This is a genomic window from Streptomyces sp. NPDC086787 (assembly GCF_044745865.1).
GTDB lineage: Bacteria > Actinomycetota > Actinomycetes > Streptomycetales > Streptomycetaceae > Streptomyces.
In genome coordinates, this window is the sequence record NZ_JBIVBC010000007.1 from 1 (window position 1) to 112,598 (window position 112,598).

The window sequence follows — 112,598 nt, forward strand, 5'->3', positions numbered from 1 at the left end:
CGACTTCCTTCACACCTACAACTACCATCGCTGCCACACCGCACTCGGAGGCCAACCACCCATCAGCCGTGTCAACAACCCTGCGGGTCAATACACCTAGGGGGTTGCAGAAGCCGGGCGTTTGAACATGCGTGTCGCTGTGATCTCGCTGTGCACCGTCTCCCCCGCCTGGGGCTGCTGCGGCAGTCCCGGGCGGAGGTGTTCCTCGACGCTGATGTACTTGAGACCGGCCCGGAGGTCGGCGTCGTTGCGCAGTCGGATGACCAGCGGGAACTCCGCCAGCGCGGTCGTGTCGAACAGGCCGGTGGTGTAGAGGAGCTGCACTCCCAGGGCGTTCGAGACCGCTCGCTGGAGCTCCAGGAGATATGTGGCGTTGGCGCGTCCGATCGGGTTGTCGAGGAACAGCGTGCCCGCGTGCCGGTGCTTGTCCCTGCCCCGGTCGTTCGACCGCAGCGCCGCCATCGTGCAGTACAGCGCGATGGCCGCGGTGAGCAGCTGTCCGCCCGAGAACACGTCGCCCATCTGTCCGACCGGCACCCGCTCCGCACGCAGCACCGCGTCCGGCTTGAGGATCTCGACGGCGACCCCCTTGGGCTGGAGCGCGGCGGCCACGCCTCGCAGCAGCAGGGACATTCCGTCTCGCCGCAGGTCGGAGTTCTTCTTCACCGCCGAACGTGTGGCCTCGTCGATGACCTCGCCCAGCCGCTCGGTCAACGTCGCCTGGTCGGGCTCCTCGAAGCGGATCCGCAGGAACTCCTGGCCGGACCACTCCCCCAGTCCCTCGGGCAGCCGGGACAGCCGCTGCGCGGACCGCAGGGTGGCGAGGGCGGACTCGACGAGCCCGCGAAGCCGGTCCACGATCGAGTCCCGGTTGCGTTCCAGCTGCGCCAGCTCGTCCGTGAGGACACGGAGCCGGGGCGCGAAGGCCTCCGCCCACCGCTGGGCGTGCTCGGGCAGCGCGGCCGCGGGGAGTTCGCGGATCTGCTGGCGGGCGGGGGTGCGGACCTGCTCGTAACGCGTGGAGTTGGCGTGCCGGACGAGGACGTCGCTCGCCTCGCGCACGGCGGACTCGGCGGTGGAGAGGTCGGTGGCGCAGCCACGCAGCGAGCGGCGGGCCTCGGCGGCCGACTGGCGGGCGTCCTCCAGGCTGCCGGGGTACGGCTCGGGCTGTTCCTGCTCCTCGTCGGGGGTGTGCTCCCGCAGCAGGTCGCGGAGCATCGCGGAGATCTCGTCGAAGCCTCCGGCCGCGTCCTCGGCGGCGCGGTGGGCCGCGAGGAGTTCGGCGTGCGCGTCTCGGGCCTGAGCCAATGCCTCGGTCCTTGAGGCGAGTTCGGCGGTGGCGGTGCGCAGCAGCGCCTGGGCGTGCTCGGCGTCGCGGGGAACGAGTTCCTCGGGCAGCTCGGTGTGCCGCTCGCCGTCCTCGGGCGCGTGCCGTTCGGCCTCGCCGCGCAGCCTTCCGAGTTGCTCGCTCGCGGTCGACATCCGGGTCTCCAGGAGCTGCACCAGCTCCTCCGCGCGGGCGGCGGCGGCCTGCCGGGACGGTCCGTCGGAGCCGTCGGGCGACTGGAGCATCTGTTCGGCCCGGGTGCGGACCTTGTTGCTGAGCCGGTCCAGCTCGGCACGGGCCGCGCTCTCGTCGCTCTCCGCGCGGGCCTGCTCGGCACGCAGGTCGGCGCCGACGCCGACCTTCTCGTACACCTGGGAGGCGGCACGATAGGCCTCGCGGAGGGCGGGCAGGGACGCCTTGGGGGCGTCCGAGTCGTCCTCGGGCAGGTCGTCGGGGGCGCCGGCGATCTCCGCGCGTTCGGCGCGCAGGGCGCGGGCGGTGCGCCGGGCGTCGTCTGCGGCGCGCTGGGCGGCGCGGCGGTCCTCGTCCGCGGCACGTGCCCGCTCCAGACAGACCTGGGCCCGGGCCTCCGACTCCGTTGCCTCGTCGGCGAGTTCGCGCAGTCTGGCCTGCCAGCCGGCGCGCTCGCGCAGTCGGAAGGCGAGTCCGGCGAGGGCGTCCGCGGCGCGACGCGCACGCTGTGCGGCCTCCTGCCGCTCGTCGCGGGCCTGTGCCGCCTCGGCGGCGGCCTCGTCGGCCTCGGCCCGCAGGGTCCGTGCCTCGGCCAGCTCGGCCTCGGACTCCTCGGCGAACGCGCGTGCGTGGCGGGCGGCGGCGGCCAGCTCCACGAGCCGCCCGGCGGGACAGCCGGTACGCCAGGAGGACAGCCGGGCCACCAGTTCCCGGTCCTTGCCGAGACGGCCGGCCAGCGTGCGGATCTCCTCGTCGCGCTCGGTCGCGCGGGCGCGCAGTGTCTGGCGTTCCTCGTCGGCGGCGTGCTCGTCGTGCATGGCCGGGTTGGGCGGGACGAGGAACACGTCGGTGGTGTCGCCGCTGGGCGGGGTGGGGGCGAGCAGGGCCGCCGCGGTGCCGACCGCGACGGCGGACCGGGGCAGCAGGGCCGCGTCGCCGAGTACCTCGCGGGCCCGGGCGTGGCTGTCCGGGTCGGTGATGATCACGCCGTCGACCAGCTCGGGCCGGGCGGCGAGCACACGGGCGTGGTCGGCCGGGTCGACGGCCTGCGCGAGATAGCGCCAGCCGGGCAGCGCGGGGATGCCGTGCTCGCCGAGGAACTCGACGGTGGCCAGCACGTCGGGGCCGGGCGGCAGGAGGCCGCCGTCGCCGAGCGCGCCGAGGATGCGGGCGTCGTCCGCGGCGGCGGTGCGCAGGTCGAAGAGGTGGCGCTCGGCGGAGGAGACGGTGTCGTCGAGGAGTTCGCGCAGTTCGTCGGCGAAACGGTCCAGGTCCTCGGGGGTCATGCGGCCCTCACCGGACGGGCCGCGGGTGCCGGCGTCGTCGGTCTCGGCCCCGGTGGCGGTGCCGGCGTCCGTCGGGCCGCCGTCCACTCCGGTCCGCGGTGCGGGCACTGCGGCGCGCGGACCGGTGGTGGCCTGCGGCAGGCTCAGGAGGTCGCCCAGCCGCGGCTCCTCCGCGAGGGCTTCGGCGAGACGGCGTTCGGCCTCGTGGGAGCGTTCGACGGCGGTCGCCGCGTCCGCGGCGCGGGCCGCCGTCAGTTCTGCCCGGGACTCGGCGGAGGCGGCTTCGCGCGCGTGTTCCGCCGCCTTGCGGGCGGTCTCGCGCGCGGTGTCCCAGGCGGCGACGGCCGTCTTCTCGGCGTCGCTGGCGGCGAGGGCGGCGCGGGCCGGGTCGGCGTCGGGCGTGCTGTCGTCGAGCCAGCCCGCGCGCACGGCCTCGGCGGTCTCCTGCTCGACCTCGGTCAGCCGCTGGCGCAGATGGCCTGCCTCGCTGCGGGCACGCTGGGCCTCGGTGGCGGCGGCGGTCGAGTCACGGTGGGCGGCCTCACCGGCCTCCTGGAGCGCGGCGGAGCGCTCCTCTCCCTCGTTGGCCAGGGTTTCGGCACTCGCGGCGGCCGTGTGCAGGACGCGCACCAGGTCCACGGCGGCCTTGGCGCGGGCGGCCAGGGCCGGGGCCGCGTCCCGTTCGGCCTCCTGGATCGCGGTGGCGACGCGGGCGACGCGGTCGGCGGCGGCACGGTGGCGCAGTGCGGCTTCGGCGGCCTGCCAGGCGGAGTGCAGGGTGCGGGCGTCGGCGAGTTCGCGCTTCTGCGCGGCGGCGGACTTCTCGCCCGCGGCGAGCGCCAGCGAGGCGTGCCGGTAGGCGAGTTCGGCGGCGATCAGCGAGCTGCGCTCACGGCCGCCCTCGGAGTGGGTCACCGCGTAGGCGGCGGCCGTGACGCGCTGGGCGAGGTCGGCGGCTCGCACCCGCTCGCGGACACCGCGTGCGGACAGCCGCCGTGCCAGCGCCCGCGTGCGGCGTTCGGCTCCGGCGTGGATGTCGCGGCTGCGTGAGCGGGTCTCGGCGGCTTCCACGATGCGGCCGAGCAGATCGACGGAGCCGGCGGTGAACTCGCGTTCGGCAATCAGTTCGGCGCGGCGGCCCAGTTTGTTGCCGAAGCCGCTGACGAGGTCGGCGAGCCCGTCGGTGTCGCGGGTGTCGGTGACCGCGCGGAGCAGCAGGTCGGTGAAGTCGGAGTCCTTCTTCACCGCGAAGAGTCCGGCCGCTTCGCCCTCGTCGGAGTTCATCTCCCGCTGGTAGCGGAAGAGTTCGGGGTCGAGGCCGAGGTCGCCCAGGTGCTCGATCCAGCGGTCGTGGATCTCCTCCCAGTGCACCTCCAGGTGCGGATACGCCTTTCCGGCCTCGGTGATGGCGTCGCGGAAGCCCTTCATGGTGCGGCGGCGGCCCTGGGCGCCGGAGGTGCCCTCGACGGGCGGACGTACGGCGGTGGACTCGGCGACGGGGAGGTTGTCGAGGCTCAGTCCGGGGCCGGGCCGGAAGGAGTACCAGGCCTCGGCGAACTTGCGCGGGTCGTTGGAGACCTGGCGGCCGCGCCACTCGCTCGCCTTGCCCACCACCACGCACTCGCCGGTGAGGGTGTGCTGCCACTCCAGGGCGACGTGCCCGCAGTCGTCGGCGAGCAGGAACTTACGCAGCACGCCGGAACTGGCACCGCCGAGAGTGTTGCGGTGGCCGGGCAGCATCACCGAGAAGATCAGCTTGAGCAGGACCGACTTGCCGCCGCCGTTCTCCAGGAAGAGCACTCCGGCCGGGGCGGGTCGGCGCGGCGGGCCGACCGGCTCCTCCTCGAAGAACTCCGCCTGTGTGGGGGCGGGGTCGGGCACCGGTTCGCCCACGCCCCGCAGGTCAAGCACGGTGTCGGCATAGCGCGCACCGGCGGGCCCGATGGAGTAGAGGCGGACCCGGGACAGCTCGTACATGGCGGACTCTCGTCGTAAGTCTTCGTGGGTCTGAGGAAGTTGGTGCGCTGGTCAGGAGTGGAACGGCAGCCCGGCGTCGGCCACCAGGTCCAGGTCCTCGGTGTCCTCACCGGGCAGCAGGCTGGCGGTGCCGTCGGTGACCGGGACGACGCCGAGGTCGAGGAGTTCGGCCATCGCGGCGCTGGCCGCCATGTCACGCACCTGTAGCTGGTAACGGGCGGTGGTGCGGTAGGTGCCGCCGCTCTCGTCACCGGTGCGCTGGAGGAAGCCGGAGTCCGTGAGGAACGCTGCCGCCTTGCCGACGATTCCGGTGGTCGAACCGGCCAGCCGGCGCGCGTCCTTGGTCGCGCCGGTCGCGCTGCGTCTGGCCCAGATGCGCCAGGCGGCCTCCAGGGCGGGCGCGTCGGTGGCGGGGTCGGTGTTCTCGCCCTGCTCGTCGGCCCGCTCTTCCAGGCGGCGGCAGGCCTGCCGGACGAAGGCGTCGACGCCGTTGACGGTGATGCGGCCGATGTAGCCGTCGTCGGCGAGGTCCTCGGGCCTCGGGAACGCGAGGGCGGCGACGGCGAGATGGGCGAGTCCGTGCAGGAACCGGTCGCTCGAGTCGGCGGAGGCGCGACGCGCGTAGTCGCCCATGCGCACGGCGAACACCGAGTCCTCGGCGGCGGTGACGGCCATGCCGGCGCGCGGAGAGACCTCCAGCACGACCAGTCCGAGTCCGGCCGCCACCGCGTCGGCGAGCCGGGCGAAGGCCGGGTTCTCGCGGTAACGGCGCAGCAGTTCGGCGTACTCCTGGTCCCGCGCGGGCTGCGTCTTGGGCTGGAGTCCGAAGGCGACGAGCCGTGCCGCGTCGGCGGCGTCGGCGGGCGTGACGACGGAGCCCGCGGGCGCGGCGGTGGGCTCTGGCTCGCCCCGGTCGACGGGCTCGGTCACGGTTCCAGCTCCTTGTTGCTCTGACGTTCGTACCTACGGCCGGTTCGATTCACGCCGCCTCCGTCCGGTCCGCCGCCATCCCGGCCGCGTCCAGCAGGGCGGTGCCCACGATGAGATCGGCACCGCCGAACTCGTGATCGTCCAGCTCCGTCCCGTCGTCCACGGCGAACAGCAGTTTCTCCTCGCCCTGACGGTAGGCGGTGCCGACGGGCGGGCTGGCCGCGTGCACCGCGAGCAGCGCCACCAGGTACGGCAGGTCGGTGTCCTGCCGGCGCGCGTCCGCGAGCAGCCCGGACAGGCGTCTCGGCGCGTCGGCGGGCAGGTCGAGCAGTGCCCGCGCGGCCGCCAGCTGCTCGTCGCTGAACCGGCTGTCGTCCGGTGTGGCGATGAGGTCGGGTTCGGGCATCTCCGCGCCGAGGTGCTCCCGTTCCACGGGGGGTGTCAGGAGCATCTCCACGAGGTCCGCGACCCTTACCGACCCGGGGGTGCGCAGTCCGGTGCCCCGGGCGAAGAAGGCGTCGGTGACCCGGATGGCCTGTTCCAGGGGCAACGGCAGGGCCGGTGCGAGGAGGTGGCCGTACAGGTCGGTGCCGGAGGTGGTCATGGGTGTCGCGAAGGCCTGCCGGTCCTGCTCGGCGCGGAACAGGGGGCCCGCCTCCAGCAGCCGGGACTGGAGCTGGGTGTGCCGGCGGATGCAGTCCTTGACGATGTCGACCAGTTCGGCGGCGCGGCGCTTGTGCTCCGGGTCCTCGCTCTCGTCGCGGGCCTTGCGGATGTTGGTGAGGATCGCGTTCTCGTGCCGGTAGCGGTCGGCGACGTGGTCGAGGGCCTCGGCGATCATGTCGGGGACGGCGCTGAGCCAGTCCACGGCGCGGACGTTGCGGCGGGTCGCGTCCAGGGCCCGGCGCAGTGTCTCGGAGTACTGCACGGTCCGGTAGCGGGCCTGCTCCGCGGCGAGCTGGGCGTCGGCGAGGCGGCCGCGGCTGATCAGGATCTCCAGCTTGACCTCGGCGGCGATCTGGGCGCTCGTGACGTCGGTGTCGAGCGCGCCGACCAGGACGTTGACCGCTTCGTCCGTCGTGCGCAGATAGACGGTGCCGCCGGGGCCGGGGACTTCCTCGATCAGCTTGAAGTCGTAGTCACGACGGACATAGGTGCCGTCCGGCGCGAACGTGCCGTACACGGCTCGGAAGCCGCGGTCGACGCTGCCCACGTTGATCAGGTTCTCCAGGACCCAGCGGGCCACTCGCTCGTGCTCGGCGGCGGGCCGCTGCGGGGCCTGGGCGGCGATGCGCGGGATGAGCCTCGCCACTATCTGGTCGTGGTCGGCGCCCGTGTCGAAGTCCATGTTCAGTGTGACGAGGTCGATGGCGGCGAGGGCCACCTCCGCCATGCCGTAGACCGAGTACTCACCCGCGAGATTCGCCTTGCGCGCGTCCAGGTCGTGCAGCGGCGCGGTGCAGGCGAGCGCGCGCAGCCGCCGGGCCAGCCCCTCGTCGGCGGCCGGACCCGGAGCAGGGCGCGGGCCCGCGCTGAGCTGGGGCGGAGCGCTGTCCGTGGATGCGGGTGAAGTCACGGTGCACAGACTAGGTCCTCGGTCTGACAACGACCCAAACGACGCAGAAGCGACGCCCGTCACAGCAGCCCGTCGCAGCGGCGCGTCACACCCGCGCCGGGGCCCGTCCGTCGGGGGCGTCCGGCGACGTGTCGGCGGTCCGTCGGTGTGCGCGGGTCAGCCGTCCTCGCCGACCCGGCGCCGGTACACCTCCACGACGCGTTCCAGGGAGTCCGCGAGATAGGTCTCGAGGAGCTGTTCCGCCGCGTGCCGGTCGCCGGTCTGGAGTGCGTGGAGGATCTGGCGGTTGCGGGCGAGGTAGGGCTCGTGCAGGCGGTGCGGGTCGTCCACGATGTGGAAGGCCAGCCGCAGCTCGGCGAAGACGCTGCGCATCAGTTCGTCGGTGCGCTCGCTGCCGGCCAGGGCGACCAGCTCCCGGTGGAAGTGGATGTTGGCGGTACCCAACCCTTTCCAGTCGTTCCCGGCGACCGCCGCCTGCCCTTCCTCGACCGCCGACGCGAGGCCGTCCAGGGCGTACGGCGGCTCACCCAGCCCTCGTACGACGGCGCTCTCGACGAGGGCGCGGGTGCGGTAGATGTCCTCGACGTCCTCGACGGTCAGGACCCGGACGAAGACACCGCGGTTGAGCTCGTGGACGAGCAGGCGCTCGTGCGTGAGCAGCCGGAACGCCTCTCGCAGGGTGTTGCGGGAGACGCCGAGCGCCCCGCCGATGCTGTCCTCCGACAGCCGGGTGCCCGGCGGGAAGAAGCCCTCCGCGATCCGGCTCCTGAGGATGTCCGAGACCCGTTCCGCCGTACTGGTACGGCCCAGAAGGGCGCGATCGTCGGCCAGTCCCGTCAACTGCTCTGCCATGCCCGGAATTCAATCGCAGTCGGCAGGACAAAACAACGTACCTATTGAAGGATCGTTGAACGATCCTCTACGGTACTCGGCACGACACGCCATACGGCACGGCTCAGTTCCCGCACCCTCCGTCCCTCACCTGCGAGGTGCCCATGAGCTCAACTCCCCCACAGCAGGCCCCTTCCACCACCACCCGGCGCGCCCGGGACGAACACGGCACCGGCGACGGCGCCTTGGGCTGGCTGCGCGCCCTCGGCCCCGACGGCCGCCGCGCCTTCACGGGCGCTTTCGGTGGATATGCCCTGGATTCCTACGACTACTTCACGCTGCCGCTCAGCATGGTCGCGCTGGCGGCGTACTTCGGCCTGGACAGCGGCCAGACCGGCCTGTTCACCACCGTCACGCTGGTGGTCTCCGCGATCGGCGGCGCCGTGGCGGGCGTGCTGGCCGACCGCGTGGGCCGGGTCAGAGCCCTGATGATCACGGTGATCACGTACGCCGTGTTCACCGTGGCCTGCGGTTTCGCACCGAACTTCGAGACCCTGCTGGTGTTCCGCGCGCTCCAGGGCCTCGGCTTCGGCGGTGAGTGGGCGGTCGGCGCGATCCTGGTCGCCGAGTACGCGAGCGCCAGACACCGCGGCCGCACGCTCGGCGCGGTCCAGAGTTCGTGGGCCGTGGGCTGGGCACTCGCCGTGGTCGTCTACACGCTGGTCTTCTCGGTGGCCGGTGACGACCTCGCCTGGCGGGTGATGTTCTGGACCGGCGCGCTGCCCGCGCTGCTGGTGGTGTGGCTGCGCCGCCGGGTGCACGACGCACCTGAGGCGACGGCCGTACGCGAACAGAGCACGGAGCGCGGCTCGTTCCGGGCGATCTTCCGGCCGGGCACGGTCGACTCACCGGGTCTGCTGCGTACGACGGTTCTCGCGTGCCTGCTGTCCACCGGCGTCCAGGGCGGCTACTACACGCTGGCCACCTGGGTGCCCACGTATCTGAAGTCGGAGCGCGGGCTGTCGGTGGTCGGTACCGGCGGCTATCTGACCTTCCTGATCTCGGGCGCCTTCCTCGGCTACCTGACCGGCGGCGCCCTCACCGACCGGCTGGGCCGGCGCCGCAACATCTGGCTGTTCGCGCTGCTGTCCGCGGTCTGTGTGCTCGTGTACGCGCGCATCCCCGACGGCGCCAACACGCTTCTCCTGGTGCTCGGTTTCCCGCTCGGGTTCTGCATGTCGGCGATCTTCAGCGGCTTCGGGTCGTATCTGAGCGAGCTGTACCCGACCGCCGTCCGCGGCACCGGGCAGGGCTTCACCTACAACACCGGCCGCGCGGTGGGCGCCGTCTTCCCCACGCTGGTGGGCTTCCTGGCCGACAGCTGGGGCGTGGGCGGCGCGCTGGTCTTCGGGGCGGTCGGATACGGCATCGCGGCCCTGGCGCTGATCGGACTTCCGGAGACGCGCGGAAAGGAACTGGCGTGAGGCGGGAGCCCCGTACGGACGGACATCCCACGGCCCTCGTCACGGACGAGCCTCCCCCGGCCCTCGTCACGGACGACCGCCCCCCGACCCCCGTCGACGCGCACCCGCGCGCGTGGAGCGCGAGAACCGCTCGGGCCCGGTTCCGGGACGGCCTGACGGGTCCCACGGCAGGCATGGCGGCGGGCCACACCCAGGCCAACCTCATCGCGGTGCCCGCCGACTGGGCGTACGACATGCTGCTGTTCTGCCAGCGCAACCCGAAACCCTGCCCGGTACTCGACGTGACGGACGCCGGTTCCTGGACCACGGTGCTCGCCGAAGGGGCCGATCTGCGCACCGACCTGCCGCGCTACCGGGTGTGGCGGGACGGGGAGCTGGTGGACGAGCCGGCCGACGTGCGCGACCACTGGCGCGGCGACCTGGTGTCGTTCCTGATCGGGTGCAGCTTCACCTTCGAATGGGCGCTGGCCGGGGCGGGCGTCCCCATCCGGCACGTCGAGCAGGGCCGCAACGTCCCGATGTACGTGACCAGCCGCCCGTGCCGCCCGGCGGGGCGGCTGAGCGGCCCGCTGGTGGTGTCCATGCGCCCGGTGCCACCGGAGCACCTGACGGCCGCCATCCGGGAGAGCGGCCGGTATCCGGCGGTGCACGGCAGCCCCGTGCACTGCGGGGACCCCTCTGCGCTCGGCATCGAGGACCTCGGGCGGCCCGACTTCGGCGACCCCGTGGAGACCGCTCCGGACGACATCCCGGTGTTCTGGGCCTGCGGGGTGACCCCGCAGGCGGCGGTGACGGCCTCGCGCCCGCCGTTCGCGATCACCCACGCGCCGGGCCAGATGTTCCTCACGGACACCCGCGACGAGCACTACCGCGTGGCCTGAGGGCAAGGCGACCGGAAAGCACAGGACCACACCGGACGACGGAGACACGGAAGATCCATGACCTCGATCGATCTGAACGCCGACCTCGGCGAGGGCTTCGGCCGCTGGCGGCTGACCGACGACGAACAGCTGCTGTCCGTCGTCACCAGTGCCAACGTGGCCTGCGGATTCCACGCCGGGGACGCGGCCACCATGCGCCGGGTGTGCGAGCTGGCGGCCGAACGCGGGGTGACGATCGGCGCGCAGGTCTCCTACCGGGATCTGGCGGGGTTCGGGCGGCGCGCGATGGACGTGCCGCCGGGCGAACTGACCGCCGAGGTGGCCTACCAGATCGGCGCCCTGGAAGTCTTCGCCCGCGCGGCCGGCGCGCGCGTGGCCTATGTGAAGCCGCACGGCGCGCTCTACAACCGGGTCGTGCACGACGAGGAGCAGGCAGGTGCCGTGATCGACGGCGTGCGGCTCGCCGGGGGCGCGCTCCCCGTGCTGGGGCTGCCCGGCTCACGCCTGCTGGAGTACGCCCGGAAGGCGGGTCTGCCGGCCGTCACGGAGGCGTTCGCGGATCGCGCGTACACCGACGAGGGCACCCTCGTGCCGCGCGGGCGGGACGGCGCGGTACTGAGCGATCCGGAGGCGGTGGTGGCGCGCTCCCTGGAGCTGGCCCGTTCCGGCACGGTCACCGCGCAGTCGGGCGGCCGCCTCGAGGTCCGGGCCAGCTCACTGTGTCTGCACGGGGACACTCCCGGCGCGGTCGGGCTGGCCCGCCGGGTGCGCGAGCGGCTGGTGGCGGCGGGCGTCCGGGTGGAGGCGTTCGCATGAGGGCACTGCCCGTGGGCGACAGCGGGCTGCTCATCGAGGTCGGTTCCGGCCGGGAGGCGCAGGCCTTGCACGCCGAGCTGCTGCGGCGCCGCGCGGAGGGGTCGCTGACGGTCCGCGAGATCGTCCCGGCGGCCCGTACGGTCCTCCTGGACGGTCTTGACGACCCGGTCCGTCTGGCATCCGAACTGACCGCGTCCGAGGTGCCGCCGGCTCCGCCGCGCACACGTGAGGTGGTCGAGCTTCCCGTGCGCTACGACGGTCCGGACCTCGCCGAAGTCGCCGCCCACTGGGGCGTCCGTGAGCGGGAGGTGGCACGCATCCACGCGGCCGCCGAGTTCACCGTCGCGTTCTGCGGCTTCGCGCCCGGGTTCGGCTATCTCACCGGGCTCCCGACCCGCTACGACGTGCCGCGCCGGGCCACTCCGCGCACGGCCGTCCCGGCCGGAGCGGTGGCCCTTGCAGGCCCGTACACGGGGGTCTATCCGCGCTCCTCGCCGGGCGGCTGGCAGCTGATCGGAACCACGGACGCGGTTCTGTGGGACCACGCGCGCGTGCCGGCCGCCCTGCTGTCGCCCGGCGCCCGCGTCCGCTTCGTCCCGGCGGGCGCCGCATGAGCGACCGTGCGCTGGTCGTCGTACGGGCCGGAGCCCTGACCACCGTGCAGGACCGGGGGCGGCCCGGGTACGCCCATCTCGGAGTGCCCCGGTCCGGCGCGCTGGACGCGCCCGCGGCGGCGCTCGTCAACCGGCTGGTGGGCAACCCGCCCGAGGCCGCGGTCCTGGAGACCACGCTCGACGGCTGTGCCGTACGCCCGCGTTCGACGGTCACCGTGGCGGTCGGCGGCGCGCCGAGCCCGGTCAGGGTGGGCGGACGTCCGGTCGCCTGGGGGGCGCCGGTCGTGGTGCCGGGCGGGGAGGTGCTGGAGGTGGGCGCGGCGGCCGAGGGGGTGCGCGGATACGTGGCGTTCGGCGGCGGCGTCGCCGTGGAGCCGGTGCTCGGCAGCCGGTCCACGGACCTGCTGTCCGGCCTCGGTCCGCCGCCGCTCGCGGACGGAGCCGTGCTGCCGCTGGGCATCCCGTCCGGGCCGCCCGCGCGCGCTGACACGGCCCCGCAGCCGCGGCCGCCGGCCGAACTCGTCCTGCGGGTGGTGCCCGGCCCGCGCGACGACTGGTTCACGCCGCAGGCCGTACGCGATCTCACTTCGCTCCCCTACCGGGTGGCGTCGGCGAGCAACCGCATCGGACTGCGCACGGACGGGCCCGCCCTGGAGCGGTCCCGGCCCGGTGAACTCCCCAGCGAGGGCATGGTGCTGGGCGCGGTACAGGTCCCCCCGGACGGGCGCCCGGTGGTGTTCCTGGCGGACCACCCGACCACCGGGGGCTACCCGGTGATCGCGGTGGTGCGCGCCGCCGACCTCGCGGCGGCCGCGCAGGCGGTGCCGGGTACCCCGGTCCGCTTCGTCGCCGTACGCCGCCGCTGAGCGCTCACGCCACGTCCGGCCGGTCCGCCACGGACAGGGCGGCCAGCGCGGCCGAAACGGCGGCGGAGGCCCTGAGGTCGAGGCGGGCGCTGGTGCCCCGCGCGCGGTGCCGTATCTCGTCCAGGGCCAGCCCCAACAGCTGCGGGAGCAGGTCCCGGCAGCGCCTCAGCACCCACGCCGTGCCCGCGGTGGCGAGCCACCACAGGCCGGCCGACCGGGTGGGCCCCGGGAACTCCGGCTCCGCGGAGGGCGCGGAACCGGTCGCGAGACCCGAGTCGGCGAGCAACGCGTGGAAGCGCACGGCGAACTGCCGGTGGCCGCGCTCGCCGGGATGCAGCCGGTCGGCGCTCCACATGGCGCGGTCGGTGAGCCAGGCGCCCTCGGCCGCGTGCAGGTGGACCGCGCCGTACCGCTCGGAGAGGGCGTGGACCACGGTGTTGACCGCTCGCTGCCGCCGGGCCAGCGGCCTGGCCAGGGCGCCGGGCAGGCCGAGCATCGCGCCCGGGTCGGGCAGGCACGCGGTGAGCAGGATCGCGCCCTGGCCGGTGAGCGCCGCGTAGGCCTCGTCGAGCCGCGCCGCCACCGCGTGGATGTCGAAGGTGCAGCGCAGGGTGTCGTTGACGCCGATGACCACGGACGCCATGTCCGGGCGCAGCTCCAGGGCCGCCGGGGTCTGGCGTTCCACGACGTCCCGGGTCTGTGCCCCGCTGACGGCGAGGTTGGTGAAGTCGGCCGGTGCGGCGGTGAGGCCCTCGGCCAGAAGTGCGGCCCAGCCGCGCCACCCGTCGTCGGCCGGGTCGCCCACGCCCTGGGTCAAAGAGTCCCCGAGGGCCACGAAGCGGACGGGTCTCATATGACGCCCTCCGGGACGATACGACGGACCGGTACCGTCGTGCCGTCGCCGTTGCGACGGGACAGCACCGTCGCGTCATGGGCCGCGAGGAAGGCCTCCACGGCCGTGCCCCAGCCGAAGCACTCGGCACGCGCGCGTGCCGACTCGCGCCGCCGGGCCTCGGACCGCCCCAGGATCGACTCGACGGCGTCCGCGAAGGCGTCCCCGTGGTCGGCGGCGGTGGCTCCCGCGGACCCGATCACCTCGGACAGCGCGGACGACGCGCTCGCCACCACCGGGGTCCCGCAGGCCAGGGCCTCCAGCGCGGCGAGTCCGAACGTCTCGGCCGGTCCGGGCGCCAGGCTCACATCGGCCGACGCCTGGAGCGCACCCAGCTCGGCACGGTCGGAGACATGCCCGAGGAAGGTGACCGGCAGGGCCCGTTCGCGTGCCCGCTGTTCGAGCCGGGCCCGCAGCGGCCCGTCCCCGGCGACCACGAGCACCGCCCGCCGCCCGCGCCGCAGCAGCGCGTCCAGCGCGTCCAGCGCGGTGCCGGGCCGCTTCTCCACGGACAGCCGCGAGCACATCACGAGCAGCACCTCGTCCACGCGCGCGTGCCGGGCGCGCAGCGCCGGATCCCGCAGGGTGGGATGCCGCTCCGTCACGTCGACGCCCAGCGGGGCCCGTACGACGTTGCGCGCGCCGATCCGGACGAACTCCCGCTCGGCGAACTCGGTGGTGCACACCACGCGCGCGTAGGTGTGGGCCGTACGGATGTTGAGGGAGTCGGCGGCGCGGTGGGCGAGGTACTCCGGCAGTCCCCAGGTGCGCAGCACACCGTCGGCGGTCTCGTGGGACACCATCACGGCGGGGACCCGGGCGCGTCGCGCCCAGCGGCCGGTCCAGCGCAGTGTGGTGCGGTCTGACACCTCCAGACGGTCGGGAGCGAGTTCCGCCAGGAGCGCGGCGACGCGCCGCCTGTCGGTGAGGACCCGGTAGCCGCCGGTGCCGGGCAGCAGCGGGCCGGGCAGGGTGATGACGCGGCCCTGCTCGGTGTCCTGGTCGGTGTGCCGCTCGCCCGGCACGATCAGTACGGGTTCGTGGCCGGCGGCCAGGTAACCCTTGCCCAGCTCGCGCAGCGCGGTGCGCAGACCGCCGGAGGCGGGGGCGACGAAGTTGGCCAGCCGCACGATGCGCAGGGGGCGTGCGGAGCCGGGGAGTTCGGCGTTCATGGCGCCACCACCGTCCGGGTCGGGTTTCATGCCGCCACCACCGTCCGGCGCGCGGCGAGCACGTCGCCGTAGTGCGCGATCAGCTGGTCACCGATGACGGCCCAGGTGCGTCCCTCGACCGTCGTACGCGCCGCGGTGCCGAAGGCGGCCCGCAACGCGGGATCGGCGGCCAGGGCGCGTACGGCGTCCCGTACGGCGTCGCCGTCGCGCGGGGGCACCAGGAATCCGGTGCGGCCGTGGTCCACGAGGTCGAGCGGGCCGCCGGCGGCGGGTGCGATCACCGGGACGCCGCTGGCCATGGCCTCCTGGACGGTCTGGCAGAAGGTCTCGAAGGGGCCGGTGTGCGCGAAGACGTCCAGCGAGGCGAAGATCCGGGCGAGTTCGTCGCCGGTGCGACGGCCCAGGAAGACCGCGCCGGGCAGGGTCTCGGTCAGGTGGGCGTGGCTGGGGCCGTCGCCGACCACCACGAGCCGCACGCCCGGAAGGCCGGAGACTCCGGCCAGCAGTTCGACCTGCTTCTCGGGGGCGAGCCGGCCGACGTAGCCGACGATCAGCTCTCCGTTCGGGGCGAGTTCGCGGCGCAGTGCCTCGTCCCGGTGGCCGGGGCGGAACCGTACGGTGTCGACGCCGCGCGCCCACAGCCTGACCCGGGGCACCCCGTGCGCCTCCAGGTCGTGCTGGGCGACGCTGGAGGGGGCGAGGGTGAGGTCGGCGGCGGAGTGCACGGAGCGGATACGGCGCCAGGCCGCCGCCTCGCCGGCGCCCATGTAGGTGCGGGCGTAGCCGGCGAGGTCGGTCTGGTAGACGGCCACGGCCGGGATGCCGTGCCGGGCGGCGGCGGCCATGCCGCGCACGCCGAGGACGAAGGGGCTGGCCAGGTGGACCAGGTCGGCGCGGTGGTCGGCGATGGCCGCGGCGAGACGTCGGCTGGGGAGGGCGACGCGGACCTGGGGGTAGCCCGGGAGCGGGAGGGAGGGGACGTGAACGACGGGGCACGGCGCGGAAGCGTCGGGCCGGACGCCGGGGGCGGGAGCCGGGGCGACGACGAGGGGAGCGTGACCGCGATCGACGAGGTGCCGGGCGGTCTGGAGCGCGCAGTGGGCCACGCCGTTCACATCGGGGGGAAAGGATTCGGTCACGATGACGACACGCATAGGGGTGTTCTCGCCGTGCCGGACGTGGCCGCGTCAACTTGGATCTTTCCGGACGAGGAACGTCCCGTGAGCGTTGTGCTGCACACCCGAGCAGGTCAGACCGTGTCCATGCCCTCCTGACCCGCGAGTCACCCGGTGTTCACGAGACATGCCCTTCGGGTGAGATCCGGCTGCGGACGGCTGTCTGGACCTCGTCCTCCTCCGCCGGATCGGCGGCGAGGCGGCGCAGCCGCTCCACGACCCGGTTGTCACCGGTCTCGGCGTGCCGGGCGGCGAGTTCGCGGGTGGTCTCCTCGCAGTCCCACAGGCACTCGACGGCGAAGCCGACGGGGAAGGAGGGGTCGGTGGCGGCCAGGGCACGGGCGGCGCGGCCGCGCAGGTGCGAGGAGGCCGTCTCCCGGTAGATGTGGCGCAGCACGGGAGCCGCGCAGGCGATGCCGAGGCGTCCGGTGCCGTCCACGAGGGTCCACAGGGTCGGCGCGTCGGGGCCCTCGCCCCGTACGGCCTCGCGCAGGGCACCGAGGACGAGGTCCTTGTCCTGGGCGCCGCCGCGGCAGGCGAGCATCCGTCCGGCGGAGGCGCCGAGCGCGTCGGGCCGGCGGGCCCAGCCGCGGGCCCGGTCCACGGCGGCGACGGAGCGCATCCGCTCGAAGGCGTCGACGGCGGCTTCCACGACGAGTGCCGTGCCGTCGGTGACGGCGGCCTCGATCAGCTCGAGGGCGTCGGGGTCGTTGCTGTCGGCGAGGTAGCGCAACGCGGTGCAGCGGGCTCCGTCGGTGCCGTCCTGGGCGGCCCGGACGATCTCCGGCCGGTCCTCGGGGCCCGCGACGGCCGCGAGGCACCGGGCGGCCGGCACATGCAGGGCGGCGCCGCGTTCGATGCCCTGCTGTGCCCACTCGAAGACCGCTCGCACGCTCCACCCGGGGCGGGGGCCACTGGGGCGCATCTGCCGCTGCCAGCGGTCGAAGCAGCCGGCCTCATGGGCTGTGCGGACTCGGGTGGCGATGGGTTCGCGCGGGTCCTCGGCCCACAGCCGCCAGGGGCGCGGCTCGAAGGCGTCGCGGACGGCCGCGGCCAGCTGCGCCTCGCCCTCGGCGTCGGTGCCGAAGCGGGCCAGCACGGGTGCGGCCAGGGCGCGCAGGGCCGCGTCGTCGTCCCGCAGTGCGAGTTCGTCGAGCGCCCAGGCCCAGTTGGCGCCCAGGGCCGCGTAGCGGCGCAGCAGCGCGAGGGCGTCCCGCCTGCCGTAGGAGGCGAGGTGCCCGAGGACGGCGAGGGCGAGGCCCGTGCGGGACTCGTCGGTGTCGAGCACGTCCTCGGGGTCGAAGAGGTGCGCCTCGATGGCGTCCAGCTCGCCGTTCAGGTCGAGGTAGAGCCGGGCGTAGTAGAGGGAGCGGTTCTCCACCTGCCAGTCGTGGCGGGGGTCGCTCAGCACACAGTGGTTGAGTGCCGCGAGCGCTTCGGCGCGCGGGGCGGTGAGCGCGTGCAGCGTGCCGTCACCGCGGCCGCGCTGGAGCAGGCCGAGCAGCGTACCGCTGGGCGCTATGACCGGATCGAACATAGGAAAATGCCTCACATCAAGCGTCGACGCAACCGGGGAACACGCACTACCTGGCCGCGTGACACAACGTCGGGGCGCCCGCCGTCTCTTGCTTGCTGCAAATCATTTCCTCTGCCTCTCGTCTGTGGCCCAGGCGGACCGCATCACGGTCCGCGCGGTGCGGCAACACCTGCCCAGCCATGATGTCCGTGAATCACATCGACATCATGACTCGCGGGTTTCCGCTGCCGCGACCGTATTTCCGGCGGCCCTTACCGCCTCCCCCGTTTTTCCGTGTCGTTCCTGGTCAGGACGTTCGGATCAGCATGCTCCGAACAATTCCAGAAGTTCCTTCTTGTCGAACATCCGGGCGGTGTCAATGGCGGACGGAGTACCCGCCGAGGGGTCCGCCCCGGCCTCCAGCAATACCTTGATCACTTCTTGTTCGCCCTTGAACACCGCCCCGGCTAGCGGAGTTTGACCCCGGTCGTTCACCCGGTCCGCCTCGGCACCCCGGGCGAGCAGCGCGCGCACCGCCTCGGCGTGGCCGTGATACGCGGCGAGCATCACCAGGCAGTCGCCCCGGTCGTTGGTGAGGTTGGCCGGAACGCCCGCGTCGACGTACGCGACAAGGGCCTCGGCCTGCCCCTGCCGGGCCAGGTCGAAGATCTTGGTCGCCAGCTCCACGACCTCCGGGTCGGGGGCTTCAGTCATCCGCCGGACCGCCTCTCCTGCACGTTCGGGGCTCCTGGGGAGCCGGATTGCCCGGTACGGCGGGCGGCTCTGCCCGCCGTACGAGTGAATCGCCAGCGTACTGGCTCACACGGGACATGACCCGATGTGACCGAGGTAAAGATCACCCCAGCGGCCGCTGGACGCAAGAGCGCCCTTCACCGGGTGACCGGCCGCCTGCTCCACCAGGCCCTCATGCTTCCGCCGATCGAGGGAAAACCAAGGAAATCCACCCAGTTGCACCTTTTGTCGTATGGATACATGCTGTGATCCTGGAAGAACTCATGGTGACTGTCCCCCCTCGACACCAGGAGACCTCAAATGATTCTCTCCATGTCAGGCGTCGTCCTGCTCGGCATCATCGTCTTCCTCTTCTTCCGGAAAGACGGCCTCAAGGCATCGCACGCCTGTGTCTCATCGCTGTTCGGCTTCTACCTCGCCAGCACTGCCATCGCGCCGAGCATCAAGGCGGGCGGCGAGAGCCTGGCGAGCCTGCTCGGCGGCATCAAGTTCTGACGTCGCCCCTCCCGCCCGTACGCACCAACAGGAGACAGCAGTGGCCCGGCGCCCCCTCCCCCGCATCCTGAGCAACGGCAGCGCACAGATCGCCCGCGGCCGGGAGATGGCCCGGACGGCGGCCGACAGCGCCACCGACGTGCTCCAACCGCTGATCACCGTCACCCGCGGACTGCGCCGGCTGGCCCTGGCCGGGCGGCGCAAGTGGGCGGACACGCCCAAGGACAAGCGCGGACCGCTGCTTTTCATGGCGGCCTCGGTCGTCCTGGTCGTGGTGATGGTGCCGTACGGACCGCTGCTCGCCGTCATCTCGCTGATGGCGGCGGCAGCCTGGCACGGCCGGGACCGTGCCGAGCCGGCACCCGAGGGACCCGACGAGTCCCAGGCGGAGCGGCTGAGGGCGCTGTACGAGGCCCTGGTGCCCTACTTCTCGGCCCCCGAGGACCCGGCACCGCTGTACGCCCACGGCGGAGACTGGGAGAAGTCCCTCACCTCGGTCGAGTTCGACGACGCGGGCCGGGTGTCCCACCTGGTGATCCGCTACCCGGCGTACTTCCCGGACGGCGAGGCCGAGGAGCGCGCGCGGATCGAGCACCTGCTCGCCGCGAAGGCGGGGCGCGGCCGCGAGTACCACTTCGGCTGGGACGAGGAGGCCAACCTGCTCACGGTCGGCGTCCTCACTCCCCTGCCCACCGACATCGTTGTCCAGCGCTTCGTGACCGCGCCGGGCGAGACGGTCCTCGGCTTCACCGATCCCACCGAGGTCCAGCGCACGCTGCCGCTCGCCTACGGCGAGGAGCAGCGCGACGTGCCGCCGGTCGTCTGGCGTACCGGCGTCCGTTCCACCGAACCGCACCTACTGGTCATGGGGCAGCCGGGCAGCGGAGCCTCGACGCTGCTGCGCTGCGTCGCCCTCCAGGCGCTCCAGTACGGCGACGTGCTGGTCGTGGAGGGCTCCGGCACCGGCGAGTACGCCTGCCTGACCGGCCGGGACGGGGTCCTGGGCGTCGAGTGCGGGCTGACCGGGGCACTGGCCAGCCTGGAATGGGCCGCGCACGAGACCGAGCGCCGGCTCATCGCCGCCAACCAGGCCCGGCAGGAGGGGCATCCGCCGCCGGACGACACCAGACGGCCGCTGTGGATCCTCCTGGACCGGCCGAGCGTCTTCACCCACCTGGCCACCGCCGAAGGGTGCAAGGATCCCCAGGACCTGCTCCAGATCCCGCTGCGGCACGGACGCGCGGCGGGCGTGACCGTGGTGGTGGCCGAGCAGTTCGACGGGGTGGACGCCCTGGGCGACGCCGTACGGCAGCACACCCGCGCGCGGGTCGTGCTCGGCCCCGCGACGCCGGGGCAGTTGGAGGCGGTGCTCGGCGCGCCGCCGCACACCACCCCGCTCACCCACGTCCCGCCCGGTCGCGGGTACGCGCGACTGGGCGGTGGGCCGGTCCACCGGCTCCAGGTGCCGTCCACCCCGGATCCGTACGACGACGCGGTGAGCGACGCCGACCGGCAGGCGGTGCTCGCACTGCTTCCGCCCCGGACCACGCCCGCGGACGCGGACCCGGTCGAGGCCGCACCGGTGGTCGCGGACGCCGTCGGAGCGGAGAGCGCCTGAGCGAGACGCACGGGCACGCCCACGGCGGCCCGGCGACTACGCCACGAACGTCCGCGGTGCCTCCGTCGCCGCGGTCGCCCCCGTCTCCACCAGCCGGGCCGCCGCGGCCAGCCGGGCCGCGGCCTCGTCCGCCACCGCGCCCCCCACGGTGAACGGCAGCCGCACATACCCCTCGAAGGCGCCGTCGACACCGAAGCGGGGGCCGGAAGGCACCCGGACGCCGACCCGTTCCCCGACCTCCGCGAGCCGGGAGCCGGACAGGCCGCCCGCCCGCACCCACAGCGTGAGGCCACCCGCCGGTACCTGGAACTCCCAGTCCGGCAGTTCCCGCCGTACCGCCGCCACCAGGGCGTCCCGGTTCTCCCGCGCCTGGACGCGGCGCAGATCCACCGCCTCCTCCCACCCGCCCGTGCTGAACAGCCAGTTGACCGCCAGCTGTTCCAGCACGGGGGTGCCCAGATCGGCGTAGGCGCGTGCGGCGACCAGGCTGCGGATCACATCCGGGGCGGCGCGCACCCAGCCGATGCGCAGTCCCGCCCAGAACGCCTTGCTCGCCGAGCCGACCGTGACGACGGTCGACCCCGCCGGATCGAAGCCGCACACCGGGCGGGGCATCGCGCCGCGGTCGAGGCTCTCGTCCAGCCAGAGCTCGCTCATGGTCTCGTCGGCGACGAGCACGGTCCCGGCGGAGCGCGCCGCGTCCACCAGCCTCCGCCGCTGGTCGTCGTCCGCCAGCGCGCCCGTGGGGTTGTGGAAGTCGGCGACCACATAGGCGATCCGGGGCGCGGCCTCGCGCAGCACCTGCCGCCAGCGGTCCATGTCCCAGCCGGTCAGCCCCTCGGCCATCGCGACCGGAACCAGGCGGGCGCCCGTTTCCCTCATCAGCTGGAGGATGTTCGCGTAGGAGGGGGACTCCACGGCGACGCGCTCGCCCCGCCCGGCGAACAGGTGGCAGATGGCGTCGATGGCGCCCATCGCGCCGGTCGTCACCATGATCTGCTCGGGCATGGTGGGGATCCCGCGCGCGGTGTACCGCTCGGCGATCATCGCGCGCAGGGCGGGCAGCCCCGCCGGGTAGTCGCCGTGCGTGTGGGCGTACGGCGGCAGTTCCTCCAGGGCTCCCTGGACGGCCCGGGTGAGCCAGGGTTCGGGGGCGGGCAGCGCGGCGCAGCCGAGGTCGATCATCGAGCCGAGCGCCTCGGGCGGCAGGGGTTCGAGGCCCCGCGCGGGCAGCGGGTTCCCGGCCGGTACGGCCGTCCAGCTGCCGGCGCCCCGACGGGACTCCAGGAAACCCTCGGTGCGCAGGGCCTCGTAGGCCGCGGCGACCGTGGTGCGGCTCACCGAGAGGGCGATCGCCAGTTCCCGTTCGGCGGGCAGCCGGGCGGCGACGGGTACGCGGCCCTCCAGGACGAGCAGCCGGATGCCGTCGGCCAGCGCGCGGTAGGCGGGCGGGCGGCGGGTGCCGGGGCCCGCCGGGCGGTCCTGCTGGGAGGTGAGCAGCCGACCGAGCTGCGCGGCACCCACCGCCGAGGTCCACTGCGACATGAAGATCAGTCCACCTTCCCCGAATTGGCCATGGATGGCATCGCTTCTCAAGCCACAGGGTGTCATGAGTCAGTCCACTGTCACCACACCAGGGGGGTGTTCCGTGTCCACACGGAGTCATTTCGCAAGTCGGTTGGTCAAGTTGTACGCGGGGCTCGTGCTGTACGGCGTGAGTTCCGCGCTGCTCGTCGAGGCGGGCCTCGGGCTGGAGCCCTGGAACGTGCTGCACCAGGGCCTGGCCGGGCTCACCGGCCTGCCCATCGGCATCGTGCTGACCATCCTCGGAGCGGCGATCCTGCTGCTGTGGATCCCGCTGCGCCAGCGGCCGGGGCTCGGCACCGTCTCCAACGTCCTGGTGATCGGCGTCGCCATGGACGGTGCGCTCACCTTGCTCCCCGACGTGCATGCCCTCGCCGTACGGGTCCCCCTGCTGGTCGCGGGCGTGGTGCTGAACGGCGCGGCCACCGGCCTCTACATCTCCGCGGCCTTCGGGCCGGGCCCCCGGGACGGCCTGATGACGGGACTGCACCGCCGTACCGGCCGCTCCATCCGCCTGATACGGACCTGCATCGAGGTGACGGTCGTGGCCGTGGGGTTCGTCCTCGGTGGGACCGTCGGCGTCGGCACCCTGCTGTACGCGCTGTCCATCGGCCCGCTCGCCCAGTTGTTCCTGCGGATGTTCGCCGCCCCCTCGGCATCCGGCGGAAGCACGGTCGTTGCCACCGGGTCACCCGCACGGGTGATACTGCGTTCGTGACCACGCTCATTCGCCATCCGTACCTCGACCACCCCGGCCCCATTCCGTTCGCCCACCGGGGCGGCGCCGCCGACGGCCTGGAGAACACCACGGCCCAGTTCCGGCGCGCGGTCGAGCTCGGCTACCGCTACATCGAGACGGATGTGCACGCGACCGCCGACGGAAAGCTGGTCGCCTTCCACGACGGCACCCTCGACCGGGTCACCGACGGGGCGGGCCGGATCGCCGACCTCCCCTGGGACGAGGTGCGGCAGGCACGAGTGGCGGGGCGTGAGCCGGTCCCGCTGTTCGAGGAACTGCTGGAGACCTTCCCCGAGGTCCGCTGGAACATCGACGTCAAGGCCGAGAGCGCGCTGCGGCCGCTGCTGGACCTGATCGAGCGGGCGAACGCCTGGGACCGGATCTGTGTCGGGTCCTTCTCCGAGGCACGCGTGCTTCGCGCGCAGCGGCTGGCCGGGCCGCGCCTGGCCACCTCGTTCGGCAGCCGCGGCGTGCTCGGCCTGCGGCTGCGCTCCTGGGGCCTGCCCGCGTCGGTGCGCCGGTCGGCGATCGCCGCTCAGGTCCCGGAGAGCCAGTCGGGCATCCCGGTGGTCGACCGGCGCTTCGTCCGCGCCGCACACGCGCGCGGACTGCACGTGCACGTCTGGACGGTCAACGAGCCCGAGCGCATTCACCGGCTCCTGGACACAGGAGTCGATGGCATCATGACCGATCACATCGACACGTTGCGCAAGGTCATGGAAGACCGGGGCGTCTGGGCCTGACAGCTCCGGGGCTCCTTGCCCGAGCCTTCGCACAGCACTTCTGCGGAAAGCGAGGGCACGCATGAGCACCGAGACCGTGCGTGTGGCCGACGAAACGGCCGAACGGCGGCGTGAGCAGCGCGGCTGGTACTTCTACGACTGGGCGTGCTCCGTCTACTCGACGAGCGTGCTGACCGTGTTCCTCGGCCCCTATCTGACGGCGATCGCCAAGTCGGCGGCGGACGCGGACGGCTATGTGCATCCGCTGGGGATACCGGTCCGGGCGGGTTCCTTCTTCGCGTACACGGTGTCCCTGTCGGTGATCGTGGCGGTCGTGGTGATGCCGCTGGTGGGCGGGGTGGCGGACCGCACCGGCCGCAAGAAGCCGCTGCTCGCGGCGGCGGCGTACACCGGCTCGGCCGCGACCGCCGGCATGTTCTTCCTCGACGGCGACCGGTATCTGCTGGGCGGCCTGCTGCTGATCGTCGCCAACGCGGCGATGTCCGTGGGCACGATGCTCTACAACTCCTACCTGCCGCAGATCGCGCCGCCCGAGGAACGTGACGCGGTCTCCTCGCGCGGCTGGGCCTTCGGATACGCGGCGGGCTCACTGGTACTGATCGCCAACCTCGTCCTGTACACGGCGCACGACTCCTTCGGCCTGAGCGAGTCGGCGGCGGTCCGCGTCTGCCTGGCCTCGGCCGGTCTGTGGTGGGGCGCTTTCACCCTGATACCGCTGCGGCGGCTGCGCGACCGCGAATCCACGGTGGAGCGGGCCTCCGCCGCGTCCGGTGCGCGGCAGCTCATGGAGACCGTTCGCGACATGCGCCGGCACCCGCTGACGCTGGCCTTCCTGCTGGCGTACCTGATCTACAACGACGGCATCCAGACGGTGATCTCCCAGGCCTCGGTCTACGGCTCCGAGGAACTCGGTCTCGGTCAGTCGACGCTCATCGTGGCCGTACTGCTGGTGCAGGTGCTCGCGGTGGCGGGCGCGCTGGCGATGGGGCGGCTGGCCCGGACGCACGGCGCCAAGCGCACGATTCTCGGCTCACTGGTCGCCTGGACGGTGACGCTGGCGGCGGGGTACTTCCTGCCCGCCGGGAGACCGGTGTGGTTCTTCGTGCTGGCCGCCGGAATCGGACTGGTGCTCGGCGGCAGCCAGGCGCTGTCCCGCTCGCTCTTCTCCCAGCTCGTCCCGCCCGGCAAGGAGGCCGAGTACTTCTCGGCGTACGAGCTGAGCGACCGGGGCATGAGCTGGATCGGGCCGCTGCTGTTCGGCATGACCTACCAGCTCACCGGAAGCTACCGCTCCGCGATCGTCTCGCTGGTCGCCTTCTTCGTGATCGGGTTCGTGCTGCTGGCGAGGGTGCCGGTACGGCGGGCGGTGGAAGCGGCGGGCAACACGGTTCCGGAAAAGATCTAGCGCCGATTTAGCACTCAGCGCGAAAGGGCGGTAGTGTACGCCTTTGGCCTGCCTGGCGTACCGTTACTGCGCGTCAAAGGCACCGAAACGCTGGGTGACATCTGCTAACAGATGTGACAAACCGGGCGCCGGTGGGTACAACAAGGGGCGGCTACGACGGCGACGCATGACCCGGAACGGGACACGCAACGGGAATCTTTACCGCCGACCGGACGTTGACCGGATGACGACGACAGCGACACCTGTCCTGTGGGCGACAAGCCCGGGAGGCACGATTCATGAGTGAGCGAGCTCTTCGCGGTACGCGCCTCGTGGTGACCAGCTACGAGACGGACCGCGGCATCGACCTGGCCCCGCGCCAGGCCGTGGAGTACGCATGCGAGAAGGGACATCGCTTTGAGATGCCCTTCTCGGTCGAGGCGGAGATTCCGCCGGAGTGGGAGTGCAAGGTCTGTGGTGCCCAGGCACTCCTCGTGGACGGCGAAGGCCCAGAGGAGAAGAAGGCCAAGCCCGCGCGTACACACTGGGACATGCTGATGGAGCGGCGGACCCGTGAGGAACTCGAAGAGGTCCTCGAGGAGCGGCTGGCCGTTCTGCGCTCCGGGGCGATGAACATCGCGGTTCATCCCCGGGACAGCCGCAAGTCCGCATAACCGGAAACTGGTACTCAACACGTAGAACCGCGGGCGCCCCACCTCGAACGAGGTGGGGCGCCCGCGGTTTTCGCGCGCTCAGGCGCCGTACGGGCTGATCCGCGGGGCGTCGCCCGGCTCCTCGCGGTCGTGCCGGATGACCTCACCCTGCACGATCTTGCCGTCGGGGCGGTGGATCCTGGCCTGCTGGAAGGCGTCGCCCACGGTGCCGGGGGCGGCCCCACCGAGCCTGCGGTCGAAGGCGCGCTCGGCGGAGCGGCTCACGGCCTTCTGGACCGGAGGGATCAGGAGCAGCAGACCGGCCGCGTCCGAGAGCAGGCCGGGGATCATCAGCAGCAGGCCGCCGAGCATCAGGAGGCCATTGCCTCGCCCGCTCTCGGGGGCGTCGCCGCCACTGTCGGGGGAGCCGCCACGCTGCAACGCCTCGTTGAGGTTCTGGAAGGCGCGCCGCCCGGCCCGCTTGATCACCACGGAGCCCGCCACAAAGCCCGCGAGCAGGAGCAGGAACACCGTGAAGCCCCCCGCCGCGCCCGCTACCAGGGTCAGCAGCCAGATCTCCAGCACCAGCCACGCGGCCACCCCGAGCGGCAGATACCTGCGCAGCGGAGAACGCCGGGGCCGGGTGGAACGCGAAGAGGTGGGAGCGCCAGTCGTCATGCCCCCAGTGTGCCTGGGCCCGGCTCAGCACGGGATAAGCGGACGATCAGGAAGGCCTGTGGAGTCTCCCTGCCCGGCCGTGTCTAGGCCCGGGTGCCGCGGCTGGTGATCTTTCCGAACCGCTCCCGCAGGCCCCAGGCCGTGACCCGCCACAGCGCCTCCACGACGATGTCCCGGCTCATCTTGGAGTCGCCCAGTTCCCGCTCCACGAAGGTGATGGGCACCTCGACCACGTGGTAGCCGGCCCGGACCGCACGGCGGGCCAGGTCGACCTGGAAGCAGTAGCCCTGCGAGGCCACCTTGTCCAGCCCGAGGCCCTCCAGGGTCTCCCGGCGGAACGCCCGGTAGCCGCCGGTCACGTCACGGATCGGCACGTCGAGCATGAGGCGGGAGTAGGTGCTGCCGCCGCGGGAGAGGAACTCGCGGGACCTGGGCCAGTTCACGACCCGGCCGCCGGGCACCCAGCGGGAGCCGAGCACCAGGTCGGCGCCCTTGAGAGCGGTGAGCAGGCGCGGCAGTTCCTCGGGCTGGTGAGAACCGTCGGCGTCCATCTCGATCAGCACGCCGTAACCGCGGTCCAGACCCCAGCGGAAACCCGCGAGGTAGGCGGCGCCCAGCCCTTCCTTGCCCTTGCGGTGCAGCACCTGGACGTGGTCGTCCTCGGCGGCCAGTTCGTCGGCGAGCTTGCCGGTGCCGTCGGGGCTGTTGTCGTCCGCCACCAGCACATGGGCCTCGGGGACGGCCTTGCGCACTCGACCGACGATGGCCTTGACGTTCTCCGCCTCGTTGTAGGTCGGAATGATCACCAAGGCGGTGCCGAGCGGGCCGAACTCTCTGCCCTGGGCGTGTCCCGCACGGGTCCCGTCGCCGTCGTTCACTGCTGCCCCTTCATGTCGTACACAGGGGTCCACCATAATGGCCGCCGCCTGCGGTGACGTGACGGCTCATGCTTACGGTGGTGTCGAATACACCGGAGCGGGGTAAAGAACACTCTTTTAAGTGACGGTGGCAAGTGATGCTGCCGCGATGACAGCGCGCGCTGCGGATGGGGGCCCGGCGCCCTTCGGGCCGACCTGGGACCCGCTGGCTGCGGGTCGACCGAAAGCCGTTGTCTACTGAGCGTCCGGGCCCCACCCGGGTCACACCTTCCCGACCGGCCGGAACGTTCCCTCGCCGGCGCGGGCGCTGAGCCTGGCTCCCAGTGACAGTGCCCCTGTGCGGCACACCGTCCCTGACTCAGCGGCGCTGCGACGAGTGCGCGGAAGCTCCCCGGTCGGGCGTCCGGTGGTGGACTCGGCCGAACCTACCGGCCCCCTCCGGTTCGCTGTCAACACCCGTTCCACCTGCGAAAACAGCCTCAAACAGCTGGTCAGCGCGGAGGATGCGCAGGTCGCACGAAGGAGCGGCGGCGGCTGATCCCGACCGCGCCACCCCGGTAGATCACTCGCCCGGCCCTACGAACACCGTCCGGCCGCCCACCACCGTGCGCACACAGAGCGGGAGGTCACCACCCGGGGTCAGATCGGGCAGGCCAGGGGTGCCCGAGCGAGGGTCGGTCGACCAGCGGGCGACCCGGTCGTCGGGGGCCTGGACCACCAGTGCGCCGGTGCGCCACACGGCGTAGTCGGCGGGTGCTCCGGGCACCAGGACACCCGCGTCGTCGCGGCCGACGGCACGCCAGCCGCCGCGGGTGTGCGCGGTGAAGGCGGCGCGCACGGAGATCCGGTGCCCGGGTGTGCGGTGGAAGGCGGCCGCCCGGACCGTGCCCCACGGGTCGAGGGGGGTGACCGGGCTGTCGGAGCCGAAGGCGAGCGGCACACCGGCCCGCAGCAGCGCCGCGAACGGGTTCAGGGTCCGCGCCCGCGCCACGCCCAGCCGCTGGGCGTACATGCCGTCCTCGCCGCCCCACAGGGCGTCGAAGGCGGGCTGCACCGAGGCGGTCAGGCCCAGCTCGGCGAAGGCGGCGATGGTCTCCGGGGTGAGCATCTCGGCATGCTCGACGCGGTGACGGGCGGCCCGGACACGGGCGAGGCCGGTCTTCTCGGCGGCGGCCCGGACGCCGTCGACGACCGCCGTGACGGCGGCGTCCCCGATGGCGTGGAAGCCCGCCTGGAGGCCCGCGTCGGTGCAGGCGACCACGTGCGCGGCGACGGCGTCCGCGTCGAGGTAGGGCGTGCCGGTGTGGGCGGCGTCCGCGTACGGCTGGTGCAGACAGGCGGTGTGCGAGCCGAGGGCGCCGTCGGCGAACAGGTCACCGGCGGCGCCGAGCGCGCCCAGTTCGCGTGCCCTGGTGATGCCCTCCTCGCCGTGCTCGGCCCAGTAGCCGACCACCCGGGGTCCGGGCACCTGCGCGGCGAGCCGCAGCAGGTCCGTGAAGTCGTCCTCGGAGGAGATCCGGGGGCCGCCGCACTCGTGGACGGAGCCGATGCCGAGCGAGGCGGCATGGGTGAGGGCGGCCCGCTGGGCCTCGGCGCGCTGGGTGGGCGTCACGGCGCCGAGCGCGGTGGCCCGTGCGGCGTGGTGCTCGTCACCGGTGAGGGGGGCGTCCTCGCCGGTGACGGGGCCCGGGACCAGGTCCAGCAGGGCCGTCGTGACGACGGCCGAGTGAACGTCGGCGCGCGAGAGGTAGAGCGGGCGTCCGCCCGTGGCCTCGTCGAGTTCCGCGCGGGCCGGGGCACGGCCGCCGGGCCAGCGGGAGGCGTCCCAGCCGTGGCCGAGCAGGACGCGGTCGGCGGGGCGGGCGGCGGCGAAGTCCCTTACGAGCGCCAGGGCCGCCTCCAGGGACGGCGCGCCGGACAGGTCGAGGCCGGTCAGGGCCAGGCCGGTGGCCGTCATGTGCACGTGGGCGTCGGTGAACGCCGGGGTGACGAGGGCGCCGTCCAGGTCGATGACCTCGTCGACGCCGTCCGCGAAGGCATCGGCCGCGCCCTCGGAGCCGACCCACGCCACCTGGCCGCGTTCCACGACCATCGCGGTGGCGAAGGGGTCGGCGGGGCTGTGGACCTCCCCGCGGCGCAGCAGAACGGTCTTCTGATCGGCGGGGCGTTCACTCATGGCGCCCAGTCTCTCGCGCGAGCGGGCGCCGTCCGCACCCGGGGCAGGTCACGGCGCGCGCCGTACCGCGCCCGCCGGCTCAGATCATCGGCGGGCGTGCCTCGTAAGGCGTCGAGAGCACCACCGTGGTCCGCGTCGACACACCGGCCAGCGAGCGCACGCGGGCCAGCAGTTCCTCCAGCTCGTGCGGCGTGGCCACACGGACTTTGAGGATGTAGTTCTCGTCGCCGGCGACGCTGTGGCAGGCCTCGATCTCCGGGACGTCGGCCAGGCGGTCGGCGATGTCGTCGGGGGCACTGGGGTCGAACGGTTTCACCGAGATGAACGCGGTCATGGGCAGCCCGACGGCCTCCGGGTCCACGACCGCGGCATAGCCGCGGATCACGCCGCGCTGTTCCAGCCGCCGCACCCGCTGGTGCACGGCCGACGTGGACAGCCCCGTGGCCTTGCCCAGGTCTGTGTAGCTCATCCGCCCGTCCTTGACGAGCAGCTGCACGATCTGACGGTCCAGCTCCTCCATGGCGCTGAACCTACATGGCGCCTGATCTCCCCCGATAGCCGTGTCCGGCACCCCGGGAGCCCAGGTCATGCGTGGGCCGGGCACCTGCGGGCGGCATGTGATGAACACCACAGCATCCGGCCGCGCTCCGTGATGCGCTCGTGGTTACGGCCGGGACCGGACGGGAAGTGCTTGCTGTGGTCGAGGCCGCAGCGCCTTCACGGCCCAGCCCTAGGGGGAGAATCCATGCAGAGCGTCAAGCGCCCTGGTCGTGCCACGTCCAAACGGCAGCAGCCGGTCGTCGAACCCGAGCCGGAGGGCGTCGAATCCGACGTCTACGGGCCCGAGGAGGCCGACGCCTACGACACGTTCGAGATGTTCCGGGTGATCTGCCCGGACTGCGCACAGCCCATCGCCCTGCTGGCGGGCGAGGACGTCCTGCCGGAGCACGCGCGATGCGCTTCGCCGTGGAACCCGTTCGGGCTCACCGTGTGCACGGGTACGGGCCGTACGGCGGCCGACGCCCCGCCCGCGGACGAGTCCGCGGTGCCGCAGGAGCAGGACACCGCCCTCCTGCTGACGCTCCCCCAGGGCCTGGACTGGCGTACACAGCCCTTCTCGCACGTCGGTGGGCCGGGTTCCCGCCCGATGCGCCGTCTGGCCGCCTGAGCCTCCTCCGGGCCCGCTCCGCACCAGCAGCCACCCCGCACCGTGGCACGCATGTCGAAGGCCGTGGTGCGGGATCGGTGTGCCCGGTTCCCGGTTCCATCCGGACGCCGGTGAACTCACGCTCGATTCGCCGGATCGGTGACCTGTCCGGCGGTCCCGGCGTTGCCCAGGTATGACCCCCACGTACACGGCGACCGGGCGTCAGCGCCTCCTCTTCGTGCCCCCGCCCGCGACATCGGCTCCGCCGCCGCAGCCGCAGGACCCGCCCATCTACCGCGACCTCATGCGCGTCTGGGCCGACCGGGGCCGCACCCTGCCGGGCCGCCACGACCCGGAGTGGGTCAGGCTGGCGGCCCCCACGATCCTTCAGGGGTACTTCAGCGAGTTGGAGGACTAGGGCCTGTCGTGACGACAGGCCCCAGGACCCGCTCAGCGGGCCTCGGGCCCCGCCAGGTGGCGGGCGATGACCATCCGCTGGATCTGGTTGGTGCCCTCGACGATCTGCAGGACCTTGGCCTCGCGCATGTAGCGCTCGGCGGGGAAGTCCGCGGTGTATCCGTATCCGCCGAGAATCTGCACGGCGTCCGTGGTCACCTTCATCGCCGTGTCCGTGCAGTGCAGCTTGGCCATGGCCGCCTGCTTCGCGAACGGACGGCCGGCGTCCCTCAGCCGGGCCGCGGTCAGGTAGAGCGCGCGGCCGGCCTCGATCTGGGTGGCCATGTCGGCGAGCATGAACCTGAGGCCCTGGAAGTCGGAGATCGGGCGGCCGAACTGACGCCGCTCGGTCGCGTACCTGACCGCCTCGTCCAGTGCGGCCTGGGCGAGGCCGATCGCGCAGGCCGCGATGCCGAGCCGGCCGGAGTCGAGCGCGGACAGGGCGATGGCGAAGCCCTGTCCCTCCTCGCCGATACGGCGGTCGTCGCCCACCCTTACGCCGTCGAGGTGAACCTGGGCGGTGGGCGAGCCCTTCATGCCCATCTTCTTCTCCGGTGCCGCGCCGCTCAGCCCCTCGGCGTCGCCGGGCACCAGGAACGCGGTGATCCCGCGCGAGCCGTCCTCACCGGTGCGGGCCATCACGGTGTAGAAGTCGGCTATCCCGCCGTGCGTGATCCAGGCCTTGGTGCCGGTGATCACCCATCCGTCGCCGTCCCGCACCGCCTTGGTGCGCAGCGAGGCGGCGTCCGAGCCGGAGGCGGGCTCGGAGAGGCAGTAGGCGCCGAGGAGGCCGCCGCCGAGCATCGCGGGCAGGTGCTCGACCTGCTGCTGCTTGGTGCCGTACGCGGCTATCCCGTAGCAGGCCAGGGTGTGCACGCTGACGCCGAGACCCACGGTGAGGCGGGCCGCGGCGAGCTCTTCGAGGACCTGGAGGTAGACCTCGTACGGCTGGTCGCCGCCGCCGTACTCGGAGTCGTACGGCAGACCGAGCAGTCCGGAGTTCGAGAGGAGGGTGAAGACCTCGCGGGGGAAGTGTCCGGCGTCCTCCTCCTCGGCCGCCTTGGGTGCGATCTCACGCTGCGCGATGTCGCGGACGAGTGAGATCAGCTCCCTGGCCTCGTCGGTGGGCAGCTGACGCTCCACCGGCTGCGGGGCGCTGTCGGACATGGCGACGGTCTCCTCCCTGTCGGGCGCATGGCGGTCGTGCGCCTTGGGTGGGGCGGCGCCGCCTGGTCCTCGTGGTCCGGCCGTGGCGCTCGCTCCCGGGTCTCGGAGGCTGCTGACCAGCGGCTGTGCGCTGTGAGTATGCCCGATCAGCGACCTCCAGTCACCAGTTAACGACCGCTTACTTCAGGTCGTCCAGCCAGGGTGGTCACAGTTCCCGGCGGGCGGGCGGCGGGGCCGGGTAGGAGGGGTCCAGTTCCTCGACGGCACGCAGGGCTCCGCCGAGGGTCTTCACCAGTAGTTCCCGCATGGTGTCGCGGGACAGCACGGGCCGGCCGATCCAGTCCAGGGTGGCGCCCTCGACGCTGCACACCCAGGAGAGCAGTCCCGTACGCGCGAGCGGTGAGATGTCCTGGTGGCCGTACGCGCCCTCGGCGATGGTCGCCACGATCGCCTCGCGCACCCCGTCCCGGATGGCGTGCACCTCGGTGTCGAAGCCGACGCCGCCGCTGACGATGGTCCGGTAGGCGGCCTGGTGGTGCTCGGCGTAGCGCAGGTAGGTGTCGATGGTGCGGTGGACGCGGTCCACGGCCGCCAGTTCGAGCCCGCTCGCGGCATAGCTGACCAGTTCGGCGACGGAGTCCTGGATGATCGCCAGGTAGTAGCCGCGCTTGGACTGGAAGTAGTAGTAGATCAGCCCCTTGGCGACATGCGCCTGCCGGGCGATGTCGTCCATGGAGAGCGCGTCGTAGGACGTGTCCGCGAACAATTTGCGCCCGATGGCGATGAGTTCGGCACGGCGCGCGACGGAGCGCTCGGTGCCGCGGGCCCGAGGGCGGACGACGGCGGGCTGTTGACGCATATTCGATTTCGGCCCTGGTCTCAACGGTCGGCGGGACATCCGCAGTATGTCAGAAGGCCGTTGACCGTCCGGGGCCGCGTCGGGCCGGTCGGGGACCGGTCACACGAGGCCGAGTTGGGTCACGAGCATCGCGACGACCACGACCAGGGTCCAGCCGAGGACATGCTCGACGATCTTCGGGCCGTCGTCCTTGGGGCCGCCCGTACGGGCGCGGGTGGCGGTGGCTGAGTGCGCGGTCATGGTGTCCACCTTGCCACCCCTGGCGGCTTTTGCGGCGGAGAGCTTGGTCACAGGTCAGCGCACTCCCACGGCCGCGAGCGCCGTACGCTCCCGGGCGCTGGGCCGTGCCGGGAAGTACAGGTAGCAGACCCCGCCCGTGCCCGGGACCGCCTCTCCCCCGGCGTTGTACCGCCTGGTCCGCAGCCAGACGATCTCGAACTCCCTCCTGCGGTAGACCCGCCGTACCGCCTCGTCGCCGGGGGCGGCCGGGTCGCCCGCGATCACATCGCCCGCGGCGGTGAAGCCGGTCACCGTCATCAGATGACCCGCGGTGCCGTACCCGGCGCCCGTCAGCTCGCCCTTGAGGAAGGACTGGGACGTGATGACCGGGATGCCGGCCGCGATCAGGGTCTCCAGGTCGGTGAGCGAGCCAAGCCGCGTGATCACGCCCTGGAGTCCCGGAAAGGTGGCCGCGTAGGCGGCGTTGAACGGCCAGTTCCCGCAGCCCCGGTACTGGTGGTCGTAGGTGTACCGGGCCGCGTGGCACACCTGCGGATCGGCGTACGACGGATCGGCCCAGGCCAGCTGCCCCGGAGTGAGGCGGCCGCCCCAGTATTCGATGACCATCTGCGAGGAGGTGGGGCTGCACCAGGCCTCGCCGCCGTTGTCGTACTCGGGGTACTGGCCCTTGTGGATCTCCTGCGAGTAGCGCGGGACGGCCAGTTCCCGGGCCGGGCCGGGCGTGGAAGCGGGGACGGTGAACCGGTCGGGAACGTCGGAGCCCATCACCCCGGCCCGCCAGACGGTGGGGGTGAGCCGCGTGCCGGGCCTGCGGTACAGGGTCAGCCGCAGGCGGTACGACGCGAGACGAAGGCCGGTGGCGGCGTCGTCGATGGCCAGGGTGTCCGTGCGGACGGTGCTTCTGCCGTCGCTCTGGCCGTCCACGGAGGTCCGCTTGATGTCCCGGTCACCGGCGGCCCAGCGGCCCATCACGTACCAGGGCGTGTCCGTGCCGTCGGAGTAGGTGCCCCGCAGTTCGGCCTGGAGCCAGGTGCCCGCCGGGGTGAGGGCGTTCCAGGAGGCGATCGCCTCGGTGGCCGGGACGGTGAGCCGGTGGACCGGCGAGGTCCAGGTGGCGTACTCCCAGGCGGCGGTCACGCCGGTGTGCGGGTCGGCGTACTCGGTGGTGCCGACCGGATCGGCGATCACGACACCGGGACGGCTGCCCGCCTCGGTGCGCACGCCCGCGGCGGTACCGGTGATCCAGTCGGCGTATGTGGTCCAGGCGCGGTAGTGGGTCCGCCGGGGCTGGTCGGCGCCCTCGATGGCCTCGATGTCCTCGGCCTCCTCGGCGTTCTTGGCGTCCCTCCCGTCCTCGGCGGCGCGCGCGGGCACGGGCACGGAGGTGGCGGTGGCGAGCGCCATGGTCAGGACTGTTCTGCGGGACGGCTGTTCGGCTCTGCTCATGCGCGGCGGACCCCCGGTGTCCGAGTGGCGGCGGTGCGCCCACTATGGCCGAGGCGCCATGCCCCGGCGAGCACCCCGGACCCCGCCACGCCGAAACTACAATGGCTCCGGAGAACCCCCACACGCCATCCCACTCCACTTCGGCCCGCCCCTCCCCACCCCGGGAACCGTCATTCACCGTCTCGCCGCCCGTCTGCGCGAACTGCCGCCGTCCTGCGGACCGGTGCGGCTGATCGGCGTCGACGGGCACGCCGGGGCCGGGAAGTCGACCTTCGCCGGGCGTCTCGCCGACGCGCTGGGCGGGGCGCCCGTGCTGCACCTGGACGACGTCGCGAGCCACGACGAACTCTTCGGGTGGACCGAGCGGCTGCTGACCCAGGTGATCGAGCCGCTCGCGCGGGGGGAGAGCGCGGCGTACGCCCCCTACGACTGGGTAGCCCGGCGCTTCGGTCCGCCCCGCGCGCTCCCGCCCGCGCCCGTGATGCTAATCGAGGGCGTCGGCGCCGGCCGCCGTGCGCTGCGCCCGTATCTGGCGCGACTGCTGTGGATGGAACTGTCGGACGAGGACTCCTGGGCGCGCGGCCGCCTGCGGGACGGTGCGGAGATGCGGGACTTCTGGGGCGGGTGGGTCGGGGCTGAGCGCCGACACTTCGCGGTCGACCCTTCGCGGCCGTATGCCGACCTCCTGGTGCTGGAGTCGACAGGGGGATATGAGGTGCTTTCCGGGCCTGGAGTGACCCCTGATGCGGGGCCGCGAGTCACTGAGGGTGACGACCCGTCCGCTGTGTGCTGAACTTGTGAAGACGCAGGTCCGGGAACTTGTTCGGGTACCCCAACTCGGCTTGACCCGGGGCCCGTACAGGACTTACGTTCTCAATGTGCGGCTATCGACAGCCGCCCCCAGAACGCGAAGCCCCCGGTTGTTCCCCCGTGATCGGGGGCTTCGTTCTGCCTTCCGTCGGCCTTCCGGCCGCCACACGCAGCGATCCGCTCACCCTCGGTCACCGCTCCCGCTGCGCCCCCTGTGCGCCCACCTCGTCGAACAGGCCCTGCGGCGCCCTACGGCGGGCACCCGGCCCGCGGGTACGATGCCCTCGGTGCGACCTTCGAACGGCTGCCTCGCGCACCTTCAACTCCAGTCCGCGGCAAAGCGGTTCGAGCAAGGCGACCGCCGGGCGACTGCCCGGCGGTGAACCACGGGGGCACGGTTTGTGGGGGACGTGATGGACTTCGGCACGCAGGGCCCCGAGGCCCCGGCCGACCTCGCCTGGCTGCGAGGCGTGGACGCCTACACGATGGGCGCCTATCCGCAGGCGGAGGAGGAGTTCCGCGCCGCGGTGCGGATGGATCCCGGGATGGCCGACGCCTGGCTCGGGCTGCACGCGCTGCGGGTCGACACGACGACCGCGCTGCTGAGGATGTTCCGGCACCGCGACCGCTTCGGCGAGCAGCGCACCCGGCACCGGCGCACGCTGAACTCCTGGTACTGGCTCGGCTGGTGGGTGCAGCCGGTGCTGGAGAGCGTGCGCGATCTGCTGCTGGCGCACGCCTCGCACTGGCTGGACGGCCGCCACGTCCCGGAGCTGGACCGGGCGCTCGCCGGGCTGCCGCCCGTGGACACCGACCCGCAGGTCCGCTTTCTGCACGCCTGCCGGGCCTATCTGGTCAAGGACTGGGAACAGCTGGTCCGGCACACCGACCCGCTGCTCGACGACGCGATGCTGGGCATCGAGGCGGGCCTGTTCGGCGGCATGGCCCGGGTCCGGCTGGAGATGTACGGGCAGGCGGAGCCGATGCTGTCGGCGGCCCTGATGCGCTGCCGCAGCGAACAGCCGCAGCGCAAGGAGCTGCGCTACTGGCTGGCGCGGGCCCACGAGGGCACCGGGCGCAGCGCGGCGGCGCTGCCGTTGTACCGGGCCGTGCACCGGGTGGACCCGGCCTTCATGGACACCTCGGCCCGGCTGGCCGCGATCGCCGAGGCCGACGGGTACGACGAAGTGGCGGGGCTCGCGGCGATCACGCTCACCGGCATCGGCCAGGACAGTGTGGACGGCTCCGACGTGCTCGACCCGCTGTTCGGCACCGAGGCCCGTGACCTGCGCTTCCCCGACCCCGAGCCGCCCGGCGCCGGTCCCCTGCCGTCGGTGGCCGACCCCGCGGTGCGCGCCAAGACCGCCGTACCCTCACCGCTGCCCACCGGGCCCACCGACCCCGCGTTGCTGGAGGAGGCGCTCGCCGAACTGGAGCGCATGGTCGGGCTGGAGCCTGTCAAACGGCAGGTCAAGGCGCTGTCCGCGCAGTTGAACATGGCACGGTTGCGGACCGGGCAGGGGCTGCCCGTGCAGCCGCCGAAGCGGCACTTCGTCTTCTCCGGTCCGTCAGGCACCGGCAAGACCACGGTCGCCCGCATCCTGGGCCGCGTCTTCTACGCCCTCGGCCTGCTCGGCGGCGACCATCTCGTGGAGGCCCAGCGGGCGGACCTCGTCGGGGAGTATCTGGGCCAGACCGCGGTCAAGGCCAACGAGCTGATCGACTCCGCGATCGGCGGGGTGCTCTTCGTGGACGAGGCCTACTCGCTGTCCAACTCCGGCTACGGGAAGGGTGACGCCTACGGCGACGAGGCGCTCCAGGTCCTGCTGAAGCGGGCCGAGGACAACCGGGACCATCTGGTGGTGATCCTGGCCGGCTACCCGGAGGGCATGGACCGGCTGCTGGCGGCCAACCCGGGGCTCTCCTCCCGGTTCACGACCCGCGTCGACTTCCCTTCCTACCGGCCTCTCGAGCTCACCGCGATCGGCGAGGTGCTCGCCGCGGAGAACGGTGACGGGTGGGACGAGGAGGCGCTGGACGAGCTGCGGTCGATCGCCGGGCACGTGGTCGACCAGGGGTGGATCGACGAGCTGGGCAACGGGCGGTTCCTGCGGACCCTGTACGAGAAGAGCTGTGCCTACCGGGATCTGCGGCTGTCCACGTATCCCGGGATGCTGTCGCGGGAGGACCTGGCGACGCTGCGGCTGCCCGATCTGATGCAGGCCTACGGCGAGGTGCTGTCGGGGCGGGGGCCGCACGGTCCGTCGGCCCTGTAGGCCCTCTGTAGGCCCACGGACGTGCGGCCCCCCGGGGCCCACGGCCCGCGCTCCCCCGGCCACGACCCGTGTGCCCCGCCCCGCCCGGCCGACGGCTACGTGGCCAGTACCTCCTCGGGCTCCCCGCTCGCCCTCGGCTCCGAGACCCGCGGCTCCGGCGTCTGCCGGTGCGCCGGGTCCCGTACCTCGCCGACCAGCAGTTCCAGTACGTCCTCCAGCGCGACCAGGCCGAGCACCCGGCCGGAGGCGTCGGCCACCTGGGCCAGGTGCGTCGCGGCGCGGCGCATGACCGTGAGCGCGTCGTCGAGCGGCAGCTCGGCCCGCAGGGTGGTCATGGGCCGCCAGACGTGCTGCGGCACGGCCCGCTCCGACTCCTCCAGGTCGAGTACGTCCTTCACATGCACATAGCCCATGAAGGCGCCCTTCTCGGCGGCCACCGGGAACCGTGAGTACCCGGTCCGGGCGGTGAGCCGGACGATCTCCCCCGGGGTGACCGACGGCGGCACGATGACGAGCGACTCACGCCTGAGGAGCACATCGGTGACCGGGCGGGAGCCCAGTTCCAGGGCGTCCTCCAGCCGCTCCTGCTCCTCCGGGGCGAGCAGGCCCGCCTGGCCGGAGTCCTCCAGGAGGCGGTTCAGCTGCTCGCTGGTGACGACCGCCTCGACCTCGTCCTTGGGCTCGACGTGGAAGAGCCGCAGGATGCCCTTGGCCAGGGCGCCGAGGGCCACGGTGATCGGGCGGCAGATGCGGGCGAAGGCGACCAGGCCGGGGCCGAGCCACAGCGCGGCCTTCTCCGGTGCGGCCATCGCGAGGTTCTTCGGGACCATCTCACCGATGACGAGGTGGAAGAACACCACGGCGGCGAGGGCGATGACATACCCGAGCGGGTGAATCACGCCGTCGGGGAGACGAATCACCTCGAACGCGGGTTCGAGCAGTTGGGCGACCGTCGGCTCGGCCACCGCGCCGAGGGTCAGCGAGCAGACCGTGATGCCGAACTGGGCGGCGGCCATCATCTGCGGCAGCCGTTCCAGGCCGTAGAGGACCTGGCGGGCCCGTGCGGTGCCGAGCGGTTCGATCTGGCTGCGGCGGACGGACACCAGCGCGAACTCGGCGCCGACGAAGAAACCGTTCGCGAGCACGAGCAGCGCCGCGAAGGCGAGTTGCAGCACGCTCATCGGGCGGCCTCCAGGGCGGGGGCCACCGAGGCGAGCCGCACCAGGCGGACGCGTTCGGCGCGGTAGTGGTCGACGCTGCGCACGGAGAACCGCCAGCCGGGCAGCTCGGCCCGGTCACCGGGGGCGGGGATCCGGCCGAGCAGGTCGGCGACCAGGCCCGCGACGGTCTCGTACGGGCCCTCCGGCACGTCGAGGCCTATCCGCTGGAGGATGTCGACGCGGCAGCCACCGTCCACGTCCCAGGCGGGCCTGCCGTCCTCCGGAGCGGCCACGGCCAGTTCGGGCAGGTCGTGCCCGTCGTGCTCGTCGCGGACCTCACCGACGAGTTCCTCGACGATGTCCTCCAGGGTGACCACGCCCGCCGTGCCGCCGTACTCGTCGACGACCACGGCGATCGGCTGCTCGCTGCGCAGGCGCGCGAGCAGCGGCTGCACCGGGAGCGTCTCGGGGACCAGCAATGCCTTGCGTGCGATTCGGCCGACCGGGGTACGCAGCCGGTCGTGCGGCGGGATCGCCAGGGCGTCCTTGAGGTGCGCCATGCCGACGATCTCGTCGATCTTCTCCCGGTAGACGGGGAAGCGGGACAGTCCGGTGGCGCGGGTCAGGTTGACCACGTCCTCGGCGGTGGCCGAGTCCTGGAGCGCGCTGACCTTCACGCGCGGGGTCATGACGTGCTGCGCGGTCAGCTCACCGAGGGACAGGGTCCGCACGAAGAGGTCGGCCGTGTCCTGCTCCAGCGCGCCCGCCTGGGCGGAGTGCCGGGCCAGGGAGACCAGCTCGCCGGGGGTGCGGGCCGAGGCCAGCTCTTCGGTGGGCTCGACACCGAGGGCGCGGACGAGCCGGTTGGCGACCGTGTTCAGCGCGGCGATCACCGGGCGGAACAGTCGGGAGAAGCGGTTCTGCGGGCCGGCGACGAAGCGCGCGACCTGCAGCGGCCGGGAGACCGCCCAGTTCTTGGGCACCAGCTCACCGATCACCATCTGGATCGCCGAGGCCAGCAGCATGCCGACGACCACGGCGACGCCGGAGACCGCGCCATCGGGGACACCGATCGCGGAGAACGGGCCGCTCAGCAGGTCGGCGAGGGCCGGTTCGGCGAGCATGCCGACGACCAGGGAGGTGATGGTGATGCCGAGCTGGGTGCCGGAGAGCTGGAAGGACAGCTCCCCCAGCGCGTCCACGACGGTGCGGGCGCGGCCGTCGCCTTCGGCCGCGGCCTTCTCGGCCTCCGGACGCTCGACCGTCACCAGGCCGAACTCCGCCGCGACGAAGAAACCGTTGGCCAGGATCAGCAGGAACGCTGCCGCGAGGAGCAGCAGGGAGGTGGTCATGATGCCGCCGCCTTCGCACTGTGGCGGTAGGGGGCGGCGCAGGTACTACAGGACGATCCGTCCATCGCTGGAGGGAGTCACTCCTCGGGTAGCAGGAGCCCCTGTGCACCGGTCGGCGCGACAGGGGCGGAGGCGCAACGAAAACACCTCCGCCACCAGATTAATCAAGACTCGGGCTCATGCGGCAGGGTGAGCGTCCCCGAGTCAGCTCTCGGACGGTCCCGGAGCCGCCGTCGCGCGAGTCTCCGCCAGTGCCCTCAGTGCGCGCGCGTCCGCTATGGCCCGCTGCTTGGCGACGCCCGGCTGGATGCCGAGCGCGGGCAGGCTGGTGCCGTCGCTGAGGTTCAGGAAGACCCACGGGTCGCCCGGTCGGAGGTTCACCTGGACGATCTCCGCCCAGGCCAGGTGCCGTCTGGTGACAATGTTCACCACGGTGACGCCGCTCTCGTCGGCGACCACCTTCACCCGGCCGAGCTGGGCCAGCGCCCAGAAGGCGAGGGCGCCGGAGATGATGAAAGTGATCCGGTCGCCGGGGCCGAGCTGCTCCAGCAGCAGGGACACACCCGCGAGGACCACGAAGATCGCGGCTCCGGCTGTGAGCAGGATCGCACGGGTGCGGCCCGGCCGGAAGGTGACCGGAAGGGCGGGCGGGGACACGGGTTCGGACATCGCTGTACGGCCTCTCCGGCTCAGAGACGGCAGGCGTGGATGGCCGTGGTCAGGATGGCCCGCGCTCCGATGGCGTACAGGTCGTCCATGATCCGCTGGGCATCGCCGGCCGGGACCATGGCGCGTACGGCGACCCAGCCCTCGTTGTGCAGCGGGGAGATGGTCGGGGATTCGAGGCCCGGGGTGAGGGCGACCGCCTTCTCCAGCTGCTCGACGCGGCAGTCGTAGTCCATCATCACGTAGGTCCGGGCGACCAGGACGCCTTGGAGGCGGCGCAGGAACTGCTGGACCTTGGGTTCCTCGGCGTCGGCACCGGTGCGGCGGATCACCACCGCCTCGGACTTCATGATCGGCTCGCCGAAGACCTCAAGGCCGGCGTTGCGCAGCGAGGTGCCGGTCTCCACCACGTCCGCGATGATCTCGGCGACCCCGAGTTCGATGGCGGTCTCGACGGCGCCGTCCAGGTGGACCACGGAGGCGTCCACCCCGTTGTCGGCGAGGTGGCCCGCGACGATTCCCTCGTAGGAGGTGGCGACCGTCATGCCGGAGAGGTCCTCGACGCCCTTGGCCGTGCCCTGCTTGGCGGCGAAGCGGAAGGTGGAGCGGGCGAAGCCGAGCGGGAGGATCTCCTCGGCGTTGGCCGCGGAGTCCACGAGGAGATCGCGGCCGGTGATGCCGATGTCGAGGCGGCCGGAGGCCACGTAGATGGCGATGTCGCGGGGGCGGAGGTAGAAGAACTCGACCTCGTTCGCCGGGTCCACGATCCGCAGTTCCTTGGACTCCCGGCGCTGCCGGTAGCCGGCCTCATGGAGCATCTCCGCCGCAGGTCCGGACAGGGAACCCTTGTTGGGGACGGCGATGCGCAGCATGAGGTCGGCTTCCTTCGTTCGTGCCTACGTGGTGCGGGTGCTGGTACGGCTCAGAGGTGGGCGTAGACGTCTTCCAGGGAGATGCCGCGGGCCACCATCATCACCTGGACGTGGTAGAGCAGTTGCGAGATCTCCTCGGCGGCCGCGTCCTTGCTCTCGTACTCGGCGGCCATCCAGACCTCGGCGGCCTCCTCGACGACCTTCTTGCCGATGGCATGGACGCCCTTGTCCACCAGTTCCGCGGTGCGGGAGGTGGCGGGATCGCCGTTGGCGGCCTTGTGCTGGAGCTCGGTGAAGAGCTCCTCGAACGTCTTCTTGGACATGATGGGCCCACCCTACGCGGTTACCGCGACCCCCTAGTGCCAGGGTTCGGATACTGAGCGGAGCGTGGCCGCGGTCGCCACCGCCGCCGTCACCGCCTCGTGCCCCTTGTCCTCGTTCGAGCCCTCCAGACCGGCCCGGTCCAGTGCCTGCTCCTCGGTGTCGCAGGTGAGCACGCCGAAGCCGACGGGCACGCCGGTCTCCACCGAGACCTGGGTGAGTCCCTGGGTGACGCCCTGGCACACGAACTCGAAGTGGGGGGTGCCGCCGCGGATGACGACGCCGAGGGCCACCACCGCGTCGTAGCCGCGGCCCGCGAGGACCTTGGCGGCGACCGGGAGTTCCCAGCTGCCGGGGACCCGCAGCAGCGTCGGCTCGTCGATCCCCAGGTCGTGCAGGGCGCGCAGGGCGCCGTCCACCAGACCGTTCATCACCTTCTCGTGCCACTGCGCCGCGATGACGGCGACCCGCAGGTCGCTCACGTTGCGCACGGACAGTTCGGGTGCACCCTTGCCGCTCACGTCTCTCCCTCTGTGCTTTCTTACTGGTTGCCGCAGGTGGACACGGCGGGCGTGTCCAGCCAGGGCAGGTCGTGTCCCATCCGGTCCCGCTTGGTGCGCAGGTAGCGGAGGTTGTGCTCGCCCGCCTGTACGGGCATCGGCTCGCGGTCGATGACCTTGAGGCCGTGGCGCAGCAGCGCGTCGGTCTTCTCGGGGTTGTTGGTCATCAGCCGCAGGCTGCGGACGCCGAGGTCGGCGAGGATCCGCGCGCCGGCGCCGTAGTCACGGGCGTCGGCGGGCAGGCCGAGTTCCAGGTTGGCGTCGAGGGTGTCGTGGCCCCGCTCCTGGAGTTCGTAGGCGCGCAGCTTGGACAGCAGGCCGATGCCGCGGCCCTCGTGGCCGCGCAGGTAGACCACCACTCCCCTGCCCTCGGCCTGGATGCGTTCCAGCGAGGCGTCGAGCTGGGGGCCGCAGTCGCAGCGCGCGGAGCCGAAGATGTCGCCGGTGAGGCACTCGGAGTGGACCCGGACGAGGACGTTCTCGCCGTCGCCGATCTCGCCGTGGACGAGGGCGACGTGCTCGACGCCGTCGGCGGCGGAGCGGTAGCCGTAGGCGGTGAAGGTGCCGTGCTTGGTGGGCAGGCGGACCTCCGCCTCGCGGCGGACGGCGGGCTCGGAGTCGCGGCGGTAGGCGATCAGGTCCTCGATGGAGATGATCGTCAAGCCGTACTTGCGGGCGAACGGGATCAGTTCGGGCAGGCGCAGCATGCGGCCGTCCTCACCGGCGATCTCCACGATCGCGCCGGCCGGGCGCAGTCCGGCGAGCCGGGCCAGGTCGACGGCGGCCTCGGTGTGGCCGTTGCGGGCCAGGACGCCGCCGGGCCGGGCGCGCAGCGGGAAGATGTGACCGGGGCGGACCAGGTCGGTGGGCTCGGCCGTGCCGCTCGCGAGGAGCTGGAGCGTGGTGGCGCGGTCGGCGGCCGAGATCCCGGTGCTCACCCCGTGGGCGGCCGTCGCGTCCACGGAGATGGTGAACGCGGTCTTCATGGACTCGGTGTTGTCCTGGACCATCTGCGGCAGCCGCAGCCGGTCGAGCTCCTCGCCCTCCATGGGGGCGCAGATCAGGCCACGGCACTCGCTCATCATGAAGGCGACGATCTCGGGGGTCGCCTTCTCGGCGGCGATGACGAGGTCGCCCTCGTTCTCCCGGTCCTCGTCGTCCACGACCACGATCGGGCGGCCGGCCGCGATGTCGGCGATGGCCTGCTCGACGGGGTCGAGGGTGAGGTCCTCGACACCTTCGGTGCTGTACAGGATCGGTGCCGTACTCATGCGGGCGCTCCTTCCAGAGCGGGCCGCGCGCCCTGGCGGGAGCGCAGCCACCAGTCGCGCATGCCCCACAGGACGAGCGCGCCGTAGATGACGTAGACGAAGCCGGAGAAGGCGTAGCCGTTGGCGAAGTTCAGGGGCACGCCGACGAGGTCGACGAGCAGCCAGGCGAACCAGAACTCGACCATGCCGCGTGCCTGGGCGTACATGGCGACGATGGTTCCGACGAAGATGTAGGCGTCCGGCCACGGGTCCCAGGACAGGGACGGGTTGGCCTTGAAGAGCAGGGCCACGCCGACCGTGCCGACCGCGGCGGTGGCGAGCATGGCCGCGCGCTCGCGCCAGGTGGCGAAGCGTACGGAGATGTGGCCGTCCTCGCCCTGGTCCTTGCCGCGGTTCCACTGCCACCAGCCGAACAGCGCGACGGCCATGACGACGGCCTGCTTGCCCGCGCTGCCGGTCAGGTGGCCGTAGAAGGCGCCGAAGAGGATCAGCCCGGACAGGAACTGCACCGGCCAGCTCCAGATGGACCGCCGCCAGCCGAGGGCGAGGGCGATCAGCCCGAAGATGTTGCCGATCATGTCCGACCAGAGGATGTGCTGGTCGAAGAGGACGAAGGCCTCGTGGTTCAGCCAGTTCACCGGCCGGCCCCCTGACCGGCGGCGAGCAGCCGCTCGACGTACTTCGCGATCACGTCGACCTCAAGGTTGACCGGGTCGCCGGGCTGCTTGTGGCCGAGTGTGGTCAGGTCGAGCGTGGTGGGGATGAGGCTGACGGTGAAGTAGTCAGGACCGGCCTCCACGACGGTGAGGCTGATGCCGTCGACGGTGATCGAGCCCTTCTCCACGACGTAGCGGGCGAGGTCGGCGGGCAGTGAGACCTTCACGATCTCCCAGTTCTCGGACGGCTCGCGTCCCAGCACCCGGCCAGTGCCGTCCACGTGGCCCTGCACGATGTGCCCGCCGAGACGCGCACCCACGGCGGTGGGGCGCTCCAGGTTGACGCGGGAGCCGACGGCGAGGGCCCCCAGGCTGGAGCGGTCGAGGGTCTCGGCCATGACATCGGCGGTGAACTCGTCACCCTCGTGTTCCACGACGGTGAGACAGACCCCGTTCACGGCGATGGAGTCGCCGTGCCGCGCGCCCTCGGTCACGACGGGGCCGCGCAGCCGGAAGCGGGAGGCGTCGCCGAGATTCTCGACGGCGGTGACCTCACCCAGTTCTTCGACGATTCCGGTGAACACTTCCCGGGTCCTCCTGCCTCAAAGGGGCGCGGACTCCGGGGCCTGTCGATGACGACAGAATGTACGGGTGAGCAACGTCGTGAGCTCTGCCGACGCCGAAGGGGACCCGTCCGGCGTCGGACGAGCCCAGATACGGCGGCGCGCACACACGTGCCCGCCCGCCGCGCACTGCCTCCCATCCGGACTTTAACCGTCGGTCCAGGAATTTCACCTGGTCAACCGGCCGCTGGAAGCGACCGGGTCGCGGACTGTAACCGCCGGTTCGGACTTTCACCGACCCCGGAGTGCGCTGCTTCTGGTACAGGGTCAGTGTGCCACGCCGGATCGCCATCCCGACAGGGGGGCCGTGTGGACTGGCTCACAGGACGCATCACCCGGCACCCACCGGGCAGCTGACGATCCGTCGGAACCATTGACTCAATGGTCTAGTCCTTTTACTGTGCGGGCGGGCCCGGCGGCGGTGACGACGGCCCTTGCCCGCCGCCGGGTCGCCGCGGCGTCCGCGTCGAGGAGGTTGCGGCAGCATGAGGGACATGGCCGACACGGACAGGGGCACGGGCCGGGAGCAGCGCGCGCCGTCCCGCGCCCGGTACGCCCTGGCGGCCGTGTTCGCCGTGCACGGCGCCGTCACCGGCTCGTTCGCGACCCGTGTGCCGTGGATCCAGGACCATGCCTCGCTGGGCGCGGGCCGGCTCGGGTTCGCGCTGGCCTTCACGGCGTTCGGTGCCTCGTGCGCGATGCCGCTGGCGGGCCGGATCAGTCATCGCCTCGGCAGCCGTACGGCGCTGCGCGCGCTGATCGCCCTGTGGACCCTGTCCCTGCCCCTGCCGTCGCTCGCCGTCAACCTGCCCACGCTGTGTCTGGCGATGTTCGTCTACGGCGCGAGCGCGGGCATGGCCGACGTCGCCATGAACGCGCTGGGCGTCGAGGTCGAGCGCCTGATGGGCAAGTCGATCATGTCCGGGCTGCACGGCATGTGGAGCGCGGGCGCGCTGATCGGTGCGGCGGTCGGCACCCTCGCCGCGCATCTGGGTACGGACGCCCGGGCACACTTCACGGCGGCGGCCGCCGTGCTCACGGTCCTCGGCGTCCTGGCGGCCGGCCGGGTACCGGACCTCCGGCCCGACGAGGGCGAGGAACCCCCGCCGAGGTTCGCGCTGCCGCCCCGGTCGGCGCTGCTGATCGGCGCGGTCGGTTTCTGCTCGGTGTTCGCCGAGGGGGCCGGTCTGGACTGGTCGGCGGTCTTCCTGCGCGACCGGCTCGGCAGTTCGGCGGGGCTGGCGGCGGCGTCCACCACCGGCTTCATGCTGACGATGGCGGTGGCCCGGATCGCCGGGGACGCGGTGGTGAACCGGTTCGGTGCGGTGCGCACCGTGCGCGCGGGCGGCGGGCTGGCCGTCCTCGGCGGACTGCTGATCGTCGTGGCCGGGCATCCGGCGGTGGCGATGGCCGGATTCGCGCTGATGGGTCTCGGCATCGCGGTGGTCGTACCGCTGTGCTTCGCGGCGGCCGGACACAGCGGCCCGAACCCCAGCCAGGCCATCGCCGGGGTGGCGACCATCACCTACACCTCGGGGCTGGTCGCGCCCGGCCTGATCGGCGGGGTGGCCCAGGCGACGAGCCTGGTGGTGTCGTTCGGTCTGGTCACCGCGCTGGCGTTCGGGCTCGTGGCCTTCGCGGGGGTGCTGCGCACCGCCGGAGTCGGCGCGCACTCCTAGGCCCGGCCAGGGGCCCGGCCAGGGGCCCGATCAGTCCTCGGGCCGCAGCAGCCCTTGGCCCGCCGCCCGGAAACCCTCGCTCCACGGCGCCGGGCGCAGCGTCGCCGCGTCGAGCCGGACCAGGACCCGGGAGCCCTGCGCGTAGGTCACCGTCCCGTCGGCGGAACAGAAGCGGAAGCCGTAGGTCAGACCGGTGTTGCCGAGCCGCTCCAGCCACAGGTGCACGGCGTAGACGCCCGGCCTGGTCACCGGCGTCTCGTAGCCGATCCGCAGTTCCTTGACCGCGTTGCAGGCGTCACCGGCGGCCGCCCAGTCGCCGTCGAAGCGGACGCCGTACTCGTTCCACAGCTCGGTCCAGGCCCGCTCGACCATCAGCGGGTAGCGGGCATTGTGGAGCAGCCCGAGCGCGTCGAGGTCGTCGAAGTGGACGGTGACGGGTATCAGCCGTCCGTAGGACAGAGCGGGGCCGGTCGGGGCTTGGGCGGTCACGGGCGGGGCTCCTGGGTGTCGCTTCGGGGCGGTACGGCGGTACGGGCCACAGTCTAAGCGGTCGCTCAGACCGGTTCTCGGTCGAGTCGGGATACCGGTCGAGTCGGAATCGGGAGGTCGAGTCGGAATCGGGAGGGGCTCGGGCCCTTCGCTCGTTTCGGGGAAGTCGCGGTGCGGTCGGCGCGTCGGCCGGAGCAGGGCTGGGAACCTTTCCCCATGGCGCAGTTGGAGCACCTCCTCACTCCTGTCGACACCGTGGTCGCCCGTATGCGCGCCCTGGACGAGGCGCTGCCCGAGCGGGACGGCGTCGCGGTGTTCAACCGTGTCTATCTGGCCGTCACCGAGGAGGTCGAACGAGGCCTGGAAGCCGAGCAGTTCACGGATCCGCGGGCGGCGGCGACGCTGGATGTGCGGTTCGCCGAGCGTTATCTGGCGGCGGTCGCCGCGGTCGCGGACGGCCGTCGTCCGCCCGCCTGCTGGCGGCCGCTGTTCCAACTGCGCCGCCACCCCGGCGTACGGACACTCCAGTTCGCGCTCGCGGGCATCAACGCGCACATCGGTCACGACCTGGCGCTGGCCGTGGTGGACACCTGCCATGCGCTTGGCTGCGAACCCGTCGACCTGGAGGACGAGTTCGACCGCGTGGGCGATCTGCTGGCGTCGCTGGAGGAGCGCGTCCGCGAGGATCTGATGCCCGGACCCGACCTGCTCCAGGTCGCCGACCCGCTCACCCATCTACTCGGCTCCTGGAGCCTGGAGCGCGCCCGCGACGCCACCTGGACGACCGCGCGGGCCCTGTGGGCGCTGCGCCGGTTCGAGGACGTGGCCGAGGAGTTCGCCGAGCGGCTCGACGCGGCCGTGGGCCTCGCGGGGCGCATGCTGCTCACCCCGCTCCCCGGCTGAGGCGGTCCGATCCGGACAATTCCGCCACGCCTCACGAGAACTCCGCTGCCACCGCTGTAGGTTGAAGTCGATACCGATCGCGAAGGAGCATTCGGCACATGGCGACCAGGCTCGGACTCAGCCTTCCGCAGAATCGGCAGTACGACATCGGCAAGGACGTGCCCGACGTCGCACGCGCCGCCGAGAACATCGGGTACGACAGCTTGTGGGTCTATGAACGGGCCCTGTTCCCGGAGCCCGCGACCCAGGGTCTGTACGGCGTCGAGGGCCTCCCCTGGCCGGACGCGTACCGCGGCGTGGCCGAGCCGCTGGTCACCCTGGCGCTGGCCGCGGCGGCCACCGAGCGGGTGCGCCTCGGCTCCAGCGTGCTGGTCGCGCCACTGCACCAGCCGTTCCAACTCGCGAAGTCCCTCGCCACCCTCGACTCGGCGAGCGGCGGCCGGGTGATCGCCGGTTTCGGCACCGGCTGGTCGCTGGACGAGTACGCGGCGGCGGGCATCCGGCCGATCGTCGAGCGCGGCAAGGTGCTGGACGAGATCATCGGGGTCTGCCGCGCGGTCTGGGGCCCCGACCCCGTGCACTACGACGGCAGCATCACCAGCATCGAGTCGGCCGTGGTCGGGCCCAAGCCGGCCCGTCCGATCCCGATCATGCTGGCGGGCGGCAGCAAGAAGGCGCTGACCCGGCTCGTGGACCACGCCGACGGCTGGCTGCCCGTCGCCATGGGCGGTCCCGGGCAGGTCGCCGGGCAGTGGCGCGAGCTCCAGGACCTGGCGGCCGAGCGCGGACGCAAGGAGCCGATCCAGACGGTCCTGCGGGTCAACGCCACCTACCAGGCGAAGCCGTACGACGGCCCCGACCGCACCCCCTTCCAGGGCGACGCGAACCAGATCGTGGAGGACCTGGTCGCGCACGCGGAGATCGGCCTGGAGGAGATCCTCCTCGACCTCCAGGGCGCCACACGCGACGCCCGGGAACTCAACGAGGTCGCCGCGGAGGTCTACGAGAAGGCCCGCGCGGCGGGGGTCTGACGGAAGGGTCTAGTCCTCGGGGAGCTCGACCGGTGCGATCTCGTCGTAGGCGTCACCCGGGCCCGGGTTGGTCGCGTCGGTCGCTCCGCCGAAGTGGTGCATGACGCCCCAGACCGCGTTCAGCGCGGTCTGGACGGCGCCCTCGGCCCAGCCGGCCGTCCAGGAGATGTCGTCGCCGGCCAGGAAGACGCCCCGCTTGTCCTCGGGCAGCCGGTCCTGCATGAAGTGCGTGAACAGACGGCGCTGGTAGCGGTAGTGGCCGGGCAGGTTGGCCTTGAACGCGCCCATGAAGTAGGGCTCGTTCTCCCAGGAGACGGTCACCGGGTTGCCGATGATGTGCTTCCTGATGTCGACCTTGGGGTAGATCTCGCCGAGCGACTTCAGCATGACCTCCATCCGCTCGTTCGCGGACAGCGGCAGCCACTTGAGGCTGTCGTCGCACCAGGTGTAGGAGAGGCAGATGACGGCGGGCTTGTCCGGGCCGTCGTCCAGCAGGTAGGTGCCGCGGGTCATGCGGTCGGTGAGCGTCATCGACATGACGTCCCGGCCCGTCGGGTTTCCGTTGTCGTCGAGGGCCTTGTCGAGCCAGAACGGCCGGTCCACCGGCACGAACAGCTTCGAGCTCTCCATGTAGTGGGTGCGCTCGATCGCCGTCCAGTGGTCGATCGGGAAGAGCGAGTCGTCACAGTCGATCTTGGAGAGCAGCATCCACGACTGGGCGGTGAAGACCGCCGCCTGATACGTGCGGATGTCGCCGTTCGCGTCCGTCACGGTGATCCGGTTGCCCGCGGTGCGGTGCAGCCGGGTCACGGCCGGGCGGGGCTCGCCCCGCTCGTGCAGGGAGCTGAGCGAGGTGCCGTGGCTCCAGTGCACGATCTTCTGGGGCTCGCGCTCCCACAGGCGCAGCGGCAGCTGCTGGGACCCGCCGACTATGCCGCGGTGGTGGTCGTCGGCCTCGGTGTAGACGACGCGGAGGATCTCAAGGATGGAGTTCGGGAAGTCGGTGTCCCAGCCGCCGGTGCCGAAGCCGACCTGGCCGAAGATCTCGCGGTGCCGGAAGGACTTGAAGGCCTCGGAGTCGCAGAGGAAGCCGTAGAAGGTCTGGTTGTCCAGCTTCTCGACCAGCTTCGCCCAGATCTCGCGGATGCGCGGCACGTCGCGCTCGCGCATCGCGCGGTTCATGTCGGAGAAGTCGGCGCCCTCTTCGAGGCACTTGTTCCAGGCCTCGGCGACGTCCCGGTAGACCTGCGGCAGGTCCGCGACCGTTTCGGCGTAGTGCGACTCGCCCTTGAGGTCGACGACGGTCGAAGGCGTCGTCTCCGCAAGCGGGTTGGGGAACGGCTGGGTCTCCAGGCCGACCAGGTCGATGTAGTGCTGGAGGGCCGTGGAGGACGGCGGGAAGCGCATCGCGCCCATCTCGGCCGTCAGCGACGGGTCGCACCCCTCGAAGCCCACGGTCCGCAGCCGGCCGCCGAGCTGGTCGGCCTCGTAGACGACGGGCTTGAGGCCCATCTTCATCAGCTCGTAGGCGGCCACGATGCCGGACAGGCCGCCGCCGATGATCGCGACCTCGGTGCCGTGCTCGGTGGCGGGGATCTGGCCGAGGCCCGCCGGGTGGGCGAGGAAGTCGTCGTACGCGTACGGGAAGTCCGGACCGAACATGGTGATCGGCGGCTGCTGCTCGTCGGCGTGCTGGACGGCGTTGGGCACCGTGGACGTCATGGGGTACGGACTCCTTGCGCGGGGGGGAACTCGGGGGGAGGCTTGAGAAGGTCAGACCAGGGACCCGTAGAGGCCGGGGCGGCGGTCCTTCAGATACGGGTTCGCCTCGCGGGAGGCGGCCAGGAAGGCGGGGTCGACGTCGGCGAGGACGAGTTCCTCCTCGCGGCCGGCCCGGCTGCGGGCGATCCCGTCGGGACCGGCGAGCGTGGACAGACCCACGAACTCGAACTCGCCCTCCGGGCCGACCCGGTTGACGTAGGCCACGTACATCTGGCTCTCCCAGGCCCGCACCGGGACGAGGGTCTCGGCGACGAACTGGAACGGGTGCATCTGGGCCGTCGGCACGAGCAGCAGATCGGTACCGGCCAGCGCGTGGGCGCGGACGTTCTCGGGGAACTCGACGTCGTAGCAGATCATCAGGCCCACGGTCACACCGTTCAGTTCGGCCTGTACGACCGGCTGGTCGCCCGGGGTGAAGTGATCGCGCTCGAAGCAGCCGAAGAGGTGGGTCTTGCGGTAGTTCGCCGGGCGAGCGCCATCGGCGGAGATCAGCTGGACGGAGTTGTACACCGTGTCACCGTCGCGCTCCGGGTAGCCGTAGGCGATCGCCAGGCCGTGCCTGCGGGCGAGGCCGACGATCGTTGCGGCCGCGGCACCGTCGGCGGGCTCGGCGAGGCGGCCGATGTCGTCGCCGATCGCGTACCCGGTGAGGAACATCTCCGGGGTGACCAGCAGCGCGGCGCCCGCGGCGGCGGCCCGGCCCGCGGCGGCGTCGAGGACCTCGAGGTTCTCGACGGTCGAGCCGGGACGGCCGGAGCTCTGGAGCAGGGCGGTGCGCATGCGTGGTCCTCACCGGTAAGGAGGGGTTTGTGGAGGACCAGCTGGAAGGTCCGGATAGACGGTACGGTCGGCGCGCTCGGCCGGACAAGAAGGACCCGTTGCGTGCCGGTGAGCGGTTCATTGCGCAGGAGAGCCATCCGGCGGCGATTCGTTGCGCGCGGGCAGGCGCGCTTCCGGTCGGTCACCGTGCCGTGACCCTGTGGTGTTCCGCTACAGCTCGCGCAGCCGCTGGACGATCTCCTGGAGCAGTTCGGGGTCGTCCACGGGACCGGCGGCGCGCAGGCGGCGCGGCGCGTCGATGCGCACCAGGCCCGCCTCGGCCAGATCGCCGAGCAGCACGCGTACGACGGTGAGCGGCAGGTCGGCGTCCGCGGCCAGTTCGACGACCGGGCGCGGGCCGCGGCGCACCAGGCCGAGCAGGGTGGCGCGGGCATGGTCGACGCCGGACCCCGCCGCGTCCACGTCCAGGGCTGTCACCCGGGACATCAGGTCGATGGTGTGCCGGTCCGAGGGCTGGGTGCGGCCCTGTGTGACGGTGTAGGGGCGCACCATCGACCCGGTCTCGTCCTCGTACCAGTGGTCGTCGGTCACGGCCGGATCAGGGGTCCGAGCGTGCGGCGGTGTCCAGGTGGCGGCCGAGGCGGCGGACGAGCAGCGCCATCTCGTGCGCCAGCTGTCCGACGTCGGTCTGCACCTCGCTGAGCACGGCCAGGCGGCTGCCGTCGCCCGCCGGGGTGATGAACAGATAGGCGTCGTCCAGCATCACCATCGTCTGCCGGACCTCTCCCGCCTCGAACCGCTCACCGGCGGAACGGGCCAGGCTGTGGAAGCCGGAACAGACGGCGGCAAGGTGCTCGATGTCCCGTCTGCGCATGCCTTCCGAGCAGCTCAGCGGCAGCCCGTCGGCGGTGAGGAGGACGGCCTGGCGGACGTGGTCGGTCCTGGCCACCAGGTCGTCCAGCAGCCAGTCGAGGCCGGTGCCGGGGGTCTGGGCGGCGGGCCCGGCCGGCCCGTGGGTCTGGTGGTCATCGCGCATGGTCGGCGTCCGTCCCTTCGTCGGCGGCGGTGCTCGTGGGCAGGCCCCTGCGGCCACGTTCGAGGCCGCGCTGGAAGGCGCCGAAGACGGCCCGCATCTCCTCGGCGCCGACCTCGCGTTCCGGGGCCTCGTCCGGCCCCGGCGGCTCGTCCCGCAGCGGGGCGGCGAGCGAGGCCTGCCGGACACGGGTGGGGAGGGCGGGGGTGTCGAGGGTGGTGGTCTCGGGGGCGGGGAGGGCGGGGGCGGGCGGCGGCCCGGGTTCGGTCCCGCCATCGGCCACCGTGGCATCGGGTCGGCCGTCTGCCGGGGCGAGGGCAGGCGGGCGCGGGGACCGGCGGCGCTGCGGGGCCTGGTCCGTCACCGGGGCGTCCTGCGGTGCCGGTGCGTGGCGTTCGGCCTCCCGCTCCGGCTCCGGTTCCGCCAGCACCGCCCACGGCAGCAGCACCACCGCCGTCGTACCGCCGTACGGCGAGTCCTGGAGCGTGACCTGGATGCCGTGGCGGGCGGCGAGGCGGGCCACGACATACAGGCCGAGCCGGTCGTGCCGGGTCGGGTCGAAGCCGTCCGGGTCGCTGAGGGTGCGGTGGGCGCCGGCGCGCTGCTCGGGGTCGAGGCCGAGACCGCGGTCGTCGATCTCCAGGACGAAGCCCTCGGCGGCCTGCCCGGTCCGCAGGGTGACCGGTGTGTGCGGCGGCGAGAACACCGTGGCGTTCTCGAGGAGTTCGGCGATCACATGGGCCACGTCGGCCACCGCGTCCGCCGCGACACCGATCCGGGGCATCGGCGGTACGACGACGCGGGAGTAGTCCTCGATCTCGCCGACCGCCGAGGACACGACGTCCGCGACCGGCACCGGGCGCCGCCATCTGCGGCCGGGTGCCGCTCCGGACAGAATGATCAGACTCTCCGCGTGCCGGCGCATACGGGTGGTCAGATGGTCGATGCGGAACAGCTCCCGGAGGACGTCCGGGTCGTCGGTGCGCCGCTCCAGCGTGTCCACGAGCTTCAACTGCCGGTGGACGAGCGCCTGGTTGCGGCGAGCGATGTTGAGGAGCACCGCGAACAGCCCCCGCCGCAGGGTGGCTTGCCTGACGGCGGCCTCCACGGCAGCCAGTCGGGCGGCGTTGAAGGACCGGCCGACCTGGCCGATCTCGTCCGTCTGTGCGTCGTCGGCGGCCAGCGGCGGCGCCTCGGCGGCCGCGTCCACGTCCTCACCAGCGCTCAGCCGCCGCATCACGTCGGGCAGTTGCCGGGTGCTGAGCAGGTCGGCGGAGTCCCGCAGCGTCTCCAGGCGGCGCGAGATACGTCGTGCCCCGCGCACCGCGAACCACAGCGAGAGTCCCACGGCGGCGAGTCCTGCCGCCCCGACGACGGCCGCCTTCGTCAGCTCGCGATAGGCGAACGTCCGGCCGCGCGCGGCGGAGTTCTCGGCGGCCCTGGTGCACAGCTCCCGGTAGCGAACGACGGCGCGGTCGGTGGTGGTGCGCCAGGTGTCCGCCGAGACGGCCGCGCCGGCGCGGCGCGGGCCGGCCCGCAGCAGCGCGTTCTCGCCCCGCTCCAGGGAGCCGTGCAGGCTGCCGCGCCGGAACTCCTCGAACAGGGCGCGCGAGTCGGACGGCAGGTCCGGAACGTAGATCCCCTCGAAGACCCGCCGGTCCTCGATAGTCGCCGTGAGGGTGTCGTACTGCCGGTCACTGAGGGTGCCGGCGGCACGCGCCCCGGCGACCAGGGCGTCCTCACGGGAGACGTATTCGCGTACCCGGACGAGCTCGACGACGACCTGCGCCTCCCGGGCGAGCTGTCCGGCCTGGAGCGCGGTCAGCGCGGACTGGATGTCGAAGCCGGGTTCCACGAGGGTGCTGTACTCGGCGACGGCCTCGTCCCAGGTGACCTTCCGGGACAGGACCCGGTCCCGCAGCCCGTCCAGCCGCTCCGTCGCGTGGAGCATCGCGTCGAGCGCCGAGCGCTGCCGCCCGCTGAGCCTGCTCCGGTCGCCGCCCCGGATCGCGTCGCGCATGGCGCTCACCGCGCGGTCGGTGCGGCGCTGCTGCGCCAGCAGGTCCCCGGCGTCGCTGTTGTGGTGGCGTGCGCCGAGGTAGGCCGCGGACAGCCGCCGTTCGATCTGGATCTGCCCGACGGCGGTGTCCACGGGGGTGCCGTAGTCCTCGTAGACCCCTTGGACCCGGAGGAGCGCGCGCAGTTCGCCGGTCACCGACACCATGGCGAACCCCCACAGGGCCATCAGGGCGAGAACCGGAGCGAGCGCGAGCGCCACGATGCGCGAGCGGACGGTGGTGGGACGGCCGACGGGCCAACGCATGAAAGCACCTGCCGGTGTTACCGATCAGTAGAAAGTCCGGCACAACTTACGGGACGATCACCCTCCCCGCAATGGTGCCCGCGGGTAACGTCCGGGGTCAGTTTCCGGGCAGGGCGAACGTGGTGACCACCGCCGCGTGGTCCGAGGGCCAGGCGTTGCCCGCAACGTCCGGCCATGGGAGGGGAGTTCCCGCGACCACCGTCCGCGAGCCGAGCACCGTGAGGCCCCGGTGCAGGACGAAGTCGATGCGATCCTGCGGTTCGGGGCGTCCGCTGCCGTCCTCGTGGAACGGGTGGACCGGCGACCAGGTGTGCCCGGGTGCGGTGACCGGGTCCGGGTGGGCCTCGCGGTAGGAGTCCCGCAGCCCCGCCTCCTCGGCCGCCTTCGTCACCGGCCACTCGACGTCGGGCCGGTCCAGATGGGACGGGCAGTTGAAGTCCCCCACGAGGACCACGGGTACGGCGCTGTCGGCGGACTCGGCGATCCGGCCGAGGGTGTCCCGCATCTGGGCGAGCCGCACCTCCTCGTGGGCGACGAGTTGTTCGGCGGGGAGCTGGTCGAAGGCGGCTTCGTAGGGGCCGTACGGCGTGTAGTCGAGGTGAGCCGTCCACACGTCGACCGGCAGTCCGGGGGCGATCCCGACGCGGACCCCGGCGGCGCCGTAGAAGCCGACGTCCGGGTCACCGAAGCGGGCGGTGACGGGGTAGCGGCTGATCACTCCGAGGTTCTCGCCCGCCTGGTGGTGGTGCCAGCCGAGCGCTTCGGCGAGTTCCCGCGCGGCGGTGCCGGCGGTCTCCTGGAGGCCCACCACGTCGGCGCCGCTGGCCACGATCGCCTCGACCTGCTTGGCCCGGTGGTCGTCCACCATGGCGCCACCCAGCCAGAGGTTCCAGGTCATGACGCGCAGTTCGCGGCCCGTCATGTCCCGCAGCTGTTGCGGGGTGACCCCGACCAGGCTGTCCCGCACGGTCCGGCCGGGGGCCGCCTCGATGGGGGCGAGGGACGGCACGGCGAGCACCGCGCACCCGGCCGCCTCCGCGGACGCCACGCCGGTCTGTGTGTCCTCGACCGCGACGCAGGCCACCGGGTCGACGCCGAGGGCCTCGCAGGCGGCGAGATACGGGTCCGGGGCGGGTTTGGTACGGCCGGTGTCGTCGGCCGTGACGGAGGCCGCGAAGCGGTCGGCGCCCAGGGCTTCGAGCACGGTGTCGGCGACGGCGCGTGGGGACGCGGTCACCAGGGCGGTGGGTACGCCGTCGCGGGCCAGGGCGTCCAGCAGGTCGACGGCTCCGGGGCGCGGCACGATGCCGGTGCTGACGCGGTTGACGAACTCCCGGTGCAGTTCCCGGGCGATGCCGTCGAGCGGGCGGCCCGTGGTCGCACCGAGCCATTCGGCGGTGTCCTCGACCGCGCGGCCGAGGACCTCGGGCTGGTCCGCCTCGGTCAGCGGGCGCCCGGCGACGTGTTCCACCGCCTCCCACCACAGCCGCTCGGTGTCGACGAGCGTGCCGTCCATGTCGAACAGGACGGCCTGGAGCGGGAGTCGGGGGTGGGGGGTCACGTTTCTCTCATTCCTTGTCTGCAGGCGTCAGTAGGCGTCTGTAGGCGTCTGTCGGCTGCGTCTACTGGGTGGCGCGTTCGGCCACTAGCACCGGCCGCTGCGGCAGTGACACGTGCGCGGCCGCTCCGGCGCCGAGTCCGGCGGCCTCGTGCGCGGGCAGGTCCGCCTTGGCCTCGGTGCCGTCGGCGAGCCTGACGGTGACCCGGACGACCGCGCCCAGGAAGGCGGTCGCGACGACCCGCGCGGTGCCCGCGTCGTCCTGCCGCACCTGTACGGCTTCGGGGCGCACCAGCACGTCCACGGTCCCGGCCGGTGCCTCGCCGTCGGCCGGCAGCCGCTGCCCGAGCACCTCGACCGTGCCGTCCTTGAGCTCGCCCGGGATCCGGCTCATCGTGCCGACGAACTCGGCGACGAAGGCGGTGGCGGGACGGCCGTACAACTCGGCAGGTTCGGCGCACTGTTCGAGCCGTCCGTCGCGCATGACGGCGACCCGGTCCGCGACCGACAGCGCCTCTTCCTGATCGTGCGTCACGAACAGGGTGGTGATGCCGAGTTCCTGCTGGAGCCGGCGGATCTCCTCCCGCAGGGTCAGCCGCACCTTGGCGTCCAGCGCCGACAGCGGCTCGTCCAGCAGCAGTACGCGCGGGCGCAGGGCGAGCGCCCGCGCCAGGGCTATGCGCTGCTGCTGACCGCCGGAGAGCTGGTGCGGGAAGCGCTCCCCCTTGTCGGCGAGGCCGACCAGCTCCAGCAACTCGGTGGCACGCGCCCGCCGTTCGGCGGTACGCACCTTGCGCATACGCAGCCCGAAGGCGACGTTGTCGACCGCGTCGAGGTGCGGGAAGAGGCTGTACGACTGGAAGACCATCCCGGCGTCACGGCGGTGGGCCGGGACGTGTGTGACGTCCTGGCCGTCCACCAGCACGGCGCCGGAGTCCGGGTGTTCGAACCCGGCGAGCATGCGCAGTGCGGTGGTCTTGCCACAGCCGGACGGACCGAGCAGGGCCAGGAACTCGCCCGGGCGGACGGCGAGGTCGAGGCCGTCGAGGGCGACGGTCGAGCCGAACTCCCGGCGCAGGCCCCGGAACTCCACGGTGGCGGCGTTCTCCGTCGCGGTCTTCTCAAGTGCGGTGGCGGTCATGGTGGTTCATCCCCGGGACGAAGCGGTTCGGTTACGCCCGCCGGCACCGGCGAGCGCGAGGAGCAGGGCCCAGGTGACGAGCAGGCTGAGCACGGACACGGCGACGGACATCTGGGCCTGCGACCCGCCGACGTTGTAGATCCACACGGCGAACGGCTGGTAGCCGAGCAGCCGGGCGACGGTGAACTCGCCGAGCACCAGCGCCAGCGTGAGGAAGGCCGCGTTCAGCAGCGCGCCGCGCAGATTGGGCAGTACGGCCCGCAGCAGGGCCTGCGGCCAGGAGGCGCCGCAGCTGCGGGCGGCCTCGACCAGGGTGCGGACGTCGATGGCACGCAGTCCGGAGTCCAGCGCGCGGTGGACGAACGGCAGCGCCATCACGACGTAGGCGAGGACGAGCACCACCGGGAAGTCGGGGTTCTGGATCGCCACGAACGTCTGGAACAGCGGGGTGCGGGACAAGTGGTCGGGCCCCCACTTCAGTACGGTCGCGATCCCGGCCACGAAGGCGATGGGCGGCACGGCCAGCGGCAGCGAGCACACCACCTCGACCACGGGCCGCAGCCGGGGCGCGCCGAGCCGCAGCGCGACCATGGCGGGCACCATCAGCAGCAGGACGACGGCGATGGTCGCCCCGGCCAGCTCCAGCGAGAGCAGCAGACTGGAGGTGAAGCCCTCGGCGGACAGGATCTGGGTGTAGGCGTCGAAGGTGAGGCCCTGACCGGCCACGTCGACCGTGAAGACCACGGACGCGCCCAGCGGCACCAGGAAGTACAGCGCGGCCAGGCCGAGCACGGCCCAGCGCCAGGGGTTCAGGCGTCGAGCCATCGGGCGCTCCGTCGTTGCAGGGGCAGGTACACGGCCATCACCAGGCCCGCGACCAGGACCATGTCCAGGCTGAGGGCGAGCGCCACGTTCTCCTGGCCGACCAGCACGTTGCCGGAGATGGCGTCGGCGATCTGGAGGGTGACCAGCGGGACCGCGCTGCCCACCATCGCAGCGGCGGTGGCGTAGGCGGCGAAGGCGCTGCCGAAGAGCAGGACCAGGCCGCCGAGCAGGGAGGGCGCGAGGACCGGCAGGGCCACGTGCCGCCAGTACTGCACGGTGGTGGCGCCGTTGTTGCGGGCGGCCTCGCGCCACTGGGCGCGCAGTCCGTCCAGGGCGGGGGTGATGGTGAGGACCATCAGCGGGATGAGGAAGTACAGGTACACCAGCACCAGACCCCAGAAGCTGTAGAGGCTCCAGCCCTTGTCCCCGAGGCCCAGGTGCACGGTCAGCACACCGGCGTTGCCGAGCGTGGCGACGAACGCGAAGGCCAGCGGGACGCCGCCGAAGTTGGCGAGGACGCCGGAGGCGGTGAGCACCGCCTCGCGCAGCGCGCGTGAGCGCGAGGTCACCACGGCCTGCGCGAGCGGCAGTCCGAGCAGCGTGCCGAGGGCGGCGGACACGGCGGACAGCTTGACGCTGCCGATCAGGGCCGTGAGGTAGGGGCCCTCAAGGGAGGTGGCCAGGTTCTGCGCGGTGTACGACGTGGCGCCGGTGGTCTGGTCCTTGACGGTGAAGGCGCCGTCCAGCATGGCCAGGGCGGGGACGCCGAAGGCGATCGCGGTGAACACCAGCAGCGGGACGACGGCGAGCCAGCCGGGGGCACGGCGCCGCCGCTGCTGGGAAGCGACGGGCGCCGTGTCCACCCTGGGGAGAGCGGTGGTCATCCGGCGACGGCCTTCGACCAGCCCTGCGCCAGGGCCGTCTTGGCCTTGCTCTGCTGCGCCTCGGCCGGGAAGGCCGGGGTGCCGGACACCTGCGGGAGCTTGGCCGCGGCCGTCTTGTCGAGAGTGCCGGCCTTGTCCAGGGTGGTCATCAGGACCGGGCGGGCGTAGCCCTTGAGCCACAGGTTCTGGCCCTCGGCGCTGTAGAGGTACTCCTGCCACAGGCGGGCGGCCGCCGGGTGCGGGGCGTCCTTGTTGATGGCCTGGGAGTAGTACTGGGCGTACTGGCCGTCGCTCGGAATGGCGACCTTCCAGTCGACGCCCTTGGACTTGAACTCGTCGGCGTAGCCGGCGTTCAGGTAGTCCCAGTCGATGCTGATGGGCGTCTCGCCCTTCTCGACGGTGGCCGGGGTGGACTCGACGGGCGTGTAGTTGCCGTTCTTCTTGAGCTTGCCGAAGAAGTCGAGGCCGGGCTGGATGTCGTCGAACGAGCCGCCGCTCGCGAGCGCGGCCGCGTACACGCCGCCGAAGGCCGAGCCGGACTTGGTGGGGTTGCCGTTGAGCGCGACCTGGCCCTTGTACTGCGGCTTCAGCAGGTCCTTGAAGGTGGCCGGGCAGGCCTTGACGCGCTTCGCGTCGCAGCCGATGGAGATGTAGCCGCCGTAGTCGTTGTACCAGCGGGCCTGGGTGTCCTTCTGCGCGGCCGGGATGTCGTCGTACGAGGTCACCTTGTACGGCGCGAGCAGGCCCTGCTGGGCGGCACTGAGCGCGAAGGAGCTGCCGAGGTCGAGGACGTCGGGGGCGCGGTCCTGGCCCTTGCGGGAGGTGACGGCGCTGATCTCGTCCTGGCTGGAGCCGTCGGGGCTCTCGTCCTCGATCTTGATGCCGTACTTCTTCTGGAAGCCGTCGATGATGGCGCCGTAGTTGGCCCAGTCGCGGGGCACGGCGATGATGTGCAGCTTGCCTTCCGCCTTGGCGGCCTTGACCAGGGCGTCCATGCCGCCGAAGTCGGCCGCGGAGGTGGCGGTGGCGGCGTTCTTGCCGTCCTTGGTGGTGGTCGACGCGGTGTCGGGGGCGGCACCGCAGGCGCTCAGCGCGAGCACGGCTACGGCGGCGAGGGAGCCGCCGAGGGCGGCGGTTCTCGGCAGGGACACGGTCACGGTCTCTCCAGGGAGTACACACGAGGGTGAGTGGTGCGGCCAACTTGTCTGAACAAGTTGACCCCAGTACGCCCGGCCTCGGTGTCCTGATCGTTAACGGAGGAGGAACGCCGCCCCCCGATTCCCTGCACAATCGCAGCTGACAGTGATCACCGGCAGCTTTGGACTACGCTGGTCACGCTGTGCACAGCGACCTATCCAGAGGGGAAGCATGACGGCGCGACACGAGGAAATCGCCGACGAACTGCGGCGGGCCATCGACCGCGAGGAGTACACAGTCGGCAGCCGGCTGCCCGCCGAGACGGAGCTGGCCGCCCACTACGGCGTCTCGCGCGGCACCGTCCGGCAGGCCGTCTCGTCCCTCACCGCCGAGGGGCTCATCGGCTCCCGTCAGGGCGCCCGCCGAGTGGTGCTCGCCAGCCGCCGCAGCCAGAGCTTCGAGGAACTGCGCAGCTTCGCGCAGTGGGCTCGGGCGATGGGCCGGGAGGCGACGGGTCACGTCGTGTCGCAGGAGTTCCGCCCCGCCGTCCAGGAGGACGCGGTCCGCCTCCAGCTGCGCCCCGGGACACCCGTGCTGCACGTCCTGCGGGTGCGCGGTCTGGACGGTGAGCCGGTGCTCCTGGAGCGGACCGTGTACGCCGACTGGATCGCCCCGGCGGTCGAGGCGATCGAGCCGGACTGCCCCTCCGTCACCCAGCGGCTCTACGAGGAGACGGGCCTGGTCTTCGCCTACGGCGAGCACGTCATCGACGCGGTGGCGGCGGGCGCCCAGGACGCCGGACTCCTCGGCATCCGCCGCACCAGCCCCCTGCTCCGGGTCCGCCGGGTGACCACGACCCGCGAGGGCCGCCCCGTCGAGTGGTCCGACGACCGCTACCGGTCGGACGCGGTGACGTTCGGCGTCCGCAACTCGATAGGCAACAACGCCCTGGCCAGAAAGGCCGCCGACGACACCACGGCGACCGGATGACGCCTCGGGCCGATGACCGCTCAGGCCGGTGAGCCCGAGGAGAAGCGGCGGAGCAGGGGGGACAGCACCAGCACCGACTTGGTGCGCTCCACGAAGGGCTCGCCCGCGATGCGTTCCAGGACCCGCTCGAAGTGGCGCATGTCGGAGGCGAAGACCTGGGCCACCGCGTCGGCCTCGCCGGTGACCGTGGACGCGGCCACGACCTCCTGGTATCGCTCCAGACCTCGCTGGATGGTCTCCGGCGAGGTGTTGGGGCGGCAGTAGATCTCGACGAACCCCTCGGTCTCCCAGCCGAGGGCGGCCGGGTCGACCCGTACGGTGAACCCGGTGATGGCCCCGGTGGCCCGCAGCCGGTCCACCCGCCGCTTCACGGCGGGGGCGGACAGGCCGACCAGTTGCCCGATGTCGGCGTAGGAGCGGCGGGCGTCCTCGGCGAGGGCGTGCACGATGCGTTCGTCGAGATCGTTCAGCACGTTGGGTCGATCACTTCTCAAGCAGAACCAGCAGGTGGAAGAAGTAGAACACGACCCGACGGCCTCAGGCGCCGATCCGGCGCCCGGTCAGCTCCAGCTGGCGTGCAGCGGCTTGCCCTCGGCGTAGCCGGCCGCGCTCTGGACACCGACGATCGCCTTCTCGGCGAACTCCTCAAGGGAACCGGCACCGGCATAGGTGCAGGAGGAGCGGACGCCCGCGATGACCGAGTCGATCAGGTCCTCCACACCCGGTCGGGCCGGGTCGAGGAACATCCGGGAGGTGGAGATGCCCTCCTCGAACAGCGCCTTGCGGGCCCGGTCGTAGGCGGACTCGTCCGACGTGCGGTTGCGCACCGCACGCGCGGAGGCCATACCGAACGACTCCTTGTAGAGGCGGCCGTTCGCGTCCTGCTGAAGGTCGCCCGGCGACTCGTAGGTGCCGGAGAACCACGAGCCGATCATCACGTTGGACGCGCCCGCCGCGAGCGCCATCGCCACGTCGCGCGGGTGACGCACCCCGCCGTCGGCCCACACGTGCTTGCCGTACTTCTTCGCCTCGGCGGCGCACTCCAGCACCGCGGAGAACTGCGGGCGGCCCACGCCGGTCATCATGCGGGTGGTGCACATGGCGCCGGGGCCCACACCGACCTTGATGATGTCCGCGCCGGCGTCGATGAGGTCCTTGACGCCCTCGGCGGACACGATGTTGCCCGCGACGATCGGCACCTGCGGGTCCAGCGCGCGCACCAGCCTGACGGCGCTGATCATCGACTCCTGGTGGCCGTGCGCGGTGTCGATGACGAGCGTGTCCACGCCCGCGTCGAGCAGCTGCTTGGCCTTGCCCGCCACGTCGCCGTTGATGCCGACCGCGGCGGAGACGCGCAACCTGCCGCGCGCGTCCACGGCCGGGGTGTACAGCGTGGCGCGCAGCGCGCCCTTGCGGGTCAGGATGCCGGCGAGCCTGCCGTCCTGGTCGACCGCGGGGGCGTAGCGCCGGTTGTGGGTGTCCAGGGTGTTGAAGGCCGCGCGGGGTTCGATGTCCGCGTCGAGCAGCAGCAGGTCCCGGGACATGACCTCTTCGAGCTGGGTGAAGCGGTCGACGCCGGTCAGGTCCTGGTCGGTGACGACACCGACGGGCCGGCGGTCCTCGTCGACCACCACTCCGGCGTTGTGCGCCCGCTTGGGCAGCAGGGCCAGCGCGTCGGCGACGGTCTGGTGCGGGGCCAGCATGATGGGGGTGTCGAGGACCAGGTGGCGGCTCTTCACCCAGCCGACGACGTCCGCGACGACGTCGATCGGGATGTCCTGCGGAATGACCACCAGGCCGCCGCGCCGGGCCACCGTCTCGGCCATCCGGCGGCCCGCGATCGCGGTCATGTTCGCCACGACCAGCGGGATCGTGGTACCGGTGCCGTCCGGGGAGCTGAGGTCCACCGCCTGACGGGAGCCGACCGCGCTGCGGCTCGGCACCATGAAGACGTCGTCGTACGTCAGGTCGTAGGCGGGCCGGTTGTCATTGAGGAAACGCACGTGCTGCACATCCCAGTCGATCAGAGGTGACCCCCGGACAGGTCAGCCAGGGGGAGAAGCACGTACTTCATTGTCCCATGCCGACCGTGGCGTGACGCCCGGTGGAATCGTCCAGGCAGTCGGGCGGACCCCTTGGAGGATCCGCCAAGGACGCCACCCGGGTCGCGTTCGCGGACGCGGCCTACACCACCGCGAGCGCCACGGTGAGGAGGGGTTCGCGGGCCGACGCGTCGGTGAACACCTCCAGGGCCACCGTCCACTCGTGCGGATGGGCCGTCGCGTACTCCCGCCAGTCCCCGACGACGACGAGCAGGCCCCGCTCGGCGGCGCCCGGCGGCCAGACGGTGGGGTCGGCGAGGCTGTCGGCGAGGGCGTCCCAGTTGCGGCCGAACCAGTCGGGCAGCGTGAGCGCCCGCGCGACGCGGTCCATCAGGTCCGCCTTGCCGGTGGCTCCGCCGAGGTCGAGCGTCACCACACACGGGTCGGTCATCTCAGTACCGCCCGGAACGAGTCGTAGTGATCATCCGTGTAGTACACCTCGCCGTTCTGCCCCGTGACAATGCGCCGGGCCCCGCGGTCGCGCGAGCCCGGGGTGCGCACCGTGTACTCGTGGTAGTAGCCGCGCGGATGGCTCGGCAGCCGTCCCTCGAAGTTCCGGAAGACCGTTCCGTCCTGGGTGTACGGGAAGGGGCCGCCCCGGTCGACGAGACGCAGGGTCTGCCGGGCCTCGGCCGGGAGCCGCGACTCCTCGACGGTGGCCATGTGCCCGGCCCACGCCGGGGTGGACGCGACCGGGGCCGCCGTGGAGGTCGTACCGGTGTGCGAGCACCCCGTCAGCAGTACGGCGAGTACGAGCAGGACGCCCGAGAGCAGACGGGGGACGAACCGTGGCGGCATACGAACGATGCTGTCACGGCCGTCCCCTCCTGACCCGCTGCGACGCCGGTCAGGCACCGTCCGGGTCGGACCGGTGCAGGGCGGGCTTCGGCGTGCTCCCCGCGGTCATCAGGTAGTCCGCTGCCGAGGTGTCCGTCACCAGGCTGGTCACCAGCCCGGAGCGCAGCACCGCGTCGATCGCGGGCGCCTTGCGCTGGCCGCCCGCGATCGCCACGACCTCGGGGACACGGCGGAGCTGGTCGGTCTTGACCGTGATGCACCGCTCCCCCAGGTCGCGTCCGACCCGGCGGCCGTCGGCGTCGAAGAGGTGGGCGGACATCTCCGCGGCGACACCGAGCGAGGCGTAGTGCGCCCGCTCCTCGTCGCTGAGCATGTCGTGCACCGTCGAGATGCCCGGCTCCCAGGAGCCGATGGACACACAGGCGACCGTGACCTTGTCGAAGTACTCGAAGGCGCGGGCGATCCCGGTCTGGTTGCGCAGGGCCGCCGCGGTGGCCGCGTCCGGCAGCAGCATGGGCGCATAGATGGGGTGGGCGTCGCCGCCGGAGACCTGGGCGGCGCGGCGGACGGCTTCGACGGAGCCGCGCTCGGCGGTCCCGGCGTCGTACACGCCCGTCAGCTGCACCACGGTGCACGGCGGCAGCCGGTTCAGGGCCGCCGCCATGTTGATGGTGGACCGTCCCCAGGCGAGTCCGAGGACGTCACCCTCGTTGACGAGTTCGCCGAGCAGATCGGCGGCCACCTCACCGAGGTTCTCGGGGTCGGGCGTCTCCTCGGCCTCGGCCGGGGACTCCACCACGACGGCGTGTCTGAGGCCGTAGCGGGCGCGGAGCGCGTCGGAGCGCTCGGCGTCCAGCTCGGCCGGCACGCGGATCTCGATGCGGACCAGGTCCCGTTCGAGGGCCGTCTCCAGGACCCGGGCCACCTTGAAGCGGCTGACGCCGAACTCCTCCGCGATCTGGATCTTGGATTTGCCCTCGAGGTAGAAGCGGCGGGCCATGGCCGCCGCCTGCACCAGCTCAGCGGGTCCCATCCGCATGGCTGACCGGCCCGCCGACATACCCGACACGGCGATCTCCTCACTGCTGTTCACACTCTGGATTCGCCGTTCATCCTTGCAGATTCGGCGTAACTGATCCGCCCTCATGGGCGCCGTTCATTCAGCTGTTCATGTTGCGGTGGCTCAGTGGTCGCATGCCCACGACGCCTTCGCGGTGGCCACCTCCGCCTGTGCGCGCAGCGCCCGGACCGCGGCCGACGGGTCCTGCGCGCCGTACACCGCCGAGCCCGCCACGAAGACGTCCGCTCCCGCCTCCGCGCACCGTTCGATCGTCGACGCGGACACACCACCGTCGACCTGGAGCCACAGCTCCAGGCCGTGCTTGGCGATCAGCTCACGGGTGCGGCGGATCTTCGGCAGCATGATGTCCAGGAACGCCTGACCGCCGAAGCCCGGCTCGACCGTCATGATCAGCAGCATGTCGAGCTCGGGGAGCAGGTCCTCGTACGGCTCGATCGGCGTGGCGGGCTTGAGCGCCATGGAGGCGCGGGCGCCCTTGGCGCGGATCTCCCGGGCGAGGCGCACGGGCGCCGCGGCCGCCTCGATGTGGAAGGTGACGGACGAGGCGCCCGCTTCGACGTACTGGGGTGCCCAGCGGTCGGGGGCCTCGATCATCAGATGGCAGTCCAGCGGGGTGTCCGTCGCCCGGGCCAGGGACTCCACGACCGGCACGCCGAGCGTGAGGTTCGGGACGAAATGGTTGTCCATGACGTCGACATGGAGCCAGTCGGCTCCGTCGACCGCCTTGGCCTCGTCCGCCAGGCGGGCGAAGTCGGCGGACAGGATGCTGGGGTTGATCTGCGCGGCCATGACCCAAGCCTGCCATGCCCGGGCACGGATGTTCGCCTCGGTCCCGCCCTGCGGGACGCGTCACCCCGTCCGCCGGACCAGCGCCAGATACATCGCGTCCGTGCCGTGCACATGCGGCCACAACTGCACGTCCGGCCCCTCGCCCAGCTCCGGGACCCCGGGCAGCAGCGGGCGGGCGTCCACGAGCTCGGCGTCGGGGCGCTGTTTGAGCACGTCATCCACCACGGCGCGGGTCTCGGCCAGGTGCGGTGAACAGGTGGCGTAGCCGACGACACCGCCGACCCGTACCGAGTCGAGCGCGGTGCGCAGCAGGGCACGCTGGAGCGGCCCGAAGTTCTCCAGGTCCGACGGGCGGCGCCGCCACCTGGCCTCGGGGCGCCTGCGCAGGGCGCCGAGGCCGGTGCACGGCACGTCCATCAGAACCCGGTCGAAGGTGCCGGGCCGCCACGGCGGCCGGGTGCCGTCGGCGGCGATCACCTGGTAGGGGCCCGGGTTGCCGTCCAGCGCCTTGGCGACCAGGCCGGCCCGGTGCGGCTGCTTCTCGGAGGCGAGCAGCACGGCCCCGCGCTGCGCGGCGAGCGCGGCCAGCAGGGACGCCTTGCCGCCGGGACCCGCGCACCCGTCGAGCCACTTGCCGTCCGGCCCGTCCAGGGGCGCGTTGGCGAGTGCCAGGGCGACCAGCTGGCTGCCCTCGTCCTGCACGCCGGCCCGGCCCTCCCGGACGGCGTCGACGGCACCCGGTTCCCCGCCCTCGGCGAGCCGCACGGCATACGGCGACCAGCGCCCGGGTACGGCGGCCTCCTCGCGGAGCAGTTCCTCGGTCGTGGCCCGGCCGGGCCTGGCGACGAGGGTCACCTCGGGCCGCTCGTTGTCGGCCTCCAGCAGGTCCTCGATGCCGGCCCGTCCGCCGCCGAGCGAGTCCCACAGCGCGGAGACGACCCAGCGGGGGTGCGAGTGCACGACGGCGAGATGGTCCTCGGGGTCCTCGTCCCAGGGCGGCGCGACCTTCTCCAGCCACCCGTCGAGGTCGTCCTGGGCGACCTTGCGCAGTACCGCGTTGACGAACTTCGCCCGCCCGTCGCCCAGCACCACCCGGGCCAGCTCGACGGACGAGGAGACGGCGGCGTGCGTCGGGATGCGGGTGCCGAGCAGCTGGTGGACACCGAGGCTCAGCACGTCCAGCACCGGCGGGTCGACCTCCCGCAGCGGCCGGTCGACGCACGCCGAGATGACCGCGTCGTACGTCCCCTGCCGCCGCAGCGTCCCGTAGACCAGCTCGGTGGCGAGGGCGGCGTCCCGGCTGTCGAACTTCTCGGGCCCCTCCTTCTCCCGGGCCTTGCGCAGCAGCGGCGGCAGCACGAGGTTCGCATAGGCGTCCCGCTCGTCCACGGCGCGCAGCGCCTCGAACGCGAGGATCCGGACGGGGTCCTTCTGGGGGCGGCGATAGGGCTTGGCGGGCTTGCGTGGCCGCCGGGACTGCTCAGTCACGGAAAAGGTGCTCCGGGTGTGGGATGGGTGCGGCTCCCACCCTACGCCGTACGCCCCCGCCCGGACGCCCCTGCGCCGGACGCCCCGGCCGGGGCCGGGGCCGGGGGCGAGCGGCCTCAGCCGCCCAGCGTCTCGTCCGCGGCGATCCGCACGCCGCGCGCCCAGTCCGCCGCGCGCATCGGCTTCTTGCCCTGGGCCTGCACCCACAGCAGCTCCACGGCGTAGGAACCGGTGCCCACGTGGACGGTGTTCTTGGCGACCGCCAACTGGCCGGGGGCCAGATCGGTCCGGTCCGGCACCGGTGTGGTGTGCACGAGCTTGAGCCGCTCGCCCCGGAAGGTGGTCCAGGCACCGGGCGCCGGGGTGCATCCGCGCACCATCCGGTCGACGCGCAGCGCGGGCGCGGCCCAGTCGATCCGGGCGTCGTCCACGGTGATCTTCGGCGCGAGGGTGACGCCCTCGGCGGGCTGCGGTACGGCCTTCAGCGTGCCGTCGGCGATGCCGTCCACGGTCGCGGCGAGCAGCCCGGCACCGGCGAAGGCGAGCCGGGTGAGCAGGTCGCCGCTGGTGTCGGTGGGGCGGACCTCCTCGGTCACCGTCCCGTACACCGGGCCCGAGTCGAGTCCTTCCTCGATGAGGAAGGTGGAGGCCCCGGTGATCTCGTCCCCGGCCATGACGGAGTGCTGCACGGGCGCGGCACCGCGCCAGGCGGGCAGCAGCGAGAAGTGCAGGTTCACCCAGCCGTGGGAGGGAATGTCGAGGGCGACGCGCGGCAGCAGGGCGCCGTAGGCGACGACCGGGCAGCAGTCCGGGGCGATCTCGCGGAGCCGCTCCAGGAACTCGGGGTCGCGCGGCTTGAGCGGCTTCAGCACCTCGATGCCGGCCTCCTCCGCCCGCTCGGCCACCGGGGACGCGACCAGTCGGCGCCCGCGGCCGGCCGGGGCGTCGGGACGCGTGACGACGGCGGCCACCTCGTGCCGCCCGGAGGCGAGAAGAGCGTCCAGAGCGGGAACGGCGACCTCGGGGGTACCTGCGAAGACGAGCTTCATGGGTGCGTGGGGGCCTCTCGGGCGGGCGACGGGCGGGCAGCCTCCAAGTCTATGACCACACACGGAAACAGGGCGTGCGCGGGCGGGAAAAGCAGCGTACGCGTATACCCATACGCCCCCAGCCCGTGACCAGCGGAGCGCGAACGCGTTGGTCAAAAAAGAGTTGACCACAAAGGGCCGCCATTGCGCCCGTTTCCTTTCAACGCCGGTTCGAGAGGCTTGTTCATGGCCGACCACGCAACCCACGACGCCCAGGCCCGGGCCAGCCTGCATTTGCTGGTGCGGGACATCGAGCGGGTCCGCCGCCAGGTGGACGCACTGCGCACGCTCACCGCCCAGTTGGGCAACGTCTACCGTCCTCGCCGCTCCGGTCCCTCCACGGGCTTCGTCGTCTACGGACGCGCCCCCGCCCCGACGGTGCGCCTCGCCCAGGAACTCAGGGACAGCGTCGAAACCCTGGTCACCGCGGCCGTCGACTTCGACCGCTCGCTGGGCTTCTCGTGGGACGCGGTGGGCTCCGCGCTCGGGGTCACCAAGCAGGCGGTTCACCGCCGTTACGGCGCCCGCCGCGCAGCGACCGCCCAGGCGCCCACCGAGGCCGACATCGCCTCGGAGCCCTCGGGCACGCGCACCGTCAATGTCGGCGCCGGCCTTCCCACGGTGCCCACGGTCCCCGCCGCCCGTTCCATGCCCACCCAGCCCACCGCGGGCAGCCCCACTCTCCGCGAAGACGTCCGGCCGACCGCCTTTCCCGGCCCGCGCAACGGCTGACCCACCCTCACTTCGCCCTCCCGGCACCCCTCCGGGAGGGCGACGGCGTACCGAAACCTCCCGGCAGTCCCCCGGACGCGGCCGTATCCCGGCGCAGCCGATGTCCGGCACATCAACTCACCCCCGTACGCCCTCCACCACGACCGCCCGGCACACGCGCCCCCCCAGACCGCCCCTGGCCCCGTCCCCCCGGACGGCACCGTGGCTCACCCGATGTCCGGCGGGTCGATCCGCAGTCGCACCGCCTCCGCGCTTCCCCGCGCCAGCCGCGCGGCCTGTGCCGTCTTCAGTGCGGCCGCCAGCGCCGCCCCGCTGCCGGGCGGCACCCGGATGAGCGCCCGCTCCCAGATCTCACCGGGCGGCGGCGCCCCGGTGCGCCGCGGCCGTCCGGGGAGCGTGGCCGGGACGGGCACCGGTCCCAGCAGCTCGGCGTCCGGCGGGAGTTCGACGGCGCCCAGGAAGCCGGCGACGGCCTCTGCCGGACCCGACACGGCCGCCATCCGGGACACCGGCGGAAAGCCCAGCTCGGCGCGCTCCGCCAGCTCCCGCACCGCGTGCCCGACGGGGTCCCAGCGCACCAGCGCCTGCACGGGACGCAGGGTCGGCTCGGCGACGATCACCACGGTCCCCCCGTCCGGCTGGGGGCGTACCAGCGCACAGGCGGCGATCCAGCGCCGCAGCGCGTCCTCACCGGCCCGCAGATCCGGACGGCCGAGCATGGCCCAGCCGTCGAGCAGCAGGGCCGCCGCGTAGCCGCCCTCGGCGACGGGTTCGGCACCCGGGGTGGAGACCACCAGCGCGGGGGTGCCCGGCACCGTGTCCAGCACGTGTTCCCGCCCGGAGGTGCGCACCGGCACGGCGGGGAAGGCCCGGCCCAGTTCCTCGGCGGTCCGACGCGCCCCCACGATCTGGGCCCGCAGCCGGAAGCCGCCGCAGTCCGGACAGTGCCACTCCGTTTCCGGGCGCCCGCACCATCCGCAGCGCAGCTCGCCCGAGTCCGGCGCCTGGAGCGGTCCCGAACAGTGCCGGCACCGCGCGGGCGCCCGGCACCGGTCGCAGGCCATGCGCGGCACATACCCCCGGCGGGGTACCTGGACGAGCACCGGTCCGTGCCCCAGCGCCTGCCTGGCCGTCTGCCAGGCGAGGGTCGGCAGCCGGGCGGCGCGGGCGGCCTCGTCGCGGGCGAGGTCGCCGTCGCCCACGGTCCGCACCAGCGGCGCGGTCCGCCGGACCTGCTCCCGGCCCGCGACCAGGGGGCGCGCCCAGCCGCTCTCCACCAGCTGCGCGGCCTCCACGGTGCAGTTCCAGCCGCCCAGCAGGAAAGCGCACTTGTCCTGGGCCGCGCGCAGCAGCAGCACGTCCCGGGCGTGCGGCTGCGGGGCGTGCGGCTCGCTGTGGCTGTCGTCGCCGTCGTCCCAGATCGCGACGAGGCCGAGGTTCTGGACGGGCGCGAACATGGCCGCCCGGGTGCCGACGACGGCCCGCAGGGAGCCCCTGCGCACGGCGAGCCACTGCGCGTACCGCTTCTCGGGCCCGGCGTCGGCGGTGAGCAGCGCGTGCCGTCCCTGGCCGAGCAGCTCGGTCAGTGCGCCGTCGACCCGGGCGGCGGCACGGCCGTCCGGCACGACGACGAGGGCGCCGCGTCCCGAGGCGAGCGTCGCGGCGACGGCCCGCGCCAGCTCCTCGCTCCACCGTGGTCCGGGCAGCGCGTTCCACACGGCTCGGGGGGCGCCGCCCGAGGCCAGTGACTCGACGAAGGCGGCGCCGTGCTCGTACCGGGTCCATGACCCGGCGGCGGGTGCGTCGGGCGGGGGCAGCGGCGGGGGCGAGGGACGCTGTTCGGCGCGGGCGTTGCGCGGTGGCACGGCCAGTTGCAGCACGTCGGCGAGGCTGCCCGCGTACCGGTCGGCGACGGCTCGGGCGAGTCCCAGGAGCTCCTCGCCGAGCACGGGTTCGGGCGACACGACCTGGGCGAGCGCGGCCAGCGGCCCGGAGTAGTCGGACTCGGCGAGCCGCTCCACGAGGAACCCGTCGATGAGCCCGCCGCCCTCGCGCCGGCCCCCGCGCACACGGTGCCGCCCGGCGCCGAACCGCACCCGGACCCGGACACCGGGCTGTGCCTCGGCGTCCAGTTCCTCGGGCACCGCGTAGTCGAAGTAGCGGTCGAGGTGCAGCACTCCCTTGTCGACCAGTACCCGGGCGACCGGCAGCTCTCCGGCCAGCGCGGCCCCGCGCCAGGTCCGGGGCTTGGCCCGCGGCACCTTGGCTTCGCGCACGCTCTCCCGGATGAGCGCGAGCTGTTCCGGCGGCGCTCCTTCGGCCCCGCCGTCCCGCGGCTCGTTCTCGCTGCTCACGCTTGCATTCTTACCAAACTGGACTGACAACCGGCGCCGGTCCGGATACGCCGAAGCCCGGCCCCGAGGTGTGACACGAGGCCGGGCTTCGGGTGGTCGGAGCTCGCTTACACGCCAGCAGCCTTGCGCAGCGCGTCCACCCGGTCCGTGCGCTCCCAGGTGAAGTCCGACAGCTCACGGCCGAAGTGGCCGTAGGCCGCCGTCTGGGCGTAGATCGGGCGGAGCAGGTCGAGGTCGCGGATGATGGCGGCCGGGCGGAGGTCGAAGACCTCGTCGATCGCCTTCTCGATCTTCTCGGTCTCGATCTTGTGGGTGCCGAAGGTCTCCACGAAGAGCCCGACCGGCTCGGCCTTGCCGATCGCGTAGGCGACCTGGACCTCGCAGCGGCCGGCCAGGCCCGCAGCGACGACGTTCTTGGCGACCCAGCGCATCGCGTACGCGGCCGAGCGGTCGACCTTGGACGGGTCCTTGCCGGAGAAGGCTCCGCCACCGTGGCGGGCCATACCGCCGTAGGTGTCGATGATGATCTTGCGGCCGGTCAGGCCCGCGTCACCCATCGGGCCGCCGATCTCGAAGCGGCCGGTCGGGTTGACCAGGAGGCGGTAGCCCTCGGTGTCCAGCTTGATGCCCTCGTCCAGCAGGGCCTTCAGCTCCGGTTCCACCACGAACTCGCGGATGTCGGGGGCGAGCAGCGACTCCAGGTCGATGTCGCTCGCGTGCTGGGAGGAGACGACGACCGTGTCGAGGCGGACGGCCTTGTCGCCGTCGTACTCGATGGTGACCTGCGTCTTGCCGTCCGGGCGCAGGTAGGGGATGGTGCCGTTCTTGCGGACGTCCGACAGGCGCTTGGACAGACGGTGCGCCAGGAAGATCGGGAGCGGCATCAGCGTCGGCGTCTCGTCCGTCGCGTAGCCGAACATGAGGCCCTGGTCGCCCGCGCCCTGCTTGTCCAGCTCGTCGTCGTCGCCCTCGACCCGGTTCTCGTACGCCGTGTCGACACCCTGCGCGATGTCCGGGGACTGCGAGCCGATCGACACCGACACGCCGCAGGAGGCGCCGTCGAAGCCCTTCTTCGAGGAGTCGTAACCGATCTCCAGGATGGTGTTGCGGACCAGGGTCGCGATGTCCGCGTACGCCTTGGTCGTCACCTCGCCGGCCACGTGCACCAGGCCGGTGGTGATCAGAGTCTCCACGGCGACCCGGGAGGTCGGGTCCTCGCGCAGAAGCGCGTCGAGAATGGTGTCGCTGATCTGGTCAGCGATCTTGTCGGGGTGACCCTCGGTGACGGACTCCGAGGTGAACAGTCGACGGGACACAACGCTCCCTGGGGTTGCAGCGGCTGCTGGCTGATCATTGTCGGACGACACGGGGCTGCCACCCGGCGCCATCCGGGGAACAGCTTACTTGTCGCACCCTGCCGCCGGCCCACCCGTCTCGCCTCTCGGGAGCGCTGTGACCTGCGGCACGCGCAATTCTGCCCAATGCCGAGCGGCCTTGGCCAGAGTCGCCACGCCGCAAAGTCCGCTCCCGGGGGACCGCCGGACGAGCCGGACGGGTCAGGAGAGGCGGGGCGCCACCAGGTCCCAGACGATGTCGGCGAGCGCTTCCTTCGGGCCGTGCGGTACCGGCGTCTCACTGCCGTCCGAGCCCAGCACCACTGCCTCGTTGTCCTCGGCACCGAAGGTTCTGCGCTCCCCCACCTCGTTCACCACGAGCAGGTCGCAGCCCTTGCGGGCCAGTTTCGTGCGGCCGTTCGCGAGGACGTCGTCCGTCTCGGCGGCGAATCCCACAATCACCTGCTCGGGGCGCGCCCGGTCGGCCGAGATCTCGGCGAGGACGTCCGGGTTGCGCACCAGGACGACCGGCTCCGGCTCCTGGCCCTCCTTCTTCTTGATCTTCCCGGTGGCGTAGGCGGCGGGCCGGAAGTCGGCCACGGCGGCGGCCATGACCACGGCGTCGGCGTCCGCCGCGGCCTTCAGCACGGCCTCGCGCAGTTGCACGGCGGTGCCCACCGGCACGACGTCCACGCCGGCCGGGTCCGGCAGGCCGGTGTTGGCGGCGATCAGCGTCACGCGGGCGCCGCGCGCGGCGGCCGTGCGGGCGAGGGCGTAGCCCTGCTTGCCGGAGGAGCGGTTGCCGAGGAAGCGGACCGGGTCGAGGGGCTCGCGGGTGCCGCCCGCGGTGATGACGACGTGCCGGCCCGACAGGTCGGGTTCGGCGTCGCCCCGGGCGAGGACCCGGCGGCACACCTCGAAGATCTCGGCCGGGTCGGGCAGTCTGCCCTTACCGGTGTCCACACCGGTGAGGCGGCCGACGGCGGGCTCGATGACGACCGCACCCCGGCGGCGCAGGGTCGCCACGTTCTCCTGGGTGGCCGGGTGCTCCCACATCTCGGTGTGCATGGCGGGGGCGAAGACCACCGGGCAGCGGGCGGTCAGCAGCGTGTTGGTGAGCAGGTCGTCGGCGAGACCGTGGGCGGCCTTGGCGAGCATGTCGGCGGTGGCCGGGGCCACGACCACCAGGTCGGCGTGCTGGCCGATGCGGACGTGCGGGACCTCGTGCACGTCATCCCAGACCTCGGTGGAGACGGGGTTGCCGGAGAGCGCGGACCAGGTGGCGGCGCCGACGAAGTGCAGGGCGGACGCCGTGGGCACGACCCTGACGTCGTGGCCCGACTCCGTCAGCCTTCTCAGCAGCTCACAGGCCTTGTACGCGGCAATGCCGCCACTGACCCCCAGAACGACCCTCGGCTTGTCCACCGTCTCTCCCCGGACTCGGAAACGCGCAGTCTGAAACGTACGACTCCCATGACACACCACAGGCCCGGCAGTCGCGCTGCCGGGCCTGTGGACAAGTCACTTGCGGACTGAAAGTACTACTGCGCCGGACCGTCGATGGCCTCGGAGGTCAGCAGACCCGCGTTGATCTCGCGCAGGGCGATCGAGAGCGGCTTCTCGTGGACGTGGGTGTCGACGAGGGGACCGACGTACTCCAGGAGGCCCTCACCGAGCTGCGAGTAGTACGCGTTGATCTGGCGGGCCCGCTTGGCCGCGTAGATCACCAGGCTGTACTTCGAGTCGGTTGCCTCAAGAAGCTCGTCGATCGGAGGGTTGATGATGCCCTCGGGCGCGGTAATGGAAGAGGACACGCTCTACCTTCCGAAAGATGGGAACAGATCAGACGCAATCACACAACGTCCATCAAGGCTAGCAGCTCACGCGCCACGTCCTCGACGGAGGTGTTGACCAGGGTGACATCGAACTCGGGCTCGGCCGCCAGCTCGATCTTGGCCGCTTCCAGGCGGCGCTCGATGACCTCGGGCGGCTCGGTACCCCGGCCCGTGAGTCTGCGCACCAGCTCCTCCCAGGAGGGGGGAGCCAGGAACACCAGCTGAGCCTCCGGCATGGACTCGCGGACCTGCCGGGCGCCCTGGAGGTCGATCTCCAGCAGCACGGGCTCGCCCGCCTCCAGCCGCTCCAGCACCGCCGCACGCGGCGTGCCGTACCGGTTGCCGGCGAATTCGGCCCACTCCAGCAGCTCACCGTTGGCGATCAGCTTGTCCATCTCGTCGTCGGTGACGAAGAAGTAGTGGACACCGTGCTTCTCGCCGGGCCGGGGCTTGCGGGTGGTGGCCGACACCGAGAGCCAGACCTCGGAGTGTTCCCTGCGCATATGAGCGACGACCGTGCTCTTGCCGACCCCCGAGGGGCCGGAGAGCACGGTCAGTCGCGGACGTTCACTCATGCAGCGATTATTCCAGCAATCGCGGAGTGCCCGGGACGCCGATCCCCGGGACCCCCCGCACTTCAGGAACCGGTGCTGCCGAACTCGCGCTCCAGGGAAGCGATCTGGTTGGAACCGAGACCACGCACACGGCGGCTCTCGGAGATGCCGAGTCGCTCCATGATCTGCTTGGCGCGGACCTTGCCCACGCCCGGCAGCGACTCAAGCAGCGCGGAGACCTTCATCTTGCCGATGACGTCGTTCTCCTGGCCCTGCTTGATGACCTCGTGGAGAGAGGCGCCGGAGTGCTTGAGTCGATTCTTGACCTCGGCCCGCTCCCGGCGAGCCGCGGCGGCCTTTTCGAGCGCGGCTGCGCGCTGTTCAGGGGTAAGGGGCGGAAGAGCCACGCCTGCGTCACCTCGGATGTCGAACTGTCGGATACGGACCGGTGAGGAACCTAGTCGCCCCACACCTGGGGAGCTACGAGCAACACGCTGCCCGTTTCCCCCACTGCCTTGAGAGGGCGTGGGAGGTGCCCCCACTGCTCGGAGACTAGCGGTCTGGGCCGCCAGAGTCAGCGAGAACAGCGGAAAAGTCCTGGTCAGCCTCCGTCAGGTCGGGCATTTCAGGCATAACGACCAGGTTTTGAGGGTGTATTCGGACTCCGGTCGCCCACCGGAGGGGCTCAGGCCGCCGTCACGGCCGCGCGGATCTCCTCCGCGAAGCGGTCCGCGGCCGTGCGCAGCGCCCCCACGTCCGGACCGTGACGAAGAACACCCCTGCTCACGTTCGGCACGACGTTGCGCACCGCGGACCGGAACACCCGCGGCAGATCGGCGGGCGTCGCGCCCTGGGCGCCGATTCCCGGGGCGAGGAGCGGACCGTTGATGTCCAGGTCGTACGACGACAGGTCGCCGAGCGTGGCGCCGACGACCGCCCCGAAGGAGCCCAGCGGCTCCTCCCCCGCGTTCTCGGCGGCCAGGTGGCCCAGCATCGTCGCGCCCACCGAGCGCCCGTCGGCCCGGACCGCGTGCTGCACCTCGCCGCCCTCCGGATTGGAGGTCAGCGCCAGCACGAACAGGCCCGTGCCGCTCTCCCTGGCCAGCGCGACGGCCGGGCTCAGCGAGCCGTATCCGAGGTACGGCGAGACGGTCAGGGCGTCCGAGAACAGGGGCGCGTCCTTGTGCAGGAAGGACTCGGCGTAGGCGGCCATGGTGGAACCGATGTCGCCGCGCTTGGCGTCCATGACGACCAGCGCGCCCGCCGCCCGGGCCTCCCGGACGGACTTCTCCAGGACGGCGAGCCCGCGCGAGCCGAAGCGCTCGAAGAACGCGCTCTGCGGCTTGAGCACGGCGACCCGGTCGGCCATCGCCTCGACAACCGTGCGGCTGAACCGCTCCAGGCCGGTGACGTCGTCGTTCAGCCCCCACTCGGCGAGCAGTGAGGCGTGCGGGTCGATGCCGACGCACAGCGGGCCACGCTCGTCCATGGCGCGGCGCAGTCGTGCGCCGAAGGGTTCGAGAGCGCTCATGCGGGCTGTCCCGCCTTCCTGACGTCGGCGCCGACGGCGTCGGCGAGGGTGGCGTACGGGCTCGTGCGCAGGCGGGCGGCGAGCCCCTTGTGGATGGAGCGGCTCCAGAACGGCCCCTCGTAGATGAAGGCGCTGTACCCCTGGACCAGCGTGGCGCCGGCCAGGATGCGCTGCCAGGCGTCCTCGGCGGTCTCGATGCCCCCGACACCCACCAGGGTGATCCGGTCTCCCACGCGGGCGTACAGGCGGCGCAGGACCTCCAGGGAGCGGCCCTTCAGGGGGGCGCCGGACAGCCCGCCGGTCTCCTGGACGAGCGCGGGGGCGGAGGTGAGGCCGAGTCCCTCGCGCGCGATGGTGGTGTTGGTGGCGATGATCCCGTCCAGACCGAGGTCGACGGCCAGGTCGGCGACGGCGTCGACGTCCTCGTCGGCCAGGTCCGGCGCGATCTTCACCAGGAGCGGCACCCGGCGGTCCGGGACCGAGCGGTCGGCGGCCTCGCGCACCGCGCTCAGCAGCGGGCGCAGTGCCTCGGTGGCCTGGAGGTTGCGCAGGCCGGGGGTGTTCGGGGAGGAGACGTTGACGACCAGGTAGTCGGCGTACGGCGCGAGCCGTTCGGCCGACTTCACGTAGTCGGCCGCGGCCTCCGCCTCGGGGACGACCTTGGTCTTGCCGATGTTGACGCCCACGACGGTCCGGAAGACCGGCTCGCGGGACGCGAGGCGGGCGGCGACCGCGAGGGAGCCCTCGTTGTTGAAGCCCATGCGGTTGATCAGCGCCCGGTCCGGGACGAGGCGGAACAGCCGCTTCCTGGGGTTGCCCGGCTGCGCCTCGCCCGTGACCGTGCCGATCTCGACATGGTCGAAGCCGAGCATCGCCATGCCGTCGACGGCCACCGCGTTCTTGTCGAAGCCGGCGGCGAGCCCGAAGGGCCCGTGCATCCGCAGCCCGAACGCCTCCGTGCGCAGCTCCCTGTAACGGGGGGCGAGGGCGGCGGCGACGAAGGTGCGCAGCACCGGGACGCGGGCGGCTCGGCGGATCCACCGGAAGGCCAGGTGGTGGGCCTGCTCCGGGTCCATCGCCCGGAAGACCAGTCGGAAGAAGATCTTGTACATGTGGGTGTCCTCGTGAGGCCTCATGAAGAGGGGGACACCGTTTCCGGTGTCCCCCTCGGGGCTGCTAGTCGCGGGCCGCGGTCAGGTGTTCAGCGTGTTCCTGTAGGGAACGCACTCCCACGTCGCCGTGGTTGAGGGCGTCGATGCCCTGGACGGCGGCGGCGAGCGCCTGGACCGTGGTGAGGCAGGGCACGGAACGCGCGACGGCGGCGGTGCGGATCTCGTAGCCGTCGAGCCGGCCGCCGGTGCCGTACGGGGTGTTGACGATCAGGTCGACCTCGCCGTCGTGGATGAGCTGGACGATGGTCCGCTCCCCGTTCGGCCCGGTTCCCTCGGACTGCTTGCGCACGATGGTGGCGTGGATGCCGTTGCGCTTGAGGACCTCGGCCGTGCCGGACGTGGCGAGCAGCTCGAAGCCGTGCGCGACCAGTTCGCGGGCCGGGAAGATCATGGACCGCTTGTCCCGGTTGGCGACCGAGATGAACGCCCGGCCCTTGGTCGGCAGCGGCCCGTAGGCGCCCGCCTGCGACTTGGCGTAGGCGGTGCCGAAGACGGAGTCGATGCCCATGACCTCGCCGGTGGAGCGCATCTCCGGGCCGAGCACGGTGTCGACACCGCGGCCGTGGATGTCGCGGAAGCGCGACCACGGCATGACCGCCTCCTTGACGGAGATCGGCGCGTCGAACGGCATCTCCCCGCCGTCGCCGCTCGCCGGCAGCAGCCCTTCGGCGCGCAGCTCGGCGATGGTCGCGCCCAGCGAGATCCGGGCGGCGGCCTTGGCGAGCGGCACCGCGGTGGCCTTCGAGGTGAAGGGAACCGTGCGGGACGCGCGCGGGTTGGCCTCGAGGACGTACAGGATGTCCCCGGCCATGGCGAACTGGATGTTGATCAGACCACGAACCCCGACACCGCGCGCGATGGCCTCGGTGGAGGTGCGCAGCCGCTTGATGTCGTGCCCGCCGAGGGTGATCGGGGGCAGCGCGCAGGCGGAGTCGCCGGAGTGGATACCGGCCTCCTCGATGTGCTCCATGACGCCGCCGAGGTACAGCTCCTCGCCGTCGTAGAGCGCGTCGACGTCGATCTCGATGGCGTCGTCGAGGAACCGGTCCACGAGCACCGGCCGCGAGGGGCTGATCTCGGTGGACTCCGCGATGTAGGCGGACAGCCGGGTCTCGTCGTAGACGATCTCCATGCCGCGACCGCCGAGCACGTAGGAGGGGCGGACGAGGACCGGGTAGCCGATCTCGTCGGCGATCGCCTTGGCCTCGGTGAAGGTCGTCGCGGTGCCGTGCTTGGGGGCGGGCAGGCCCGCCTCGGCCAGCACCCGGCCGAACGCGCCGCGGTCCTCGGCGGCGTGGATGGCCTCGGGCGAGGTGCCGACGATCGGCACGCCGTTGTCCTTGAGCGCCTGCGACAGGCCGAGCGGGGTCTGCCCGCCGAGCTGGACGACCACACCGGCGACCGGACCGGCCTGCCGTTCGGCGTGCACGATCTCCAGCACGTCCTCCAGCGTCAGCGGCTCGAAGTACAGGCGGTCGGAGGTGTCGTAGTCGGTGGAGACGGTCTCCGGGTTGCAGTTGACCATCACCGTCTCGTACCCGGCGTCGGACAGCGCGAAGGACGCGTGGACGCAGGAGTAGTCGAACTCGATGCCCTGGCCGATCCGGTTCGGGCCCGAGCCGAGGATGATCACCGCGGGCTTCTCTCGCGGCGCGACCTCGGTCTCCTCGTCGTAGGAGGAGTAGAAGTACGGCGTCCGCGCGGCGAACTCGGCGGCGCAGGTGTCGACCGTCTTGTAGACCGGACGGATGCCGAGCGCGTGCCGGACCTCGCGGACCACGTCCTCGCGCAGGCCCCGGATCTCGCCGATCTGCACGTCGGAGAAGCCGTGCCGCTTCGCCTCGGCGAGCAGCTCGGGGGTCAGCTCCGGTGCCTCGGCCAGCTCGTCGGCGATCTCCTTGATCAGGAAGAGCTGGTCCACGAACCACGGGTCGATCTTCGTGGCGCGGAAGACCTCGTCCGGCGTGGCTCCGGCCCGGATGGCTCCCATGACGGCGTTGATCCGGCCGTCGGTCGGGCGCACGGCCTCGCGCAGCAGCTCGTCCTTGTCGCCGGGCTCGCCGGTGAAGGCGAACTGGCTGCCCTTCTTCTCCAGCGAGCGCAGCGCCTTCTGGAAGGCCTCGGTGAAGTTGCGGCCGATGGCCATGGCCTCGCCGACCGACTTCATGGTGGTGGTGAGGGTGGAGTCCGCCTGCGGGAACTTCTCGAACGCGAATCGCGGCGCCTTCACGACCACATAGTCGAGGGTCGGCTCGAAGGAGGCCGGGGTCTCCTGCGTGATGTCGTTGGGGATCTCATCCAGCGTATAGCCGACAGCCAGCTTCGCGGCGATCTTCGCGATCGGGAAGCCAGTCGCCTTGGAGGCGAGCGCGGAGGAGCGCGACACACGCGGGTTCATCTCGATGACGATGACCCGGCCGTCCTCGGGGTTGACCGCGAACTGGATGTTGCAGCCGCCGGTGTCGACGCCGACCTCGCGGATCACGGCGATGCCGACGTCCCGCAGGATCTGGTACTCGCGGTCGGTCAGGGTCATCGCCGGGGCGACGGTGATCGAGTCGCCGGTGTGCACGCCCATCGGGTCGAAGTTCTCGATGGAGCAGACGACCACGACGTTGTCGTGCTTGTCGCGCATCAGCTCCAGCTCGTACTCCTTCCAGCCGAGGATGGACTCCTCCAGGAGGACCTCGGTGGTGGGCGAGAGGGTGAGGCCCTGACCGGCGATGCGGCGCAGCTCCTCCTCGTCGTGGGCGAAGCCGGAGCCGGCGCCGCCCATGGTGAAGGAGGGGCGGACGACGACGGGGTAGCCGCCGAGCGTGTCGACGCCCGCGAGGACGTCGTCCATGGAGTGGCAGATGACCGATCGGGCGGACTCGCCGTGGCCGATCTTCTGCCGGACGGCCTCGACGACCAGCTTGAACTGCTCGCGGTCCTCGCCCTTGTGGATTGCTTCGACGTTGGCGCCGATCAGTTCGACGCCGTACTTCTCCAGGACGCCGTTGTCGTGCAGCGAGATGGCCGTGTTGAGGGCCGTCTGGCCGCCCAGGGTGGGCAGCAGCGCGTCCGGCCGCTCCTTGGCGATGATCTTCTCGACGAACTCGGGGGTGATCGGCTCGACGTAGGTGGCGTCGGCGATCTCCGGGTCGGTCATGATCGTCGCCGGGTTGGAGTTGACGAGGACGACACGCAGGCCCTCGGCCCTCAGTACCCGGCACGCCTGGGTGCCGGAGTAGTCGAACTCGGCGGCCTGGCCGATGACGATCGGGCCGGAGCCGATGACCAGGACGGACTGGATATCGGTGCGCTTAGGCACGCTGGCCCTCCATCAGGGATACGAAGCGGTCGAACAGGTAGGCGGCGTCGTGCGGACCCGCGGCTGCTTCGGGGTGGTACTGGACGCTGAAGGCCGGCCTGTCGAGGAGCTGGAGGCCCTCCACCACGTTGTCGTTGAGACAGACGTGGGAGACCTCGGCACGGCCGTAGGGGGTCTCGGAGACCTGGTCGAGCGGGGCGTCCACGGCGAAGCCGTGGTTGTGCGCGGTGACCTCGACCTTGCCGGTCGTACGGTCCTGCACCGGCTGGTTGATGCCGCGGTGGCCGTACTTCAGCTTGTAGGTGCCGAAGCCGAGGGCGCGGCCGAGGATCTGGTTGCCGAAGCAGATGCCGAAGAGCGGGGTGCCGCGGTCCAGGACGGCCCGCATGACGGAGACCGGGTGGTCGGCGGTGGACGGGTCTCCGGGACCGTTGGAGAAGAACACCCCGTCGGGGTCGACCGCGTACACGTCCTCGGCCGTCGCGGTGGCGGGCAGCACGTGCACCTCGATGCCGCGCTCGGCCATCCGGTGCGGGGTCATGCCCTTGATGCCGAGGTCGACGGCGGCGACCGTGAACTTCTTCTCGCCGATCGCCGGGACGACGTACGCCTCCTTGGTGGCCACCTCGGCGGAGAGGTCGGCGCCCGCCATCTCGGGAGCCTGGCGCACCTCGGCCAGCATGGTGCCCGCGTCGGGCAGCGCGTTGCCGGAGAAGATGCCGACGCGCATGGCGCCGCGCTCGCGCAGATGGCGGGTGAGCGCGCGGGTGTCGATGCCCGAGATGCCGACGACGCCCTGGTGGCGCAGTTCCTCGTCCAGCGAGCGGGTGGCCCGCCAGTTGGACGGCACACGCGCGGGGTCGCGCACGACGTATCCGGCGACCCAGATCCGCTTCGACTCGGGGTCCTCGTCGTTGACGCCGGTGTTGCCGACGTGCGGGGCGGTCATCACCACGACCTGCCGGTGGTACGACGGGTCGGTGAGGGTCTCCTGGTAGCCGGTCATGCCGGTGGAGAACACGGCTTCGCCGAAGGTCACCCCCACGGCCCCGTAGGAGCGGCCGCGGAAGACCCGGCCGTCCTCCAGGACGAGTACCGCGGGAGCACCCTTGTGCCTCTGCGAGGCGGCTCCCTTGATGGAGGTCGTCATCGTTCGGCGCCTTCCGTGCTGGTTGTCTTGATCATTGAGTTGATGGCGTCGGCCCACTCGCCGTGCTCGGCCGCGTGGTCGGAGCGGAAGCCGGAGTCGATCAGCCGGTCGCCGTGCGCCCAGGTCACCACGAGCAGTCCGCCCTCGGTGAGGACCTTGCCCGCGATGCCCTTGTCGAGCCGGGCCTCGCGCAGCGCGGCGGCGGGGACGAAGAAGTCGGCCGCTCCCGGACGTACGACCACGAGGCCCGCGTCCGTCAGGTTCAGCTCGGCGCGGCTTCGGGTGCCGAGGCCGTGGGCCACGATGCGGTCGAGCCACTGCCCGGCGGTGGTCGAGCCGTGGTAGCGCCCGCTCATCGTCAGTCTGGCCGCACCGGGCCGGTCCGGCGCGCTGGGCAGCTCGGGCAGGTCGCCCTGGAGCGTTCCGCGCCACTTCCAGCCCTCGCGCATCAGCCAGTAGACGAGCGCGACGAACAGGACGAGTCCGACGAGCCAGCCCGCGCGGGCGCCCCAGTCGGTGACCTCGGCCGACTCCTTGTCGGCGGCGAGGCCGGTGGCGAGTGAGGCGGCGAGCAGAGTTGCAGGTGTCACGTGAGCTTCCCGTCGACGAGCGTGGCCTTGCCCCGCAGCCACGTGTGGGTGACACGGCCCGGCAGCTCGCGTCCCTCGTAGGGAGTGTTGCGGCTGCGCGAGGCGAAGCCCGCGGGGTCCACCGGAGCACGGTATTCCGTGTCGACGAGGGTGAGGTTGGCGGGCTCACCTGCCGAGACGGGACGGCCGTGCCCCTTGGCCTGTCCGATGCGCGCGGGCATCGCGGACATCCGCTCGGCGACACCGGCCCAGTCCAGCAGCCCCGTGTCCACCATGGTCTCCTGGACCACCGACAGCGCGGTCTCCAGGCCGACCATGCCCATGGCGGCCGCGGCCCACTCGCAGTCCTTGTCCTCGTGCGGGTGGGGGGCGTGGTCGGTGGCGACGATGTCGATCGTGCCGTCGGCGAGCGCCTCGCGCAGGGCCAGCACGTCGCGCTCGGTGCGCAGCGGCGGGTTGACCTTGTAGACCGGGTTGTACGTGCGCACCATCTCGTCCGTCAGGAGCAGGTGGTGCGGGGTGACCTCGGCCGTGACGTCGATGCCGCGGGACTTGGCCCAGCGGATGATCTCGACGGACCCGGCGGTGGACAGGTGGCAGATGTGCACTCGGGAGCCGACGTGCTCGGCGAGCAGGACGTCGCGGGCGATGACCGACTCCTCGGCGACGGCCGGCCAGCCGCCGAGACCCAGTTCGGCGGAGACGACGCCCTCGTTCATCTGGGCGCCCTCGGTCAGCCGCGGCTCCTGCGCGTGCTGGGCGACGACGCCGCCGAAGGCCTTCACGTACTCCAGCGCGCGCCGCATGATCACGGCGTCGTCCACGCACTTGCCGTCGTCGGAGAAGACGGTCACGCCGGCCGCGGACTCGTGCATGGCGCCGAGTTCGGCGAGCTTGCGGCCCTCCAGGCCGACGGTGACGGCGCCGATGGGCTGCACGTCGCAGTAGCCGTGTTCCTGGCCGAGCCGGTAGACCTGCTCGACCACTCCCGCGGTGTCGGCGACCGGGAAGGTGTTGGCCATGGCGAAGACGGCCGTGTAGCCGCCGGTGGCGGCCGCTCGGGTGCCGGTCAGGACGGTCTCGGAGTCCTCGCGGCCGGGCTCGCGCAGATGGGTGTGCAGGTCGACCAGGCCCGGCAGCAGTACCTTGCCTGCGGCCTCCAAGACCTCGGCGCCCTCGGCGGTCAGTCCGGTGCCGACGGCGGCGATGGTCTCGCCGTCGATCAGGACGTCCTGCGGCTCGCCGCCGAGCACGCGCGCACCACGGATCAGGATCTTGCTCATGGGTCTTACTTCTCCTCGGGGGTGCGGGCGTGGGTGTCGGCGGGCGTGTTCCGCGGATCGAAGACGGCGCCGCCGAGCAGCAGGTACAGGACGGCCATGCGGATGGAGACCCCGTTGGCGACCTGCTCGACCACGGTGCAGCGCTCGGAGTCGGCGACCTCGGCGGTGATCTCCATGCCGCGGACCATCGGGCCGGGGTGCATCACGATGGCGTGCTCGGGCATGCGCGCCATGCGGTCGCCGTCGAGGCCGTAGCGGCGCGAGTACTCGCGCTCGGTCGGGAAGAAGGCGGCGTTCATGCGCTCGCGCTGGACGCGCAGCATCATCACGGCGTCGGACTTCGGCAGGACCCTGTCGATGTCGTACGACACCTCGCAGGGCCAGTGCTCGACGCCGACCGGTACCAGGGTGGGCGGTGCGACCAGGGTGACCTCGGCGCCGAGGGTGTGCAGCAGGTCGACATTGGAGCGGGCGACGCGGCTGTGCAGCACGTCGCCGACGATGGTGATGCGCCGGCCGGCGAGGTCCTTGCCGATTCCGGCGTCCCGGCCGACCAGGCGGCGGCGCATGGTGAACGCGTCGAGCAGGGCCTGGGTGGGGTGCTGGTGGGTGCCGTCGCCGGCGTTGACGACCACCGCGTCGATCCAGCCGGAGTTGGCCAGGCGGTACGGGGCCCCCGAGGCGCCGTGCCGGATGACCACGGCGTCGACACCCATGGCCTCCAGGGTCTGGGCGGTGTCCTTGAGGGACTCGCCCTTGGAGACGCTCGATCCCTTGGCGGAGAAGTTGATGACGTCCGCGGACAGGCGCTTCTCCGCGGCCTCGAAGGAGATCCGGGTGCGCGTGGAGTCCTCGAAGAAGAGGTTGACGATGGTGCGGCCGCGCAGGGTCGGCAGTTTCTTGATCGGCCGGTCGGCGACCCGGGCCATCTCCTCGGCGGTGTCGAGGATCAGGACGGCGTCGTCACGGGTGAGGTCGGCGGCCGAGATGAGATGACGCTGCATCTGTCAGGCTCCGTAAGGCAGTTCGGGAGGATTCGGGCAGACGGGTGCGTGCAGGGGTGCACTGAGCGGGCGTACGCCTCAGGGCGCACGCCGGAGTGCTACTGCTGCCGCTCGCCCGGGGCGTCCGGCTTGGCACCGAGCAGCACGGTGTCGCGACCGTCCTCCTCGGCGAGCTGGACCTTGACCGTCTCCCGCAGCGACGTCGGGAGGTTCTTGCCCACGTAGTCGGCGCGGATGGGCAGTTCTCGGTGGCCGCGGTCGACGAGCACCGCGAGCTGGACCGCGCGGGGGCGCCCGATGTCGTTCAGGGCGTCGAGGGCGGCGCGGATGGTGCGGCCGGAGAAGAGCACGTCGTCGACGAGGACGACCAGCCGGCCGTCGATGCCGTCACCGGGGATCTCGGTGCGGGCGAGCGCCCGCGGCGGCTGCATGCGCAGGTCGTCGCGGTACATGGTGATGTCGAGGGAGCCGACCGGGATCGTGCGGCCGGTGATCTGCTCGAGCTTGCCGGCGAGCCGCCGGGCGAGGAAGACGCCCCGGGTCGGGATGCCGAGGAGCACCACGTCGTCGGCGCCCTTGGCGCGTTCGACGATCTCGTGGGCGATGCGGGTCAGCACCCGTGCGATGTCGGGGCCTTCGAGCACGGGCCGGGCATCGGACGTTTGCGTGTCATGCGTGTCCATAAGAAACGGACCTCCTTCTCCGCCTCACGGGACGGACCTTAAAGGACGTCGGAATTGCGCCCTACACGTTAGCAGGCGACCGGACGTGCCTGATCACCCCCTTGGCGTAATCGGACATCGCTACCACGGAAGAGTCGGTGTGGACCATTCGGCTTGACGCAGAAGAATCACGCTGCGTAACCTCACAGTGAGTTACCAGCCGCGCGGCCCGGAAACACATCCGGCCGCGTCGACACAGTGTCCGGGGAGCCATATGTCCAGCGAATACGCCAAACAGCTCGGGGCCAAGCTCCGGGCCATCCGCACCCAGCAGGGCCTTTCCCTCCACGGTGTCGAGGAGAAGTCCCAGGGACGCTGGAAGGCGGTCGTGGTCGGTTCGTACGAGCGCGGCGACCGCGCCGTCACTGTTCAGCGCCTCGCGGAGCTGGCCGACTTCTATGGTGTTCCGGTGCAGGAGCTGCTGCCGGGCACCACGCCGGGCGGGGCCGCCGAGCCGCCGCCGAAGCTGGTCCTGGACCTGGAGCGGCTCGCCACGGTCCCGGCCGAGAAGGCAGGCCCCCTCCAGCGGTACGCGGCGACGATCCAGTCCCAGCGCGGTGACTACAACGGCAAGGTGCTGTCGATCCGCCAGGACGACCTGCGCACCCTTGCCGTCATCTACGACCAGTCCCCCTCGGTGCTGACCGAGCAGCTGATCAGCTGGGGCGTGCTCGACGCGGACGCGCGCCGCGCGGTTGCCGCCCACGAGGAGGGCTGACCGACCGGGCCCGACCGGGCCCGCGAGCAGAAACGTGCCGCCGGGGTGGCCGGAACTCGATGGTTCCGGCCACCCCGGCGGCGTTCTGCGGGCCTCAAAGGGCTCGCGTGTACGGATACGCCGAAGGGCCCGCAGCAGTCGCGCTGCGGGCCCTTCGGCGTATCGGGCTCCAGGAGGCCTGCGGGGCTCCGTCAGGCCTCGTCCCGGCGCAGCGAGGGCTTGAGCTCCTTCAGCCTGCCGAGCAGGCCGTTGACGAACGAGGGCGACTCGTCCGTGGAGAACTCCTTCGCCAGTTCCACCATCTCGTCGAGGACGACGGCGTCCGGGGTCTCGTCGACCCAGATCAGCTCGTGGGCGCCCAGGCGCAGGATGTTGCGGTCCACGACCGGCATCCGGTCGAGCGTCCAGCCGACCGAGTACTGGGCGATCAGGTCGTCGATGCGCCGGGCGTGCTCGGCGTACCCCTCGACCAGCTGCATCGTGTACTCGCTGACCGGCGGCTGCCGGTCGTCGGTCCTGGACAGCCGGACCCAGTCCGCGAGGACCGTCAGGACGTCGGCCCCGCGCTGGTCGCCCTCGAAGAGGATCTGGAAGGCACGTTTGCGGGCCGTGTTACGGGCAGCCACGGTTAGCTGTTCACCCGGCCGAGGTAGTCGCTCGTGCGGGTGTCGACCTTGATCTTCTCGCCGGTGGTGATGAAGAGCGGGACCTGGATCTGGTGGCCGGTCTCCAGGGTGGCGGGCTTGGTGCCACCGGTGGAGCGGTCGCCCTGGACACCAGGCTCGGTCTCGGCGATGACCAGCTCGACGGCGGCGGGCAGCTCGACGAAGAGCACCTCGCCCTCGTGCTGGGCGACGGTGGCGGTGAAGCCCTCGATCAGGAAGTTGGCGGCGTCACCCACGGACTTGCGGTCGACCATGAGCTGGTCGTACGTGTCCATGTCCATGAAGACGAAGTACTCGCCGTCCATGTACGAGAACTGCATGTCGCGCTTGTCGATCGTGGCCGTCTCGACCTTGACGCCGGCGTTGAACGTCTTGTCGACGACCTTGCCGGAGAGCACGTTCTTCAGCTTGGTGCGCACGAAGGCCGGGCCCTTGCCGGGCTTGACGTGCTGGAACTCGACGACGGACCAGAGCTGGCCTCCGTCGAGCTTGAGCACCAGGCCGTTCTTGAGGTCGTTCGTGGAAGCCACGGTTGCGGAATCTCCTGGACTGACGTACGACCCCGGACCGCGCGCTTCAGTTACAGCGCGAGCAGCTCCTTGGTCGTGATGGTGAGTAGCTCGGGTCCGCCGTCCGCCTCGGGGCGCACGACGAGCGTGTCATCGATCCGGACACCGCCCCGGCCCGGAAGGTGAACCCCGGGTTCGACGGTGACTGGCACGCAAGCGTCCAGTTTACCCATGGTCGTGGGAGCCAACTGCGGGTCCTCGTCGATTTCGAGTCCGACACCGTGTCCGGTGAGCGGTTGCAGCCGCTCACCGTATCCCGCGGAGTCCAGTACCTGCCGTGCCGCACGGTCCACGTCCCGGTAGGCGGCGCCGGGCGCCAGAGCCTCCCGTCCGGCTCGCTGAGCGGTGAAGACCAGGTCGTACAGGTCGATCTGCCAGTCGGCGGGCGAGGTGCCGATCACGAAGGTACGGCCGATCTCGCAGCGGTAGCCGCGGTAGGTGGCGCCGAGACAGACGGAGAGGAAGTCGCCCTCCTCCACCCGACGGTCGGTGGGCCGGTGGCCGCGGCGGCCGGAGTTCGGGCCGGTGGCCACGGAGGTGGGGAAGCCGGGCCCGTCGGCGCCGTGATCGACCAGGCGCCGTTCCAGTTCCAGCGCGAGATGCCGCTCGGTGCGGCCGACCAGGATGGACTCCAGCAGCTCGCCGAGAGCCTGGTCGGCGATCTCGGCGCCGATCCGGAGACAGGAGATCTCCTCCTCGTCCTTGACCACCCTGAGCTGCTCGACGGCACCGCCCAGGTCGGCGAGGCGCACCCGGGGGGCGACCGATCCGACCGCCCGGTGCCGGGCGACGGTGAGGTGGTGCTCCTCCACGGCGAGGGAGTCGGCCCGCCGCTCCCCGGCGATGCCGGCGGCGGCGACGGCGGGGTCCCCAGGGCCGTTCAGCACATGGACCGGCAGGGTCTCGTCCGGCCGCCCCTCGGCCGGACGGTCGTCCGGCGGATGCGGGCAGACCAGCACGTCCTCGCACCTGCCGAGCAGCAGGACGGCGCCGTGCGGGGCGGGGCCCGCGAGATAGCGCACATTGGCGGGACGTGTGATCAGCGCCGCCGTGCTGCCGCTCGCGCTGCACCGTTCCCGCAGCCGCGTTCGACGGCTCGCGTACACGTCTGACATGACACGAGCGTAGGAGTCGTGGCGGGATTGTGCCGGTTGGAGGGGTTCGGTCGGGGGACGGCAGGGTTTCCACCGTCGCGCCCGGCCGCGCCGCCTCCGGTCCTACCAGTTCGGCGGGCTGGCTATCGCCCTGGCCAGGACCTCGTCCAGGGCCCTCGCCGTGCCCGGCACGTCCATCTGGGAGTTGTCGATGATCGGGAGGCCCGAGCCGTACCAGCCGGCCATACGGCCGTGGATGCGGGCCACCTCCTCGTCGGCGAGCCTGCGGTTGCCCCTCCGTTCGGCGTTGCGCTCCAGGACGACGTCCAGTCCCGGCAGCAGCACCACCGGGAGCAGGCCGGGCCCCACATGCCGCTTCCAGCCGCCGAGGCCGACGGCGGGCCGGTCGGGGAAGACGGCGTCGTCCAGGATGCAGGAGATGCCGTTGGCCAGGAAGTTGCGCGCGGCGAAGCCACAGGTGCGGCGGGCCAGCCGGTACTGCGCCTCCGAGCTGTCGTTCCACCCCGACTGTGGGTCGGCGAACCCCGCCCGCACCCATTCGCGTACGTCGTCGAGGCTGATGTGGGCGGTGGGCACCCGGCGGTGGTCCGCCCAGTGCTTGGCCACACTCGTCTTGCCCGCGCCCGCCGGGCCGATCAGCAGCACGGCCAGCGTCGTCGCGGCGAGGTCGGGCGCGGCGGCCGTGGCGGGCGGCACGCTCGGCATGGTGACGGGGCCGCCCGGCGGCAGGGGCACATGGCCGGTGGTGGTGTCGGGCGCCGGCGGGACGGGGACGTGCTGCGGGGACGGGGGCGGCACCGGTCCCGCCGGGACCCCGCTGAATCCGGGCACCGGTGGCGGCGGGGGCACGGGTGCGGGACCCTGGTGGGTTCCCGGCTGGTGCGGGCCCGGGTGGTGTGCGGCCGGTGACCAGCCGTCCGCCGGTCCCTGCCCCGGCCGGTGGGGCGGCGGCAGCGGCGGCCCCACTGCGTGCTGCATCCGGTGCGACTCCGTCTCGTTCTTCCGACTCGTGCTTCTTGCCCTGTTCACGCTCGCCGTGGGCAACGGCGGCGGGTGCGGACCCGCTCGCTACCGAACGGTACCGCCCCCGGCCGTCGTTTGGTGAAACGGCCGGGGGCGGTCCGAAGTGCCCGCCGGGCGGGGTGAATCGGGCGGAAGGAGCGCGGGCCGGCCTACTGGCCCACTTCTCCGTACGCGGCGAGGAGCACCGCCGGGTCGGGCGCCTCGAGCACGGTCGGCTTGGCGAGGCCGTCGAGGACGATGAAGCGCAGGCGGTCACCGCGGGACTTCTTGTCGACCTTCATCGTCTCCACCAGCTTGGGCCACTGGTCGTAGCGGTAGTGCAGCGGCAGTCCGACCGACTCCAGGACGGCGCGATGGCGGTCGGCCGTGGCGTCGTCCAACCGGCCCGCCAGGCGGCCGAGTTCGGCGGCGAAGTGCATTCCGACCGAGACCGCGGCTCCGTGCCGCCACTGGTAGCGCTCGTTCTTCTCGATGGCGTGGCCGAGCGTGTGGCCGTAGTTGAGGATCTCGCGCAGGCCGGACTCCTTGAGGTCGGCGGAGACGACCTCCGCCTTGACCCGGATGGAGCGCTCGATCAGTTCGGCGGTGTGCGGGCCGGCCGGGGTGCGGGCGGCCCGGGGGTCGGACTCGATGAGGTCCAGGATCACCGGGTCGGCGATGAACCCGGCCTTGATGATCTCGGCGAGTCCGGAGACGTAGTCGTTGACCGGCAGCGACTCCAGGGCGGCCAGGTCGCACAGCACACCCGCGGGCGGGTGGAAGGCTCCGACCAGGTTCTTGCCCTCGGCCGTGTTGATGCCGGTCTTGCCGCCGACGGCGGCGTCGACCATGGCCAGCACGGTCGTCGGGACGGCGATCCAGCGGACCCCGCGCAGCCAGGTCGCCGCCACGAACCCGGCCAGGTCGGTGGTGGCGCCGCCGCCGACGCCGACGATGACGTCGCTGCGGGTGAACCCGGACTGGCCGAGCGCCTTCCAGCAGTAGGCGGCGACCTCGGCGGTCTTGGCCTCCTCCGCGTTGGGCACCTGCACGGCCACGGCCTCGTAGCCCTGCTCCGCCAGGTCGGCGCGGAGCGCGTCGCCGGTCTCGGCGAGCGCCTCGGGGTGGATCACGGCGACCCGCCTGGCCTTGTCGCCGACCAGCCCGGCCAGCTCACCCAGGAGTTGACGGCCCACCAGGACCTCGTACGGCTCGGTGCCCGCCGAGCCGCCGACCTGGATCCGCGTCACTGCCTCGCTCATGCTTCCTTCAACTCCAGTGCGTCCAGTGCTGCTCGGGTGACCTCTTCCGGCGTGCGGCCGTCGGTGGGTACGACAGCCGTGGCGACCTCCTCGTAGAGGTGCCGGCGTGCCTCCATCAGTTCGCGCCACTGCTTGCGCGGGTTGACGGCGAGCAGCGGCCGGGCCACGCCCAGACCGGTGCGTCTGACAGCCTCCTCGACGTCCATCGAGAGGTAGAGCACGCGGTGCCCGGCCAGCAGCGCGCGGGTGTCCGTGTCGAGGATCGCGCCGCCGCCGAGCGAGAGAACGCCCGGGTGCCCGGCGAGCGCCGTGCGCACCGCCTGCTTCTCGACGGCGCGGAAGGCGGGCTCGCCGTCCTCCACGAAGATGTCCGCGATGCTCCGGCCCCCGGCGGCCACGATGTCGTCGTCGGTGTCCCGGTAGCCGACGCCCAGCCGTTCGGCCAGCAACTGTCCGACGGTGGACTTGCCGACGCCCATCGGGCCGACCAGGACGACCACAGGCACGGTGCTCACCGGATCCGGAGGCTGTCGAGGTACGACTGGACGTTGCGGCGGGTCTCCGGCACGGAGTCGCCGCCGAACTTCTCGGCCACCGCGTCGGCCAGCACCAGCGCCACCATGGCCTCGGCGACGATGCCGGCGGCCGGCACCGCGCACACGTCGGAGCGCTGGTGATGGGCCTGGGTGGCCTCGCCGGTCGCCACGTCCACCGTCCGCAGCGCCCGCGGGACGGTCGCGATCGGCTTCATCGCCGCGCGCACGCGCAGCAGCTCGCCCGTGGACAGGCCGCCCTCGGTGCCGCCGGAACGGCCCGAGGTACGCCGGATGCCCTCGTCCGTGGTGACGATCTCGTCATGTGCCTTGGAGCCCGGCACACGGGCCAGGTCGAAGCCGTCGCCGACCTCGACGCCCTTGATCGCCTGGATGCCCATCAGCGCGGCCGCGAGCCGGGCGTCCAGGCGCCGGTCCCAGTGCACGTGGGAGCCGAGCCCGACCGGTACGCCGTAGGCCAGCACCTCGACCACACCGCCCAGCGTGTCGCCGTCCTTGTGGGCCTGGTCGATCTCCGCGACCATCGCCTTCGAGGCGTCCGCGTCCAGGCAGCGCACCGGGTCCTCGTCCAGCCGCTCGACGTCGGCCGGGGTGGGGTAGACGCCGTACGGCGCCTTCGCCGCGGCCAGCTCGACCACGTGCGAGACGATCTCGATACCGGCGGTCTCCTTCAGGTACGACCGGGCGACCGCGCCCAGTGCCACCCGAGCCGCCGTCTCCCGCGCCGAGGCCCGCTCCAGGATCGGCCGGGCTTCGTCGAAGCCGTACTTCTGCATGCCCGCGAGGTCCGCGTGGCCGGGGCGCGGCCGGGTCAGCGGGGCGTTGCGGGCGAGTCCGCCGAGGATCTCGGGGTCGACCGGGTCGGCGGCCATGACCTGTTCCCACTTCGGCCACTCGGTGTTGCCCACCATGACCGCGATCGGGGAGCCGAGGGTGAGGCCGTGCCGGACGCCGCCGAGGAAGGTGACCTCGTCCCGCTCGAACTTCATCCGCGCACCCCGGCCATAGCCGAGGCGCCGACGCGCGAGGTGGTCCGCGACCATCTCGGTGGTGATCGGCACGCCGGCGGGAAGACCCTCCAGCGTCGCGACGAGTGCGGGACCGTGCGACTCACCCGCGGTCAGCCAACGCAGCCTGCTCAACGATGCTCCTCAGTGCTCGCGCCCGGTACTGCCCTGCGTACGCGTGTCCTCGCGTACGGCGACGGCCCGGCCGGGTGCGCGGCCCCGGCCCGCCACTTCCGATCCTCCCACGTCCGCGGCGGTGTCCGGCCGCCGGTCCAGCTGACGGGACGCGGGACGGGAAGGAGCGGGAGGGAAACGGGATGTCCGACGGGCCTTCCGGCAGCCCCTAGCGGGCGGCGAGCGCCCTCTCCCCGGCCCGGCGCATGACGTCCAGTGGGGCCGGAGCGCACGCGGTCATCTGTTCGACCTGAAGGACTGCTTGGTGCACCAGCAGGTCGAGGCCGCTGACGACGGCACCGCCGAACATGGACCAGCGGGCGGCGAGGGCGGTGGGCCAGGGGTCGTAGAGCACGTCGAAGAGGGTGACCGGTCGTTCGGGTACGGCGGTGGCGAGCGCGTCGGTGGCACCGGCGGGCGTGGTGGCGATCACGAGCGGGGCGTGCAGGGCCTCGGCCGCGTCGTCCCAGCCGGCCGTGCGGACCTCGATGTCGAGCCGCTCGCCCCACTGCCGCATCTCGGCGGCCCGCGTGTCGCTGCGGACGTAGGCGACGACCTCGCCGGTGCAGACGCGGGCGAGGGCGGCCAGGGCGGAGGAAGCGGTGGCGCCCGCGCCGAGGACGGCCGCGGAGTCGACCTGCTCGATGCCGTGTTCACGGAGGGCGGCCACGATGCCGGGGATGTCGGTGTTGTCCCCGAGGTATCGCCCGTCGTCGGTGCGGAGCACCGTGTTGACGGCGTCGACGGAGGCGGCCGTCTCGCTGATCTCGTCCAGCAACGGGATGACCGCCCGCTTCAGCGGCATGGTCAGCGACAGCCCCGCCCACTCGGGACCGAGCTCCTCGAAGAAGCCGGGCAGTCCGGCTTCGTCCACCTCGAAGCGGTCGTACGACCAGCCGTCGAGCCCGAGCGCCTGGTACGCGGCCCGGTGCAGCACCGGGGAGAGCGAGTGGGCGATGGGCGCGCCGAGCACGGCCGCCCGACGGGCGTCAGTGGCCCGAGGTGGCATTGAACTTGTCCTTGAGCTTCTGGAATTCGGAGTAGGTCTTGGCGAACTCGGTGTTGCTCTGGCCGTCGGTCGCCACGAAGTAGACCCAGCCGTCGTCGGTCGGGCTCAGCGCCGCCTTCAGCGCGTCGTCGCCGGGGTTGCCGATGGGACCGGGCGGCAGGCCCTTGTTGGTGTAGGTGTTGTACGGGTCCCTGTTGCTGTTGATCTCGGACTCGCTGATGTGGATGTTGCTCGTGCCCTTCAGGTAGTTGAAGGTCGAGTCGAACTGGAGAAGCCGGTTGGTCTCGGTGTTCGTGGTCTTGAGACGGTTGTAGATCACTTCCGCCATCTTGCGGAAGTCGTCGTGGGTCTTGCCCTCGGCCTGCACCAGGCTCGCCACGGTGAGCATCTGCCACGGGTCGTCGAGACCCATCGACCTGGCCTTCTTCTCCAGGCCGAGCTCCCGGTACTTGGCCGCGGCCTGGGACACCATGTCCTTCAGGACGGCCTCGGGCTTCTGGCCCTTGGCCACCGGATAGCTGGAGGGGTAGAGGAAGCCTTCCAGCGGGTCCTTGACGTTCGGGTGGTTCAGCGCCCAGGCGGGCAGGCCCAGGTGCTTGTACTCCTTCTTCGCGGTGCGCGCCGTGGTGCCGTCCGGCACTTCGAGGCGCTTGTCGATCAGGCCGTAGACCGAGGCGTTCCGCAGGCCCTCGGCGATGATCAGGTTGCTGCGGCTCTTCGGGCTGAGCATCAGCTCGATCGCGCTGGCGGCCGACATGTGTTTCTGCAGGGTGTAGACGCCGTCCTGAAGCGTCTTGGCGTCGGGGTTCGCCGCCTGCGCGGAGACGAACGCGTCGACGCTCTCGACCACGCCGGCCTCCTTGAGCTTGCGGCCGATGTCGTATCCGCCCGCGCCCTTCGGAATCTCGACCGTGACGGTCTCACCGTTGCCGCTGCCCGCGTAGTCCGGGGCCACTCCGAAACGGTTTTGGTAGAACTGGTAGCCGAAGTACCCGACACCGCCGAGGCCGCCGCCGAACACCAGGACGACGACCAGGCAGGCACAACCGTTGCGTCTCTTCTTCTTGGCGCCCTTGCCGCCCTTGGCCGATTTCCCCTTGTCGTCACCGCGCACTCCGCGGCGGCCCCTCGGGGTGTCGTCGCGGACGTCGTCGTCATCGTCGTCGCCGTCCGCGAAGAACGCGTGCTCACCCTCGCCGGTCTCCGGCTCGGGCTCCGGCTGCCTGCGGCCGGGCGGCTCCGGCGGCGGATAGGCGTCCTCGGTGCCGTAGAAGTCGGGCTGCTCCCCGCCGTACGCCACGGGCTGCTGTCCGTAGGGGTCCCCGGGGTCGGCGGCGTAGGGCACGTGACCGTGGGTGCCGGTCGCGTCCCAGCCGCCCTGCTGGTACTGCGGCTGGGCCTGCGCGACGTAGTGCTGCTGCTGCTCGTAGTACTGATGCTGGGGCTGCTGCTCGGGGTACTGGTGCTGGGGCTGGTACTGCTGCTGACCGTGCTGGCCGTACCCGTGCTCCTGGCCCTGGCCCCAGTCCCCGTACTGGCCGTTCTGCGGCTGCTGCGGGTACTGCTGCTGACCGCCGTAGGCAGGCTGATGACCCGCTTGGGCCTGCTGCCCTTCCCATCCGCCGTCCCCGAACAACGGGTCCTCCGGATGCCACGGTTCGGAGCCTGGGCCCCGGCCATACTCGGTCATCTATCCCCTAGAGCCGCGAAGCGGCAGCAACACGCGGCCCGAGGGCCGCATGTCCGTTCCGCCTCATTGCTGCGCGGTGGCTATTCGAAACACCATCGCATCGCGCGGAACGTTACCGTATCGCGATCAGATGACTACTTCGACGCCCTCACCGGGTGGTCTACCTGACACCCGTTCGGATTCGAGTGCCTGCTGAAGGATGATCACCGCGGCCGCCTGATCGATGACCGAGCGTCCCTTCTTGGTGTTCACCCCCGAGGCACGCAGCCCCTGTCCGGCCGTCACTGTCGTCATCCGCTCGTCCACCAACCGCACCGACACGGGCCTGATCCCCTTGACCAGTTCCTGGGCGAAGGCCCGGACCTTCACGGCGGCCGGGCCCTCACCCCCCTTCAGGGAGCGAGGGAGGCCGACCACCACCTCGATCGGCTCGTACTCCTCGACCAGCTGCCTGAGCCGCCGGTGAGCGGCCGGGATGTCCCGGCCCGGCACGGTCTCCACCGGGGTGGCGAGGATCCCGTCGGGGTCGCACGAGGCGACCCCGATACGGGCGTCCCCGACGTCGATAGCGAGTCGACGTCCTCTGCGCATTGCTCGCCCGCCCTACTTGGCCGTGTCCGCGACCAGGCGCTCGACCGCGTCGACGGCCTCGCCGACGGCGGCCGGGTTCTGGCCGCCGCCCTGGGCGACGTCCGGCTTGCCGCCACCGCCGCCGCCGAGCGTCTTGGCGGCCGTACGGACCAGGTCACCGGCCTTGAGGCCACGCTCGCGGGCGGCCTCGTTGGTGGCGATGACCGTGAGCGGCTTGCCGTTGTTCACCGCGAACAGGGCGACCACGGCGGCCCGGCCGCCCTGGATCCGGCCGCGCACGTCCAGCACCAGCCTGCGCAGGTCGTCCGGGTTCGTACCGTCCGGGACCTGACCGGTGACAACGGCCACACCGTGGACGTCCTTGGCGGACTCGGCGAGGCCGGCGGCGGCCTGGAGCACCTTCTCGGCGCGGAACTTTTCGATCTCCTTCTCGGCGTCCTTCAGCTTGCCGAGCATGGCGGAGATCTTCTCCGGCAGTTCCTCCGGACGGCCCTTCACCAGCTCCTGGAGCTGGGCGACGACCGTGTGCTCACGGGCCAGGAAGTTGTAGGCGTCCACGCCGACGAGGGCCTCGATACGGCGCACACCCGAGCCGATCGACGACTCGCCGAGCAGCTTCACCAGACCGAGCTGGGCGGTGTTGTGCACGTGCGTGCCGCCACACAGCTCCTTGGAGAAGTCGCCGATGGTCACCACGCGGACCCGCTCGCCGTACTTCTCGCCGAACTCGGCGATGGCGCCCTGCTTCTTGGCCTCGTCGATGCCCATCACCTCGGCGTGCACGTCGAGATCACGGGCGAGCACCTCGTTGATCTTCTGCTCGACGTCGGTCATCACGGCCGTCGGTACGGCGGACGGAGAGCCGAAGTCGAAGCGGAAGCGGCCGGGCTGGTTCTCGGAACCGGCCTGGGCGGCCGTCGGGCCGAGCGCGTCACGCAGGGCCTGGTGGGTGAGGTGGGTGGCCGAGTGGGCGCGGGCGATGGCCTTGCGGCGGCGCAGGTCGATGGACGCCTGGGCCTTGGAACCGACGGTGACCTCGCCGACCTGGACGACGCCCTTGTGGACGTAGACGCCCGGGACGGGCTTCTGGCAGTCGCGGATCTCGATGACGGCACCGGTGTCCACCCGGATCCGGCCGGTGTCACCGATCTGGCCGCCGCCCTCGGCGTAGAACGGGGTGCGGTCGAGGACGATCTCGACCTCGTCGCCCTCGGTGGCGGCCGGGGAGGAGACGCCGTCGACCAGGATGCCGACGATCGTGGTCTCGCCCTCGGTGTCGGTGTAGCCGATGAAGTCGGTGGCACCGGCCGAGTCGGCGATCTCACGGTAGGCGCCCATGTCCGCGTGTCCGGTCTTCTTGGCCTGGGCGTCGGCCTTGGCCCGCTCCCGCTGCGCCTTCATCAGGCGGCGGAAGCCGTCCTCGTCCACGGCGAGGCCCTGCTCGGCAGCCATCTCCAGGGTGAGGTCGATCGGGAAGCCCCAGGTGTCGTGGAGCAGGAACGCCTTGTCGCCGGGGAGTACGGCGGAGCCGGCGGCCTTGGTCTCGGCGACGGCGGTGTCCAGCACGTTGGTGCCGGCGTTCAGCGTCTTGAGGAAGCGGGCCTCCTCGGCGAGGGCGACCTTCTCGATGCGCTCGCGGTCGGTGACCAGCTCCGGGTACTGCTGGCCCATCATCTCGATGACGGTGTCGATCAGGTCCTTGACGACCAGGCCGGTGGCACCCAGCAGACGCATGTTGCGGATGGCGCGGCGCATGATGCGGCGCAGGACGTAACCGCGACCCTCGTTGCCGGGGGTGACGCCGTCGCCGATGAGCATGACGGACGTGCGCATGTGGTCGGTGACCACACGCAGCGACACATCCGAGTCGTGGGCGTCGCCGTAGCGGACACCGGTCAGCTCGGTGGCCTTCTCGATGACCGCCATGGAGGTGTCGATCTCGTACATGTTCTGCACGCCCTGCAGAATCATGGCGAGGCGCTCCATGCCGAGGCCCGTGTCGATGTTCTTGCTCGGCAGGTCGCCGAGGATCTCGAAGTTGTCCTTGCCGATGCCCTCGCCGCGCTCGTACTGCATGAAGACGAGGTTCCAGATCTCCACGTACCGCTCGTCGTTGACGGCGGGGCCGCCCTCGACGCCGAACTCGGGGCCGCGGTCGTAGTTGATCTCGGAGCAGGGGCCGCAGGGGCCGGGGACGCCCATGGACCAGTAGTTGTCCTTCATGCCCAGGCGCTGGATGCGCTCCTTGGGCACACCGACGACGTCGTGCCAGATGCGCTCGGCCTCGTCGTCGTCCTTGTAGACGGTGATCCACAGACGGTCCGGCTCCAGGCCGTAACCGCCCTTGTCCTGGGGAGTGGTGAGCAGCTCCCAGGCGTGCTTGATGGCGCCTTCCTTGAAGTAGTCGCCGAAGGAGAAGTTGCCGCACATCTGGAAGAACGTGCCGTGCCGGGTGGTCTTGCCGACCTCTTCGATGTCGGGCGTGCGCACGCACTTCTGCACGCTGGTGGCACGCGCGAACGGCGGCTTGACCTCACCCAGGAAGTAGGGCTTGAAGGGAACCATGCCGGCGGGGACCAGGAGCAGAGTCGGGTCGTCCGCGATGAGCGACGCCGAAGGGACGACGGTGTGCCCGCGCTCCTCGAAGAAGCTCAGCCAGCGGCGGCGAATCTCGGCCGACTCCATCAGTGGTCCTCATTCCGGTTGTACGAGCGCGTCGTGTTCTCGACGTACGTCGTGTTCTCGATGTACTTCAGGGTGTTGCGGTTGTCGTTCTCGATGGCGTTGTACCGCCTGGGTGCGGGAAGTTCGGGGTCCGCGTTGATGCCGAGCGCCTCCCCCAGTTCCGCTTCCCGCTGGGCCATGTTGTCGCGGACGTCCAGCGCGAAGCCCACCGCCCGGTCCTTGACCCGCCGGCCCGTCTCCAGTGCCTTGTTCGCGGCCGTCGCCGCGAGGCTCTCGGGGGTGAGCTGCTTCAGCTTGCGGTTGACCTTGGTGGTGGCCCACACACCGGCGGCCATGCCCGTGGTGAACCAGAACGTACGGCGGAACATCGCTGAGCCTCAGTCCTTCTTTCCGCGGGCGTTGCGCTTGTCCCGGCGCGCGGCGGGCACGGTCCGGCCCACGATGACGGCGCGCCGGGGGGTCTTCGCGGGGACGTTCGCCGGGACGTCGTCCCGGCGGCCGCCCAGGGCGCGGCGCACGCCGTAGCCGAAGGCCGCGACCTTGACCAGGGGGCCGCCGAAGGTGGAGGCGACCGTGGTGGAGAGCGCGGAGGCGTTCGACGTGACCTCCTGGACGTCGGACGCGATCGCGTCGACCCGGTCGATCTGGGTCTGCGCCGAGCGCACGGCCGTGGAGGCGTCGGCCAGCAGCGGGACGGCCTGATCGGTCACGTCCGCGACGAGTTTGGTGGTCGCCCTGAGCGTCTGGGCCAGCCTCGCCAGCGCGACGGCGAGGAAGGAGACCAGGATCGCCCAGAAGACGGCCACCAGGATCCCGGCCACCTCTCCACCGGACACCGTGCGCACCCGCTCTCTGGTCTCTGAAAAACGCGTCTGTAGTGGCACCGAGCCTATCGCGCCGGACGTGCGGCTCCATACCGGAATTGCGGGTATGCGGAAGCCCGCCGCCCCGCCCACCCGTGAGGGTGGGGAGACGGCGGGCTGGGGTACCGCTACCGGCTGGTGATCAGCGGGCGTAGTACTCGACGACGAGCTGCTCGTCGCAGATGACCGGAACTTCCTTGCGGTTCGGCTCGCGGTCCAGGCGGAAGGCCAGGGCGCGGAGGTTCACCTGAAGGTAGCGCGGGGTCTCGCCGTCGGGGGCGAAGCCACCCTCACGGGCGACCTGGAAGAGCGTCTTGTCCTTGGAACGGTCGCGGACCTGCACGACATCGTCCGGACGGACACGGAAGGACGGCTTGTCGACCTTCTGGCCGTTGACCTGGATGTGGCCGTGGACGACCATCTGGCGGGCCTGGTAGATCGTGCGGGCGATGCCCGAACGCAGGACCAGCGCGTCGAGACGACGCTCCAGCTCGATGATCAGGGCCTCACCGGTCTTGCCCTGCACCTTGGAGGCACGCTCGTAGGCGCGGACGAGCTGACGCTCGGACACGTCGTACTGCGCGCGCAGACGCTGCTTCTCCAGCAGACGGACCTTGTAGTCCGAGTTCTGCTTGCGGCCGCGACCGTGCTCGCCCGGCGGGTAGGGGCGGGCCTCGAAGTACTTGACGGCCTTCGGGGTCAGCGCGATACCGAGGGCACGCGACTTCTTGACCTTGGGGCGGGACTGATTCGCCACTGTTTCTTTCTTCCTTCTGATATTCGGCTTGTCAGGGTTGAGGGAGGTCGCATCCGCAGCCGGGGAGACCCGCCGGTCCGTTTCCGGGCCCGGTGGGCAGCCGCTCCCCTGGTCTGGGCACATACGTGCAGCACGCGAGTGGCCCACCGGCCGGGTTCCGTCCTGCGACGGAGGGTGGTGGGCTGCCCGCGACACCGATCTACGGTGCGCGACGCTCCTGGAGCCGGTCCGCGAGGGACTGGGGCTCCGGCTGGTTGTCCCGCTCTGACAGCGCGGGACTCAGCACTGCGGGGGATTCTACAGGCTGCTCAGGACCGCTTGCGACCGAGGTGTTTCCTGGTCCACTCGACCGCGTCCGCGTACCGGGCCTCGGCTCCGTGTCTGGTGGGGGTGTAGTACTCGCGCTCCTGGAGGGCTTCCGGCGCATACCGCTGGTTGGCGATGCCCTCGGGCAGGTCGTGCGGGTACACATACCCCTGGGCGTGGCCGAGCTTGGCCGCGCCCTTGTAGTGCCCGTCGCGCAGGTGCGCCGGAACCGGTCCCGCGAGGCCCTTGCGTACGTCCTCCAGGGCGGCGCCGATCGCCGTCGTCGCGGAGTTGGACTTGGGGGCGAGCGCGAGGGCGATGGTGGCGTGGCTGAGGGTGAGGGCGGCCTCGGGAAAGCCGATCATGGCGACGGCCTGGGCGGCGGCGACGGCCGTCGGCAGCGCGTTGGGGTCGGCGAGGCCGATGTCCTCGCTGGCGGAGATCATCAGGCGGCGGGCGATGAAGCGGGGGTCCTCGCCCGCCTCGATCATGCGGGCCAGGTAGTGCAGGGCGGCGTCGACGTCGGAGCCGCGGATGGACTTGATGAGCGCGCTGGCGACGTCGTAGTGCTGGTCGCCGTCGCGGTCGTACTTGACCGCTGCCCGGTCGACCGTCTCCTCCAGCGTGGTGAGGGTGATCTCCGCCTCGCCCTTGTCGAGAGCGGCCCCGGCGGCCGCCTCCAGGGCGGTCAGGGCACGGCGTGCGTCGCCGCCGGCGATGCGCAGGACGTGGTCCTCGGTGTCCTCGGGAAGGGTGACGGCCTCCTTGAGGCCCCGCTCGTCGGCGAGCGCCCGGCGCAGCAGACCGCGCAGGTCGTCGTCGGTCAGCGGTTCGAGGGTCAGCAGCAGGGAGCGGGACAGCAGCGGGGAGATGACCGAGAAGTAGGGATTCTCGGTGGTCGCCGCGATCAGGGTCACCCAGCGGTTCTCGACCGCCGGGAGCAGGGAGTCCTGCTGCGCCTTGCTGAAGCGGTGGATCTCGTCCAGGAAGAGGACCGTGTCCTTGCCGTACCCGCCGGAGGCGCGGCGGGCGCCGTCGATGACCGCGCGGACCTCCTTGACGCCCGCGGTGATCGCGGACAGCTCCACGAACCGCTTGTCGGTGGCCTTGGAGACCACGTACGCCAGGGTGGTCTTGCCGGTGCCGGGCGGGCCCCAGAGGATCACCGAGGAGTGCCCGGCTGGGCCGCTCGCGCCCTCGCCGACCAGCCGGCGCAGGGGCGAGCCGGGCTTGAGCAGATGCTGCTGGCCGACGACCTCGTCCAGCGTGCGCGGGCGCATCCGCACCGCCAGGGGGCTGGATGCCGGGTCCTTGTCCTGGCGTTCTTCCGCCGCGGCGGTGAAGAGGTCGGGTTCCACGCTGAAACCCTAAGACACCGCACTGACAATCGGCGCCGGGGCGTCGGCCGGGCCGTGGGCCGGCCTCGGCGGGCCTGCCGCCGGACCTGCCGACAGGCCCGTCAGCTGGTCCAGAAGTCCCACCAGCGGGTCAGGATCAGCATGCCGATGACACCGACATGCAGGACCGGCAGGACCCAGGTGAACTCGCCGAAGAAGCCCTTCAGCCAGCGCGGGGCGGGCAGGAGGTCATTGCGAACGTTGAAGGAGGTCACGTACCAGAACATGACGATCGTGGCGACCCAGGCGAGCGAGCACCACAGGCACAGCGCGTTGATGCGGTACAGCGACTGGAACTGGAGCCAGGTGCAGAAGGCCACGCCGAAGAGCGTGCCGAAGTTGAAGGTAAGCCAGTACCAGCGCGGGAAGCGGGCACGCGCGAGCAGGCTCACGCCGACGCAGATGACGATGCCGTAGCAGACCAGGCCGAGCATCGGGTTCGGGAAGCCGAAGGCGGCGGCCTGCTTGCTCTCCATGACGCTGCCGCAGGACACGACCGGGTTGAGGCTGCACCCGGGGGTGAACGTCTTCCCCGCGACCTTGGCCTCGAGCAGTTTGAACTTGTCGATCGTGATGACCCAGGCGGCGAGCAGACCGGCCGCGCCGGTGATGATCAGCAGCAGGCCGAAGGCACGGCTGCCGCCGACTGTGCGCGCCGCATCGGTCGCGCGCTCCGGTGCGGGATCCGTGGAGACGTCTTTGACTGTCGTCTTGCTCATCACGCCGATTCCGTCTGCTGGAGAGATGGACATACTTCGGGCAGGGGCCATTGTGCCGCACCGAGCCGTCTGTCCACCGTTCGGTGGACATAAGGAGGTACGCACGACCGTCACGGAGCGTTCGGTTCCGGCCGAAGCTTTGCGGGGGCTGTGGAAGCGGTACATGGACGTGACCGCGGTCGACGGCGTCGATCTCACGGTCCGGCGGGGCGAGGTGTTCGGCCTGCTCGGACCCAATGGCGCGGGCAAGAGCACCACCGTGGAGATCCTCCAGGGCAACCGCTCCAGGGACGCGGGCGAGGTCTCGGTCCTGGGCGCGGATCCGGCGACGGGCACGCGCGCGTGGCGGTCGCGGGTGGGAATCGTCCGGCAGGACGAATCGGCACCCGCGGAGTTGACGGTCCGGGAGACCGTGCGCGGATCAAGGCGTTCTCGGGCGGTCGAGCTGAAGGTGGACGACCGGACCGCGGCGGTGACGAGCGCGATGCGGCACGGACTGCTCGATCCATGAGGAGAGGGGCGCCGGGATTCCCCGGCGCCCCTCCTCACGTCTGCACGTCCCTGGGTCGGGGCGGCCTAGCCGAGCCGTGACTCCAGCTCCGCGACGATCTCGTTCACGCCGATCGCCGTCTGCTCGCCGGACTCCATGTCCTTGAGCTGGACGATGCCCTCGGTGAGGTCGCGCTCACCGGCGACCAGCGCGTAGCGGGCGCCGGACCGGTTGGCGGCCTTCATCGCGGCCTTGAGGCCCTTGCCGCCGTACGAGAAGTCCGCCGCGACGCCCACCTTGCGCAGCTCGGTGACCTTGGCGAACAGGACGCGTCGCGCCTCCTCGCCGAGCGGGACCGCGAACACGCTGGTCGTGGAGGGCAGATCCAGCTCGACGCCCTCCGCCTCCAGGGCCAGCACGGTGCGGTCGACACCCAGGGCCCAGCCGACGGACGGGAGTTCCGGGCCGCCGAGCATCTCCGACAGCCCGTCGTAGCGGCCGCCGCCGCCCACCGCGGACTGGGAGCCCAGACCGTCGTGGACGAACTCGAAGGTCGTACGGGTGTAGTAGTCCAGGCCGCGGACCAGCTTCGGGTCGTCCTCGAAGACCACGCCCGCCGCCGTGATGAGCTCGCGGACCTCCTCGTGGTAACGCTTGCAGCCGTCGCACAGGTAGTCGCGCAGCAGCGGGACCCCCGTCAGCTGCTTCTGGACCGACTCGCGCTTGTCGTCGAGGACGCGCAGCGGGTTGATCTCGATGCGGGCCCGGGTGTCGTCGTCCAGGTCGAGGCCGCGCAGGAACTCCTGGAGGGCGGCCCGGTACACCGGACGGCACTCCTTGTCGCCCAGGCTGTTCAGCAGGATGCGGAAGTTCCTGAGGCCCAGGGAGCGGTACGCCTGGTCGGCCAGGATGATCAACTCGGCGTCCAGCGCCGGGTCCTCCGCGCCGATCGCCTCGGCGCCGACCTGGGAGAAGTGCCGGTAACGGCCCTTCTGCGGGCGCTCGTAGCGGTACTGCGAGCCCGAGTACCAGACCTTCACCGGCAGGTTGCCCGCCTTGTGCAGGTTGGCCTCGAGAACCGCGCGCAGCACGGGAGCCGTCGTCTCCGGGCGCAGGGCGAGCCGGTCGCCGCCCTTGGTCTCGAAGACGTACATCTCCTTCGTCACGATGTCGGTGGACTCGCCGACGCCACGGGCGAAGAGTTCCACGTTCTCGAAGCCGGGGGTCTCGATGTAGCCGTAACCGGAGTTGCGCAGCGGGGCGGCGACCGCCTCGCGGACCGCCAGGAACCTCGCGGAGTCGGGCGGCAGCAGATCGTAGGTGCCCTTGGGGGCCTGGAAGGTACTCACGGGAAGTCTCTCGTCACATTCCTCGTCGGGGAGCGGCGTCGGGGCCCGCTCCCAGGCCGGCGGCCACCTGCCGCAGATACGGGTTGGTGGCGCGCTCCTGGCCGATGGTCGTGTGCTCGTTGTGACCGGGCAGCACCACGGTGGAGTCGTCGAGCGGCAGGCACACGCGGGCCAGCGATTCGAGCATGTCCTCCATGGAGCCACCGGGCATGTCGGTGCGTCCGATGGAGCCGGCGAACAGCAGGTCGCCCGAGAACATGATCGGCGGGATGTCCGCCGCCTCGGGCAGGCCGAAGGTCACCGACCCCTTGGTATGGCCCGGTGCGTGCGCGACGGAGAACTCCAGCCCGGCCAGCGCCAGCTTCGCGCCGTCGGTCAGCTCCTTGACGTCGTCCGGCTCCCCCACGGTCAGCTCGCCCATCAGCGGCATGCCGATGGACCGGCCGATGGCCTTCTCGGGGTCGCTCAGCATGTACCGGTCCTCAGGGTGGATCCACGCCGACACGTCGTGCGCGCCGCACACGGGGACGACCGAGGCCACATGATCGATGTGGCCGTGGGTGAGGACGACGGCGACGGGCTTGAGCCGATGTTTCCTGAGTGCGTCCTCGACTCCTGGAGCGGCCTGGTGGCCCGGGTCGATGATCACGCACTCCTCACCGGCGGCGGGGGCGACGAGATAACAGTTCGTCCCCCAGGCCCCGGCGGGGAACCCGGCAATGAGCACGATCGTCCTTCGTTGTGTCGGTTCAGGGCGGCTACGGCGGCCGCAGCTGCGGTCAAAGCCTACCGGCGCTGCCGATTCCTCAGCGAACCCATATACGGTACGTGGCTACACGCTGCGATCGGCTCACCGGCCGCACGCGTACGGTCGGCACACGACACTCACTAGGAGAGAACCCGGTGGTCAGCCAGGAGCAGCGGCGGCGTCAGCTCGCCCGGGAGAAGTTCTTGCGGCAGCAGCAGCGGCGCACCAGCGCGCGGCAGAAGGCGCGTATGCGGAACTCCGTGATCGCGTCAGTGCTCGGCGTGGTCGTCATCGGCAGTGTCGCGCTGTACACGACCGGGGTGCTCAAGAACGACGACGACAAGTCCAACGCGAGCGCGAAGGTCACCCCCGGCGCCTCGGCGCCCAGCAAGGCCGCGGACCCCTGCGAGAAGCCCGCGGGCGGCTCGGTGGCGAAGCTGAACTGGAAGCAGGAGCCGGCGGTCACGATCGACAAGTCGGCGGACTACAAGATGAAGCTGGCGACCACGTGTGGTGACATCGGCGTCGCGCTGAAGACGGCGGCCGCCCCGCACACCGTGAACTCGTTCAACTTCCTTGCCGGGAAGGGCTACTTCGACCACACCAAGTGCCACCGGCTCACCACCAACAACATTTACGTGCTCCAGTGCGGCGACCCGACGGGCAGCGGCAGCGGCGGCCCGGGCTACACGATCCCGGACGAGAACCTGAAGGACGAGAGCCTGAAGAAGAACGTCTATCCGGCGGGCACCGTCGCGATGGCCAACACCGGCCAGGCGCACAGCGGTGGCAGCCAGTTCTTCCTGGTGTACCAGGACAGTCCGTTGCCGCCCACCTACACGCCGTTCGGTACCGTCGACGCGGCGGGCATGAAGGTGCTGAAGAAGATCGCGACCGCGGGCGAGAGCACGGGCGCCGGTGACGGAGCCCCCAACGCGACCGTTGTGATCAACAAGGCGACGGTCGCAAAATCCTGAAGGTCATGACGGCCAACTGCGGAATTTCGGTCGCGCGGGATGCGGACAGGCAACCCGCTGGTCGCCTATGTTGGCCGTGACGAAACTGTGGACGATGCCCGGGGGTGCTGAGGCTCCTCGCAGGCATCATGTGGAGGAGGCGCTGTGAGCAGCGACCCGTGGGGCCGCGTCGACGAGACGGGGACCGTGTACGTGCGTACGGCCGACGGCGAGCAGGTCGTCGGTTCCTGGGCGGCCGGCTCTCCCGAAGAGGCGCTGGCCTACTTCGAGCGCAAGTACGAAGGCCTGGTTGTCGAGATCGGCCTCCTCGAAAAGCGAGTCCAGAGCACCGACCTGTCGGCCAAGGACGCCCAGACCGCCATCGGGCATATCCGCGAGCAGGTCGACGCGCACCACGCGGTGGGTGACCTGGCCGCGCTGCGGGTCCGCCTGGACAAGCTCGTGGAGACGGTCGAGGCACGGCGCGAGGAGCGCAAGGCACAGCGGGCCAAGCAGTCCGACGAGGCTCGCAAGGCCAAGGACGACCTGGTCGCCGAGGCGGAGCAGCTCGCGCAGTCCGACCAGTGGCGGTCCGCCGGTGAGCGGCTGCGTGCCCTGGTGGACACGTGGAAGGGACTGCCGCGGCTGGACCGCAAGTCCGACGACGAGCTGTGGCACCGCTTCTCGCACGCCCGGTCGGCGTTCTCCAAGCGTCGCAAGGCGCACTTCGCGCAGTTGGACGCGCAGCGCGAGGACGCTCGCAAGACCAAGGAGCGGCTGGTCGCCGAGGCCGAGGCACTGTCCGGCTCGACGGACTGGGGTCCGACGGCGGCCCGCTACCGCGAGCTGATGACGGAGTGGAAGGCCGCGGGCCGTGCCCAGCGCGAGCACGAGGACGACCTGTGGAACCGCTTCCGCGGCGCCCAGGACATGTTCTTCGGGGCCCGTGGCTCGGTCTTCGCGGAGCGGGACGCCGAGCAGGCGGAGAACCTGAAGCTCAAGGAGGAGCTGGCCGCGGAGGCCGAGAAGATCCTCCCGGTCACCGACCTGAAGGGCGCGCGGGCGGCGTTCCGTTCGCTCAACGAGCGCTGGGAGGCCATCGGTCACGTCCCCCGGGACGCGCGTCCGAAGGTCGAGGGCCAGATGCACGCGGTCGAGCGGGCCATCCAGGAGGCCGAGGAGGCCGAGTGGCGCCGGACCAACCCGGAGGCACGCGCGCGTGCCGCGGGTCTGACGGGTCAGCTCCAGGCCGCCGTGGACAAGCTGCGGGCGCAGATCGAGCAGGCGCGCGCCCAGGGCAACAACTCCCGTGCCGACAAGCTGGAACGTGAGCTGGAAGGCCGCCAGGCGCTCCTGGAACAGGCTCTGAAGGGCCTCCAGGAGTTCGGCGGCTGAGGATTCCGCCGACAACCCGCCTCGCACGAAGGGAGGGCCCCACACACCGATGGTGTGTGGGGCCCTCCCTTCGTGTAGCCGGCCGTGCGCGCGCTATGCCCGGCTGCGCGCCGAGGTCACTCGGTAGACGTCGTAGACGCCCTCCACGCCCCGTACGGCCTTCAGGACGTGCCCCAGGTGCTTGGGGTCGCCCATCTCGAAGGTGAAGCGGGAGGTGGCGACCCGGTCGCGCGAGGTCTGGACGGCCGCGGACAGGATGTTGACGTGCTGGTCCGACAGGACGCGGGTGACGTCCGACAGGAGGCGCGACCGGTCCAGGGCCTCGACCTGGATGGCGACCAGGAAGACCGAGGACTGGGTGGGCGCCCACTCGACGTCGAGGATGCGCTCCGGCTCGCGGGACAGTGACTCCACGTTGACGCAGTCACTGCGGTGAACCGATACGCCGCTACCACGGGTGACGAACCCGATGATCGGATCCCCGGGCACGGGCGTACAGCAGCGGGCCAGCTTGACCCACACGTCGTCGACGCCCTTGACGACCACACCGGGATCGGCGTTGGAGCGGCGCTTGCGGGTGCGCGTCGGCGGGACGGACTCGTCGATCTCCTCGGTGGCCGCCTCCTCGCCGCCGAGCGCCTGAACCAGCTTCTGCACGACGTTCTGTGCGGAGACATGGCCCTCGCCGATCGCCGCGTACAGCGCGGAGATGTCCGGGTAGCGCATCTCGTGGGCGAGGGTGACGAGCGAGTCGCCGGTCAGGATGCGCTGGATCGGCAGGTTCTGCTTGCGCATCGCGCGGACGATGGCGTCCTTGCCCTGCTCGATCGCCTCGTCGCGGCGCTCCTTGGAGAACCAGGCCCGGATCTTGTTGCGCGCCCGCGGCGACTTGACGAAACCGAGCCAGTCGCGGGAGGGGCCGGCACCGGCCGCCTTGGAGGTGAAGACCTCGACCAGGTCGCCGTTGTCCAGAGTCGATTCCAGCGGTACGAGACGGCCGTTGACCCGTGCTCCTATGGTGCGGTGGCCCACCTCGGTGTGCACCGCGTAGGCGAAGTCGACCGGGGTGGCCCCGGCCGGCAGCGCTATGACGTCGCCCTTGGGAGTGAAGACGAAGACCTCGTTGCGGGACAGGTCGAAGCGCAGCGACTCCAGGAACTCGCTGGGGTCCTCGGTCTCCTTCTGCCAGTCCAGCAACTGCCGCAGCCACGCCATGTCGTTGAGGTGGTCGTCCTTGCCCTTGCCGGACGACTTCGGCGCGTCGGTGCGGACCTTGGAGGCGCCGGCCACCGCCTCCTGCTTGTACTTCCAGTGGGCGGCGATGCCGTACTCGGCGCGGCGGTGCATGTCGAACGTGCGGATCTGGAGTTCGACGGGCTTGCCGTTGGGTCCGATCACGGTCGTGTGCAGCGACTGGTACATGTTGAACTTGGGCATCGCGATGTAGTCCTTGAACCGGCCGGGGACCGGGTTCCATCGCGCGTGCACGGTGCCGAGGGCGGCGTAGCAGTCGCGGACCGTGTCGACAAGTACACGAATCCCCACCAGGTCGTAGATCTCCGCGAAGTCGCGACCACGGACGATCATCTTCTGGTAGACGCTGTAGTAGTGCTTGGGGCGGCCGGTGACGGTCGCCTTGATACGGGCGGCGCGGAGGTCGGCCTGGACCTCGTCGGTCACTATGGCCAGGTACTCGTCACGCTTGGGTGCCCGCTCGGCCACCAGCCGTACGATCTCGTCGTACATCTTGGGGTAGAGGATCGCGAACGCGAGGTCCTCCAGCTCCCACTTGATGGTGTTCATGCCGAGGCGGTGGGCGAGCGGCGCGTAGATCTCCAGCGTCTCGCGCGCCTTCTTCTCCTGCTTCTCGCGCTTGAGGTAGCGCATGGTGCGCATGTTGTGCAGCCGGTCGGCGAGTTTGATCACCAGGACGCGCGGGTCCTTGGCCATCGCCACGACCATCTTGCGCACGGTCTCGGCCTGCGCGGCCTCACCGAACTTGACCTTGTCCAGCTTGGTGACACCGTCGACCAGCAGGGCGACGGTGTCACCGAAGTCGCGGCGCAGCTGGTCGAGTCCGTACTCGGTGTCCTCGACGGTGTCGTGCAGCAGTCCCGCCATCAGCGTGGCCGGATCCATGCCGAGTTCCGCGAGGATGGTGGTCACGGCGAGAGGGTGCGTGATGTACGGGTCGCCGCTCTTGCGCTTCTGGCCGCGGTGCCAGCGCTCGGCGACCTGGTAGGCGCGCTCGATCTGGCGCAGCGTCGAGTTCTCGGTCTTCGGGTCGTTGCTGCGTACTATCCGCAGCAGCGGCTCCAGCACCGGGTTGTACGGGTTCGCGCGCTGCACGCCGAGTCGGGCGAGGCGGGCGCGGACCCGGTTGGACGAGCCGGAGCGACCGGGCTGGCCGGCGGAGGGGCGCACGGTGGGCGCGGGCGCGGAGCCCTCGGGCGGGGCGGGTTTCGGACGGGAGGTCTCGGCCACCTTCGCCGCGTTCGCGGGCTGGACGTGCTGGGCCGCCCCGCGGGTGTCGTTCTTCGCGTGCGGCGCGGGCTTGGCCGCGGGGGCCGAGGCGGGCTCGGGCTTGGCGGCGGTCAGTGGCTGGGCCTCGTCTGGCAAGAGGGCTCCTCGTGCGCGATCCGGGTCCCCCGGTCAGGCTCCGGAGTGCCCATGGTAGCGATCCCGGGCTCCGGCATCCCCTTCAGGCCGATGTGAGGACCGACTACCACTGGAACACGAGAGGCTCCCGCGGCATTCCAGCAGGCAGCGGGCGGGTGTGCGCGGGGTGTCCGCTGGGTTGCGAGAGGCACCTGCGGAGCCCTGCACGAGAGCGCCCGGAGGTCCGGGCGGCAGGCCGCAGGCCGGGGGCAGACGGCAGGCCCGGCGGCAGGCCGCAGGCCGGGGCAGACGGCAGACGGCAGACGGCAGGCGGCAGGCGGCAGGCGGCAGGCGGCAGGCGGCAGGCGGCAGGCGGCAGGCGGCAGGCGGCAGGCGGCAGGCGGCAGGCGAGTGTGGGGGCGGTGGGGTGCGAGAGGCCGCTGCGGGGCCCCTGGGCAGGCGTACGGTGCGGGCACTCCGCGCGAGCGGCGGCTGACCCGGCACGGTCGAGGCCGGGTCTTGGGCGGCGGGTGGACGACGAACGGCCGCCCCGTTTGGTGCCGGGGCGGCCGTTCGGTCTGGCGTGAGGGTCACACCTGGAGGAGGGCCTCCAGCGGAGCGCCGTTCAGGGCCCGCTCCAGGCGGGCGCGGCCGTCGAGGAAGCCCAGTTCCATCAGAACCGCGACGCCCGCCACTTCGGCGCCCGCACGGTGGATGAGCTGGATCGCCGCCTCGGCGGTGCCGCCGGTGGCGAGGACATCGTCGACTATCAGGACGCGGTCGGCCGAGGTGAGGTCCTCGGCGTGCACCTCGATCTCCGCCGAGCCGTACTCCAGGTCGTACGCCTGGCGCAGGGTCGCTCCGGGGAGCTTGCCCGCCTTGCGCACGGGGATGAAGCCCAGGCCCGCGCGGACGGCGACCGGGGCGCCCAGGATGAAGCCGCGGGCCTCCAGACCGACGACCTTGGTGGCACCGGTGTTCTGGGCGGTCTCGGCGAGCGCGTCCGTGAGCGCCGTGAACGCCGCCGGGTCCGCCAGGAGCGGGGTGATGTCCTTGAACATCACGCCCGGCTCCGGGTAGTCGGCCACGTCACGGATGCGACTGAGCAGCAGTTCCCTGATCTCGGTCACCGGCGCTTCCCGGAGGGGCGGCCGCGGCCACGGCCACGGGGGCCCACGACCGCCGCGGTCGCGTCCTCCGGGTGCCCGGAGGCGTCGTCGCGGGCGTCGGTCGGCTCCTGCGCCGCGGCCTGGGCCCGCTTGGCCATGACGCGCTTGCGGAGGGCCTTCATCTGCGGCTCGCGCTCCTTGAGGTCGGCGACGAGCGGCGTGGCGATGAAGATCGACGAGTACGCACCGGCCGCGAGGCCGACGAACAGCGACAGCG

At 71.8% G+C, this 112,598-nt stretch carries 104 protein-coding genes, 2 pseudogenes and 1 riboswitch (1 of these 107 running past the window's edge); of the genes and pseudogenes, 25 read left to right on the top strand and 81 right to left on the bottom strand.

Annotation, left to right across the window (positions count from 1 at the left end; translation table 11 throughout):
• Positions 1–100: pseudogene (locus tag ACIPK3_RS18240) on the top strand (IS481 family transposase); the annotation flags it as partial.
• Here ACIPK3_RS18240 and ACIPK3_RS18245 read toward each other — a convergent pair.
• The 4 genes from ACIPK3_RS18245 to ACIPK3_RS18260 all read right to left on the bottom strand — a co-directional run bounded on the left by ACIPK3_RS18245 (position 97) and on the right by ACIPK3_RS18260 (position 8,140).
• Entirely contained in the window at positions 97–4,782 is a 4,686-nt protein-coding gene (locus ACIPK3_RS18245) for a hypothetical protein (protein WP_402570807.1), read from the bottom strand. The pseudogene ACIPK3_RS18240 and the gene ACIPK3_RS18245 overlap by 4 nt on opposite strands.
• 51 nt (positions 4,783–4,833) lie before the next feature.
• Positions 4,834–5,712, bottom strand: a complete 879-nt coding sequence (locus ACIPK3_RS18250) for a hypothetical protein (RefSeq protein ID WP_402570809.1) — start codon at positions 5,710–5,712, stop codon at positions 4,834–4,836.
• A 49-nt stretch (positions 5,713–5,761) separates the two neighbouring features.
• On the bottom strand, positions 5,762–7,288 hold the full coding sequence (locus tag ACIPK3_RS18255) for a hypothetical protein (RefSeq protein WP_402570810.1): 1,527 nt from the start codon (positions 7,286–7,288) through the stop codon (positions 5,762–5,764).
• A gap of 156 nt (positions 7,289–7,444) precedes the next feature.
• On the bottom strand, positions 7,445–8,140 hold the full coding sequence (locus ACIPK3_RS18260; RefSeq protein ID WP_402570812.1) for a GntR family transcriptional regulator: 696 nt from the start codon (positions 8,138–8,140) through the stop codon (positions 7,445–7,447).
• A gap of 143 nt (positions 8,141–8,283) precedes the next feature.
• Here ACIPK3_RS18260 and ACIPK3_RS18265 point away from each other — a divergent pair, with 143 nt between their 5' ends.
• From ACIPK3_RS18265 to ACIPK3_RS18285, 5 genes are read left to right on the top strand one after another with little or no spacing between them, the layout of a single operon-like run.
• On the top strand, positions 8,284–9,603 hold the full coding sequence (locus ACIPK3_RS18265) for an MFS transporter (RefSeq protein ID WP_402570813.1): 1,320 nt from the start codon (positions 8,284–8,286) through the stop codon (positions 9,601–9,603).
• Complete coding sequence (locus ACIPK3_RS18270) at positions 9,600–10,484, top strand: putative hydro-lyase (RefSeq protein ID WP_402570815.1); 885 nt, start codon at positions 9,600–9,602, stop codon at positions 10,482–10,484. Before ACIPK3_RS18265 ends, ACIPK3_RS18270 begins: the two co-directional genes overlap by 4 nt.
• A gap of 57 nt (positions 10,485–10,541) precedes the next feature.
• Positions 10,542–11,300, top strand: coding sequence for a LamB/YcsF family protein (locus ACIPK3_RS18275; protein WP_402570816.1), 759 nt, complete (start codon positions 10,542–10,544; stop codon positions 11,298–11,300).
• Complete coding sequence (locus ACIPK3_RS18280) at positions 11,297–11,914, top strand: allophanate hydrolase subunit 1 (RefSeq protein WP_402570818.1); 618 nt, start codon at positions 11,297–11,299, stop codon at positions 11,912–11,914. The genes ACIPK3_RS18275 and ACIPK3_RS18280 overlap by 4 nt, the downstream gene beginning before the upstream one ends.
• A complete protein-coding gene (locus ACIPK3_RS18285; RefSeq protein ID WP_402570820.1) occupies positions 11,911–12,780 on the top strand; it encodes a biotin-dependent carboxyltransferase family protein in 870 nt (289 codons plus the stop codon). Before ACIPK3_RS18280 ends, ACIPK3_RS18285 begins: the two co-directional genes overlap by 4 nt.
• A gap of 4 nt (positions 12,781–12,784) precedes the next feature.
• Here ACIPK3_RS18285 and ACIPK3_RS18290 read toward each other — a convergent pair whose 3' ends face one another.
• From ACIPK3_RS18290 to ACIPK3_RS18310, 5 genes are all read right to left on the bottom strand, one after another.
• Complete coding sequence (locus ACIPK3_RS18290; RefSeq protein WP_402570822.1) at positions 12,785–13,633, bottom strand: SGNH/GDSL hydrolase family protein; 849 nt, start codon at positions 13,631–13,633, stop codon at positions 12,785–12,787.
• Positions 13,630–14,844 carry a glycosyltransferase gene (locus ACIPK3_RS18295; protein WP_402571385.1) on the bottom strand — a complete coding sequence of 405 codons (1,215 nt, stop codon included), beginning with the start codon at positions 14,842–14,844 and terminating at the stop codon, positions 13,630–13,632. The genes ACIPK3_RS18290 and ACIPK3_RS18295 overlap by 4 nt, the downstream gene beginning before the upstream one ends.
• Positions 14,845–14,870: 26 nt before the next feature.
• A complete protein-coding gene (locus ACIPK3_RS18300; RefSeq protein ID WP_402570824.1) occupies positions 14,871–15,998 on the bottom strand; it encodes a glycosyltransferase family 4 protein in 1,128 nt (375 codons plus the stop codon).
• Between the two features lie 139 nt (positions 15,999–16,137).
• Positions 16,138–17,556, bottom strand: a complete 1,419-nt coding sequence (locus ACIPK3_RS18305) for a HEAT repeat domain-containing protein (RefSeq protein ID WP_402570826.1) — start codon at positions 17,554–17,556, stop codon at positions 16,138–16,140.
• 300 nt (positions 17,557–17,856) lie between these two features.
• A complete protein-coding gene (locus ACIPK3_RS18310; RefSeq protein ID WP_402570827.1) occupies positions 17,857–18,249 on the bottom strand; it encodes an ankyrin repeat domain-containing protein in 393 nt (130 codons plus the stop codon).
• 339 nt (positions 18,250–18,588) lie between these two features.
• Between ACIPK3_RS18310 and ACIPK3_RS18315 the strand changes: the two genes are divergently transcribed.
• Positions 18,589–18,783, top strand: a complete 195-nt coding sequence (locus tag ACIPK3_RS18315; protein WP_235455802.1) for a hypothetical protein — start codon at positions 18,589–18,591, stop codon at positions 18,781–18,783.
• A 40-nt stretch (positions 18,784–18,823) separates the two neighbouring features.
• The gene (locus ACIPK3_RS18320; RefSeq protein WP_402570829.1) at positions 18,824–20,401 is read left to right on the top strand and encodes a hypothetical protein; all 1,578 of its coding nucleotides are present in this window, start codon (positions 18,824–18,826) and stop codon (positions 20,399–20,401) included.
• Positions 20,402–20,437: 36 nt separating this feature from the next.
• Here the strand turns inward: ACIPK3_RS18320 and ACIPK3_RS18325 are convergent, their stop codons facing one another.
• Positions 20,438–21,946, bottom strand: coding sequence for a PLP-dependent aminotransferase family protein (locus ACIPK3_RS18325; protein ID WP_402570831.1), 1,509 nt, complete (start codon positions 21,944–21,946; stop codon positions 20,438–20,440).
• Positions 21,947–22,010: 64 nt separating this feature from the next.
• Between ACIPK3_RS18325 and ACIPK3_RS18330 the strand changes: the two genes are divergently transcribed.
• From ACIPK3_RS18330 to ACIPK3_RS18345, 4 genes are all read left to right on the top strand, one after another.
• Positions 22,011–22,703 carry a YitT family protein gene (locus ACIPK3_RS18330; protein ID WP_402570833.1) on the top strand — a complete coding sequence of 231 codons (693 nt, stop codon included), beginning with the start codon at positions 22,011–22,013 and terminating at the stop codon, positions 22,701–22,703.
• Positions 22,700–23,467 carry a glycerophosphodiester phosphodiesterase gene (locus tag ACIPK3_RS18335; RefSeq protein WP_402570834.1) on the top strand — a complete coding sequence of 256 codons (768 nt, stop codon included), beginning with the start codon at positions 22,700–22,702 and terminating at the stop codon, positions 23,465–23,467. Before ACIPK3_RS18330 ends, ACIPK3_RS18335 begins: the two co-directional genes overlap by 4 nt.
• Positions 23,468–23,528: 61 nt before the next feature.
• Positions 23,529–24,872 (top strand): MFS transporter, encoded by a 1,344-nt coding sequence (locus tag ACIPK3_RS18340; RefSeq protein ID WP_402570836.1) that lies wholly within the window; start codon positions 23,529–23,531, stop codon positions 24,870–24,872.
• A gap of 278 nt (positions 24,873–25,150) precedes the next feature.
• Positions 25,151–25,525 carry an RNA polymerase-binding protein RbpA gene (locus ACIPK3_RS18345; protein WP_099500427.1) on the top strand — a complete coding sequence of 125 codons (375 nt, stop codon included), beginning with the start codon at positions 25,151–25,153 and terminating at the stop codon, positions 25,523–25,525.
• Positions 25,526–25,603: 78 nt separating this feature from the next.
• On the opposite strand, the gene fxsA is transcribed toward ACIPK3_RS18345, so the two are convergent.
• The 4 genes from fxsA to ACIPK3_RS18365 form a co-directional block, all read right to left on the bottom strand.
• Entirely contained in the window at positions 25,604–26,182 is a 579-nt protein-coding gene (gene fxsA / locus ACIPK3_RS18350) for an FxsA family membrane protein (protein WP_402570838.1), read from the bottom strand.
• A gap of 83 nt (positions 26,183–26,265) precedes the next feature.
• Positions 26,266–27,060, bottom strand: coding sequence for a polyprenol monophosphomannose synthase (locus tag ACIPK3_RS18355; protein ID WP_402570840.1), 795 nt, complete (start codon positions 27,058–27,060; stop codon positions 26,266–26,268).
• 562 nt (positions 27,061–27,622) lie between these two features.
• Positions 27,623–29,236: an amidohydrolase gene (locus ACIPK3_RS18360; RefSeq protein WP_402570842.1), complete on the bottom strand. Its 1,614-nt coding sequence runs from the start codon at positions 29,234–29,236 to the stop codon at positions 27,623–27,625.
• A 79-nt stretch (positions 29,237–29,315) separates the two neighbouring features.
• Complete coding sequence (locus tag ACIPK3_RS18365; protein ID WP_402570844.1) at positions 29,316–29,756, bottom strand: Lrp/AsnC family transcriptional regulator; 441 nt, start codon at positions 29,754–29,756, stop codon at positions 29,316–29,318.
• A 225-nt stretch (positions 29,757–29,981) separates the two neighbouring features.
• Between ACIPK3_RS18365 and ACIPK3_RS18370 the strand changes: the two genes are divergently transcribed.
• Positions 29,982–30,404 carry a hypothetical protein gene (locus tag ACIPK3_RS18370; RefSeq protein ID WP_402570846.1) on the top strand — a complete coding sequence of 141 codons (423 nt, stop codon included), beginning with the start codon at positions 29,982–29,984 and terminating at the stop codon, positions 30,402–30,404.
• A 172-nt stretch (positions 30,405–30,576) separates the two neighbouring features.
• On the top strand, positions 30,577–30,801 hold the full coding sequence (locus ACIPK3_RS18375; protein ID WP_402570847.1) for a hypothetical protein: 225 nt from the start codon (positions 30,577–30,579) through the stop codon (positions 30,799–30,801).
• A 32-nt stretch (positions 30,802–30,833) separates the two neighbouring features.
• Here ACIPK3_RS18375 and ACIPK3_RS18380 read toward each other — a convergent pair whose 3' ends face one another.
• The 4 genes from ACIPK3_RS18380 to ACIPK3_RS18395 form a co-directional block, all read right to left on the bottom strand.
• A complete protein-coding gene (locus tag ACIPK3_RS18380) occupies positions 30,834–32,006 on the bottom strand; it encodes an acyl-CoA dehydrogenase family protein (protein WP_402570849.1) in 1,173 nt (390 codons plus the stop codon).
• A gap of 205 nt (positions 32,007–32,211) precedes the next feature.
• Entirely contained in the window at positions 32,212–32,865 is a 654-nt protein-coding gene (locus ACIPK3_RS18385) for a TetR/AcrR family transcriptional regulator (protein WP_402570850.1), read from the bottom strand.
• A 99-nt stretch (positions 32,866–32,964) separates the two neighbouring features.
• Positions 32,965–33,105, bottom strand: coding sequence for an SCO1431 family membrane protein (locus tag ACIPK3_RS18390; protein ID WP_402570852.1), 141 nt, complete (start codon positions 33,103–33,105; stop codon positions 32,965–32,967).
• A gap of 54 nt (positions 33,106–33,159) precedes the next feature.
• Entirely contained in the window at positions 33,160–34,551 is a 1,392-nt protein-coding gene (locus ACIPK3_RS18395; protein WP_402570854.1) for a peptidase C39 family protein, read from the bottom strand.
• Positions 34,552–34,723: 172 nt separating this feature from the next.
• On the opposite strand from ACIPK3_RS18395, the gene ACIPK3_RS18400 reads away from it, so the two are divergent.
• Positions 34,724–35,344 (top strand): uridine kinase, encoded by a 621-nt coding sequence (locus ACIPK3_RS18400; RefSeq protein WP_402571386.1) that lies wholly within the window; start codon positions 34,724–34,726, stop codon positions 35,342–35,344.
• Positions 35,345–35,774: 430 nt separating this feature from the next.
• Positions 35,775–37,637, top strand: a complete 1,863-nt coding sequence (locus tag ACIPK3_RS18405) for an AAA family ATPase (protein ID WP_402570856.1) — start codon at positions 35,775–35,777, stop codon at positions 37,635–37,637.
• 95 nt (positions 37,638–37,732) lie between these two features.
• Here ACIPK3_RS18405 and ACIPK3_RS18410 read toward each other — a convergent pair whose 3' ends face one another.
• From ACIPK3_RS18410 to ACIPK3_RS18450, 9 genes are all read right to left on the bottom strand, one after another.
• Entirely contained in the window at positions 37,733–38,818 is a 1,086-nt protein-coding gene (locus ACIPK3_RS18410; protein WP_402570858.1) for a hemolysin family protein, read from the bottom strand.
• Positions 38,815–40,149, bottom strand: coding sequence for a hemolysin family protein (locus tag ACIPK3_RS18415; protein ID WP_402570860.1), 1,335 nt, complete (start codon positions 40,147–40,149; stop codon positions 38,815–38,817). Before ACIPK3_RS18415 ends, ACIPK3_RS18410 begins: the two co-directional genes overlap by 4 nt.
• Before the next feature lie 204 nt (positions 40,150–40,353).
• Entirely contained in the window at positions 40,354–40,818 is a 465-nt protein-coding gene (locus ACIPK3_RS18420; RefSeq protein WP_402570862.1) for a PH domain-containing protein, read from the bottom strand.
• Between the two features lie 20 nt (positions 40,819–40,838).
• A complete protein-coding gene (hisG, locus tag ACIPK3_RS18425) occupies positions 40,839–41,687 on the bottom strand; it encodes an ATP phosphoribosyltransferase (protein ID WP_402570864.1) in 849 nt (282 codons plus the stop codon).
• A gap of 50 nt (positions 41,688–41,737) precedes the next feature.
• Positions 41,738–42,010 carry a phosphoribosyl-ATP diphosphatase gene (locus tag ACIPK3_RS18430; RefSeq protein WP_402570866.1) on the bottom strand — a complete coding sequence of 91 codons (273 nt, stop codon included), beginning with the start codon at positions 42,008–42,010 and terminating at the stop codon, positions 41,738–41,740.
• A gap of 33 nt (positions 42,011–42,043) precedes the next feature.
• Positions 42,044–42,529 carry a 6,7-dimethyl-8-ribityllumazine synthase gene (gene ribH, locus ACIPK3_RS18435; RefSeq protein ID WP_402570868.1) on the bottom strand — a complete coding sequence of 162 codons (486 nt, stop codon included), beginning with the start codon at positions 42,527–42,529 and terminating at the stop codon, positions 42,044–42,046.
• Between the two features lie 20 nt (positions 42,530–42,549).
• Complete coding sequence (locus tag ACIPK3_RS18440) at positions 42,550–43,839, bottom strand: bifunctional 3,4-dihydroxy-2-butanone-4-phosphate synthase/GTP cyclohydrolase II (protein ID WP_402570870.1); 1,290 nt, start codon at positions 43,837–43,839, stop codon at positions 42,550–42,552.
• Positions 43,836–44,477 carry a nicotinamide riboside transporter PnuC gene (gene pnuC / locus ACIPK3_RS18445; protein WP_402570872.1) on the bottom strand — a complete coding sequence of 214 codons (642 nt, stop codon included), beginning with the start codon at positions 44,475–44,477 and terminating at the stop codon, positions 43,836–43,838. Before pnuC ends, ACIPK3_RS18440 begins: the two co-directional genes overlap by 4 nt.
• Positions 44,474–45,079, bottom strand: coding sequence for a riboflavin synthase (locus tag ACIPK3_RS18450; protein WP_402570873.1), 606 nt, complete (start codon positions 45,077–45,079; stop codon positions 44,474–44,476). Before ACIPK3_RS18450 ends, pnuC begins: the two co-directional genes overlap by 4 nt.
• Before the next feature lie 161 nt (positions 45,080–45,240).
• A riboswitch (FMN riboswitch) is annotated at positions 45,241–45,371 on the bottom strand.
• A 241-nt stretch (positions 45,372–45,612) separates the two neighbouring features.
• Between ACIPK3_RS18450 and ACIPK3_RS18455 the strand changes: the two genes are divergently transcribed.
• Positions 45,613–46,797: an MFS transporter gene (locus ACIPK3_RS18455; protein ID WP_402570875.1), complete on the top strand. Its 1,185-nt coding sequence runs from the start codon at positions 45,613–45,615 to the stop codon at positions 46,795–46,797.
• A gap of 30 nt (positions 46,798–46,827) precedes the next feature.
• Here ACIPK3_RS18455 and ACIPK3_RS18460 read toward each other — a convergent pair whose 3' ends face one another.
• Positions 46,828–47,286 carry an acyl-CoA thioesterase gene (locus ACIPK3_RS18460; RefSeq protein WP_402570877.1) on the bottom strand — a complete coding sequence of 153 codons (459 nt, stop codon included), beginning with the start codon at positions 47,284–47,286 and terminating at the stop codon, positions 46,828–46,830.
• Between the two features lie 216 nt (positions 47,287–47,502).
• On the opposite strand from ACIPK3_RS18460, the gene ACIPK3_RS18465 reads away from it, so the two are divergent.
• Positions 47,503–48,189, top strand: coding sequence for a DUF5995 family protein (locus ACIPK3_RS18465; RefSeq protein ID WP_402570879.1), 687 nt, complete (start codon positions 47,503–47,505; stop codon positions 48,187–48,189).
• A gap of 98 nt (positions 48,190–48,287) precedes the next feature.
• The gene (locus ACIPK3_RS18470; protein WP_402570881.1) at positions 48,288–49,220 is read left to right on the top strand and encodes an LLM class F420-dependent oxidoreductase; all 933 of its coding nucleotides are present in this window, start codon (positions 48,288–48,290) and stop codon (positions 49,218–49,220) included.
• A gap of 9 nt (positions 49,221–49,229) precedes the next feature.
• On the opposite strand, the gene ACIPK3_RS18475 is transcribed toward ACIPK3_RS18470, so the two are convergent.
• The 10 genes from ACIPK3_RS18475 to ACIPK3_RS18520 all read right to left on the bottom strand — a co-directional run bounded on the left by ACIPK3_RS18475 (position 49,230) and on the right by ACIPK3_RS18520 (position 60,703).
• Positions 49,230–50,942, bottom strand: coding sequence for a flavin monoamine oxidase family protein (locus ACIPK3_RS18475; protein ID WP_402570883.1), 1,713 nt, complete (start codon positions 50,940–50,942; stop codon positions 49,230–49,232).
• 51 nt (positions 50,943–50,993) lie between these two features.
• Entirely contained in the window at positions 50,994–51,782 is a 789-nt protein-coding gene (locus ACIPK3_RS18480) for a carbon-nitrogen hydrolase family protein (protein ID WP_402570885.1), read from the bottom strand.
• A 210-nt stretch (positions 51,783–51,992) separates the two neighbouring features.
• Positions 51,993–52,373: a DUF742 domain-containing protein gene (locus ACIPK3_RS18485; RefSeq protein WP_402570886.1), complete on the bottom strand. Its 381-nt coding sequence runs from the start codon at positions 52,371–52,373 to the stop codon at positions 51,993–51,995.
• A 7-nt stretch (positions 52,374–52,380) separates the two neighbouring features.
• Entirely contained in the window at positions 52,381–52,818 is a 438-nt protein-coding gene (locus tag ACIPK3_RS18490) for a roadblock/LC7 domain-containing protein (RefSeq protein WP_402570888.1), read from the bottom strand.
• Positions 52,808–55,138 carry a nitrate- and nitrite sensing domain-containing protein gene (locus ACIPK3_RS18495; RefSeq protein ID WP_402570890.1) on the bottom strand — a complete coding sequence of 777 codons (2,331 nt, stop codon included), beginning with the start codon at positions 55,136–55,138 and terminating at the stop codon, positions 52,808–52,810. Before ACIPK3_RS18495 ends, ACIPK3_RS18490 begins: the two co-directional genes overlap by 11 nt.
• 97 nt (positions 55,139–55,235) lie before the next feature.
• Positions 55,236–56,699 carry an HAD-IA family hydrolase gene (locus tag ACIPK3_RS18500; protein WP_402570892.1) on the bottom strand — a complete coding sequence of 488 codons (1,464 nt, stop codon included), beginning with the start codon at positions 56,697–56,699 and terminating at the stop codon, positions 55,236–55,238.
• Positions 56,700–56,760: 61 nt separating this feature from the next.
• Positions 56,761–57,837, bottom strand: a complete 1,077-nt coding sequence (locus tag ACIPK3_RS18505) for an ABC transporter ATP-binding protein (protein WP_402570893.1) — start codon at positions 57,835–57,837, stop codon at positions 56,761–56,763.
• 6 nt (positions 57,838–57,843) lie between these two features.
• On the bottom strand, positions 57,844–58,662 hold the full coding sequence (locus tag ACIPK3_RS18510) for an ABC transporter permease (RefSeq protein ID WP_402570895.1): 819 nt from the start codon (positions 58,660–58,662) through the stop codon (positions 57,844–57,846).
• Positions 58,647–59,546: an ABC transporter permease gene (locus ACIPK3_RS18515; RefSeq protein ID WP_402570897.1), complete on the bottom strand. Its 900-nt coding sequence runs from the start codon at positions 59,544–59,546 to the stop codon at positions 58,647–58,649. Before ACIPK3_RS18515 ends, ACIPK3_RS18510 begins: the two co-directional genes overlap by 16 nt.
• Entirely contained in the window at positions 59,543–60,703 is a 1,161-nt protein-coding gene (locus tag ACIPK3_RS18520) for an ABC transporter substrate-binding protein (protein WP_402570899.1), read from the bottom strand. Before ACIPK3_RS18520 ends, ACIPK3_RS18515 begins: the two co-directional genes overlap by 4 nt.
• Positions 60,704–60,914: 211 nt before the next feature.
• Here ACIPK3_RS18520 and ACIPK3_RS18525 point away from each other — a divergent pair, with 211 nt between their 5' ends.
• Positions 60,915–61,673: a GntR family transcriptional regulator gene (locus tag ACIPK3_RS18525; protein ID WP_402570901.1), complete on the top strand. Its 759-nt coding sequence runs from the start codon at positions 60,915–60,917 to the stop codon at positions 61,671–61,673.
• Positions 61,674–61,693: 20 nt separating this feature from the next.
• Here ACIPK3_RS18525 and ACIPK3_RS18530 read toward each other — a convergent pair whose 3' ends face one another.
• From ACIPK3_RS18530 to fmt, 8 genes are all read right to left on the bottom strand, one after another.
• Positions 61,694–62,146: an Lrp/AsnC family transcriptional regulator gene (locus ACIPK3_RS18530; RefSeq protein ID WP_402570902.1), complete on the bottom strand. Its 453-nt coding sequence runs from the start codon at positions 62,144–62,146 to the stop codon at positions 61,694–61,696.
• An 87-nt stretch (positions 62,147–62,233) separates the two neighbouring features.
• Positions 62,234–63,676: a GuaB1 family IMP dehydrogenase-related protein gene (locus ACIPK3_RS18535; protein WP_402570904.1), complete on the bottom strand. Its 1,443-nt coding sequence runs from the start codon at positions 63,674–63,676 to the stop codon at positions 62,234–62,236.
• Between the two features lie 181 nt (positions 63,677–63,857).
• A complete protein-coding gene (locus ACIPK3_RS18540; protein ID WP_402570906.1) occupies positions 63,858–64,166 on the bottom strand; it encodes a barstar family protein in 309 nt (102 codons plus the stop codon).
• Positions 64,163–64,573 carry a ribonuclease domain-containing protein gene (locus ACIPK3_RS18545; RefSeq protein ID WP_402570908.1) on the bottom strand — a complete coding sequence of 137 codons (411 nt, stop codon included), beginning with the start codon at positions 64,571–64,573 and terminating at the stop codon, positions 64,163–64,165. The genes ACIPK3_RS18540 and ACIPK3_RS18545 overlap by 4 nt, the downstream gene beginning before the upstream one ends.
• 49 nt (positions 64,574–64,622) lie before the next feature.
• On the bottom strand, positions 64,623–65,666 hold the full coding sequence (locus ACIPK3_RS18550) for a sugar-binding transcriptional regulator (RefSeq protein WP_402570909.1): 1,044 nt from the start codon (positions 65,664–65,666) through the stop codon (positions 64,623–64,625).
• A 90-nt stretch (positions 65,667–65,756) separates the two neighbouring features.
• Positions 65,757–66,443 (bottom strand): ribulose-phosphate 3-epimerase, encoded by a 687-nt coding sequence (gene rpe / locus ACIPK3_RS18555; protein ID WP_402570910.1) that lies wholly within the window; start codon positions 66,441–66,443, stop codon positions 65,757–65,759.
• Positions 66,444–66,503: 60 nt separating this feature from the next.
• The gene (locus ACIPK3_RS18560) at positions 66,504–67,931 is read right to left on the bottom strand and encodes an RsmB/NOP family class I SAM-dependent RNA methyltransferase (protein WP_402570911.1); all 1,428 of its coding nucleotides are present in this window, start codon (positions 67,929–67,931) and stop codon (positions 66,504–66,506) included.
• 116 nt (positions 67,932–68,047) lie between these two features.
• Positions 68,048–68,980, bottom strand: coding sequence for a methionyl-tRNA formyltransferase (gene fmt / locus ACIPK3_RS18565; protein WP_402570913.1), 933 nt, complete (start codon positions 68,978–68,980; stop codon positions 68,048–68,050).
• 225 nt (positions 68,981–69,205) lie between these two features.
• Between fmt and ACIPK3_RS18570 the strand changes: the two genes are divergently transcribed.
• Positions 69,206–69,751, top strand: coding sequence for a hypothetical protein (locus ACIPK3_RS18570; RefSeq protein WP_402570915.1), 546 nt, complete (start codon positions 69,206–69,208; stop codon positions 69,749–69,751).
• 206 nt (positions 69,752–69,957) lie between these two features.
• Here ACIPK3_RS18570 and ACIPK3_RS18575 read toward each other — a convergent pair whose 3' ends face one another.
• The 14 genes from ACIPK3_RS18575 to pyrR form a co-directional block, all read right to left on the bottom strand.
• Positions 69,958–72,105 carry a primosomal protein N' gene (locus ACIPK3_RS18575; protein ID WP_402570917.1) on the bottom strand — a complete coding sequence of 716 codons (2,148 nt, stop codon included), beginning with the start codon at positions 72,103–72,105 and terminating at the stop codon, positions 69,958–69,960.
• 107 nt (positions 72,106–72,212) lie between these two features.
• On the bottom strand, positions 72,213–73,421 hold the full coding sequence (gene metK / locus ACIPK3_RS18580) for a methionine adenosyltransferase (protein ID WP_402570918.1): 1,209 nt from the start codon (positions 73,419–73,421) through the stop codon (positions 72,213–72,215).
• A 240-nt stretch (positions 73,422–73,661) separates the two neighbouring features.
• Positions 73,662–74,864: a bifunctional phosphopantothenoylcysteine decarboxylase/phosphopantothenate--cysteine ligase CoaBC gene (gene coaBC / locus ACIPK3_RS18585; protein ID WP_402570920.1), complete on the bottom strand. Its 1,203-nt coding sequence runs from the start codon at positions 74,862–74,864 to the stop codon at positions 73,662–73,664.
• Between the two features lie 116 nt (positions 74,865–74,980).
• Positions 74,981–75,253 carry a DNA-directed RNA polymerase subunit omega gene (gene rpoZ / locus ACIPK3_RS18590; protein ID WP_329015842.1) on the bottom strand — a complete coding sequence of 91 codons (273 nt, stop codon included), beginning with the start codon at positions 75,251–75,253 and terminating at the stop codon, positions 74,981–74,983.
• A gap of 38 nt (positions 75,254–75,291) precedes the next feature.
• Positions 75,292–75,849 carry a guanylate kinase gene (gene gmk / locus ACIPK3_RS18595; protein ID WP_402570922.1) on the bottom strand — a complete coding sequence of 186 codons (558 nt, stop codon included), beginning with the start codon at positions 75,847–75,849 and terminating at the stop codon, positions 75,292–75,294.
• Between the two features lie 62 nt (positions 75,850–75,911).
• Positions 75,912–76,235, bottom strand: coding sequence for an integration host factor (locus tag ACIPK3_RS18600; RefSeq protein WP_003977346.1), 324 nt, complete (start codon positions 76,233–76,235; stop codon positions 75,912–75,914).
• A gap of 278 nt (positions 76,236–76,513) precedes the next feature.
• The gene (gene pyrF / locus ACIPK3_RS18605) at positions 76,514–77,359 is read right to left on the bottom strand and encodes an orotidine-5'-phosphate decarboxylase (RefSeq protein ID WP_402570923.1); all 846 of its coding nucleotides are present in this window, start codon (positions 77,357–77,359) and stop codon (positions 76,514–76,516) included.
• On the bottom strand, positions 77,356–78,471 hold the full coding sequence (locus tag ACIPK3_RS18610; RefSeq protein WP_402571387.1) for a quinone-dependent dihydroorotate dehydrogenase: 1,116 nt from the start codon (positions 78,469–78,471) through the stop codon (positions 77,356–77,358). Before ACIPK3_RS18610 ends, pyrF begins: the two co-directional genes overlap by 4 nt.
• A gap of 64 nt (positions 78,472–78,535) precedes the next feature.
• Positions 78,536–81,844: a carbamoyl-phosphate synthase large subunit gene (gene carB, locus ACIPK3_RS18615; protein ID WP_402570925.1), complete on the bottom strand. Its 3,309-nt coding sequence runs from the start codon at positions 81,842–81,844 to the stop codon at positions 78,536–78,538.
• On the bottom strand, positions 81,837–82,994 hold the full coding sequence (gene carA, locus ACIPK3_RS18620; protein ID WP_402570926.1) for a glutamine-hydrolyzing carbamoyl-phosphate synthase small subunit: 1,158 nt from the start codon (positions 82,992–82,994) through the stop codon (positions 81,837–81,839). Before carA ends, carB begins: the two co-directional genes overlap by 8 nt.
• Entirely contained in the window at positions 82,991–83,584 is a 594-nt protein-coding gene (locus ACIPK3_RS18625; RefSeq protein ID WP_402570927.1) for a hypothetical protein, read from the bottom strand. Before ACIPK3_RS18625 ends, carA begins: the two co-directional genes overlap by 4 nt.
• Entirely contained in the window at positions 83,581–84,867 is a 1,287-nt protein-coding gene (locus ACIPK3_RS18630; protein ID WP_402570929.1) for a dihydroorotase, read from the bottom strand. The genes ACIPK3_RS18625 and ACIPK3_RS18630 overlap by 4 nt, the downstream gene beginning before the upstream one ends.
• Before the next feature lie 5 nt (positions 84,868–84,872).
• Complete coding sequence (locus tag ACIPK3_RS18635) at positions 84,873–85,871, bottom strand: aspartate carbamoyltransferase catalytic subunit (RefSeq protein ID WP_402570931.1); 999 nt, start codon at positions 85,869–85,871, stop codon at positions 84,873–84,875.
• A gap of 98 nt (positions 85,872–85,969) precedes the next feature.
• Positions 85,970–86,554, bottom strand: coding sequence for a bifunctional pyr operon transcriptional regulator/uracil phosphoribosyltransferase PyrR (gene pyrR / locus ACIPK3_RS18640; RefSeq protein ID WP_402570933.1), 585 nt, complete (start codon positions 86,552–86,554; stop codon positions 85,970–85,972).
• Positions 86,555–86,807: 253 nt separating this feature from the next.
• Here pyrR and bldD point away from each other — a divergent pair, with 253 nt between their 5' ends.
• Positions 86,808–87,311 (top strand): transcriptional regulator BldD, encoded by a 504-nt coding sequence (bldD, locus tag ACIPK3_RS18645; RefSeq protein WP_086562148.1) that lies wholly within the window; start codon positions 86,808–86,810, stop codon positions 87,309–87,311.
• A 191-nt stretch (positions 87,312–87,502) separates the two neighbouring features.
• On the opposite strand, the gene nusB is transcribed toward bldD, so the two are convergent.
• From nusB to ACIPK3_RS18725, 16 genes are all read right to left on the bottom strand, one after another.
• Positions 87,503–87,937 (bottom strand): transcription antitermination factor NusB, encoded by a 435-nt coding sequence (gene nusB, locus ACIPK3_RS18650; RefSeq protein ID WP_402570934.1) that lies wholly within the window; start codon positions 87,935–87,937, stop codon positions 87,503–87,505.
• A 2-nt stretch (positions 87,938–87,939) separates the two neighbouring features.
• Entirely contained in the window at positions 87,940–88,506 is a 567-nt protein-coding gene (efp, locus tag ACIPK3_RS18655) for an elongation factor P (protein WP_402570935.1), read from the bottom strand.
• Between the two features lie 50 nt (positions 88,507–88,556).
• Positions 88,557–89,660 (bottom strand): aminopeptidase P family protein, encoded by a 1,104-nt coding sequence (locus ACIPK3_RS18660; protein WP_402570936.1) that lies wholly within the window; start codon positions 89,658–89,660, stop codon positions 88,557–88,559.
• A gap of 102 nt (positions 89,661–89,762) precedes the next feature.
• A complete protein-coding gene (locus ACIPK3_RS18665) occupies positions 89,763–90,638 on the bottom strand; it encodes a Pro-rich N-terminal domain-containing protein (RefSeq protein ID WP_402570938.1) in 876 nt (291 codons plus the stop codon).
• A gap of 194 nt (positions 90,639–90,832) precedes the next feature.
• The gene (gene aroB, locus ACIPK3_RS18670) at positions 90,833–91,924 is read right to left on the bottom strand and encodes a 3-dehydroquinate synthase (RefSeq protein ID WP_402570940.1); all 1,092 of its coding nucleotides are present in this window, start codon (positions 91,922–91,924) and stop codon (positions 90,833–90,835) included.
• The gene (locus ACIPK3_RS18675; protein ID WP_402571388.1) at positions 91,921–92,403 is read right to left on the bottom strand and encodes a shikimate kinase; all 483 of its coding nucleotides are present in this window, start codon (positions 92,401–92,403) and stop codon (positions 91,921–91,923) included. The genes aroB and ACIPK3_RS18675 overlap by 4 nt, the downstream gene beginning before the upstream one ends.
• A gap of 32 nt (positions 92,404–92,435) precedes the next feature.
• The gene (aroC, locus tag ACIPK3_RS18680) at positions 92,436–93,620 is read right to left on the bottom strand and encodes a chorismate synthase (RefSeq protein ID WP_402570941.1); all 1,185 of its coding nucleotides are present in this window, start codon (positions 93,618–93,620) and stop codon (positions 92,436–92,438) included.
• Positions 93,621–93,828: 208 nt separating this feature from the next.
• Positions 93,829–94,668 (bottom strand): shikimate dehydrogenase, encoded by an 840-nt coding sequence (locus ACIPK3_RS18685; RefSeq protein WP_402570942.1) that lies wholly within the window; start codon positions 94,666–94,668, stop codon positions 93,829–93,831.
• Positions 94,649–96,358, bottom strand: coding sequence for an endolytic transglycosylase MltG (gene mltG, locus ACIPK3_RS18690; RefSeq protein WP_402570944.1), 1,710 nt, complete (start codon positions 96,356–96,358; stop codon positions 94,649–94,651). Before mltG ends, ACIPK3_RS18685 begins: the two co-directional genes overlap by 20 nt.
• A gap of 126 nt (positions 96,359–96,484) precedes the next feature.
• A complete protein-coding gene (ruvX, locus tag ACIPK3_RS18695) occupies positions 96,485–96,949 on the bottom strand; it encodes a Holliday junction resolvase RuvX (protein ID WP_402570946.1) in 465 nt (154 codons plus the stop codon).
• Between the two features lie 12 nt (positions 96,950–96,961).
• Positions 96,962–99,634: an alanine--tRNA ligase gene (alaS, locus tag ACIPK3_RS18700; RefSeq protein ID WP_402570947.1), complete on the bottom strand. Its 2,673-nt coding sequence runs from the start codon at positions 99,632–99,634 to the stop codon at positions 96,962–96,964.
• Entirely contained in the window at positions 99,634–100,002 is a 369-nt protein-coding gene (locus ACIPK3_RS18705; protein WP_402570949.1) for a hypothetical protein, read from the bottom strand. The genes alaS and ACIPK3_RS18705 overlap by 1 nt, the downstream gene beginning before the upstream one ends.
• A 9-nt stretch (positions 100,003–100,011) precedes the next feature.
• The gene (locus ACIPK3_RS18710) at positions 100,012–100,470 is read right to left on the bottom strand and encodes a DUF948 domain-containing protein (RefSeq protein ID WP_402570951.1); all 459 of its coding nucleotides are present in this window, start codon (positions 100,468–100,470) and stop codon (positions 100,012–100,014) included.
• A gap of 169 nt (positions 100,471–100,639) precedes the next feature.
• A complete protein-coding gene (gene rpsD / locus ACIPK3_RS18715) occupies positions 100,640–101,254 on the bottom strand; it encodes a 30S ribosomal protein S4 (RefSeq protein WP_402570953.1) in 615 nt (204 codons plus the stop codon).
• 308 nt (positions 101,255–101,562) lie between these two features.
• Positions 101,563–102,918 (bottom strand): replication-associated recombination protein A, encoded by a 1,356-nt coding sequence (locus ACIPK3_RS18720; protein ID WP_402570955.1) that lies wholly within the window; start codon positions 102,916–102,918, stop codon positions 101,563–101,565.
• A 101-nt stretch (positions 102,919–103,019) separates the two neighbouring features.
• Positions 103,020–103,676: a vitamin K epoxide reductase family protein gene (locus ACIPK3_RS18725; protein WP_402570956.1), complete on the bottom strand. Its 657-nt coding sequence runs from the start codon at positions 103,674–103,676 to the stop codon at positions 103,020–103,022.
• A 163-nt stretch (positions 103,677–103,839) separates the two neighbouring features.
• Between ACIPK3_RS18725 and ACIPK3_RS18730 the strand changes: the two are divergent.
• Positions 103,840–104,175 (top strand): annotated as a pseudogene (locus ACIPK3_RS18730) (ATP-binding cassette domain-containing protein); the annotation flags it as partial.
• Positions 104,176–104,252: 77 nt separating this feature from the next.
• Here ACIPK3_RS18730 and hisS read toward each other — a convergent pair.
• Positions 104,253–105,515, bottom strand: a complete 1,263-nt coding sequence (gene hisS, locus ACIPK3_RS18735; RefSeq protein WP_402570958.1) for a histidine--tRNA ligase — start codon at positions 105,513–105,515, stop codon at positions 104,253–104,255.
• A gap of 13 nt (positions 105,516–105,528) precedes the next feature.
• Positions 105,529–106,242, bottom strand: a complete 714-nt coding sequence (locus ACIPK3_RS18740) for an MBL fold metallo-hydrolase (RefSeq protein ID WP_402570960.1) — start codon at positions 106,240–106,242, stop codon at positions 105,529–105,531.
• A gap of 176 nt (positions 106,243–106,418) precedes the next feature.
• Here ACIPK3_RS18740 and ACIPK3_RS18745 point away from each other — a divergent pair, with 176 nt between their 5' ends.
• Together ACIPK3_RS18745 and ACIPK3_RS18750 are read left to right on the top strand one after the other, a co-directional pair.
• Positions 106,419–107,240, top strand: coding sequence for a peptidylprolyl isomerase (locus tag ACIPK3_RS18745; protein ID WP_402570961.1), 822 nt, complete (start codon positions 106,419–106,421; stop codon positions 107,238–107,240).
• Positions 107,241–107,384: 144 nt separating this feature from the next.
• Positions 107,385–108,614, top strand: coding sequence for a DUF349 domain-containing protein (locus ACIPK3_RS18750; protein WP_402570963.1), 1,230 nt, complete (start codon positions 107,385–107,387; stop codon positions 108,612–108,614).
• 93 nt (positions 108,615–108,707) lie between these two features.
• Here the strand turns inward: ACIPK3_RS18750 and ACIPK3_RS18755 are convergent, their stop codons facing one another.
• The 3 genes from ACIPK3_RS18755 to secF all read right to left on the bottom strand — a co-directional run.
• Positions 108,708–111,233: a RelA/SpoT family protein gene (locus ACIPK3_RS18755; RefSeq protein WP_402570965.1), complete on the bottom strand. Its 2,526-nt coding sequence runs from the start codon at positions 111,231–111,233 to the stop codon at positions 108,708–108,710.
• A gap of 569 nt (positions 111,234–111,802) precedes the next feature.
• Complete coding sequence (locus ACIPK3_RS18760) at positions 111,803–112,342, bottom strand: adenine phosphoribosyltransferase (protein WP_402570967.1); 540 nt, start codon at positions 112,340–112,342, stop codon at positions 111,803–111,805.
• A protein-coding gene (gene secF / locus ACIPK3_RS18765; protein ID WP_402571389.1) for a protein translocase subunit SecF crosses the window boundary here: on the bottom strand, positions 112,339–112,598 show its 3' end. It continues 829 nt past the right edge of the window; the window shows 260 of its 1,089 coding nt (coding positions 830–1,089); its start codon lies off the right edge, out of view — the gene reads right to left on this strand; it ends in the stop codon at positions 112,339–112,341. Before secF ends, ACIPK3_RS18760 begins: the two co-directional genes overlap by 4 nt.

Excerpts from the sequence above, each read along its gene's own strand:
- ACIPK3_RS18245 (WP_402570807.1), bottom strand. The coding sequence starts at position 4,782 with ATGTACGAGCTGTCCCGGGTCCGCCTCTACTCCATCGGGCCCGCCGGT.
- ACIPK3_RS18260 (WP_402570812.1), bottom strand. The coding sequence starts at position 8,140 with ATGGCAGAGCAGTTGACGGGACTGGCCGACGATCGCGCCCTTCTGGGC.
- ACIPK3_RS18265 (WP_402570813.1), top strand. The coding sequence starts at position 8,284 with ATGAGCTCAACTCCCCCACAGCAGGCCCCTTCCACCACCACCCGGCGC.
- ACIPK3_RS18275 (WP_402570816.1), top strand. The coding sequence starts at position 10,542 with ATGACCTCGATCGATCTGAACGCCGACCTCGGCGAGGGCTTCGGCCGC.
- ACIPK3_RS18280 (WP_402570818.1), top strand. The coding sequence starts at position 11,297 with ATGAGGGCACTGCCCGTGGGCGACAGCGGGCTGCTCATCGAGGTCGGT.
- ACIPK3_RS18285 (WP_402570820.1), top strand. The coding sequence starts at position 11,911 with ATGAGCGACCGTGCGCTGGTCGTCGTACGGGCCGGAGCCCTGACCACC.
- ACIPK3_RS18290 (WP_402570822.1), bottom strand. The coding sequence starts at position 13,633 with ATGAGACCCGTCCGCTTCGTGGCCCTCGGGGACTCTTTGACCCAGGGC.
- ACIPK3_RS18295 (WP_402571385.1), bottom strand. The coding sequence starts at position 14,844 with ATGAACGCCGAACTCCCCGGCTCCGCACGCCCCCTGCGCATCGTGCGG.
- ACIPK3_RS18300 (WP_402570824.1), bottom strand. The coding sequence starts at position 15,998 with ATGCGTGTCGTCATCGTGACCGAATCCTTTCCCCCCGATGTGAACGGC.
- ACIPK3_RS18305 (WP_402570826.1), bottom strand. The coding sequence starts at position 17,556 with ATGTTCGATCCGGTCATAGCGCCCAGCGGTACGCTGCTCGGCCTGCTC.
- ACIPK3_RS18310 (WP_402570827.1), bottom strand. The coding sequence starts at position 18,249 with ATGACTGAAGCCCCCGACCCGGAGGTCGTGGAGCTGGCGACCAAGATC.
- ACIPK3_RS18315 (WP_235455802.1), top strand. The coding sequence starts at position 18,589 with ATGATTCTCTCCATGTCAGGCGTCGTCCTGCTCGGCATCATCGTCTTC.
- ACIPK3_RS18325 (WP_402570831.1), bottom strand. The coding sequence starts at position 21,946 with ATGTCGCAGTGGACCTCGGCGGTGGGTGCCGCGCAGCTCGGTCGGCTG.
- ACIPK3_RS18330 (WP_402570833.1), top strand. The coding sequence starts at position 22,011 with ATGAGTCAGTCCACTGTCACCACACCAGGGGGGTGTTCCGTGTCCACA.
- ACIPK3_RS18340 (WP_402570836.1), top strand. The coding sequence starts at position 23,529 with ATGAGCACCGAGACCGTGCGTGTGGCCGACGAAACGGCCGAACGGCGG.
- ACIPK3_RS18345 (WP_099500427.1), top strand. The coding sequence starts at position 25,151 with ATGAGTGAGCGAGCTCTTCGCGGTACGCGCCTCGTGGTGACCAGCTAC.
- fxsA (WP_402570838.1), bottom strand. The coding sequence starts at position 26,182 with ATGACGACTGGCGCTCCCACCTCTTCGCGTTCCACCCGGCCCCGGCGT.
- ACIPK3_RS18360 (WP_402570842.1), bottom strand. The coding sequence starts at position 29,236 with ATGAGTGAACGCCCCGCCGATCAGAAGACCGTTCTGCTGCGCCGCGGG.
- ACIPK3_RS18365 (WP_402570844.1), bottom strand. The coding sequence starts at position 29,756 with ATGGAGGAGCTGGACCGTCAGATCGTGCAGCTGCTCGTCAAGGACGGG.
- ACIPK3_RS18370 (WP_402570846.1), top strand. The coding sequence starts at position 29,982 with ATGCAGAGCGTCAAGCGCCCTGGTCGTGCCACGTCCAAACGGCAGCAG.
- ACIPK3_RS18375 (WP_402570847.1), top strand. The coding sequence starts at position 30,577 with ATGACCCCCACGTACACGGCGACCGGGCGTCAGCGCCTCCTCTTCGTG.
- ACIPK3_RS18380 (WP_402570849.1), bottom strand. The coding sequence starts at position 32,006 with ATGTCCGACAGCGCCCCGCAGCCGGTGGAGCGTCAGCTGCCCACCGAC.
- ACIPK3_RS18385 (WP_402570850.1), bottom strand. The coding sequence starts at position 32,865 with ATGCGTCAACAGCCCGCCGTCGTCCGCCCTCGGGCCCGCGGCACCGAG.
- ACIPK3_RS18390 (WP_402570852.1), bottom strand. The coding sequence starts at position 33,105 with ATGACCGCGCACTCAGCCACCGCCACCCGCGCCCGTACGGGCGGCCCC.
- ACIPK3_RS18395 (WP_402570854.1), bottom strand. The coding sequence starts at position 34,551 with ATGAGCAGAGCCGAACAGCCGTCCCGCAGAACAGTCCTGACCATGGCG.
- ACIPK3_RS18405 (WP_402570856.1), top strand. The coding sequence starts at position 35,775 with ATGGACTTCGGCACGCAGGGCCCCGAGGCCCCGGCCGACCTCGCCTGG.
- ACIPK3_RS18410 (WP_402570858.1), bottom strand. The coding sequence starts at position 38,818 with ATGAGCGTGCTGCAACTCGCCTTCGCGGCGCTGCTCGTGCTCGCGAAC.
- ACIPK3_RS18415 (WP_402570860.1), bottom strand. The coding sequence starts at position 40,149 with ATGACCACCTCCCTGCTGCTCCTCGCGGCAGCGTTCCTGCTGATCCTG.
- ACIPK3_RS18420 (WP_402570862.1), bottom strand. The coding sequence starts at position 40,818 with ATGTCCGAACCCGTGTCCCCGCCCGCCCTTCCGGTCACCTTCCGGCCG.
- hisG (WP_402570864.1), bottom strand. The coding sequence starts at position 41,687 with ATGCTGCGCATCGCCGTCCCCAACAAGGGTTCCCTGTCCGGACCTGCG.
- ACIPK3_RS18430 (WP_402570866.1), bottom strand. The coding sequence starts at position 42,010 with ATGTCCAAGAAGACGTTCGAGGAGCTCTTCACCGAGCTCCAGCACAAG.
- ACIPK3_RS18440 (WP_402570870.1), bottom strand. The coding sequence starts at position 43,839 with ATGAGTACGGCACCGATCCTGTACAGCACCGAAGGTGTCGAGGACCTC.
- ACIPK3_RS18455 (WP_402570875.1), top strand. The coding sequence starts at position 45,613 with ATGGCCGACACGGACAGGGGCACGGGCCGGGAGCAGCGCGCGCCGTCC.
- ACIPK3_RS18465 (WP_402570879.1), top strand. The coding sequence starts at position 47,503 with ATGGCGCAGTTGGAGCACCTCCTCACTCCTGTCGACACCGTGGTCGCC.
- ACIPK3_RS18470 (WP_402570881.1), top strand. The coding sequence starts at position 48,288 with ATGGCGACCAGGCTCGGACTCAGCCTTCCGCAGAATCGGCAGTACGAC.
- ACIPK3_RS18475 (WP_402570883.1), bottom strand. The coding sequence starts at position 50,942 with ATGACGTCCACGGTGCCCAACGCCGTCCAGCACGCCGACGAGCAGCAG.
- ACIPK3_RS18480 (WP_402570885.1), bottom strand. The coding sequence starts at position 51,782 with ATGCGCACCGCCCTGCTCCAGAGCTCCGGCCGTCCCGGCTCGACCGTC.
- ACIPK3_RS18490 (WP_402570888.1), bottom strand. The coding sequence starts at position 52,818 with ATGCGCGATGACCACCAGACCCACGGGCCGGCCGGGCCCGCCGCCCAG.
- ACIPK3_RS18495 (WP_402570890.1), bottom strand. The coding sequence starts at position 55,138 with ATGCGTTGGCCCGTCGGCCGTCCCACCACCGTCCGCTCGCGCATCGTG.
- ACIPK3_RS18505 (WP_402570893.1), bottom strand. The coding sequence starts at position 57,837 with ATGACCGCCACCGCACTTGAGAAGACCGCGACGGAGAACGCCGCCACC.
- ACIPK3_RS18510 (WP_402570895.1), bottom strand. The coding sequence starts at position 58,662 with ATGGCTCGACGCCTGAACCCCTGGCGCTGGGCCGTGCTCGGCCTGGCC.
- ACIPK3_RS18515 (WP_402570897.1), bottom strand. The coding sequence starts at position 59,546 with ATGACCACCGCTCTCCCCAGGGTGGACACGGCGCCCGTCGCTTCCCAG.
- ACIPK3_RS18525 (WP_402570901.1), top strand. The coding sequence starts at position 60,915 with ATGACGGCGCGACACGAGGAAATCGCCGACGAACTGCGGCGGGCCATC.
- ACIPK3_RS18540 (WP_402570906.1), bottom strand. The coding sequence starts at position 64,166 with ATGACCGACCCGTGTGTGGTGACGCTCGACCTCGGCGGAGCCACCGGC.
- ACIPK3_RS18545 (WP_402570908.1), bottom strand. The coding sequence starts at position 64,573 with ATGCCGCCACGGTTCGTCCCCCGTCTGCTCTCGGGCGTCCTGCTCGTA.
- rpe (WP_402570910.1), bottom strand. The coding sequence starts at position 66,443 with ATGGCCGCGCAGATCAACCCCAGCATCCTGTCCGCCGACTTCGCCCGC.
- fmt (WP_402570913.1), bottom strand. The coding sequence starts at position 68,980 with ATGAAGCTCGTCTTCGCAGGTACCCCCGAGGTCGCCGTTCCCGCTCTG.
- ACIPK3_RS18570 (WP_402570915.1), top strand. The coding sequence starts at position 69,206 with ATGGCCGACCACGCAACCCACGACGCCCAGGCCCGGGCCAGCCTGCAT.
- gmk (WP_402570922.1), bottom strand. The coding sequence starts at position 75,849 with ATGAGTGAACGTCCGCGACTGACCGTGCTCTCCGGCCCCTCGGGGGTC.
- pyrF (WP_402570923.1), bottom strand. The coding sequence starts at position 77,359 with ATGAGCGCTCTCGAACCCTTCGGCGCACGACTGCGCCGCGCCATGGAC.
- ACIPK3_RS18610 (WP_402571387.1), bottom strand. The coding sequence starts at position 78,471 with ATGTACAAGATCTTCTTCCGACTGGTCTTCCGGGCGATGGACCCGGAG.
- carA (WP_402570926.1), bottom strand. The coding sequence starts at position 82,994 with ATGACGACCTCCATCAAGGGAGCCGCCTCGCAGAGGCACAAGGGTGCT.
- ACIPK3_RS18630 (WP_402570929.1), bottom strand. The coding sequence starts at position 84,867 with ATGAGCAAGATCCTGATCCGTGGTGCGCGCGTGCTCGGCGGCGAGCCG.
- ACIPK3_RS18635 (WP_402570931.1), bottom strand. The coding sequence starts at position 85,871 with ATGCAGCGTCATCTCATCTCGGCCGCCGACCTCACCCGTGACGACGCC.
- pyrR (WP_402570933.1), bottom strand. The coding sequence starts at position 86,554 with ATGGACACGCATGACACGCAAACGTCCGATGCCCGGCCCGTGCTCGAA.
- bldD (WP_086562148.1), top strand. The coding sequence starts at position 86,808 with ATGTCCAGCGAATACGCCAAACAGCTCGGGGCCAAGCTCCGGGCCATC.
- ACIPK3_RS18660 (WP_402570936.1), bottom strand. The coding sequence starts at position 89,660 with ATGTCAGACGTGTACGCGAGCCGTCGAACGCGGCTGCGGGAACGGTGC.
- ACIPK3_RS18665 (WP_402570938.1), bottom strand. The coding sequence starts at position 90,638 with ATGCAGCACGCAGTGGGGCCGCCGCTGCCGCCGCCCCACCGGCCGGGG.
- aroB (WP_402570940.1), bottom strand. The coding sequence starts at position 91,924 with ATGAGCGAGGCAGTGACGCGGATCCAGGTCGGCGGCTCGGCGGGCACC.
- ACIPK3_RS18675 (WP_402571388.1), bottom strand. The coding sequence starts at position 92,403 with ATGGGCGTCGGCAAGTCCACCGTCGGACAGTTGCTGGCCGAACGGCTG.
- ACIPK3_RS18685 (WP_402570942.1), bottom strand. The coding sequence starts at position 94,668 with ATGCCACCTCGGGCCACTGACGCCCGTCGGGCGGCCGTGCTCGGCGCG.
- mltG (WP_402570944.1), bottom strand. The coding sequence starts at position 96,358 with ATGACCGAGTATGGCCGGGGCCCAGGCTCCGAACCGTGGCATCCGGAG.
- ruvX (WP_402570946.1), bottom strand. The coding sequence starts at position 96,949 with ATGCGCAGAGGACGTCGACTCGCTATCGACGTCGGGGACGCCCGTATC.
- alaS (WP_402570947.1), bottom strand. The coding sequence starts at position 99,634 with ATGGAGTCGGCCGAGATTCGCCGCCGCTGGCTGAGCTTCTTCGAGGAG.
- ACIPK3_RS18705 (WP_402570949.1), bottom strand. The coding sequence starts at position 100,002 with ATGTTCCGCCGTACGTTCTGGTTCACCACGGGCATGGCCGCCGGTGTG.
- ACIPK3_RS18725 (WP_402570956.1), bottom strand. The coding sequence starts at position 103,676 with ATGAGCAAGACGACAGTCAAAGACGTCTCCACGGATCCCGCACCGGAG.